This window comes from Methylobacterium sp. Leaf108, from assembly GCF_001423265.1.
Taxonomy (GTDB): Bacteria; Pseudomonadota; Alphaproteobacteria; order Rhizobiales; family Beijerinckiaceae; genus Methylobacterium.
Map to the genome: position 1 here is coordinate 55,683 of NZ_LMND01000002.1, position 92,588 is coordinate 148,270.

Genomic DNA, 92,588 nt, shown 5'->3' on the forward strand with positions numbered 1-92,588 from the left:
TCTCTTGGGCGTGCAGGGTCTCTTGGGCGTGCAGGGTCTCGTGGGTGCGCAGGGCCTCCAAGGTGCGCATGGCCGCGGTGGTGGCCGAGCGGGCTCCGGCCTGGCGCAGGGTCTCGTGGATGGCGCTGACGATCAGCGCGCGCACGAGGCCCGGCTCGCGGAAGCGCACCTCGGTCTTGGCCGGATGCACGTTGACGTCGACGAGGCCCGGCTCGCAGGCGATGGCGAGGGCTAGCACCGGATGGCGGTCGGTGCTCATGGTGTCGGCATAGGCGCCGCGCACGGCGCCGAGCAGCAGCCGGTCGCGCACCGGCCGGCCGTTGACGGTGAAGTGGATGTGGCTCGCCGCCCCCCGGTGGTAGGTCGGCAGGCCGATGTGTCCGGTGAGCGAGAAGCCCTCGCGGGCCATCGCCAGGGGGACCGCGTTGGCCCCGAAATCGGCGCCGAGCACCGCGACCAGCCGGCGCAGGGTCGCGGCCGGTCCGGGCTCGGCCTCGGCGGGAAAGACCATCGGGCTCGCGCTCTCGGTGCGCAGGGTGAAGCGGATCGCCGGCTGCGCCACCGCCAGCCGCCGCAGGATGTCGCCGATGGCGGTGGTCTCGGCCCGGTCGGATTTAAGGAACTTCAGCCGGGCCGGGGTGGCGCTGAACAGGTCGCTCACCTCGACGCGGGTGCCGCGGGCAGCGGAGGCCGGTCTCACCTCGCCCTTCACGCCCGCCTCGACCACGAGGCTCGCCCCGGTCTCGGCCGTGTCCGTGCGCGTGGTGATGGACAGGCGCGCCACCGCGCCGATGGACGGCAGCGCCTCGCCACGAAAGCCGAGCGAGGCGATCCGTCCGAGGTCGCCGTCGGGCAGCTTGGAGGTGGCGTGGCGCTCCACCGCCAGGGCGAGGTCGTCCGCGCTCATGCCGGCGCCGTCGTCGACCACCCGGATCAGCCGGCGCCCGCCCGCCTCGATCGTCACCTCGATGGCATGCGCGCCCGCATCGATGGCGTTCTCGACGAGTTCCTTGACCGCCGAGGCCGGCCGCTCGACCACCTCGCCGGCGGCGATGCGGTCGACGAGGATCGGATCGAGGCGACGGACGGGGGCGACATCGGAGCGGGGCACGGGGCCGAGCATAGGGGAGGCGGCGGCGTGTTGCCATCGGATCGATGCCGTAGGGGCAAGGAAGCCGATGGACGGGTCGATATCATTTTTGATATAATGCGGCATGTGGAGCGTCGAGACCCTGAATGCGGCGGTCGACGCCGAGATCGAGGATCTGCCCGCGGATCTGAGGGCGCGGCTCGTGCGGATCGCCATGCTGATCGAGGCCGTCGGTTTCGAGGGCCTGCGTCACGACACGGTGAAGCACCTCGACGGAAAGCTGTGGGAGATTCGGGTCAAGGCCAAGAGCGGCATCTCCCGCGCCATCTACGTCACGGTAGCTGGCCGACGCGTCGTGATCGTGCGGGTGTTCGTCAAGAAGACCCAAAAGACCCCGCAGCGTGAACTCGATACGGCCCGCAAGAGGGCGAGTGAGGTTCCATGACCAAGATGACAGACCTTCACGCGAAATGGATGACGGACGAGGACTATCGCAAGGCCTACGTCGACCTCGAAGAGGAGTTTGCCCTGGCCCGCGCCTTGATCGCCGCACGATCGAGGGCGGGGCTGACGCAGGAGGAACTGGCGCAGCGGATGGAGACCTCCCAGAGCGCCATCGCGCGCCTCGAAACCGGACGCTCGAAACCGTCGGCGCGGACACTCGAACGTTTCGCCAGGGCGACGGGGACCAGCCTGCGCATCAGTTTCGAACCCGTCGGACAAGGGTCCTGACGCCCTTTCGTGAGGCCGAGGGCCCCCTCACCCAAACCGCGCCATCGTCATCCGAACGGGACGGCGATCCCGGCTCTCGCCTGCAGGATGGCCGCCAGCGTCAGCCCCGCCCAGGCCAGCGCCGCCAGGGCCACCAGCATCGGCCGCAACGGCAGGCGGGCGCGGAGTGCCAGGGCCGCCAGGATCGGAAGAGCCTGCTCGGCGTGCATCCCGAGGAAATGCCCGACCCTGAGGTCGCCGCCGCCGAGGTTCCAGCCGAGCAGGGGCAGGCGCACACCGGCCGCGCCGACGGACGTCCCCTGGTTCAGGCTGATCAGGATGCCGCCGGCCCCGCCCAGGATCACGGTGAGGGCGAGGCCCAGCACCACGGCGAGGCGAAGGCTCGCGTCGAGCCCCGCCACCGGCCGGCGGGCGATCGCGACGGCGAGCGGGATCTTGGTCGCCAGGAGCGTCAGGGCGCCGACACCCATCAGGGCGTAGAGCAGGCCGTGCACGGGATCGCTGGTGTTGAAATGCGAGGCCTGCCCGAGCCCCGCCTGCAGGGTGATGTAGGCGAGCTCCATCCCGCCGGCTCCGATCAGCAGGGCGGTGGCGATCCGCAGGGGCCGCGACCGGCGCCGGTCGGGCCGCACGTAGCCGGTGAACCAGGCCGAGGTCAGTGCGAACAGGCCGATCGAGGCGAAGAACTTGGCGGGCTTGAGCCAGACCGAAGCACCGCCGAACTGGCGCCCGTCGACGAGCGGCAGGCACAGGGCGATGGCGCCGGCCATCAGGCAGGCGAGGCCGAAGGCGGTGAGTTCCGGCGCTCGCGCGCGCAACGCCGGGATCGGCGACCGCAGGGAGGACGGGGCGGTGAGCGCGGTCACGGGCGGGCCTCCGTACCGAGTGTCCCTGTGCCGGCGCGGATGACGAGGGCCAGCAGCAGCCCGAGGGGACCGACGAGGAAGGTGAGGACGAGGCAGGGCAGGATCAGGAGCGGCGACAGCCCCGCCGCCAGCCCGCTGCGGGCGATCCAGGTGCCGACGACAAGATCGAAGGCGAGGTAGTGGATCCAGCCCGCGGTGAGGGCGTGGTCGTTCGCGAATAGGGCGCGCACGTCTTGAATCGACGAGAACCCGCCGCCGGCCCCGCCGGCCAGCCCGGCGGCGAGGGCCCCGCCATAGGCTATCCCGAACAGCCCCGGCAGGGCGAGGCCGGTCACGAGGAACGTCCAGGGCCGCCACCGGGGCACGAACAGCGACAGGCCGAGCGCGATCCAGGCGGCCAGGGCGACCGCGTTGGCGAGGGAGAACAGGGCGGGCGCCGCGATCATGGCTTGATCGGATCAATCTTTACGTCGTACAGATCGAACATGAGCGATGATCTTGACACTGTCAAGCGATCGGCGGCCAAGCCCGAGGGCTATCACCACGGCGACCTGCCGGCCGCATTGATCGCCGCGGCGACGGACTGCCTGCGCGAGCGCGGGATCGACGGTTTCTCGCTGCGCGAGACCGCACGGCGGGCGGGGGTCTCGCCGGCCGCCCCCCAGCACCATTTCGGCGATGCGCGCGGGCTGCTTACCGCGGTGGCGACGCGCGGCTTCCACCTGCTCGGCGACGCGCTCGCAGAGGCCGATGCGGCGGCGGGGGACCGCGATGCCCGCATCCGCGGCCAGGGCCGCGCCTACCTGCACTTTGCCCTCGACCATCCGGCCGAGTTCGACACGATGTGGCGCTGCGCGCGCATCGATCCGGCGGACGCCGCCTACGCCCAGGCCTCGGCGCGGGCGTTCGGGCTCCTGGCGGCGGCGGTGGCGGACCGGCCGTTCGTGGCCGCGCAACGGTGGCCCGACGAGCCCGACCCGCGGGCGGTGGCCTGCTGGTCGCTGGTCCACGGCCTGGCGCGCCTCGCCCTCGACGGCGTGTTCGGGCCCGCAGAGGTCGCGCGGGCCGGTGTCGACCGCTTGCTCGACCCGGTGATGGATTGCCTGATGGTATGAAGCGCTGGCCGGGCGTGACCGTGCGTCGTCGCAGCAGTCTTCAGGCGACGCCGGCGCGCAGCAGGTCGTGGTAGTGGACGAGGCCGACCGGGCGGTCGTCCACCACCACGATGATCGATGTGATCTTCATCGACTCCTGGATCTCGAGGGCCTTGGCCAGCAGGGTCTCCGGGTTCACTGTGCGTGGCTTGGCCGTCATCAGGGCCTCGATGCGCAGGCCGTCGAGGTCGGAGCGGAACATGTTGCGGCGCAGGTCGCCGTCGGTGACGATCCCGGCCAGGCGCCCGTCCGCCTCCACCACCACCACCGAGCCGACGCCCTTGGCGTCGATCTCGGCGATGGCCGCGCGCACCGCGGTGCCCCGCGCGACCACGGGCAGCCGCTCTCCGGCGTGCATGACCTCGCGGACCTGGCGCAGGGAGGCCCCGAGCTTGCCGCCCGGATGATAGATGCCGAACTCCCGCGCCGAGAACCCGCGCGCCTCCAGGAGCGCGATGGCCAGCGCATCGCCCAGCGCCAGCTGCATCGCCGTCGAGGTGGTGGGCGCCAGGCCGTTGGGGCAGGCCTCGCGGGCCTGCGGCAGGGTCAGGCACACGTCCGCCTCCCGGCCGAGGGTGGATGCCGGGTTGGAGGTGACGGCGATGAGGCCGACGCGATAGCGCCGGGCGTAGCCGATGATGTCGGCGAGTTCCGTGGTCTCGCCCGACCACGACAGGGCCACCACCACGTCCTCGGGCTGCACCATGCCGAGGTCGCCGTGGCTCGCCTCGGCCGGGTGGACGTAGAGGGCCGGCGTGCCGGTGGAGGCGAGGGTCGCGGCGATCTTGCGGCTGACGTGGCCGGACTTGCCCATGCCGGTGAGGATCACGCGCCCGCGCGCGGCCACGATCAGCGCCACCGCCGCCGTGAAGGCATCGCCCAGGCCGTTGCCGATGGCCTCCATCAGGGCGCCGAGGCCTTCGCGCTCGGTCTCGATGGTGCGCAGGGCCGAGGCGACCGCGGGGCTGTGCTCCATGTCGCCGCCCTCGGGTGCCATCGTGATCCGGTCCGCCTGTACCATGCCCGCCCGTGTCTCCGCCTTGCGGGTTCCATCGCCGCGATCGCGCTATCGCGCAAGACAATGGTCGGATCGCGGCCGCATCGCCTCGCCCGGCGCCCGTTGACGGTGCATTAACCGCGATCGTTGTAGCTCGGTTAACCACGACGACGCCGGGGACGAGCCCCGGCGGTGGGCGCGGGGGATGAGCGGAGCGACGTCGGCCGGTGATGCGCGCAACGCCGATCCGGAACGGCCAGGCCGTGGCCGCCCTCGCCTTCGCGCTGGCGCTGGCACCCTCGCAGGCCGTCGCCCAGGCGATCCCCGATCCATCCGCGCAGACCGGCACCGACGGCCTGCGGGGCATCGCGACGCCGGCCGCCGCGACGCCCGGCAACGCCGCGACGGGCGACGCCTCCGGCGGAGGCGGCCTCGACGGCGGATCGAGCGCACGGGCGGGGGCATCGGCCTTCACCGGCGCGACGCGGGCCGGGACCGGCCGTATCGGCGGGGCCTCGAGCGGCATCAACAACCGGGCGCCGGCCAACCTCCTGCGCCAGCGCGCGGCGCCGCCGCGCCGGCTCGGCTCGGCCACGAGCGCGGTCACGCGGCAGGTGACGCAGATCCCGCCGCCGGACCTGCGCCTCTCGCCCGTCGTCCAGAACCCCGTCGTCGGAGTGCCGCTTCCCGTCGTGGCCGGCTCCCCCGGCACCCTGCCGCTGGCCGGGCTGTCGACGCCCGGCGCCGTGCTCAATGCCGCCCTGCGGCGGCCGCTGGTCGTCGACGACGCCTATGCCCCGCTGGGCCTGCGGCTCGGCACCTTCACGGTCCTGCCGAGCGTGCAGCAGAGCATCGGCTACGACACCAACCCGGAACAGGTGGTCAACCGGGCGGCCAGGAGCTCGCTGGCCCTGCGCACCGAAGGCGATTTGAACTTCCGCAGCGACTGGTCGGCCCACGAACTCGCCGGCGAACTGCGGGCCGGCTACAACACCTATCCCGACAACGAGGCCGCCGACCGTCCCAACGGTGCGGGCAACGTGCGCCTGCGCATTGACGCCAACCGCGACACCCGCATCGACGTCGAGGGGCGCTTCCTCGTCGACACCCTGCGCGCCGGCAGCCCGGACCTCAACGCCACCGTCGCCGGCCGGCCGATCGTGGCCAGCTACGGCACGACGGTGGGCGTCACCGAGACCTTCAACCGGCTGCAGGTGAGCCTGCGCGGTCTCGTCGACCGCTCGGAGTTCGAGGACGCGCGGCTGACCAACGGCACGATCCTCTCCCAGGCCGACCGCAACCTGAACCAGTACGGATTGCGCATGCGGGCGGCCTACGAGATCTCGCCGGTGATCTCGCCCTTCGTCGACGTGCTCGGCAACACCCGCGTCTACGACCAGAGGACCGATTTCAACGGGATCCGCCGTGACTCCGACGGCGTCACCCTCTCGGCCGGCGCGGTGTTCGCGCTGACGCGGCTGGTCTCGGGCGAGGTCTCGGCCGGCTTCGAGCACCGCACCTACGACGACCCGCGGCTGCGCGACCTGACCTCGCCGGTGGTGAACGCCTCCCTGATATGGACGGCGAGCCCGCTGACCACGGTCCGGCTCACCGCCGCCGCCGGCATCGTCGAGACGAGCCTGCCCGGATCGAGCGGCGTGCGCACCCAGGCGGGGACGCTGGAAGTCCAGCACGACCTCCTGCGCAACCTCTCGATCACCGTGGGCGCCGGCTACCTCGCCAGCGACTACGACCGCCTCGCCATCAACGAGCGCGGCTTCTCGGCCACCGCCCGGCTCGACTACCGCTTCAACCGCTGGCTGACGATGCGCGGCAGCTACATCTACCAGCAGATCGACAGCTCCACGAGCGGATCGAGCTTCAGCGGCAACACCTGGCTGCTCGGCCTGCGGGTGAACCCGTAGGACCGAGAGCCCTTATCGGACCATCGACAGCGAGGCGCCCGACTTCGACAGCGCGCCGTCGAGGGCGCCGCCGCCCTGGCGCAGACGCGCCGTCACGGTGCCGCCGGGCTGGTAGAGATAGACCTCGCCATCGCGAAAATCCCAGGCCGTGACCTTGGAGAGGTCCTTGTTCGGGCAGCCCGATGCGGAGGCCTTGTAGAGGTCGAGCGCCGGGGCGCTCGAGAGCGAGACCTTGCAGGTGCCGCCGGTGGCGTCCTTGGCGTTCCAGCTTCCCACCACCGACGAACGCCCGCCCGAGACCACCGGCGGCGTCGGCGGCGGCACGTAGACGGGCTCGGCCGCCACCGGCGGCGGCGCGGCCGAGGCCACCGGCGGGATCTCGGCGGGCACGGCACTGGCGCCCGGCGGCGGGGCCAGGGGCTCGGAGGTCACCGGGCCCGAGGGTATGGCGGGGACGGCGGGTTCGAGGGCCGCCTGGGGCCTCGGCGCCCTGCGGGTCGGTCCGTCGAAGCGCTGGGAGGCGCAGGCGCCCAGGGTGGCGGCGAGGGCGAGGCAGGCGACGGTCGTCGAGAGGGGACGCGGCATCGAGAACGGTTTCCGGCAGGACACGGGTCGGGTTGGCGCTGCCTCACCGGCAATTGCGCTGGCCGCAAGGCGATCTCCGCAGCCGTGTGGATCAAAGCCGGGCGAGGGCGGGTTTTGCCCGCCGGTGTGGCGTCGAGGCCGCACTCGTCTCGGTGCCATCGCCCGCGTACCGAACACCCTCCGGGCGATGCCGATGGGCGGACGTCGCTGACGCCGGCGCGATCGAACGGGGGCCTTGCCATTATAACCGGCACGATCGGTCGAAGCGTGCTATGGCGACCGGGAAGCCCGCACGCCCTTCGTGCCAAGGGCCATCCCGAGAGGCCCCAGTGGCGAATGCCTTCAAGAGCGGCGCATCCCAGTCGCGCAGCACCAACGATTTCAACGAGCGGGCCAAGCAGCTGTCCGAGCGCCTCGGCGCCATCGAGAAGCCGGCCCAGATGAAGCGCGGAAACGCGCCGCGCCGGTCCTTCAAGTCCGGCCCGCGCCCGGAGGCCGAGGCCGTGCCGGCGGAAGCCGAGACCGAGGTCGCCGAGACGGAGACCGAGAACGAAGAGGCCGAGGGCGGCGAGAAGTCCGACTCCGAGTCCTGAACGACGAAAGGCGCGCCCCGATGGAGCGCGCCTTCCGAAACCGACATCGATCCGGGTTCCTGAGATCCCGGTGTCAGCGCCTGGGTGTCAGCGCCTGGCCTTGGCCTTGCGCGCGGCGTAGCGGGCATCGCGGGCCGCCTTGCGGGCGATGAGCTCCTCGGCCTTGCGCTCGGCGGCGAGGCGGGTCTCTTCCTCCTCCCGCGCGATCTGGGCGGCGAGTTCGGCCTCTTCCCGGGCCCGCTTCTCTTCCGCCGCGGCCTTCTCGGCGGCGATGCGGGCGGCCTCACGCTCGCGCGTCCGCTCGTCGCGGGCACGGGCGATGGCCGCGCGGGCCTCGGCCTTGGCGATCATGTCCGGGTCATCCGCCGGGGGACGGGCCTTGAACTTCTCCAGCAGCATCTGCTTGGCGCTGGCGGAGTTCTTCCTGCGGTCGTCGAAGTTCCGATAGTCGAAGGCGCCCATATGACCTTTCTCGTGTGGTGAAGCGCGGTGCGAAGCCGCGTGTGACGACGCGCGGCCCTGAGGACCACGCCATGGTGTCTGCTCATGGTTGGAAGTGGGGATGGATATGCCTCAGGAGAGGCCCGAAATCAACGCAGAGCGTGTGTCGTCGACCTGCATTGGGCCCCGTTTCGTCGGGAAAACCACCGGACTGTTGCCTGGCTTCACCGGCCGCCACCTTCGATCGGCCCGCGTCCGACTGTGACCCGATGACGCCGCGCCTGCGACGGGACCGGGCGCCGGGGTTCGTCCCGCCCGTATCCGCTGGCCTTTCCCGTCGTCCCGGCGCCTGCGTCGCGGCCCGCTAGCCGCCTGCCCGCGCACGAAAAATCCCGTGCCGCCCTCCCCCGGAACGGCGTCGTTCCCACAGGCGCGCCCTTCGCCGAGCCGGGAACCGAGGTGTCCGTTTTGGCACCGTTCGGACGCGCGGCGATTTGCTCCCCCGCAACCTTATCGCTACGTTTGGGCCGCTAAATGCAACGACGTGACGAGGGCGACGGCGTCGACACGACGTCGTGGAGGGGGCGGTATGACTGAGCCGACGCGGCCGGGACGATGGGAGCGGTGCGCCGTTCCGATGCCGGCTTGAGGGAGTTCCCGTCCCCCGTGGCACGCTATCGGCCGATCCTCCAGCGCGTGGCGACCTGCGTCGTGGTCGGCTGCGTTCTGGTCGCCCCCCGCCCGGCCGCCGCCTTCGACCTGTTCGGTCTGTTCGGCTCGGAGGAGGAGCCGCCGGCGCCGAGCGTCGCCGCCGTGCCCTACACCGTGAAGTTCCAGGGCGTGGAGGAGGACGACGTCCTCCAGGCCCTCAAGGACACCTCTTCGCTCCACCGCCTGCGCCAGGAGGCCCCCCCCGACGGCGAGGGCGTGGTGCGCCGGGCCGAGGCCGACCTCAAGCGCCTGGGCGACGTCCTGTCCGGCTACGGCTACTACCAGGGCCGCGTCGCCATCGTCGTCGAGGGCGTCACCCTGGGCGGCGAGGCGTCGGTCGCCGCCGCCGCGCGCGCGGCGGAGGCCGCCCGCGGTCGCAGCCTCGTGCCCGTCAAGGTCGTGGTGGAGACCGGGCCGCTCTACACCCTGCGCTCGGTGACCGTCCGGGACCCCCGCGGCGGGGCGATCGCGACGGAGGTGCTGCCCCCGCGCTTCACCGAGGTCGACCCGTCGGTGCCGGCCCGCTCGGCCACGGTGCTGGCCCGCGAGGCGCAGATCGTCGACCGCTTCCGCTCGCTCGGCCATCCCTTCGTCAAGGCCGTGGGCCGCGACCCCGTCGTGGACGATGCCGCCCACGTCATGGACGTGACCTTCGTGGTCGATCCCGGGCCCATCGCCGGGCTCGGGCCGGTCACGGTCCGGGGCACGAGCGACATCGATCCGGCGGTGGTGCGCTCCTTCATCTACACCGAGCCGGGCGACCCCTATTCGCCCAAGGCCCTGGCCGACATCCGCCGCTCGGTCTCGCGCGTCGAGGGGCTCGGCTCCGTTCGCGTCCGCGAGGGCGAGGCGCTGGACGCCGATGGCAACCTGCCGATCTTCGTGGACGTGACCGAGCGCGACCGCAACCTGATCGGCGTCTCGGCCCGCTATTCCACCGTCGACGGGCCGGGCGTGCGTGGCTACTACGCCAACCGCAACCTGTTCGGCGGCGGCGAGACCCTGCGGATCGACGCGGACGTCTCCTATCTCGGCAACGACCTCTACGCGACGCAGCGCAAGCTCGCGGGCATCGATTCCAACGGCATCGGCGGGCGCCTCGGGGCGACCTTCGTCAAGCCGGCCCTGTGGGGGACCCGCAACGACCTCGTCGCCAACCTGTTCGTCGGGCGTGAGGCGCAGCAGAGCTACGTCACCGACGCGGTGGGCGGCACCATCGGCATCCGCCACCGTTTCTCGGACACCTTCTTCGCCCAGATCGGCGTCGACGGCCAGGTCGGGCGCTCGCAGGATGCCCTGGGCAAGCTCGACTACCGCCTCGTCGGCATCCCGGTCTCGCTGTCCTACGATTCCACCGACAACCTGCTCGATCCGACCAAGGGCGTGCGGCTCACCGCCTCCGCCACGCCCTATGCGGGCTTCCTCGGATCCGACCCCTCGATCTTCGTCGCCAAGGCGCAGGGCTCGACCTACTACGCCTTCGACGACGCTGGCCGCTACATCATCGCCGGCCGGGTCGGGTTCGGCTCGATCTCGGGCGCCGACCTCGCCGACGTGCCGCCCAACATCCGCTTCTTCGCCGGCGGCGGCGGCTCGGTGCGGGGCTTCGCCTACCGCACCCTCGGCCCGCGCGGGCCCTTCAACCTGCCGGTGGGCGGCCTGAGCCTGCTCGAAGCCTCGGTGGAGGGTCGCATCAAGGTCACCGACACCATCGGCGTCGTGCCGTTCTTCGACGCTGGCACCGCCTTCTCGGGCAGCCTGCCGGACTTCGACGAACGCATCCGCACCGCCGTCGGCCTCGGGCTGCGCTACTACACCGGCATCGGCCCGATCCGGGTCGACGTCGCCTTCCCCCTCGACCGCATCAAGGGCAACAACGAACGCCCGGTCGCCCTGTACATCAGCCTGGGACAGGCCTTCTGATGGGTGTTTTCGGACGGGTTTTCGCTCGCTCCAGTGAGGCCGGCTCCGCCAACCCTCCCCCCTCTGCCGGGGGCTGGAGGTGGCTCGCGATCGTCGTGGTCGTGTGCCTCGCCCTCGCCACCCCCTTCTCCCTCACCCGTGCCGACGAGGCGGAGAAATCCGTGCTCGGGGGGCTGCTCTCGAAGGCGCTCTCGACGCCCGGTTCGCAGGTCTCCATCGGCGCTGTGGACGGCGCTCTGTCCTCCGACGCCACCATCCGCGACGTGGCGATCAGCGACCGCGACGGGGTCTGGCTGAAGCTCGACCGGGCGCGCCTGGTCTGGCGCCGGCTGGCGCTGCTGTCGGGCCGGCTCGAGGTCGAGACCCTGGAGGTCGGCCGCCTCGAAGTGCTGCGCCGTCCCCTCCCCGCCCCGGTCTCCGACGTGCCCGAGCCCGACGGCTCGCTGCTGCCGGACCTGCCGGTGAAGGTCGAGGTCAAGGCGTTCAAGCTCGGTGAACTTGTCCTGGGCGAAGCCGTCGCCGGCCAGCCGGCGCGGCTGGCCGCCACCGGCAAGGTCAAGCTCGGGCCGCCCGCCGAGGGACTCGACCTCGATGTCGCCGTGACCCGGCTCGATGCCGCCGGCACATTCGCCGCCCGCCTGCTCTACGTACCCACGGGTGACCGGCTCGACCTCAAGACCACCCTGGCCGAACCCGCCGGGGGCCTGCTCTCCAAGGCCTCCGGCCTGCCCGGGACACCGCCCATCGACCTCGACCTCGACGGCAAGGGCACCCTCGACGCCTGGAACGCCAGGCTCGACCTCGATGCCGGCCCCTCCCTCAAGGCCAAGGGCTCGGCGCGCATCCTGCGGGTCGGGATCGAACGCCGTCTCACCCTCGATCTCGCCACCCAGGTCGACGGGCTGCTGCCGGGCCCCGCCGCGGCGGTGTTCTCCGGCCAGACCCGCCTCGACGGCGGCCTGCGCTTTTCCGACGGCGGGGCGATCGCCCTCGACCGGCTCGAACTCGCCTCGCGCACCGCCCGGCTGACCATCGGCGGTACCCTCGGCGCCGACCGCATCGCCGACATCACCATCGCGGCCCGCTCCCTGCCCACCGACGGCGGGGTCACCAAGGCCTCCGACGCCGAACTCGAAAGCCTGACCTTCGACGGCAGCCTCAAGGGGCCGCTCGCCGGGCTCACCGTGAAGGGCGCGCTGAAAGCCGCCGGGCTCAAGGCGCAGGGCAGCGCCCTGGAGCGCGTCACCGCCGACCTCGACGTGGCGCCCTTCGTTTCCGGCACCGGCGCGAAGCGTTTCTCCATCGCGGCCGACGCCAGGGTGGAGGGATTGGCGCTCGCCGACCCGGCCCTGCGCAAGGCCATCGGTTCGAAAGCCGCGCTGACCCTGCGCGCCACGCTCGACCCCGACGCGACCCTCGACGTGACCCGCCTCGCCATCGAGGCGCCCACCCTCGACGCGACCTATTCCGGGCGGATCGGCCAGAACGTGCTCACCGGCAAGGTGGCCGCTTCGCTCGCCGACCTCTCCGCTTTCTCGGGTCTGGCCGACCGGCCGCTCGCGGGCAGCCTCGACGTCAAGGCCCTCTTGAGCGGCGACCCGGCCCGGCGCGCGGTGAGCGCCGACCTCGATCTCACCACCCGCGCCCTCGCCCTCGGGATCGCGCCCCTCGACCGGCTGCTCGGGCGCGTGCCGACGCTGCGCGGAAAAGTGTTCCAGGTCTACGACGGCTATGGCTTCGAGGGCCTGCGCCTCGAGGGCGCCCATCTCACCGCCGCCCTCGACGGGCGGGCCACCGGGCGCGCCGCGGACGTCCGGGCCAAAATCGACCTCGCCGACCTCGGCCGGATCGACGAGCGCCTCTCCGGCCGGGCCGCCGTCGACGCGCGCCTCGGCGGCACGCTCCAGCGGCCCGACCTCACCGCCACGGTCAGCGCCCCGAGCGCCACCGCCATGGGCCGCCCGGTCAAGGCCCTGCGCCTCGACGCGGCGGTCAGGGATCTCGCCGGCGCCCTCGACGGCACCCTGCGTCTCGGCGGCGAGATCGGCGGCAAGACGCTCACCGGCGACGCGGCGGTCCGCAAGGTCCTGCCGGAGGAGTGGCGGCTCGACCGCTTCGCCTTCAATCTCGGCTCGGTGCGGGCCGACGGCCGCGGCACGCTCAACGGCGCCACCGGTCTCGCCGAGGCCGCGATCACCCTGGCCGGCTCCAACCTCGACGACCTCTCCGCCCTGGCGCTGACCCCGCTCGGCGGCAGCATCGACGCCGCCGTCACCCTATCGCGGGACGGCGGCCGCCAGGATGCCCGCATCGTCGGCAAGGGCGCTTCGCTCCGGGTCGGCGAGGTCGGCCTTTCGCGGTTCGACGCCGATCTCACGGGGCGCGACCTGCGCGGCCGCCCCGTCCTCGACGGTCGCCTCGAGGCCGACCGGGTGGTGGCGGCCGGGCAGACCATCGACACGGTCCGCCTCGTCGCCACCGGCACGCCGGCGGCGAGCGAGATCGTCCTCAAGGCCAAGGCGCGCGGCTTCGACCTCGACGGGGCCGCCCGGCTCGTGCCCGAGGCGCGGACGCGCATCGAGGTGTCCCGCTTCACCGTGGTGCGGGGCTCCGACAGGGTCGCCCTGGCGGGTCCGGCCACCATCACCCTCGACGGCAGCTCCGTCGTCCTGGACGGCCTCGTCGTCTCGGCCGGCGCCGGGCGCGTCAGCCTCGCCGGCCGTGCCGGGTCGAGCCTCGACCTAACGGTGGGCATCCGCGCCCTGCCCCTGTCCATCGCCCGCATGGCGGTGCCGAGCCTGACGCTGGCCGGCACCCTCGACGGCGAGGCGGTGGTGCGCGGCAGCCCGGCCCGGCCGGAAGGACGCTACGACCTCTCCGTCTCCCGGCTCGTGACGCCGCAGACCCGCCAGGCCGGCCTGCCGCCCATCGACGCCAAGGCCCGCGGCACCCTCGACGGCGGCCGCGCCACCCTGGACGGCCGGTTCTCGGCCGGGCGCGGCGCCGAGGTGACGATCACCGGCTCCCTGCCGGTGGCGGCCGGCGGCGACCTCGCCCTCAAGGCCAAGGGCACCTTGGACGCGGCGCTGGCCAACAGTCTGCTCAGTGCCGGCGGCCAGCGCGTCACCGGCCGCATCGCGGTGGACGCGGGCGTGAGCGGAACGCTCGCCGCCCCGCGCGCGGAGGGGGCCGCCGTACTCACGGGCGGCAGCTTCACCGACCCGCTCCAAGGCCTGCGCTTCACCGGCATCGAGGGCCGGGTGACCGGGCGGGGCGACACCCTCGTGGTCGAGCGCCTGACCGCCCAGGCCCGCAACGGCGGCGTCCTGCGGGCGCAGGGTCGCGTCGCGCTCGCCCCGGACGCCGGATTTCCCGGCACCCTGACCCTGCTCGCCGACAGGGCGGAGCTCGTCTCCTCCCCCCTCGTCACCGCCACCGCCAGCCTCAACCTCGCCCTGAGCGGGCCGCTGGCGCGGACCCCCAAGGTCTCCGGCCGCATCGACCTCGTCTCGGTGGACGTCTCGGTGCCCGACCGCCTGCCGGCTACGGTGCAGCCGCTGCCGGGCATCCGCCACGTCAACCCGACCCCGGAGATCCGCCGGCAACTGGCCGCCAAGGCGCGCCAGGAGCAGGCTGTCCGGCGCAAGGGCAAGGCCGCCCCGCCCTTCGATGCCAGCCTCGACGTGACGGTGAGCGCCCCCAACCGCATCTTCGTGCGCGGGCGCGGCATCGACGCCGAACTCGGTGGCGACCTGCGCCTGACCGGCTCGTCGCGCGACCCCGTCGCCACGGGCGGGTTCGACATGCGCCGCGGCCGCCTCAGCATCGTCGGGCAGCGCCTCGATTTCACCCGCGGGCGCCTGACCTTCGGCGGCGAGATCGCGACCCCCGACCTCGACTTCGTGGCCGAGACCAGGGCCAGCGACGTCACCGCCCGGGTCGCCGTCTCGGGCCCGGCCAACCGCCCGACCTTCGACCTGACCTCGACCCCGAGCCTGCCGCAGGACGAGGTGCTGTCGCGCCTGCTGTTCAAGAAGGCGGCCGGCGGGCTCTCGGCCTTCCAGGCGCTGCAGCTCGCCCAGGCGGTCGCGCAGTTCTCCGGCAACGCCGGCGGGCCCGACGCCTTCGAGCAGGCCCGCAAGGGCCTGGGCCTCGACAGTCTCGACGTCTCCACCGGCGCCAGCGGCGGCCCGGCGCTCGGCGCCTCGCGCTACATCGACGAGCGCCTCAGCGTCGGGGTGAAGGCCGGCGCCAAGCCCGCCGACACCGCCGTCACCATCGACTACGACGTCACCCGCCGCATCAAGCTGCAGGGCGAGGCCGGCAGCGACGGCCGCACGGCGGTGGGGGTGGGCGCCGAATGGGAATATTGACCGCACCGGGCCTGTCGGGATGACCGACCCCGATCTCGTCCTCTATCCCGACCCGCGCCTCGGCCGGGTGGCGGCACCCGTCTGCGTCTTCGACGAGGCCCTTCGCGAGCGGGTCGAGGCGCTGGTCGGAACCCTGCGACGGGTGGCGGCCATCGGTCTGGCCGGGCCGCACATCGGCCTGTCCGAGCGTCTCGTCGTCCTCCGGATGGAGCCGGGCGAGGACGTGCGGATCTACGTCAACCCGGTGGTCACCTGGGCCTCCGACGAGCGCGCGGTCTTCGAGGAGGGCAGCGTCTCGATGCCCGGCATCCGCGAGGAGGTGGAGCGACCCGCCGCGATTCGCCTGGCGTACCGGGCCGTCGACGGCACCGCGCACGAGGAAGAGGCCGACGGCTTTCGCGCCGCCTGCCTCCAGCACGAGATCGACCAGCTCGACGGGATTTTCTGGATCGAGCGGCTCTCGCGCCTGCGCCGCGACCGTGCCCGCAAGCGGTTCGCCAAGCTGCGGCGCCCCGAGCCGTAGCCGCCGGCGCCGCGATCGCCCCCGCTGGCGGGGCGCACCGACCCCGTGATAGGCAAGGCCGCATGCGCGCGATGGTCCGAACGTCGGTTGTCTTGGTGGCGGGGCTGGCCGTCTCGGCCGCCGCCGCGGCCCCTGCCCGTCCCGTCCAGACCGCCGGCTGCCCGTCCCTGGCCAACCTGCGCATCCTCGCGCAGCGCAGCCAGGACGATGCCGCGGCCGCGGCGGCCATCCTGTCCGATCCGAAGGCCGACCACCTCGGCTGCAGCCTCCTCGAACCGGCCCGCATCGTGGCGGTGAGCGAACGCCTCGCCCTGGGCGGACGCGAGTACGAATGCCTCACCCTCCAGGGCACCGGCGTCTGCCACTGGATCCCGGCCGGCGCCGTGGCGCCCGGCGCCGCATCGCCGCCCGTCCGGGCTCCGGCCGAACGGACCAAGCGCTGAACCCCCTCCCCCGATCCGCACGGAGAAACGAGAGCCTATGGCGACCACGTCCCACAGCCGAACCATGACCCGTCGCCCCGCCCGGCCGATGGCGTCCCTGGCCCTGGGTTTCACCCTGGGCCTCGCCATCGCCGGGCCGGGTGTCGCGCAGGAGCCGGCGGTGGACGTCGTCGGTTGCGACACCCTCGTCGCCCTGCGGGTCCTGACCGCGGGGGCGACCTCGGCGACGGATGCGGCGGCCCATCTCTCCGCCCATCCGCAATGCCGGCTGATTCCGAAGGCCGGTCTCGGCGCCGTCAGTCAGCGCACGATGATCGGAGGCGCGCCCTTCGAATGCCTGGCGGTGAGCGGGTCAGACGCCTGCGTCTGGGTCGCCCCGTAACGGGAAAGACCGGATCCGGTCGCTCCGGCCACGCAGTTTTCGAAAAGACCGTCGTTTTTTCGCGACCCGGTCTCCTGCGATCGCTTTACCGGCCCGCCCGAACCGATCACCCTGGGTCGATCATCGGGGGGCGTGGAAATGGCGCGAGGAACGCAGCGGATGTCCATGGGCGGCCTATGGGCGGTCGGAGCGGCGATCGTGATGGCTGGCATCGTCGTCCCGGACGTCGCCCTCGCCCAGTCCCAACCGATCCGCAGCGCCCAGGACGCCGCCTGCCGGGACGAGGCCCGCAGCCGCGTCTTCACCGCGCCCGACCCCCAGGGCATCGGCCTCTACGCGGTCGGGCGCCAGATCTATACCGCTTGCATGAATAAACAGCGCCCCTCCGGCCGCACCAGGAGCCGCCGCGCCGGTCGCTGACGGCCCGCCTCAGCGCGGGATCAGGTGCAGTCCGTCGTCCGGAAGCAGGTTGCGGGCGGGGCCGCCGGTCTGCTGGCCGCGGCCCTGCTGGTAGTAGGGCAGTTCCGGCCGGCGGTCGTTGTCGCTGCCGGAGTCGTATTCCCAGTGCCGGTTCCAGGCGGCCCGGCCGCCGACTCCGGCCACGGGCCCGGCATCGACGAGTCCGCCACCGTAGCCGCCGGCGGCGACCGGCGAGGACGCCGCCACCGTCGCGACGGCGACGAGCGCACAGGCGCCAAGGCCAAACAGGGTCGGTCTACGGGGCATCGTCGGTGTCCTTCGCGCGCAGCGGTATCGATCGTTCTACGGTGTCTCGACAACGGCCAAGGTCGTCGCCCGTTCCTGGTCCGGCTCGGGGGGCTGCGCAAACGAAACCGCCCGCCTTCCGAGTGGAAGGCGGGCGGTCCGTCGCCATCGATCCGAGATCGCGGCGATCAGTGCAGCGCAGCGCTCGCGGAAGCGGAGCGCTGCGACGTGCTGTTCGCGACCGCGGACTTGGCAGCGGAGGCCTTCGTAGCGGAGGCCTTGGTGGCGGAGGCCTTGGCCGAATCGGTCTTCGCCTTTGCGACCGTCTTGGTGGCTTTGTCGTCGGTCTTCGCCGTCTTGTCGGTCTTGGACTTCGCCGCCGCCTCGATGGCGGTCACGGCCTTGGCGCCGACGCCCTCGCCCCGCGCGGGGCGGGCCTTCAGGGTCTTGGCCGGGCTCGGCGCCGCACTGGTGGCCGGCACCGAGGGCTGCACCACGAGGAGGTGCGACTCGACCGTCGCGACGCGGGCGCCCAATTCGGCCTCCGCGCGCAGCCAATGGTCCTCGGCCCGTCCGAAGACCCGGCCTTCGTTCTCCCAGATGTGGTAGGCGCGCTCACGCACCCGCTGATCCAAGGCTGTCATGTCCGCTCTCCTGTCCGGAACCCTCCGGAACGATGGAAGCGGCTGGTTAACGAACGCTTAAATCCGGTTCCCGCAGGACCACCGCTCAAAGGACCGCCGCTCAATCGAAGCTGCGGCCCTTCGCGGAGGAACCGCCGAGGCTGATCTTCTTGGGAACCGGCGCGGCGGCGGGGCTCGGCGTCGGGGCACGGGCCGGCTTGAGCTGCGACTGGCCGTGCACCACCGAGCCGATCTCGCCGGCCACCCGGACCAGGTCCTCGCGCTCGCAGGCGCGGGCCACGGTCAGGCCGAGCTGGTGCATGTGGCTCTTGCCGTAGAGGTAGACCGCGAGCTTCGCCCGGGTCGTGGCGGGGATCGCCGCCAGGATCTCTGGCAGATCCTCCGGATCGGCCCGGTAGACCGAGCCGAGGAGGTCCAGGGGCACCGGGCAGTCCGGATCGGCCACGGGGCCGCTGGTGGGGTGCGATTGGGTCATGGGGTCACCTCGAGGGCGTGGGACGATGTCTGGGCGCGAGGAGGGCGATTCCCGGCGCGCGATGTGCGGTGGATCGCATGGAGCCGCGGCCGATGGCCAGGGCACGCATGTCGCAAGGCGACCCGGCCTACGGGGGCGGGCTGGTCCGGGGCTGTGGCTGCGCCGCGCTCCGGTCCGGAACGGCGGGCGGGAGGTCCTTGAGGCAGCCCCGGCAGATGGAGGCGATGACGATGCGGGCCCTGGCGTTGCTGCGCTCCCAGATCGCCTCCCGCGCCTGGATGGCGCGGCGCGCGGCCTCGTCGGCCTCGCCGCGTCCGCTGCCGATGCCCTCGGGCGCCTCGCTGTGCGGACGGATGCGCAGGACGAGTGGCTCCTCGGCGGAGGCCGCCTGGGGCATCGCCAGGACGAGGGCGAAGAGAACGGGCCGCATGGTTCCCTCCGCATGTCCGGCCGACCGGTCCGCCGCCTGACGATCGTCGCGCCAGGGTTAACGCACCATGAACTGACGTGCGCCGATCCGCTGGGTCGGCGCGCGGGGATCGGGCGTTCAGGGAACGAGGAGCAGCCCGCCCAGCGCCAGGAGCAGGGCCGGCGGCATGACCAGGATACCGAGCTTGAGGAAGCTCCATGCGCCCACGTCCAGGCCCTCTCGACGGATCGCCGTCAGCCAGAGGATGGTCGCCAGCGAGCCGGTCACCGAGAGGTTCGGGCCGATGTCGATGCCGATGAGGATCGCGCCCGCCACCCGTTCGGAGACGTCCGAAGCCTGGACCGCGGCCCCGGCGATCAGGCCGGCGGGCAGGTTGTTGACGGCGTTGCTCACGAGCGCCACCAGGACGCCGGCCCCCCAGGCGGCCTCGGCGGGCGCGGTGGCGGCGGCTCCCTTGAGCGCGTCCGACAGCATCCCGAGGACGCCGGTCCGTGCGAGGGCTTCCACCAGCACGAACAGCCCGGCGACCAGCGGCAGCACGCTCCAGGAGACGTCCTTGGCCACCGCCACGAGGCCGCCGCGCCGGATCGCCAGGACGAGGAGCGTGGTGGCGAGGCCGGCCACGAAGGTCGGCGGGCCGAGGTCGCGCCCGTAGGCCGAGGCCGCGATGAGGACGCCGGCCGTGGCGACGATGCCGAGGCCGGCGAGCTTGCCGGTCCCCGACAGGGGCGCGGCCGCCACGGCGGTGGCCACCGTCTGCGCGGCCAGCACGCGACGCTGGGTCAGGCGCAGGACGACGTAGGTGGCCGCCACCGCCAGCAGCGAGGGCAGCGCGAAGCGGGCGAGCCACTCGCCGAGCGGCGGCATGTGGGCCGCGTAGACGACGAGGTTGGCCGGGTTGGAGATCGGCAGCACGAAGCTCGCCGCGTTGGCGATGAAGGCGCAGATCAGCAGGTAGGGCAGCGGGTTCTCGACCCTGGCCGCCCGGGTCGCGGCGAACACGGCCGGCGTCAGCACCACGGCGCAGGCGTCGTTCGAGAGGAACACCGTCACCACGATCCCGACGAGGTAGACGAGGGTGAAGAGGCGCGTCGCCGAGCCCCTGGCCTGCCGCACCGCGATGCCGGCGAGCCAGTCGAACAGCCCTTCCTTTCGGGCGATCTCGGACAGCAGCATCATCCCGACGAGAAACAGGTAGACGTCGGTGCCCTTGAGGACGCCGGCCCAGGCCGAGGCCGGGGCGATCAGGCCGAGGGCGACGAGGGCGGCGGCTCCCAGCACCGCCCACACCGCCTCCGGCCACGCGAACGGGCGCAGGATGACGCCGAGGGTGGCCAGGGCGGCGATGCCCCAGGTCGCCAGATGCGCGCCCGGCACGGTCGAGACCAGGATGTGGGAGGCGAGGCCAGATGCGCCCATCCGCGGGGATGCCTTCGACGAGAGGGGATGGCCGGGCGGCGTCGGGTCGATCGTCCGGGGAGCCTATCTAGCGAGGTCCGCCGCCGCTGCAATCCTGCCGTGCGAGGCCTGCGCGGTCCGAAGGGCCGGCGCGGTCGCGTGCGACGGAAACCGGACAAGAAAAAAGGGCCCCGTCGAGGGACCCCGTTGTCTTCGGCCATTCCCGAGGAGGGGAATGGTGGGCGCGACAGGGATCGAACCTGTGACCCCTACCATGTCAAGTTTGTTCTCTGCAACGAACGTGCGGAAAACAAACGACATTTCAAGAAGCCCCCTCGGCGTTTCGGGCACAGACACGAAGGGAGAAGTGTCGGGATCGGTCGCCTTGGACCGGTGGGAGCTACCTATGGACGACCCATGGCTGAAGCCGTGGCAGGTCAAGGATTTACTCGGCCTCAATCAGAAGCAGATGGACCGCCTCATCGGCGAGGGGATGCCCTGCACGGATCTCGGCCAACGGACCGGCAAGAAGCGTCTTCTCCGGTTCCGCCGGTCAATCGTTTTGGCCTGGTATCGCCGCTACACCCACCTGATTGCCGGGACGATCTATGTCGTCGGCTTCGGCAGCTACGTGAAGATCGGCTTCACCCGAGGCTTGGTTGCAAGGCGCATTCGAGCCATCGAGCACGGCGCGCCTGAGCCGCTGCGCGTCTACGCGACTTTTGCAGGCAACATCCTCGACGAGGGCAACCTTATCGAGCGTTTCAAAGCGCACAGCACCCGAGGGGAGTGGTTCCGCCTAGAGGGCGCCATCAAGGATTGGGTTCAGGCGTTGCCGGCTTGTGACGACCTCCCCTCCCCCAGCATCTCGGGAGGGCACCGCGCATGAGCGTTTCCCGCGACCTGATCCAGATCACCCTGCTCTCGCTCAAGGCCCATCCCGACGATTGGACCTTCGACCGCTTCAAGGCGATGAATGCCAAGCTCGACATCGAGGTCTGGATTGCCAACAGCTACTACGGGCTGAAAATCCGCGGACCGGGCATCGGGACGGGCGAGGAGTCGGCACTCTTTACCGGCTGGCTCACGCCCTGGCGGCGACGGGTGATGAAGGCCGTCCGCGAGGCGGCGGGCCACGACCTTCGCCGGCGGTTTGCCGAGGTCTACCCCGCAGAAGCCAAGCGGTTGCCTCCCCTCCCCGCCCTCCCCCGCTCGGAGGCGTGCTGAAATGCGTGTCCTCGTATGCGGCGGCAGGGACTATCGCGACAAAGCCCACGTCTTCGCGACCCTGGATAGGCTCGCTGCCGAGCCGGGCATTGATTGGGTCATTCAGGGTGGGGCGACCGGGGCGGATCAGATGGCCCGCGAATGGTGCCACATCCGCCGCATCGGCTATCTCAACTTCCCCGCCGACTGGAAACAGCACGGTCGCGCCGCCGGCCCTCTCCGCAACGCCACCATGATTGCCGAGGGCAGGCCCGATCTGGTCCTGGCCTTCCCCGGAGGCCGGGGCACCGCCGACATGACCCGCAAGGCTGAAGCCGCTGGGATCAACGTCGTTCGCGTCGCCCCTTTTGTGTCGGAGACCCAGCCATGACCCCAACCGAAACCCGCGCCCGCGCCCTCTGCTACGCCCAGTGCGAGCAGGCAGGACACCCGCGCGATGGAGCACGCCGATGAGCGACATCAAACTCACGCCGCGCGAGAGACAGGTGTTCGAGGCCCTGTCGCCTACCTTTGCGCGAAACTCACGCGAGATCGCCAAGCTGGCCGGCATCCGCACAAGCTCATCCAGTGAGACGGCGGCTCACTACTGCATCCGCCTCGTCGCGAAGGGACTCGCGGAGAAGCGCGGCACGGCGATGTTTCCGGAGTGGAAGCTCGCCGCTCCCCCTCCCTCTCTCTGCCAGGGAGGGGCTTGAGGCGATGAGAATTTTGGTCTGCGGCGGGCGGGACTATGACCGCTACGTCCACGTCTATGACACCCTGACCGAGCTTCAGGATGAGCGCGGGCCTTTCGATGTCGTCATCGCCGGCCGTCATCCCGGCGAGGAGCCGAACGGCGCCGACTACTGGGCCGAAAGCTGGTCCTTCATGGAGCGCATCCCGTTCTACGGCTTCCCCGCGCGATGGGGCGACCTGAGCCACCCCGACGCAGTTATCCGCAGGCGCCCTGACGGATCGCGCTACGACGCGAAGGCCGGCCCGCGCCGCAACCAACGCATGATCGACGAAGGCAAGCCTGGGCTCGCCGTTGGCTTCCCTCGCGCTAACGGAAAGTGGGGTCCGGGCACGCTGGATATGCTGCGCCGGGCTGCGGCGGCCGGGATTGAGGTGGTCCGTGTCGCCCCAGGCCCCACCCCATGACCCGCGCCACCACCGCCCACCGCGTCCTCGCAGAGGAAACCCCTCCCCTAGCTCTCCCCGTCCTTTGAGACGGAGGGGCTTGCGAATACCAACGAATACTATTGGCGTCCCAAGTCATCATCCGTATAACTCAACTCACAGCAGAGGAGAGACGGTGATGATCAAGCAGAGCCCCAAGCAAGACCCCCAGGACCACGCCGAGCCCGGCACCTGGAACGCCGAAGCCGAGCGCCGCACCAAGCGGATCATCTCCCGGATCGGCAAGACCGAGCGCCCCGCCTACCGCGGCGGCCGGGAATACGCGATGCTGCCGGAGGAGAGGGTGTAGGCCCTCCGCCCGGAGCCTGCACGCCCATCACCCCACTCCTAAGCATCCGGGCCGACTGAATAGGCGATCGCCGTCGTGGACGCGGCCTAGGGGCGGCATTCCCATTATGGCCCCGCCTCCTGGTTGGACGCTTGAGCCTCCGCTAACTGCCATCGGGCATCCAACCCGAGAGCCAATTTTCGTACCGGCTTAACTGTGAGATGGATGACCCACCCCGCCGGCCCGTGATCAGATCGGGCGGCGGGGCTGCCTCTCGTCCCCTACCTTGATGCCACGTGTGACCCGCTGGCCATGGCGCGGGTGCGGCCTGACCACTATCCCGTGCGGCCCCTCACAGCCGCCGGATCTCATGTCAGCATCACCCGCCTTCAATATCGAACCAGACACCCCGCAGGCATGGCGCAGTGCCTTCCTCGCGATGAAACCGAGCGTGGTCCCTTGTCCCGGCATGACGATCGCGAAGTGGCAAGCCATTCATGCCGCCGCGCTCGATTTCCTCGACAAGCATGCAGACGCTGCAGCGGCGCTTGGCTGGACGACGGAACAGCTCTTCGGGGTTCACCCATCGCACGGCGTGATCCGTGTCGATTTCTGCGGTGCCATGGTGCTTAGCGGCGAGATCGTCTCGAAGGTTGAGGCCAACGCTATCGCCTTCGAGAAAGTGACCTACCGTCGCGACAATCCGGGTCGGCCGGATGGCGCCGTGGCCATCTGGGCGTTCAAGGGCTGATCACGCCCGCGCCGTCGGCAACTCGGCCGCCTGTGTCGTGTGGCGCGGGATGCGTATCTCGAACTTCGCCGACCACGTCCGCTTCGCCGCGAGCCCAACCCGCGCCGGCACGACGCTCCCGCGGCCGAATCGGGCGAACTCGTGAGCGACGACTTTGTCTCGAGGCGCTGGGGCTAGTGGTCTGATCCTAACGGATGGAACCCACGCCCCGGGTCCGTTACCGACCCACCCCTGCCGTACAAGCCCTTGTCGACGCTTCCCGAAAGCAGCCACTCGTCGGGCGTGAGGCAACTTCGGTTCGGGGTGACAGCCGGACTCTGGCGGCCCGTCCCGAAGCAGACGTTCCACCCCCGACCCAGCTACACCATACCAAGGGGTCTATCATCCTAGCGAGCAGTCGGGTGACCGCATCATCGCGCTTACCCAACCGCATGGTCGAGGCTGCCCCCGCCCCTGTTAAGTTGCTGCGCGCATCGGACCATTCATGAGGCTTGAGCGTTCAGCCTCCCATGAAGGACGATGATCACACCCGTTTACCTCCTGGGTCCCAGGGCGAGGCGACCGGCATTCCGTCCGAGGGCGCCATGGACCAGGGCGCCTCGGAGCCACTGGGCAGCTCGGGCATGCACCATTGGCGCCAGAGCACGATCACCAAGCCAGGCCTTGAAGATCGCGGCGACGTTTTCTTCGCGGCTATCGAGATGACCCGCATGCCAATGATCCTCGCCGACACGCGTCAGGACGACGTCCCTATTGTCTTCGCTAACAACGCCTTCCTCGACCTGACCGGCTACGAGGAGGGGGAGGTCCTGGGCCGCAACTGCCGCTTCCTTCAAGGGGCCGGGACCGACCCCGAGCACGTCCGGGTGTTGCGCGAGGCCGTCCAGAAGCGCGAGGCCGTCGCCGTTGAGATCCTGAACTACCGGCGGGACGGGACCCCGTTCTGGAACGCGGTGTTCATGGGTCCGGTCCTCAATCCCGAGGGCGAGGTCATCTACTACTTCGCAAGCCAACTCGACGTGACACAGCGACGGGAGTCGGAGCAGCAGTTCCGGCAGGCACAGAAGATGGAGTCCATCGGACAGCTTACGGCTGGCATGGCGCATGATTTCAACAACTTGCTCCACGTCGTCACCGGGAGCCTTGAGCGGCTGGGTGCGAAGCGCCACGACGACCGCGCCTTCGAGCGGTACCTCTCGGCGGCGACGATGGCGGCCGAGCGCGGGGCGAAGCTCACACAGCAATTGCTTGCCTTCGCCCGCCGAGGCCGCCTGGAGCCCAAGGGCGTCGATCTGAGCGAACTCGTGAACTCGATTGCTGAACTCCTAGAAAGCTCTGTGGGCACCAAGGCGACGCTGCACTTGAACCTCCAGCGCCGACTGCCATTGGTTAAGGTCGATCCAACCCATTTGGAGATGGCTCTCCTCAACGTCATCGTGAACGCCCGCGATGCCTCGCCCAAAGGCGGTGCAGTCACCATCACCACGCGTGAGATCCACATCGACGAGAGGGCTGCCGCGAGGAACCTGGAACCAGGTGATTACGTCCAGCTCTGTGTCTCCGACGAGGGGACCGGAATGGCGCCACACATCCAATCGCGAGCCATCGAACCGTTCTTCACCACCAAGGCCCATGGCCAGGGGACCGGCCTCGGCCTCGCAATGGCGCACGGCTTCGTGCAGCAATCCGGCGGACGTCTGGAGATTGAGAGTGCGGTCGGCCGCGGCACCACGATCCGTATGATCCTGCCGCGGGACGTGCAGCGGGATGAGCGGGCCGAGAGTACGGACGAAGTAACTGGCTATAGAACTCGGCCGCTGGATGCCTTAACGGCACCCTCCTTGATCCTCGTGGTTGACGACAGCCGTGAAGCGGTCGCGATGGCTGGCGAGACGCTGCAGGACATCGGCTACAGGGTGGTGATGGCCTACAGTGCGGAGGAGGCCATCCAGCGGTTCGACGAAGCCGCCGCGTCGGGTGACGGGTTCAAGCTCGTATTCACCGACGTCATCATGCCCGGTGGCGCCAACGGCATCACCCTGGCTGAGCAGGTACGGGAACGCGACCCGAGCGTTCCGGTGCTTCTGACCACTGGCTACAACGACGAAATGGCCATCGACGGTCCGCAGCCCGACGCGATGGATGTCCTCGGCAAGCCGTACCGGCGCAGCGAGATGATCGACCGGGTCCAGGCGGCGCTCAGGCGCGGAGCACGCACGGGTCCCGAACGCGAGACCTCGGACTTCGGGCACGCCCAGGCTTAGAACCACCCCACTCAGTTGCTCTCTCTGCTTCGCTAAGCGGCCGAGAGGCGGAACTTCTCAGGGGCTGCAATGGGGTCGTAAGCCGGCGCGGCCGCAACGTCCGGTCTCGTGCATTGATGCCTATATGCAGACCGGCAGAAAGCCACCCGTTGCGGACGTTCGGGGTGGGTACCAAGCGTCAGATTTTCATCACTAGGGTTCGATCAAAGAAAATGGTGCGCTCAAGCCCTTCAGCGGCTTTCTCGCGCCGATGCGCACCGACGCCAGTTCCTGGGACGGCCCTAGGCGCAACGCCCATAGGCTCCGCGCCAAGCGCACGCGTTGCGACGGCGTTAAGTTCCTCTGGCGCGAGGGACGTGTCTGCTCCCTCCGCCAATCGAAGACCGGCGATGGCGGCGTCGGGGTTGAGGGCTCGCCCTTCGATGTCGTGGGTGAGGCGTCCTGATGCGTCGACTGGTGGTCCATTGGGCCATCTCGCGGGCGAATGATCGGTCTCGAATGAGTGGGCCATTCGCATCGGCTGATCATATATCGGCAGCGCTCATGACGCGAGGGCATGACCGACCGCCGCTACATCCCGACGCTCGCCGAGGCCGCTGAGACCCGCGCCCTCAACAGCCGGCTGCTATGGCGGATGGCAGTGGTGATGCTCGGATGGGTGGCTCTGGTCCTGCTGGTCACCGCCATGCTGGAGTGGTGGCTCTGACCTCCATGCCGATCACCCCGCCCCTACGCATCCGACCGACCGGAGAGGCGATCGTTGTCGAGGATGCGCTGGTGGACATTGGCGAGCGCGAGGCTGTGATCCGTGCGCAGGGCTAGGCGATCTCACATGAATACGCGCGGTTGGCACTGATGCAATCAAACGCTTGTAAATGACGCTTTGAATTCACGAGTTGAAAATCTATGATCGACAGAGTCGGCTTCAACGATTGCCGACGAGGGAGGAGAAGATGAGCATAAAATCTCTATTCCATGCCGCCGTAATCGCCGGGTTGTTGTCGACCCCGCAGGCCGCCATGGCGGATCAAATGCAGGATGATGCTCAGGCTGCAGCCGATCGATGGGATCAGGCATACAATGCTGGCGAGGTAGATAAGCTCAGTAATCTCTACGCATCGGATGCAATCGTAGTCACCAAAGGCAAGACGCAAAGCGGAGAAGATATTGGAAAGTTCTTCTCTGGTCTTAAGTCAAAGGGTTGGGATGACCACAAGACCGTTGTGAAATCTGCTCAGCCAAAAGGCGATCTTGTCATCGTTACGGGTCGGTGGGAAATGACTGGGCCAGGACCGGACGGCGCCAAGAAAAAGTTTGAAGGTAATTGGGTGAACGTTCTGGAAAAGAAGGACGGCAGCCTTAAGACGGTGCTTCACACTTGGAACTGATGTGGATAGGCGAGCGCTTGGCTCGACGGCCGGGCGACTCGCCTATCTAGGTGAGCTTGCTACCTTATAACGGAGTTCTGTGCGCAAGATGCTAAGAAGCCCGGCGCGCCAATGAGGCGGCCGGGCCGAAGTTTGGGGTATGGCCCTTGGAGACCACCCGCACCATCGGCCAGATCGATCCTGATGTCACGACGAAAAAGCCCCGCGAGCCGTGAGGCCGCGGGGCAAGTTGAGGTCATAAGCATCATCAGCAATCGAGGTGGGGGACCATCTCGATGGGCCGATCATGGGGAGCCGGACGCCGGGCGCATTCATAAAGATCAACGAAAAGCCCCGCCGCGGCGGGTGCCGGGCGGGGCTCTGGTAGAGCGGGGATGGTGGGCGAGGATAAGCCCGCGCAGCGAATTCACGCCGCGCGCTTTATAATGTTTTCGCGAAATTTCTTAGCTTGACCCGAGATGCTTGCTTTTGATGGCTTTGCGCCTTCGAGCAAGTAAATGCCCCCGCCGAAAATCTGAAAGTTTTGCGTTTGGTCTGCACTAAATGTTACAGCATCCATTCCACGCAATGTGCCCCTATCCAAAGTTTCGCTGACAACGTGGTCAAATACTGTAATTCTATTATACAATTGAGCCATACATTGGTAAAGCGTTGTTTTAGGGCTTGTAACATAGATTCGGGTGGGAGGTACGTCTGGCGTTGTGAGCTGCTTACGATACGCTAGGAATAGCAAGTCGTATATCTCATGTGGTCCAAGGCGGTCGAACACGCTAGTAAACAGAAGCAAAGTATGCGCTTCTGCATCTTTATCCCACGCCCATCCCATGCCCTCAGGATTCATCCCAAGAGATTTGAGATTTAACAAAAATAACTTCCCCGAATTTATTTGATCTAAAGATAGTTCTCTATAAGCCACGGTATAACTCCGCCAGTTTCGGATGCCGCCTTAACTGCGCCACGGGCTACTTTTCTAGGCATAACGTGAGGGTTGTAACAGTGTTGCCTCTTCCATCTCTTCCAAACCTGCCAGCTAACTCTAACTGCAGGTTCGTGATCCATGTCGACTCCTAGCCTTCTGGCCAGGATAACCAATCTGTGATCGTGAAGGCTTGGATCTTCGTCTCGATCAGGCCAACGGTTAAGTCGTTCTTTAGACATAATGCAGGCCTTGAGCGCACACTCCACTGCAAAACCGGCGTGATCCCATGCAAGCGAGGCATCCGTTCTATGTTGGGCTAAAATACACGCCGCCCGCTCATGTCTTCGAGCGAGCGCAATCCATTCATCGGGCGAATTCGCCAAAGCCTGAGCATCGAACAACGCAAAATCACCTCCTGCTCTGATAGAGCATATATGACCCCGAAATCTCATGGGGCCTAGTTCGAAAATCCCCCCCCCAGGGTCTGGACCGGCTTACCCCGCGCAGCGAATGTCTCGCGTGCCCCGCGTGAGCCCCTGGATCGCCTCCACCATCTCGCGGTGTTCCTGATGGCGATCCTCAGCGAGGCGCTTCTCATGCTGTCGGCGCTCCTCAAGGAGGCGTCGTTCGTGCTCCCGAGTTTCGTCGACCTCCTTCTTCCGGGCCACCATCTCGGACTCGCGCATGAGCGTACAGCGATCATGCGAAGCCGAGATGCCGCGCAGCGCGTCGATGATGTCCTTCAGGTCCGTCTGGCCCATCACCATGCCGGCGATCTGCGCCAGCCCGCCGGTGCCTACGGTGGGAGAGGCGATGTGCGGCTTCTCGGCTTTGGCCCGCATGTAGCCGATGACCGCCAGGATGATGCCTCCGCCTCCACCTGCGGCCAGAAGGGTACTCAGAATGTCGACCCACTGCTTCACATCTTCAGGAGACATGGCGCTGCGATACTCCAGCGGAGAGGGAACCGTTCTTGAACATATCGTAGCCGCAGGCGAGCACGCACCAACCTTCGAATGTGAAGAAGATCGGGTACCAGAAGAACCCGGCCGGCAACCGGGTGTTCAGAGAGTAGGACGAGGCCAGCATCAAGAACCCGATGGCGAGCCAGCACAGCCCCCCGACCCAGGCCCCGATGAACCTGATGACCGGCGTCCGCCGCCACCAGCCGTTGATCGCCAACCCTACACCCCGCAGGACCGCCACGATGACGGTACACATCCCCCAGCGCGTCTCGCTCATGAGGTCGTTCATGATCGTGTAGACCGGCTGGTCGAAGAAGCTCTCCGGCCTGAGCATGTTCGCCCCCCACGCGAGGAGAGCGCAGGTCAGCAGCCATTCGGTGGACCGCGTCATGTTCATCGCGGTGGGGTTGTTGCCTGAGGGCATGGCGACGCCTCCTGCGGACCTCACTGCGCGAACGAGAAGGTCGGGAGGTCCGTAACGACCTTGGACAGCGTGTTGGCGTCGGTGACCGTCTCGTCGAACTTGAAGACCCGGAACAGGCGCTCGGTGATGCCCTTGGCGCCGCCGGCTTCCTTGAGCAGCCATGCCGGGGTCGAGCCCATGATGCGCTCTAGGGCGACCTTGATCACCGGATAGCCGACGTCGACCGAGAGGGCCTTGTCGTGCGTGGCACCCTCCACGGCGTTGATGGCGTAGTCGGCTCCGGTCTTGAGCATGCGGTCGATGCGCTGGGTCGTGAACCACATCGCAGCCCACCAGGGCAGGCGTCCGGCGGCATAGGTCAGCGCGGCGAGGAGGACAGGAGCCAGCACCTCCAGGGCGGCCTTGGAGAACTCGCCGAGCATGCCGCCCCAAGGGATCACGAGCACGCTGCCGGTGGCTTGGGCGAGGGCGGGAGAGGCGAGGACGCAGGCGAGCGCCAGCGCCGCGAGAGCGATGCGGATCATGATGGTTCTCACGATGTGGGAGGGGTGCGCGGCGGGCCGGCCGGCTCGGGGAGATCCTTGCAAAATGCGCAAGGAACGTCGGAGGGCGGGGACCTACGGGAATCCGTAGGGTCAGCGGCGGGTGATGCGGTCGAACAGCCAGCGGCCGAGCCGAGCCCAGGGCGACGGGTTCTGCGGTATCGGCTGCGGGAGGGCCGGCGCCTCGCGCTTCGGGTCGGTGGCGCGGCGGGGTGCCGGCGGAAACAAGCTCATGCCTCGCTCACGCCGGAGCGCGCCCCCGCAATGGTCGTAGGCAGGGTGGATGAGGCCGGGATTGGCACGTCGGACGGCCAGCGGAAGGCGGTGATCTCCGACCGCTTGAAGGCGGCCACGTTGACGGCGTCCGACTGGTTGCCGCCGAGCAGGAAGACCTGGTCCTTGCTGGCGCCGACGACGAAGCCGGTATGCCCCTGCCACGTCGAGTTGCCGCGCTTCTTGGTGGCGATGCAGCCGAGAACGGGCGCCTTCAGACCGACGCCCCAGGCTTCCAGGGATCGGGCCGCGAGGCTGCGCGAGCCGCGATGGCCGGCGCGCTCCAGGATGCCGTTCACGTAGGCGGCGCACCAGGCGGTGCTGTCCGTCTTGATGCCGGGGAAGCCGGCGTCGGCGAACAGCTTCACCACCTCCGGGTTGTTCGCGGCGCCCTTGCCCTCCTTCAGGCCGTTCAGGGCCTCGGCCAGCACGAGCCAGCCCGGCTTGTCCGGTTCGGCCTGACGATCGGTGATGTCGGCCGTCTGAAGGGCCTTCTGCGTCTTCGGGCCAGCGATGCCATCGGCGACGAGCCCGGCCACGCGCTGGAACGCCGTCACGGCCGCGATGGTCTTCGGCCCGGCGTCGCCATCGGCACCGGCGGGCCCAAGGTCGTACCCGCGCGCCAAGAGAGCACGCTGGATCTGCGTGGTGTCCATAGGTCGTCTCCGATGTCGGTGGTGGTCGTGGCTCGGGCCGGGTGGCGCTGCGAGCGGGGCGTCAGGTCGTGCGGATCACATCCCGCGTTGGTTCAGGTAGCCTTCGAGGGTCGCCAGGGAGGCGGCGTTGCCGGCGGCGAGGAGGTCGCCGTTGTACCAGAATTCCAGTGCCTGCCGGCCGCCCATCGCCAGGATCGCTCCCCCCATCTCGAACTTGTTGATGACCGTTCCCGACGGCTTGGTCGCTGTTGGGGTGCCGACGACGAGAGTGTTGCCGACCTTGATCTTCGGCGAGTAGTCGACGCCGAGGCTGGCAATGACGCGGATCCATTGACCCGCCACGATGGTCGCGCCGACGAAGTTGTCGCCATAGATCAGCCGCAGCGAATTTCCTGCAGTCTGGATATGCGCTCGGTTGGGCGTGTTGTTGAATTGGCCACAGATCTGTTGCGACCCTGTGAGGTCGTCGAGCTTGAACACCGCGACCCACGTGAAGACGGAGAGCGGATCGAAAACTTCGCCTTGGGCCGTGTAAGAGGCGACATCCGCCTTCGCGAACTGCAAGACGTTGCGCCGCAGTGTGTCGTCGTAGACCAGCGTTGCCCGCTTGGCCGCCGTCGCCTGCACCATCGGCGCGGCGCCCGTCTTCCAGTTGTTGATCTGCGAGGCCTTGCCGTCGACGAGGGTGAGGCCGGACAGATCGTCGATGTTCCAGCCGCCGCGGAACAGCGGGTTTCCGGTGATGAGGGTCCGATAATCGGGGATCGTGAGCAGCCCGCGATTGGTCGGAAAGATGGTCGGGACTCGGGTGTACGCCATGGCAACCTCTACACGGTGATGGTGGAGCGATAGGCGCAGAGCCAAGTGTCGACGGTCAGGCCCGGCCAGTAGAGCGAGGCCGGCCCGACGCGCTTGACGTTGCCCCAGGCGCCGGAATGCGTGCCGGCCGGAATGTCGAGGCGGCCGTAGAAGGCGTAGGACACCTCGACCACCGTGCCGGCGGCCGGCATCGTCACCGGGATCACCCGCACGAGGTTGCCCGTCAGGGTGACGCTCGCGATCGGGATAGGGACGCCGTTGACCCGGAGCTGAAAGCCCTTGTTCGCCGCTTCCTCGATCTCGGTGGTGTCGAAGGCGAGCGCGCCGAAGGTTGGCGGCGTCGTGATCGCGAACGTGAAGCCGCCGTTCTCGCCCGAGACAGCGCTGACGCGGGCGCAGTCCCAGGTCAGACCACGGTTGAGCACCAGGTCGCGCACGTAGCCTTCAAGCTCGCCGACCCGCCCGATGCCATAGTCGGTGTGATGGATCTCGTCGCGGAACGGATACGGGTAGCGCGGGCCGATCAGGTGGACGCGCGCGGCGTTCTCGACGGCGAACCGGACCTGATCGAGATAGGAGAGCTGCGCCTGCCCTTGGTTGATAGACGCGGCGGTCTGGTCGGTAAAGAAATGGAGGAGGTCGCCGCCGGGGCCGTTGAGGGCGAGCGCGTCGTAGGCCGCCACCATCTCGGTCAGCGACTGGAAGTAGTTCTCGTTGTTCGAGTCCGGCGCGCCGGCGTGGGTCCAGTTGATATTGCGGAACCACGGCGTCTTGCCGTAGCGCGCTGCCTGGACGCGAGCCGCTGCAATCATATTGAGACCCTGCTGCCAGGGGTCAGTGCCGGGCTTGAGCTGATCCCAACGGTAGCCGGGATAGGCGTGGCAGAACTCGAGGATCGGCGAGAGGTGCCGGTTGTTGCGCCGGCCGAACTTGATCTCGGACTGCGTCGAGACGTAGCCGATGTTCGAACCGAGCGAGTTCTGGATGCCGATCAGATCGACGATCGCCTGCGTCTGGAACGCCGCGCCGATGGTCTGGATGGCGCCCTGGTCGCGGGCGAGGGTCAAGGCAATACGCGGCTCACCGGCCGCGTAGAACGCCTTCGTCGGATCGATCGGGATGGTGTCGGCCCGCCACGACTGGCCGTAGCTGATGCTGATCGCCAGCCGCGAGGCCGTGTCGAGGAAGTTCGGCCCGCCGACCCGGTCCGTCCGGACGAGGTAGGGCATCGCCGGCCCGTCGGGGGTCGCCTTGTAGCGAAGGAACTGCCCGTCCCGCAGCACGTCGTAGACGGTGCCCTGCGCGCCGGCGGCAATCGCGGTGGTCGCCGGCAGGGTGGCCTCGCGCTGGGATGCAAGCCAGCTCGCTGGATCCAGAACGCACCAGGTCAGGCCGCCATCGGCGATAGCGAAGGGCGCGGTTCCGTTGGCGTCCCATATCGCATAGGAGAACCCGGAGTCGGACGGCGCCGCGACGACCCGCCAGTCGCGCAAGACGATGTCGCCCTCGGTGCCTACCGCCAAAGGGATCTGCCCAAGCGGGTCGCGGGCCGCCACCCAGGAGTAGCCCGGCACGTCGTCGTAGCGGCCCAGGATCTCTGACAGGTAGCGGAGGACGTCTTCAGCCGTGGCCTTGGTAAGCGGCACGCCTTGGGTGCGGACGTTGAGGCCTGGGACGGTGGTGTCGTCCTTCTTGACCCACGACCCTGTGCCCGATGTGCCGCTCTTCGTGTAATAGCCGGCGCCGAGACCGGTGAAGACCTCGCCGATGGCGCCGTCTGGATAATTGAGCGACGAGCCGAGCCCGCTTCCGACGACACCGCCAACATCCTCGAAGGTGTTTTTTCCGACACGCCCCCCGCCGACGGCGTTCTGCGCGGCGGCTTGCGCGGCCTGGGCCGCCGCCACCGCGGTGGTCAGAGCGCCGGACGAGCCGTAGGCGGTAAGCGCCTGCCCGACGACCGTGGCGACGTCGCTGGACAGGCTGCTGACGGCGGCGCCCGCCAGCGCGATATCCGCCAATGCCCGGATGAAGTTCGGCCGGTGCCCACCATTGGCGAGGCCGCCGGGATTGCCGTCGGGGTCGTAGGCCGCGTTGTTGTAGAGGCTCAGGAGGCGCGTCAAAGCCGCCTGCTGCTCGGGGGTCGGAGCCATTACAGGGATTCCTCGACGACGAAGGATGTGGAGATGGCGGGGGAGGACAGGCGGCGCAGGCTCGGCGCCTGGCGGATGGTCCCGATCATCGCCTCGCGCTGGTAGCCATCAAGGTCGTCCGGCGAGGGAACGACGACGACCTGGTTGTGCCGGCCGGCCCGCGTGGCGATGCGGAAGACGTCGCGGAAGGCGGTGTCGCGGAGGTACGGGAAGCCGAACGAAAACACGCGGCGCACAGCGCGCGGGTTGAAGAACTTGGTGCCGCCGCGGCCCTCTTCCTCGTCGGTCAGATACTCGAACGACAGGCCGTTATCGTCCGGCGCGTAGTTCATGTCCGGCGACCACGCCCTGCCGATGAACAGCCGCCCGATCTCGATGAAGCCGGCCGGGTTGAGGACGTCGTTGATCTCGAAGCGCCAGTACCGCGCGCCGATCAACTCGGGCGGGATGTGGAAGAACGTGATGCCCTTCATGAGGTCGTCGGCGCCGCGCACGACGCCGGTCCAGAAGGCGTTGTCCTCCCACTCCAGCGACAGCGACTGCTCGATGGCGCCGGGAAAGCCGAGGGTGCCGCTGTCGTAGAGGACGGTGGTCAGGCTGGATTCGCGGTAGGCCCGGATCCTGATCGTGGCTCCGGTGGTCGCGTTGACGGGCCCGAGCGCCAGGCCGCCGACCACTTCCTGCGCCGATAGCGTGGCGACGAACTGTGTCTGTGAGGCCGACACGCCCGTCGACCGCGCCAACTCGGCGAGGTAGGGCGTCGCCAGCCGGCTGAGGTCCATGGACGGACGCCAAGCGCCCCCCGAGAACGTCGCGGCATCCGCAAAATTCTCGTAGAGCAGCACGAGGTTGCGAGCCAAAGGCTACCCCCAAAGGTCGAGTTGCACGCGGTTGGCGCTGGCGTCGTCGACCCGGCCCGTCACGACGAAGAGGCCGCCGGTCGGCAGGTGGCGCGGGAGCGTCAGGCAGACGGTCTCCCCGAGCTCCACCCCGATGGCGAAGCGGCTGTCGACCCGGATCCGCCAGAGCGCCCGCTTGGGCCCGAACAGGGCGAGCAGGCGGTTCGCCTCGGCCTGGGCCTCGACGAGGTTCGCCAGCCCGGTCTCGACAGTCAGGACGCGGGCCGTCAGCCACCGGGCCTGCGTGGCCGGGTTCTCGGCGGCCGCCTCGCGCCACGCCTGGGCGTTCGCGGCGCGACGCGCGGCCGATACCGCACCGACAAGATCGCCCTCGCCTTGGACGACGCCGAGCGGCTTGTAGCGCACCACCACTCGCCACGTCGGGATGCCGGTGTCGTCCGAGCCGGTGGCGAGCCGCTCGACATCGCCGCGCAGCTGCCAGTTGGCTAATGAGGCCACCGGCATCGTCGTGGGCCCGGTGAACCGGCCGACCTGATAGAGGCCTTGGGCGGTCGTGATGATCCAGGCCCCGACGCCTCGGAGCACTTGGCCGATGGCGGTCATGACCGTCACGTCGCCCTGCACACGGATTCCGTTGATGGCCGGCGCTGCAGCGTGGAGCGCGTCGAACGAGGCGGCGTCGATGGAGTCGGCCGGAACGCCGGTGTCGCCAAGCATGGCCTGTACGATGCGGGCGGTGCTGCGGTTGGTCGGGGCCGCACCGGCGACGACATCGGCCGTGACGGCCCGCGCCGGCGAACCGCCGAGGCGGATCAGCCCGAGCGCCAGGCAGGTCCGGTAGGATCCGGCGGGGATCGTTGCCGCGGTCAGGGCCGCGACCGTCGCCGAGTCGCCGGAGTTGGTCAGCGCCAGCCCGCCGTCGTAGGCAATGACCGATGCCACCGGGCGATCCGACACCTGATAGATCAGCTCGAACGGGTTCACGTTGGTTGGAGCGATGTTCCAAACCACGCCATAGACGCGCGGCTTGAGGGTCGCCGCGAGGTCGCTGGTGCCCTCGGCACCCTGTCCCGCCGCGTTGGTCGTCCCGGCATAGGCGGTCGTCAGCAGCGGCCGATCCAGGTCGATCAGCGGGTCGTAGAGCCTGAGCCGGATCGTGCGGAACACGTCGGTGACGTCGACGCTCTCGATCCGGCCCCGGACCAAGACAGTCGCGGTCGCGTAGGCGCCGCCGGGCTCGACCGCCTTGACCACGCACGGGCGGCCGTCGAAGGCATAGTCGGCCCAGGCGTCGAGCATGCCGTCGGCGTTGATGACGACGATCTCGCCGAAGCCGATCTCGGGCGTGCCCTGGCCGGCGCCGCCCCCCTGGAACAGGGCTCGCTCGAACGAGGCCGACACCTTTAGCCGCGGCGAGAAGTGCTTGTCGGCCGGCGTGTCGGTCGGACCGGTGTTGTACCGGTCCGATGCGGCATAGAGGGAGACCACCCCGGACCCGTCATGGGCCTGGAGTTCGACGGTGTAGATCGTCATCGGCTACCCCGTCTTGCGGAGCTGCTGACGCGAGGCCGTGCGGTTGCCATCCTCGACGGCCGCCGTCGTGCCCTTCACCGCGCCGATGGTCTGCAAGTGGCCCGCCTCGGCGATGTCGTTGCCGTCGCGCTGCTCGGCCCGCAGCGCTGCGACCTCCTCCCGAAGCGCCCGGATCTCGGCGATGAGGGCGGCGTTGTTGCTGCCCCCGCCGACCGGCATCGGCAGCGACATCGGGACCGGCATGGCGACCGCCGGCAGGTCAAAACCACGGTTGTCGTTCATGGCGTTGAGCGTCGAGACCCCGATGCGCCGGGTCGCCTCGGCCGTCAGCACGAACTCGCCATTGGAGAGGCGGGACTGAATGCTGTCGGAGGTGCCGGTGCCGGGCCCGGTCACGAGCCCGCCCGAGGCGTAGGCGACCGATCCGAAGTTGTTGTTCTTTACGGCGATGACGGTGTTCGCCGTGTTGTAGACGATCTTGTTGAGCGCCGTGACCATGTTGTTCTGCAACGGTGTGCCGTTCAGGAATACGGGGTCGGTGCGGAACTGATTGTTGAGCGCGATCAGCTGATCCTTCTGCGTGCCGGCCATCGTGTTCATCGCGCGAAGGGTTGCCTCCTGCGACGTGGTGAGGGTCTTGATCGCGTCGAGGAACGTGGACTGCTGCGTGCCGATCGTCTCCAGGCTTTTCAGGAGCACGCTCTGGGCGTCGAGAATGGCCTTCTGCTGGTTGGCGATGGTGTTGGCGCTCTCGCTAGCGGTCTTGGTCGCTTCGGTCTGCACCTCGATCCCGGCGGCGCGGGCGCGGACGAGTTCGAGCTTGTCGAGCTGCCCGTCGCCGTTCGCGTCGATCGCGTCGAAGATCCGGCGGGCGTCGGCCTGCTCTTTTACCGTGGCCAGGTGCCCGATAGCGAAGGTCAGTTCGTTGTAGTCGAGCTGCCCGTTCACGCTGGTGTCGAGCTTGTCGAAGTTGGCCGTCAGGGCGGTCGCCAGGGCCGCCGGGCTGTTGGCCTCGATCGCCGTCTTCAGGACGGTGCGCAGCAGTTCGAGCGCGCTGAGCATCCCGTCGCTGTTCTCGTCGATCGACTTGAACAGGGCTTCGGCCGCATCCTGCTCAGCCTTCGTCGCCAGGGGCCCGAGCCCGGCGGTGAACTCGGCGTAGTCGAGCAGGCCGTTGACCGATGTGTCGAGCTTGGTGAAGTTCGTGTTGAGCGCGGTTGCGATGAGCGCCGGGCTGTTCGCGGCGAGCGCCGTGAGGAGCTGACCGCGCATCAGTTCGGTCTTGGTCAGCAGGCCGTCGCCGTTGGTGTCGATGGCCTTGAACAGCAGCTCGGCCGCGTCCTGCTCCGCCTTCGTCGCCAGCGGCCCCAGCCCGGCCTTGAACTCGGCCACGTCGAGCAGCCCGTCGAGCGTGGTGTCGAGGGCGTCGAAGTTGATGGTCAGGGCGTCGGAGATCAGCGTGGGCGAGTTCGCCTCAATCGCCGCTTTGAGGGTCGCCTTCGACGCGTCGATGGCGTTGACGATGAACTGCTCGGCCGAGACCTGCTTAGGCAGCGCGGTCAGCTGCGTCTTCACGGCGTTGAGCACGCCCTGATAGCCGGCCGATGAACCATAGTAATCCCGCGCCGCGTCGAGCAGGTCACTCGCGTTGCCGGTGATCCCGTCGAGGTCGTCCCGGTTGCCCGTCTTCGCGCCGGTGAGCCGGGCGCTATAGGTCGACTGCGCCGCTGCGAGACGGGCGGCCGGCGATAATGTGCTGTTCGGGCCGGCGGACAGGCCGTCGACGAAGTCGCGGATCGACCGGGCGAACGTGTCGTAGGCCGACTTCGCCTGCTCCATCGTCTGCCGGGTCGATTCCGCTGCGGCCTGGTTGTAATCGCGCACGATCTTGAGGCGCTCGGCGAGCTGCGCGGCCTCAAGGTCGGCAATGGCCTCGCCGCCGGCCTTGACCTCTTCCTCGCGCTCACGACGCGCCTGACGGTCATAGGCCGCAAGCTGCCCCTCCAGCGTGGAGGCGTCGTTGCCGGCGGCGAACAGCCGATCCTGAAACCCGAGCGCACGGGTGGCCGCCGCAGCCTTGGCCGCCGCCGTGTCGAGGGCGGCTGAGAACTCCACGACCTTGCCCTGCAGCGTCGGAAAGCGGGTCACGAGGTCGTCGAACGCCGCGCCGGTCAGCTCGGCCTCGTCCACGATCTTCTGGCCGGCGGCGCGCAGATAGGCCTCGACCTGGCCGGCATCGCCCCCGACGAGGGCACGGTCGGCACTCAGGGTCGCGATCTCTTTCAGGAGGTCAGAGGCTTCGTTGAGGTAGCCCTTGCCGGTGGCCTCGTTGAGCTTCGTCGCGACATCGCGGTCGAAGGCTACCCGCAGCGCGTCCATCGCCTTGGCGGTGCGCTCGCGGATCGCAGTCGCGGCGTCGTCAGCCGACATGCCGAGGTCCCGCAACACCTGGCCGAGGCCGGTCGCGGTCCCCTGGATGCGCTGCATCTCGCCTTCGACGGTGGACACGGCCTTCGCGGTGTCGAGACTCGCCAGGGCGGCCTCGCGCGCCGCGGCCTGGGCGCGCTGCAGCGTGGCCGGGTCGGCCGTCGTGTAGGTCCCGACATCCTTGACGAAGCCCTTCAAGCTCTCGCCGAGGGCCGCCACGGCGTCGACCGCCTGCGTGAACGGACCGCCGACGCCGAAGCCGCGGTTCATCTCGCCGGTCGTGCCATCAATGCTGCGCACGAAGATCGCGGCCAGCCGGGCGTGGTAGGCCTCGAAGTCCCGGATGATGGAGTCGGCGCGCGCCTGGTCCCCGCCCTTCGATGCGGTCACGGCAGCCGAGCGCGCCTGCTCCTGAGCCGCATCGACCATGCCGCCGACCCGGCCTGTAGCCTCGCCGCGGAAGGTTCGCTCGATCGCAGCGATCTGCGATTTCGCCTGCTCGTACTCGTCGGCGTACTGCTTTAACTGTGCCTGGATCGCCTTTTTCCTCTCGGCCTTGGCCTTGCTGCTGCTGCTCATGCCACCAGCGAGACCCGCGACCCCTCCAACGAGCGCGCCAACCGGGCCAGCGACCGCAAAGCCGGCAAGCGCGCCGCCTGCCGCTCCGATCAATGGGGACTGCGACTGGTATCCGATCGAAGCCCCAGCCAACCCTGACGACAAGGCGCCACCGAGCGCGGACGACGCGAAGCCGCCGGACCGCGCGCTGCCACCCGATGTTGCTCCCGCGCGCGGCTTGGTCAGCTCCTCCCACCCAGCGGAGAAGCCCTTCTCGGAGCCGATCTCAATGGCCTTGCCGAGGCGGTCGAAGTTGAACGACGACCCGCCGGAGCCCGACCCGTTCGCCCCTCCCTCGAACAGGGGCTTCAACAGGCTCTGCTCGATGCCCCTCGTGCCCACGCGGGCGAACCCCTTGGTGAAGCTGTCGAAGAAACCGCTCATGCCTTTGCCGGCATTCGAGAACATGTCGTCGAAAACGCCGCTGAACGCGCGCGTCATCTCTTTCGAGAGATCGTCTGTCTTGGTCTTCACGGTCTCAAGCTCTTTACCATCAAGGTTGAGCTTGATCCTAGCCTCCATAGACGGAATATATTCGGGGTTCGTCTTGGATAGTTGATCGCGGTATTGGTCCAGCTCCTTCTGCAGCGCCTCACCCTGCTTGCGTAGGGCGTCGGCCGGGTTGGTAACCTTGTAGGCCTCTGCCGCCTTGTCGCGGAACGTCTCGAACTCGCGAGCGGCATCCTTGGCCGCCTTACCGGCGGCTTTCGCGCCTTTCTCAGCGTCGTCGTTGCGCGCAGTGGCCTGGACCTGCTTGTAAGCAGCGTCCATCTCACCAAGTCGCTTGGTTCGCTCGACCTCAAGCGCACCTCGGGCTTCTGGCGACGCCCTGTCGATCTGGACCTGATAGTAGTCGGCAGCCTTCTGCCGAGCCTCGGCAAAACGATCACCGGCCCGCGCCAGGTTTTGCCCGAGAGCGTCTAGCTTACCGATCTCCGCATCGCGGATGTAGCTGGCAATGGGCTTTTCGGCCTCGCCGCGCAGGGCCTTGATCGAGGTTGCGGCCTCGTCGTTGAGCTTGGTGATCCGCGTCTGCGCCTCGGCGTCACCGATCTTCCCGGCGGCAAACTCGTCGCGAATGGACTTGGTGCCTTCGAGGACGGTTTTGTTGACGTCTCCGATCTTGCCCATCAGCGAGAGCGTGCCGGACAGCGCCGGGTTGGCGGCCTGGATCGCGTTCAGTGCATCGGCAAAGCCCCTGGCCTTGATCGCGGCGTTGTCGAGGGCGGCGCCCGTCGCCTGCGCCGCACCGGCCGTGCCGAGCAGCCCACGCGCTGCGTTTTCGGCGGCATTGAACATGGCCTGGAGACCATCGGAGACGTAGCCGGCTGCGGGCGGGATGCGCCCGACGTCGGAGTTGATCTGGTCGACAGCGCTCGACATCGTCCGGCTGAGACGGTCGATCTCGGACTGCAAGCCGTCGACCTGCTCGCGCAGGTTGGCGACGATGTCCGACTGCCCACGGCTTTCCGCCCTCGGGATCGAGACGTCCTGGATCGACTTGGCGCGGGCCTGAAGCCCCTCGATCACGCGCAGGGTCGCCGTGTCGCCACCGGACAGACTGTCGGCAATGGCCGTCGTCACGTCACGAACGGGCTTGAGGATCGAGAGCCACACGTCCTTGAGGCCCAGCGCGGCCTTCGAAAAATCGAAGGTTGTCTCCATCGCTTGACCGATCTCGCGCTTCACCGACTCGATCTCGCGGGCGAGGGCGACGGCGCGCGTCACGTCATCCTGGCGCAGCACCTCCCGGCCGCTCGCCTTGTCGAGGTCCGCGACGATCTGGGCGACGCTCGTTTCGCCCCGGCGGAGGCGGTCCGTGAAGTCCGGGCCGAACACCGCATCACCGATCTTGAGAGCCGCGAGGCGCTGGCCGCTGGCCTCCAGGTCGCTCATGCCGGCGAGCGCCAGGCGAATACGCTCCTCCGTGGTCTTGGCCAGCTCGGCCTGTTCCTTGACCCGCGACGAGAGGCCGGTCGCCCCGCCTGCCTCGACGTCGGCAAAGGCTTTGGACAGGCCATTACTCTCGCCGAACTTTTCGCGCGTGAAAGCCGAGGCCCGCTGGATCGCGGCGTTGATCGCATCGACCTCCAACCCGAGCGCGGCACCGACGCCCGTGAACTGCTTGAGGAAGGGGCCGGACACGTCGAGCTGTTCGGCGCGCTTGCCCAGGGCGATCAGCTTGTCGAGGTCGTCTCCGGCCTTGCGGATGGCAGCCGAGCCGACATCGAACGCCGCGAAGGCAAGCGCGATCGGGCCGAGCAAGGGGGAGACGACGCCCAGGGCTCGCCCCAGGAGGCCCGTCCTTGAGATGAGCGACGTCGCGCCATCGGCGAACCGGCCCAGGCCAGAGGCGGCGGTCGTCGCCGCAACCTCGGCGACACCGAGCCCGCGCGATGCAAGGTTGGCGGCCGTGACCACGCTTCGGCCCATCGCCTGGTTGTCGTTCGCATACCGCGCTGTCGCCTGCGACGCAGACCCGAGAGAGGTCGCCGCCGAAGTGGCCAAACCGGCAAGCGCCCGCGCCGAGGCTGTTGCACCGGCGGCGACCAGCAACGGATGCTCAATGGCCAGCTTACCGGCCGCCCGTAGAACGCTCTCCTCGCGTCGCGAGGCAGATTCGCGCTCGGCAGCGGCGTTTTGGGCTGCAACAGCCGCCTGGACAGCAGAGCGGGCCGTCGCGTCGTTCGCCGCCGCCATAGCCTGCTGCTGCTGGATCGCCGCCTCGGTGCGCCGCTGGAAGTTGGCCTGCGCCTCGGCCAAGGTTCGCACCCGGCGCTCGACGCGCTCGTTCGAGGCGGCCGCGGCATCGCCGGCCTTGGCCAACCCGCCCTGCGCCTTAGCGAGGCCATCGGTCTTGGCGCGCGTCTCCTCCACGCCCTGCGTCGAATAGACGAAGCGCGTTTCGTTCACGGTGAGGGAGTTGATGGCGACCATGAAGTCTCCACGCGAAAGCGCTGCGCGAGAGGCGGCGTCGTTTCAACGGAGGGTACGTGTAGGATCGGGCGCCGAATCAGAGAGTGGGGCGAGCCGATGCGTGTTGAATGCCCGCGGTGCGGGGCCGTGGCGTCCTGGCGCTACAAGGGCAGCGGCCGTGAGATCACGATGCCCGAGCGCATGGCGGTCCGGTGTCCGGTCGTCAGAGAGCGCGCTCAGCAACAGGGTGGAACGTCGGACCAGTCGTGTCCCGATCTAGAAGCTGCACTGCGCGGATCCTACGAGCGCGACCAGTTGCGAAGGTGACCATTGGTTGGTGAAGCCAATAGCCGCCATCGTCGTCCACCATCTCGCGGGTGACCTGATCGCCCGGCATCTCCTCGACGAGGAAGGCAGACCTCTGCTCCGGCAGGTACGGGGCGTGCTCTGCCGTCAGGATGTGATGCTCGCGCTCAAGGTGCTTCCGGCGGGCGGCTCGGACCGCGAGGAGAAGCCCGGCCGCAACGCTCCCGGCTACCCCGAAGAACCAAACGCGACCGCTCATCTGGCTCTCCGAAAGTTGCACCAACCCGCCCCATCGCGCCATGGTGCGCGCCGATTACGGGGAGGGAGTGGGAATGGTTCGGTGGGTGGCGACCGTAGCAATGTGTGGGGCGGCAGCTTGTGCGAGCGCCCAAGCAACCGAGACTAGAGTTGTTAAAGAGCAATCGGCGGTTTCTGGATGCCAGCGCCTGGACCAAGTTAGGGGGTCTTCCCTTATGGGCGGACTATTTGCCAGCGCGGCATATGATAGTGCGCTTAATGAAATGAAGACCAAAACAAGTGCTCTTGGTGGAAATTACCTTTTGCTTCTTGACCTATCGTCTGGAATGGCGGGAGCAAATGGTTTTGGTGAAGCATATTATTGTGGAAAACAAGAAAATACTCAGCGATCTCCGAAAATCAAAACACCTTAAAAGTAGAGCTAGAGAAGCGGCTATTGCAGCCGCTTCTCTGTAACTCTGCTGGTGGCGCCTCACCATGCCTGGACGGGGCTTGACGCGCCTCGCCTCGCCTAGCCTGCCTAACCGATGGGTGACACACCGTAACCCGCCTTGCCTTTCCTGCCTCGACACGCCTCTCCTCTCGGAGCCTTGCGATGCCGTGCCATGCCTGCCTCGCCAATCCTCGACTGGCCTTGCCACACCGTACCTAGCCGTACCTGCCCTGCCTTGATCCTCGCCAGACCTGAACGGGCCGTCCGGTCTCCGCGCCGCTGCGCTATCTAAACAACAGGCCGCCGATTGCTAAGGCCCCACCAATACCAAGTCCGCCCCACGCTATTCTTACAGCGCGCCACATCCATAGCGCATTCGTTTCCAAGATTTTTTTGTTGAATTTTATGCGATCGCCAAGATTTATAATGAATTCGGCCAGTGCATCTTCGTAGGTGATCCGATTGGATAAATCATCTTTCCAGTCTTTTGGTGCTCCGCCAACATAGTGAAAGTCAACAGGTTTGGCGGTCTCTACAGCAGCCCCCATGGCGAGCGCAAAACTTGTCGCGGTGCCGATGCACACCCAGCCCAGAAACGGCCGAACGGGCGTTCCAAGCAGAAGCGCCGCCCCGCCTCCGGCCACCACGACGGCCGCAGCCGCCATGAGGCTTACGAACGACATGGCACGCTGATCAGCTGCAATGCCCGACTGCAACTGGGCGGCGAGAAAAGCCTCCGCTTGCCGTTTGATCTCTTCCTTGATCTGTATGTCGGCGCCGGCGAGATCCGACGGCTTAAGGGGCTCGATCGTGGACATTCATACTCATCCCAAGCAGACCGAGACTGGCAAGAAAAGCGACGGAGGCAACCAGGGTCAGAAAAGTGAAATCCGCAAGGATAGGGAAACAAGCAAGCCCCAAGGGAGAAAAGCGTCCAAGCCGACGTCGAAGCCCTCGGGCGGCAAGAAGAAGTAGCTACCGCTTCGGGCCTTTAGGCAACCGTTTTGCGACCTCATCGGCGGCTTCGAACAGGGCGCTGAACTCCTTCAGATCCTTGTATCGCTGCCTCCACGCCTGAAGCTCGTTCCAAGCCCGCGTCAGCACCATCTGACGTGTCTTGGCCTGAGACATGGCGTGCCCTGTCTCCCGGTAGTGCGGCGCGCCCTTCTCCGGGATGTGGACGTAGGCCTTCATCCGCTGTGCCGGCCTGTCCGGCTGGACGTAGATCGCCACCACGGCCCGGATCAGGCCCCGTGCCTGCTGAAGCCGGTAAGCCTCGGCAGCAGCGGTATCGCTCCACTCGAAGTAGGCGTGGAGCGGGCTGTTGTTGTGCCGGGCATCGTCGAGGATATCCTGCGGGGTCAGTTCGCCTTTGCACCTCTCCCGCAGCAGTTCGATGTGGGCGCCAACAGCGTTGGCATCACTGGGAGCGCCGGGCTGGAAGCGGGCACCCTCCGAAAACTCGAAGCCGGCGATCTGCATCACGCGGCCTTTCGTGCGGGCTCGAGGTCGGCGGTGATCCGTTCGATCTCACCCTCCGTAGCCACGTGGAACATGCCGTACTGGCCGTCCTTCTCCGGCCGCCACTCGCCGACGCCGGTTGAGAACCCGGCGGTGTTGAAGAGGTTCATGATCTGCTCGGGAGAGAGCAAGCCCGCGTTGAACCGGACCAGTACCTTGGCGAACCAGGGCGAGAACTCGGCGCGGTAACGGAGGTCGGCCGTACCCATGCCGACGCGGACCATGTCCTCCCGCATCCTGGGCGCGCCGCCTTCAATCCTCACGAGGTTCTGGCGCATCTTCACGCCCTCGAACGCGCCCTCGACGTCGATGTCCTCGCCGAGGACGTGGAATGCCCGCCGGGCCGCAGCCTTGGTGATGCCGGACACCGACATGGCCGCCTCGACCGCCGCAGCCTTCAGACCAACGCTCGGGAACCCGTAGCCACCGTCCTCCATACGGTACATCGAGTCTTCGAAGTCCTTTTTGGGGTCCTTCGCCTCGCGTCCGGCCTTTGCCTTCTTCATCTGCTTCTGAAGCATCTCGCGCTTGGCCTTCACAGACCATGCGTGAACGATGAGCGGCGAGTCGCCGACGATCGTCACCTCCATCAGCTGAACGTCCAGGCGCGGGATTTCGAGCGCCGTCGTCTCTTTCTTCGCCATTGCCATGATAGGTCTCCTCGGCGCCGGCCCGCCAGGGCCCGGAACGCGCACGGGTGGTCGACATGCGACCGCCAGCGCCGAGGAAGCTCGGAACTTCAGGTCGCGCTCTACCGGCCCTGGCGGGGCCGGAACTTGGTGCTGGTTAAGCGGCGCTCAGCGGCGCCAGTCGCACCCGACTGCGCTCAGAACGAGCGCGGCACGGGTCGAAGCCGGAGGCTCGTCTCGGCCGTGGAAACGAACCCCGCCGTTGGCGAACGGGATCATGTCGAACTGCTCCCAGCCAGCGATCTCGCTCGCGAAAGGCTTCGACAGCCGGTAGCCGACGTCGGAGTTGCCGTGACGCTCCCATTGGAGCCACCGGCGCTCGTACTCCAGCCACGCATCGTAGCTGTCGAGGAGGTCATCGGTGATGGGCGAGGCGACCGCGCTCGGCGCACCGATAAGTGCCACGCTGCCGCCGACGAGAGAGAGCGAAAGAAGCCCGCGGAGGAAACCGCGCCGCGGTGGGGCGGGCTCGTTGTGCATCGCCGCTATGGCGCGAGTTACAGGACCTGTTTGCGTTTTGCGCGAATGCAAGCGATCCGCGCCCATGATAATGGGGCTGGTAGCCATGAACTGCACTCCCGGTGCGGTTGGTGGTTAGGGCCGGATCGAAGGTTGCACCCTTCCGTCCGGCCTGTTTTTGTGATACCCAGGAATTATGCTGATGTCAATTCCTGATACCCATAAAAAGAGAGGGCGTCCCGCTACGGGGGTCACCCCTCATCAGGGTGTCCGAATGCCGGCGGACCTTGTCGATGCCATTGATGAATGGCGCCTAGCTCAGGCTGAGCCCCCGGCTCGTGCCGAGGCAATTCGCTACATCCTCCGCGACTGGCTCACCGGCCAAGGCCTTCTTCCTCACCGTGAAGACCCTGAGGGAGCGAACTGATGGCGACGGATGAAACTAGACGTCAACTTGCATACACACACATATCATTTGATGATCTTTCGCGGTTTTTTTTAGATCGCAAGGTCGTTGCTGCTTGCGAATTATGCGGGTCTAATGATTGGTCGACCCATGATAACACCGATGGAAGCGTTCCTTCGCTTATATACACAAGTAAATATTTTGGTGATGAAAGTACGCGTAATGTATCTACTATATATATGATGTCATGTTTAAATTGTGCAAATATGAGATTATTTAATAGAGAAATTATTTCTAGGTGGATTAAAAATAATCCAAGGACCATGCCGGATGAATAATGTCGTCAAATTCTCGGGCAACGAAGGCGCTCTTACCACAGGGACAGATCGCAACGCCGCGCATAGCCCTACATCAAACGGTGGAGGCGACGGAGGTGGTCAAATGGATGACATTGCTCGTCGCGTAGCTGCCCTGGAGAAGGGCTTCGAGAAAATGGACGGTAAAATCGACAGGCTCACCGAGTTAGTGAACTCGTTCGGCCTGAAGTCAGCTGAGCGCTTAGGTGCAATCGAAGGGCGCCTGACCGGCATGGAAGCTAAGCTCGATTCGAAAGCATCCTCTGCCGAAGTGCGGGAGCTTGCCGGCAAGGTCTCTTCAATCCCGAACGTGTGGCAAACGCTTGCGATCATGGGCGGGCTTCTCGCTGGCGTTGCGGGACTGGCCTTCGCCCTCACCAAGTTCGCTGAGCCAAGCAGAGCGGTGATGCCCGCGCCCGCTGTGTCGTCGTCTACGCTGCCTACGCCAACGCCCCCGTCAGCCAAACCCTAACTGCTGATCCTTAGTCGAGACGCCTTCGCGACGGACGGATTGCCGGCCGCAACACCGCTCTTGACTTTCCTACTACGCTCCCTCATATTGCGGACATGGCCGAGGGGTTGTCCCCGGCCGGATTGAGGGAATACCCCGATGGCCGATACCTCTGCTCCTGCCTCCTCGCTCGACATGGCCGAACAGGTCGCTCGCGTCATGCGCTCCCTTGAGGAGACTCAGAAGTTCGTGGCCGAGCAGAAGAAGCTCATCGCTGAAGCGGCTAAGCTGGAGCGGGATCGCTCCCTTGCGCCGTGGCAGCTGTTTACCGCTGGCGGTGCAGCGGCGGCGGCGTTCTTCGGAGCCGGAGCGGCGTTCGTGAAGCTCCTCGGGCCATGAGCCGGGAGGATGTGTTTCTTGGCTTGGTCGCCCTCACGGGCGGCCTTGCTGGGGCCGGTCTCTTTGCGGCTGGAATGGCTTTCGGAAGGTACGCTCTCCAATGACTGCAGACCGCCTTCGCAACGTCCTTTCATTGCTGCGCTGGTCGCAGCGGGGCCTCTCCGACGCGCTTGCTTGCGACGACCGCCTAGTGAGGCGCTGGGCATCCGGCGATGCGTCCGTGCCGCCGGATGTGGCCTCATGGCTCGAAGCCCTCGCCGCCGCTCATGAACGGCTTCCCGCACCGGAGGGCTGGCGCCGTCGGGTGATGGCCTAACGATCAAAACCGGAGGCATCCATGGCTCAGGTTGTCATGCTCATTCACGAAGACGCCGGCACGTTCGGCGCCTCGTTTCCCGACTTCCCCGGCGCCACGACAGCGGCTGGCGATCTGGACGTTCTCTACCGCAAGGCGACGAATATGCTGGTCTTCCATCTTGGCGGTATGGCAGAGGACGGCGACGCCATTCCGACCGTGCGGACTCTGACCGAACTGCGCACCGATCCTTCCTTCCAGGAAGACGCGAAGGATGCCGTCGTCGGCGTTGTGAGCGTCGACCTTCCTGGCGCAATGGCCTGATCAGGCCTTGCCCTTCGCCTCCTCCGCGGCGCGTTCCAGGTAGACCCGATCCTGCCCCCGGATGAACCGACGAAACCGCTCGAACTCGTCCAGGTCGTCGATCCCGTACCGCTCGGCATAGCGATCAATGGCGGACCATGGGATAGGCCCGCAGCCTCCCATGGCGCCGATCGGACGATCGGAGGAGAGGTCCGAAAAGGCATCACTCGCGAACTGCAGGTGAGGCCAGAGGTCCGGCTGTTCGAGGAGCGCCTTGGGCTGGAAATCCGGGTCGGCCTCGACCTCGGCTTGCAGCCATTGCAGGTGGTCAGCCCATTTTAGGGACCAGCGGAGGCGGTCGGCGAGTTTCCCTCGTCGGCCTTGTCCGCCTCCGCATCGTCCTCGCCGACGACGCTGGCCGCATAGATCACGGCTTCGCGGAAGCGCCGGAACTCCGGCTTGGTCAGGTACTCTCCGGCCACCTCCTTGGAATAGGGCAGCGGCGAGCCGTCCTCGTTCTCCAGGCCGCCCCAGTCCATCAGCACGGTTTCGCGCAGACAGATTGCGGTGACGCGGTCCATCTCGTCGGGGTCGATCCGACCACCCTGGCGCTTGGCGCGCGGGATTGCATCGGTCAGCTTGCTCTGGAGTCGGCGAAAGCGGGCGTTCTGCAGGCCGCAGACTTTCAGCCTGAGGTCACCCATCTCGGGGATATTCCCGACCCAGGCACCGCCCTCGATCTTGGCGGCATCGACTTTGAGGGAGGAGAGCTTCACGCGTCGGCGTCCTTCTGTGCGGGGGTGGCGGGCTCGGCCTTCACCGGGCTCTTGGGGGTGGCGACCTCGCGGGCGAGGCCCTTGCCTACGAGGAGGTCGGCGTAGGCGACGGATAGCTCGGGCTCGTCGCCCTTGGCGAAGACGCGCTCGTCCTTGCCGTTGGGGTAGCCCGAGAAATCCGAGAGGATGGTGACGGTCTTCATGGATGCGCCTCCTGTGGGCGGGGCTCTCAGGCGACGAGGCGCGTGATCTGGATCGAAGCCTGGGTCGTGGGATCGAAGACCCCGCGGAACGGGATCGACAGCATCGCGTCGTCGGTGTTGCCGCCGGGGTTGCGAGCACCGTCTAGGAAGCGGGCCTTCGGGATGAGGAAGGTGTATTTCTTGTTCGCCTCGACCCCGACGGTGAAGGAGATCGCGCCGGCCCCGTGATCGAGCACCGCCTGGTACTGATCGTTGCCCTCAAAATAGCACTCGACCGTGCCGGTGACGTTGCAGCGCCCGGCGCCGAACTCGGCGCTGGTGAGGGTGCCGACCGCGTCGCGGATGCGCAGTTCGTTACCGATCTCGAGGCTCAGGCTCTTGACCCGGAACGGGGTCGTGGTGCCGCCGACCGAGAGCGTGCCGACGTTGGCCGAAGCGGTCGCGGGCTGCGTGGTGGCCGCGGCGGCGTAGGTGGCGCCGGTGACGATAACCGAGTCCAGGGCTTCCTCGGCGCCCATGAGGGCGAACGAACCCGTCACTTTCTGCCGCGACGGCAGGCTCAGCGACATGCTGTTCACCGCGACGCCGCGGAAGCGCGAGAACGAGCTGGTGCCGCCGAAGTTGAGGGTTTCCTCGACCGTGAAGGATGGGCGCAGCACGCCGTTCTTCAGGACGTTGGTCGCCCAGGCGCCGCGAAGAGATGCGGCGATGAAGTCGTCGAAGGTGTCTCCCGACAGCTCGAAATCGTAGGAGCCGGTCACGTCCTTGCTGACCATCAGCTCGTCGCGGATATTGCGATCGGCCTGGATCTCGTCGGAGACGACGGTGCCCTTGCTGCTGCGCAGCGACCCGCCGGTGATGCGCAACAGCTTGAACGACGGTGTGGCCGGGGTCACTCCGAATGCGGTCTCGGCGACGTAGGCGGTACGCCGCTCGCTGCCATTGGCGAAAGCCATGGTGCTCTCCTGATGGTTTCGGAAAATGGGCAGGGCGCGGCGCGCGGCCCGGAACACCCCTCGTTGCCGAGAGGATGGCTTGAGCGGCAGGGCCGCTGTGATCAGCCGAGCGTGTCGTGCTCGTAGGGGACGGTGACGGAGAGGGTGAAGTACGGACCCTCGTCGTTGCGGTCGTCGATGGCGGGCGATGACGGCGCGTAGGTGCGGACACCATCGAACACGCGTCCGCGGAAGAGGGCTGCGAGCTCATCTGCCCAAAGCGAGGCCGTCGCGGCGCCTTTAGATCTGCCGACGTTCAGCACAAGCCGGATGGCGCCCTCCTCGCGGTAGACGTTGGCGCCAGGCGACCCGATGCTGATCTGATTGCTGATCGAGATCGGGTACTGATGGACCAGGAAAGCGGTGCCGGCAGCTGGGGTTCGGCCGTCAGCCTCGTTCGGCCCACGGACGGGGCATCGGGTCCAGTTGTTCGCCAGTCGCGCCGCGACGGCCGTGATCACAGCGTTACACGCCATGGGTCAGGTCAACGTGACGGTGATGGCGGGCACGCGCGTCTCCCGCTCCAGGCGCATAGCCGACCGCCTGGCTGGCTGTTCTCGCATGGCTTTGCGTTCGGCTCGATTGGCGGCGCCGGACACGTAGGAAAGAAGCGGCGACTCATACCCAAAGCCGACGCGGACACTGTTGCCAAACCGACGATCTGCCATGGCGGCGGCAGCCTCATAGACGCCGGACGGCGCCTGCTTCGACAGACCCTTTTCGATTGGGCGGCTGTAGGGCTGCACATTCATGAACACGTAGCGATCGGCAGGCGGTGGCTTCAGCGGATCGACCTGAAGACCATCGGCGAGCAGGATGTGCGACTCGGAATAGCGGCCCGACAAGACGGGCGAGTGGGTGACGAGCTGCGCGTAAATCCAAGCCAGCGCCTCACCCGCCTGTCCGAACCGAAATGCAACGACCCCTTGGTCCGCGTTAAGACCATCGAGAGAAGCCGCGACGCGGCCATCCACGATCGTGTCGTGCTTTGGCTCGCGACCGTATTCGGTCCGGTAAGCGTCCTCCGCCCTCTTCATCGCCTCACGTGCGGCTGCCGTCACGACGAGGCGACGTCGATCGGGAGACAGGGCTTCGGCGATAGCAACGCGAATGGCCTCACCCGAGGGGCCGGAACGAGCAAAAGCCATCAACCGCGCACCTGGCAGTTGATCCGCACAACGACATTGGCGATGCGCACCGGGTTAGCTGTCTCGACGTTGTGGACGCGTCCGTCGATGATGAGCAGGTCGTTGCGCTCGACGGGAACTGTCGAGAACGGCCCAGTCTGGCCGGTGGGCGAGAAAATAACCCGGCGATCGCCCTGGACGATGCCGCCTACCAGTTCCGTGATCGCGTAGTCCTGAACTGAGGCTCGCGTGCCAACCTCGATCGGGTCGCCATCCAACACGATACGCTGAAGCGTGACGTCCTGCCCATGGTCTGCGATCTGCCGATCCAGCATGGCAATCGCCGCAGCGGGGCTCATGCGAAAAGCATCCTGCGATACTGCGATAGGGTCGCTTCAGCCTCGGGATGGGGGAGCGCGGCGTTCGCGCCCTGAACGTAGAAGTCGCGGCTGCCGATGCCCTCGACGCTCTCGGATTTGATCGTGGCGTCACGGCCCGCAACGGAGACCGACACGCCTACAAGCTGGATCACGGCCCGTTCGATGTCGGCCGGCAGATCCTCTGCGGTCGTGGTTGACGGCTCGCCGCGCTCCTCACCCGGCAGAAGCCACCCGGCCTCGTACTGAACGACAACGTCCCTCCCGGTCCAGCACCGGCGCTCGTCGCCCTCCATCCGGTAGAGCACGCGGCCGTCTGTGGCGTAGGCGCCCGACGCTTGGAGGGTGCCGCCGACCTTGACGCTCATAATCGACACGACCGGCGAGCGGTCGAGCAGAATGCCGCCATCCTCGGTCACGGAGCCATGCCGGCAGAGGTCGATGCGCTCGCGCACCGTTTCGCGTCCGAATACGCGCCGACAGTACGTGGCGGCCTGTTGGGATGCCTGGTCGATCCACCGCAGGACTTGTGCCTCGACCGCTGCGCCCTCGGTCAGGCCGAGGTCGCCGCGCACGTTGGCGACGGTCGTCAGGCGCTTGGCCGTCGCGGGAATGATGACGGTGACGCTCATCAGTTGCAGATCACTCTGACGGTCACGGAAACGGTCGGCATGTTGACGTTGGGCACTGCCGTCTCAAATGGGCCGGCGTTCAGGAGAAGCGTGCCGCGCGACCGCTTCGCCAGGACCGTGGCGCCTGAAAGCGTCTGCGCCGTGACGCCGCCCATGATCTGGATGTCGTTGCTCCAGGTCGGGATCACATCGACGTCGGGCGTCGAGGTGCATGCTGTCCAGGAGTAGGTGACGATCCCGCTTGCGTTGGCGTTGGCGGTGTAGCGTTCGACGCGCTTGGGGGTGCCGGCTGGGCCTACAACACCCTGAGGGCCTGCCGGGCCAGTGGCTCCGGTATCCCCCTTCGGACCAGCCGGGCCGTTCGCGCCTGCCGCTCCAGTTGCTCCGGTAGTGCCGGCCGGACCCACAGGTCCAGCCACGCCATCTGCGCCGCGAGCGCCAGTAACACCGTCTGCGCCGCGAGGTCCTGTTGAGCCTGGGGCACCCGCAGGCCCTGTTGTACCAGCCGGTCCGGCATCACCCTTCGCTCCCGTCAGTCCTTGGGCGCCTGAGCTTCCCGCAGCACCTTGAGCGCCCGTTGCGCCTGCTGGTCCACTCGCACCAGTCGGGCCAGATGGCCCGGTGGCACCCGCGGGGCCAGGAGAACCCGTTGCGCCCGCAGCACCTGTGTTGCCCTTTGGTCCGACATTGCCCGCGTCTCCCTTTGCACCGTCAACGCCTGGGGTGCCGGGCTCACCCTGCGGCCCTTGGGCGCCAGGGGGGGCGGCAGGGCCGGTGCGCTGAACGCCGTCGCCCATCATGGGGCTGCTGGCGCGGAGGTTGGCCTCGGCCGGGCTGGTAAGGGCTATAACGACGAGGGCGAGCGCGAGGGTCCGCATCAGCCGCCCCGCCCATACTGGAGTTCGGGATTGCACTCGGTGGTCGGCGTCGCCGTCGCGATCAGCGAGACGAACGCGGGCGTGCTGGTGCCCAGCGTCTCTGAGGACCGGGCTAGAAACCGCGTGCCGGTGGTGAGCGTGACGCTCTCCTGCATGCTGCCGACCTTCCGAATGCGGACGTCGACGTTGCAGGGGTTCACGAACCGATAGGACGTTGCGTCCGCCGGCTTGGTGATGGCGAACTGCTTTGCCGTGGTGGTGATGCCGTCGAAAATGATGGGGTCGCCCGTACCCGAGCGGACGAAGGGCGTGGAGAGCACCGTCAGGGGCGTCAGCGGGCCGCCGCAAGGGGCGGCTTCGCGCGGGGCGCCCGTCGCGCAGAAGAGGACGTTGCCGCCTACGAGGCCCTGTCCATTAGGGAGGCGCCACGGCTCGTAGCTGGATTGCGCCGCGAGGCCGACGATGATCGCCGCCCCAAGGGCGATGGTCGCTAGCGGGCGACGCATCGGATTTAGTCCCGAGGGAGGGCGCGGCGTCCGCGCGGCTTGCCGTCGTTCTCAATCTTGCCCTCGGTCGCGCCGTCGACCCGCTGGTCTTCCGCGGCAGGCAGAGCCGAAGCCTCCGACCCCTCGTCGTCATGCGCCGATCCGTCGAGCATCCGAGCGAAGCCGTTGGCGGTGAGTTCGACCGCGTGGGGGCGCTCGACCTCGTAGGCGGGGCTGTGCGAGTGCTTGGTTTCCGCACCCTCCATGTAGGAGGTCAGCGGCTGCACCATCACGGTATCGGATTTCGCCATGGCGGCAGTCTCCAGAGAGAGGGAGCCGACGGCGCGAGGGCGCCGCCGGTCGTTGATGGTGATGCTCACGGCGTCGCTTAGACGGTGGTGAGCTGGCCCTGGACGAAGGCGGCCGGGCGGTAGACGGCGAGCGCCAGACGCTCCTCCGCGCGGATCGTAATCATGTTCTTCACGAAGTCGTCCTCGTTCTCGGTGGAGAGCAGCACCTCGATCGCCATGCGGTCGAAAAGCTGCGCGCCGAGGCGGAAGGCGCCGACGAGGAACTGGTTCACGGTCATGGCCAGGGTGGTGGCGACCGGCAGGCCCCAGAGACGCGGGGCGATGTTGCCCTGCGGCGAGCCGATGATGTAGCGGCCTTGGGTGTCCTTGGTGAGCTCGATGCGGGCCCAGTCGGTGTCGTTCAGGCAGATGCCGGTCGCCGGATAGAGAGCCAGCGTCGCCTGAAGGATGGCGAGGCGCAGGCGGTCGATCGGGGTCTCGGCGGTCGGCACGAACGGCGCGGCGTAGGCGGATGCCTGGGGGATGATGCCCGTCAGGTTCTGGCCGGTGCCGTTGCCGTAGAGGATCTGCGCCTCCTCGACGAACTCCAGCCCGTAGCGGGCGCGGCCGTCGATGTAGGAGACGAGGCCCGGCGCATCGTCGAGCAGCTGGCGCGAGCCTTTGAAGATGTGGGCCAGCGTGCGGACCGGCGCCGACTTGAGGTCGAACGTCAGGTCAGACTTGGGCTTGAGGGCGCCCTCGGCCACCATCGCGGCGGCGTTGGTGAAGCCGGTCTCCACCGGGTACTCGATGTTGTTCGACGAGGTCTGACCGGGGGTGATCAGGTCGCGAACGCGCAGCGGGCGGTCCGGCAGATTGACGATGCCCTGGCGGTCCGTGACGACCAGGGACGACCCCACCGAAGCGGTCGCGCCGAGGGTGGCAGGGGCCGTGGTGATGTTCTTCGTCTCGACGGTGGCGCGGATCTGGCCGCGGTACTGCGAGCCGTGCTCCTTCACGCCCTTGAAGCCCTCGCTGTCGGCGAAGTGCTGACCGATGGTCTTCAGTTCGCTGCCGCCTGGGCCGCCGCGGCGCGCACCCTTCTGCTCGACATCCGCGAGACGGGCGTCGAACTCGGTGACCTTGGCGTTCATGTCGATGATGGCCTTGTCGGCCGCCGCCTTGGTCTCCTCGGTCATCTTGCCGAGGTTCTTCATCTCGCCTTCGGCCTTCTCGGCGAACCGCTTCACCTCGTCGGTGGCGGTCTTCAGGCCATTTGCCAGAGCCTTGAACTCGGCGTCGCCGGCTCCGTTCTGGTTTCCAGCACCGGCAGCAGAGCCGGCGTCGGGCGGGGCGAGGTGGATGCGCGGGCCGATCAGGCACGCGAAGAGAGCGGCGCCGGAAGCGCCGCGCAGGACAGCGCGGGTCATGGTGATACTTTCCGTTGGGTTAGGGGAGCTTGAAGCCCGTCAGGGCTGTGCCGAGGTCGGACAGGGCCGCCTTGGCTTCGGTGTCGGCCTGATCGCGCCCCTCATCCCGAGGACTCGCCTTGAACAGCCGCGCGGCCATCGCGTCTGCCTGGGAGTGTGAGAGCCCCAGCTCCTCCCGGAGCCAGGCCTTCACCTCCCGATCGTTGATCGCACCCTTGGTCCAGCCGGTGAGGCCTTCCGGGGCGCGCGAACCTGTGAGGGCCTGATAGGCGTCGCGGAGCGCATCCATCAGGAGCGCGCCGTCCTTCGCCGACTGGCCGTAAAAGTAGGAGCCCATGAACCCGTCATGGATGCGAAGGGCCGCCTCCAGGCGCTCGGCGGCGGTCGCCGTATCAGGGTCCGTCAGCACCGATGCCTTGAGCTCGGCGCGGGCGAGACGCTTCATCTCCATGACGCGCGCCTGAGCGTTGGAGGGGTCGTCCACGAGGCTGATTTCGCCGAGGTGGAGGGACTTCAGGGTGCGCTTCGGCTCGCCCGGCTTCTGGCCGTAGGTGGCGCCGTTCTTCTTCACCCGGTAGCCGATGGACAAGCCGCCGAGGGCGCCGTCCTTGACGAGCTCGTAGCGCATCCGGCCGGCATCAGTGTTCATGCCGGACAGCTTGCCCTCGACCCGCAGACCCTTGTCGTCTTCCTCGACACTGGTCCACACCCCAACCGGGACACCATCGCCGCCGTAGACCCCGTGCATGACGTGCATCGGCACGCCGCGGCCCTGCGATTTGCGCTCGGCCAGGGACTCCTTGAAGGCGCCCGGCAGGATCACGTCGCCGTGGCTGTCGACATTGCCGAACATGGCGCCATAGCCGGAGAACACGCCCTCGGCGGCATTCTCAGCGAACTTGAGCTCCAGCGGAGCGACGAAAACATCAGGCTGCATCGTTCGCACCTTCAGGGTTGGTGCCGTCTGGCGGCGCGTCTGGGGGCGGCAGCATGGTGCCGCTTGCCGGCTGCTGGCCGAGCTTGTCGATGGGGAGCATCGCCGACTGCATGAAGAGGCTGTCGCCCCCCGGAAGCGGCGGTTTGTTCTCGCGGGCGCGGATCTCGTTGGGGGTACTAAGGCCGTTGGTGACCTCGGCGCGGTAGAGCTCGGCGCGGCCCTTGCTGTCGGCCCTGAGCAAGCCCTCGACATTGAACTCGGGGAAGTAGCGAAGCTGCTCGGCTGCCGTCAGGCATTTCGACCAGATCGCCTGCTCTGCCGCCTTGAGGTGGGATCGCAGGGTGTAGGTCAGGAACCAGAGGTTCATCTGTTCGAGGCCGGTGCCCCAAGCCGTCGATTTCGACATGTGCCCGATCATCACCGGAGACACGCCGAACCAACGGCAGATCATCTCGACGTTGTAACCGCGGGTCTCCAGAAGCTGCGCTTCCTCGGGCGGGATCGTCAGCGACTCGAAGCTGAAACCGCCCTCCAGAAGCGGCACGGCGCCTGTCTGGTCGGCGCCCTTCCAGCTTTGGATCAGCGCCTTGGAATCCTGCCGCTGCTCATATGTGAGGAACACCGGCGACTTCAGGAAGCCCGAGGGCCGCATCATGTTCTTGAAGAACCGGCCCGCCGAGCGTTCCGCACCCATCGCGGTGCCCATGCTGTGCCGCCCGGCCGCGATGGCGGACATCCCGATCTGCCCGTCGAGCGAAAACCCCTTGAGGTGGAGTACCTGATCTTCGGTCAGGGTCTGTGTGATGCCCTGGAAGGCGTAGCGGTAGGTCAACGACCCGTCGATTTCGCGAGTGACCTGGACGCGATCGGGTCGCATCGGCAGAAGCGCCACCACCCGGTCACCCGCACCCCGCACGATCTCCGCGTAGGCGTTCCCCCAGAGCAGCTTGCAGGCGAACATGGCCTGCCAGAACTCGACCGCCGTCATCTCGGCGTTCGGCTTGTCGTGGAGCACCCGATAGAGCGGGTGGCCGGTGGCAACCGTGCTGCGCCCGAGCCCGTCGCGCTCGTAGAGCGGCAACGGTAGCGTTGCGATCGTCTGCGACACGAGTCGGGTACAGGCCCACACCGCATCGAGCGTCAGCGCGGTGTCGACGGTGACCCGCTCCCCGGCGTGGTTCTCCTCCCCACCGAAATACGAGATCAGGCGCTGGTCGGTCAGGCCCAACCCGCGGGCGACCGTCAGCGCCGCCTTGCGGAAGAGGCCCATACGCAGTCCTGTCGTTCGGTCAGGCGAAGATCGGCTCCGAGAGGAAGCCGCCGAGGTTGGCGTTGGCGGGCACGGCCGGGTTCAGCGACATCGGAACGACGGCATCGAACAGCGACATCACCGGGTCGATCTTCGCGTCGCCGGCATTCTGCTTCGTCGCCCGGATCGCGGTCGCGGTGGGCTCGATCTTCAGGTTGCCCACGGCCCAGGCCATCAGGCTCGATCCCGAGTGCCGGAGTGTCCCGTTCGCCAGCTTCCGCTCCGCGGTCTTGATGGCGTTCATCATGCCGTAGCCCTGGGGCACGCCGACGAGGAGCTTGGCCTCCTGGGTCACCCCGATTTCGGCCATCGCCTCGATGAACTCGCCGAGCCCGGCCGGGTCGACGCCGACACAGGCAAGCAGGCCTGCGTCTTTGATGCTGGCGACGATCTCCACGATCTCCGCGATGTCGCCGAGTTCGTCGTTGACGATGGTGAGCTCGCCGGCCCGCTCGAAATCCCGCAGGCGGGCCGCGATCGACTTACGCCGCGTCAGCACGCCCTCATGGCACCAGGCGTGGGTCCAGGCGAGCCAGTCCCGCGTCACCTTCTCTCGGCCGAGCACTGTGAGCCCGAACAGATCGTCGAGGCCGCCCCCGTCGATACCGACGCAGACCACCTCACACCGGTCTAGGATCTCCCGCAGCCCGGCCCGGTCGTCCTCTGGGGGGCAGGCGAGGCCGGCATCCGCTCGGGCGGTCCAGTATTCCGATCCGGACCAGCGATTGGCCCGGAGGTTCATTCCGATCTCGACGTTCAGGTGCTTCGCCAGGAAGGTCCGGCGGGTGTCCTCACCCTTGGCCTCTTCCTTACGAAGCTCGTCCTGCAGCCACTCCCGGCTGACGGAGCGGTCGATGTTCGGGTTGGTGATGTAGAAATTCTCGGGGTCGAGGTAGGCCTTCGCCTCCACCATCGCCTTCGGGAACTCGTAGAGCAGGCCGAAGCTCTTGGGGTCGGTGATCTTGCCGTCCCGCACGTCGCGGAAGTAGTCCAGCTTCGCCTTGAACACGCCGGCTGGCGGCTCGTCGCTCTGCGTCGAAAGCGAGATGACGAAGCCTTCCGGCCGGGAGACCAGACCGCCCGTCGCCTCGCGCAGCATCGCGTCTGCCTTCGGGCGCTTCCCGAAGATCCAAAGCTCGTCGATCAGGATGCGACCAGCCTTCTTGCCGGACACTGTGTCCGTGTCCGCCGCGACCACCTTCAGCGCTGCCCGATTGCTCAGGTGGGTGATCGTCTTGAGGTGGTCCTGCACATGCAGGAAGCCGCCCTCCCCCTGCGAGGCGTCGAGCTCGGGATCGGCGCGCACCATCGCGGCTGCGGGCTTGTAGGCGTTCTGCGCGACCTCAATCGTCGGCGCGAGGATCAGCACCTCTTCCTCGTGGCGCCAGTTGATGATGAGCGCTGTGAGCATGATGCCGGCGCCGAGCGTGGACTTCGTATTCTTCTTCGAGATGAGCAGGAAGAACTCTCGGACAAGCTGCTGCCCGGTCTCCTCGTCGTAGGCGCCGAAGATCGCAGCCACGAAGTCGAGCACCCAAGGCTCGCTCACCTCGCCGAAAGTCGGCTTGCCCGGCAGGTCCACGACCCGCAGCGACTTGAATACCGCGAGCGCGTCCTGTGCCGCCGCAGGGAACAGCGGCTTGAACGGAATCAGCGACCGCCCGGCGACGATACGCTTCTCCCAATCGGGGCACGCCGTCGTCCACTCGGGCTTCACGTGTTGCTGGCCACCAGCCGCGGGCCGCTACGCTGGGCGAACTTGCCGCCGCTCGACGTCGCCTCATCCGCGCCCGCCTGGCGCTGCTTCTTCTTGCCGTCCGGGACGGCCGCTTCCGACAGGGTCTTGGCCGCCAAGGCAAGGTTCTTCAGCGTACCGGCCCTGGTGGACAGGCTCACCGCCTTCATCATCGCCTCGCGACGCCCGCCGTCGTTCTTGCCCGGCGTCGAAGCGACAATCTCCTCCTCCATCTCGCCGAGGTAGGAGGTGGTGACCTCCAGTTCATCCATCATGCGGACGACGAGGTCGCGACCGCGGTCAAGGATGGCCTCAGGCTTCACGGGCTCCGCGTCTGCCGGCTTGATGCGGGCAACGAGGGGCGCGACCACCTCGTCGAGGGTGGGGGGAAGCTGCGGAGCCGGGCGCGGAGTTTCGCCGCCAGGACGAGACCACCCCTTCTCCTTCGCCTTGAGGCGGATCGCCTTTTCAGAGCACCCGAACCACCGGGCTATCTCTCTGATTGAGCTTGTGCTTTTGCTGAAATCGCGCTCGATCCCGGCCCAATCAATAGGTTTTTTTGCCTTGGCCATGGCTGCGATGTCCGCGCTACTCCGCACTACCTAAAACGACCCACCAGGATAAAATCTGCGAATGCGATCCCATGCGGTAGCGACCCCTTGGCATCCCAGACTTTAGACCGCCCCCCCACCCCTCGCTGGTGGCCGCACGCGGTTCCTTGGATGGCCCAGGACGCCCGCAGGCCCCGTTCGGCTAGGCCGGCATCAACCCCATGCGCCGCGCCCGCTCAGCGGCGGTCTTGATGCCATGGTGCGGCGGGCACAGCGCCTGCCCGTTCCTTGGGTCCAGCGGGTCACCGCCATCTCGGCGCTCGACGATGTGATCGGCGTAGAGCCGGACCCCGCCGCGCCTGCCGTGGGCCGTGCATCCGGGCCATTGGCACTTCCACCCGGCTCGCTTCAGCACCTCTTGGCGCCAAGCAGCGTGCTCGGGCGTCAATAGCTCGGCGTCGGCTACTTTGGGGGCTGGCCTCGCCGTCCGCGTATCCAGCGTCCCGAGGCGTAGCTTGAGGGTGGTGAGGCGGGGCATTGATATGGACCCCACGTGAGAGGGCTCGGCAATGCGCGGTTGCAGCGGGGTCTCGACACAAGGCGAAGGTTCGGCCAGGATTGGACCCGGATCGGCAGCAGGATCCCGGGAGGCATCCTGGGGCACCCTTGTTCCCTATCCGTAACGCCGTGCCCGAGGCTCGTAAGGCGCACTTTCGGTTTCGCCACCCGATAGCGGGCTAGGGGATGCACACGACGCCGTCAGCGATGTTTCTAGGGCATTGATGACGGGCCGATGCTGCCATGAACGGCGGTCGTACCGTTCGATGGTGCGCTCAGATCGCAACCCCAAAGGGTCTGCGGCCGGCTGCGACCCGAGGGTCTTCTGATGAAGTCCAATCTCGGTGTCACCATCACGATCAAGATTGATTTGGCTCTTTGCCTTACGGCGATTGCTGCGATCCTCAAGATCCTGATGTAAGAGGGGCGGGCCGCTACTTCGGTGGCGGCCTGCTCTCTTCGTCCACTGCGTGTTTTGAGAAAGCGCACCCCTAAGGGCACATTGACCCCAATCGCCTCGTCTCTCGGACGTGGGCCGGGTCACCGAAGAGGCAAGACTGCGCGACGCGCTATCGCCGTAGACGGGATATCCTACCCGACATAATGTCGCGCGCGCGCGCGATGTCAAGCCGCCTCGGGTAGTGGGTCAGTTTGAAATTTTTAGAGCCAAGGCCAAATGAGGCTCTTTGCGTTTCGCTTTAGGTGCACGGGTAATGACGCTGTAGGGTTTCTTAAATTATGAGTTTGAACAAAAGTTATGTTATCATAAAAATCGTCCAAATAGACTTTTCTTAAACGCCCAGGATACGCGTCCATGAGGTGCTTGTATGCGCTCGTCATTCCGTCGCTAAACGCCCAAACTTCAACTGACCAACCTCGCTTTAATGCCCGTTCTGCTTGCTGTGGGAAGCTAGTTCCGAAGTCGGAAATCTTTCCGTCGCCGCTTACTATGACAAGCGTCTGCTCGCCATCATAATCTAGGACCGCATTTGCTATTTTTAAATGTGCAATTTCATCAACGGCTTGTTCAGATGTCGTGTCGTCGCTATCAATGATTCTTTTCAGTATATATGTTTCATACCCTCTATCTTTCGCTTTCTGCCAGATTGAGGCTGCGGCACTCTTTTCTGACCCGACAAAGACCCGCGTCGGAGTTTCACTCCTATTTTCAAGAGCGTCAAAGAAATTATCTAGGTGCATTCTGATGCCAACCCATGGGACTTGTGGCTCTATGCGAGCTGCTGCCCCGGTCATAGTGCTATAAATATTGGAGTTATCTATAATAATATGCCGACTCATATCTATTTGTTTTCCTTATATTTGTTATACGGACCGCGCTTGCTCGGCTTTTCATCTGCGGCCTCGACCAGCGCAACGATATCGCCAATTTCTCAAAGCCGGTCAGTGACGCCCGCCGCCATCGCCGGGCTCACCCGCAGTTTCGCATGCAGCCGCACAAAGTTGTAATACATGAAGTGTGGCGCCACGGCGTAGGCGTGGTTCTCGACCTTTTTTTGAGAACGCGTTCGTGAGTCGGGTGAACCGACGCATGTGCATCCGCATCGTGAGGTTCTGACGCTCGACGTAGGACGTGGAGACGTGCGCCTCGTCGGGTGAGCCCTCGACGGTGGTCTTCTTGATCCCGGTGCATTCGGCAGGGCTGTAGCGGCCCGTGGCACCGCCGGGAGCGTTCCCGTAGATCTTCACGAGCTGGGCGTAATCCACATCGGCACCGAAGGCGTCTTCGACGGCCTGCAGGTACGCCTTTTGGCCGTCTGACGTGAGCTGAACGCGGTTGGCGAGGCGGGTCTTTAGATCGTCAATGAACCAAGCGGCGCACTCACCGTCACGACCCCCGATGAAGTAGGACAGGACAAGCTTGCTGTCGGCGTCGATGGCGGTCCACGTCCATGTGTCGCCAGCGCCGTCCGGTGCCGCCACAGCGCCCGCTACATTCCTCTGCTTGGCGTAGGTGAAGCTCCAAATTTCATCGACCTGAACTCGCTTCGCTTGGACATTGCGGACGTGCTAATCGTGATAGGCGGCGCAGGCCCTGCCCGCATCAACCAACAGCGAGCCCGGCCTTGCGAGCGCGCTTCTCGAGCGTCGTCGGCTGTCCAACCTCAGCCTCTCCGGTCACCATATCCACGATGAACTTGGCGAGCTGGTTGGGGTCGCGGGGGCGCTTCGGGGTGGTCATCAGGTCCAACCCTTTGAACTTGGCTTTTTCGTCCCATGCGCCCATCGCGCTAAAGCTTCATGTCCCGCCGCCAGCGCTTCGGATTGCGAAGCATAGCTTATGGTGGATTGTTCAACGCATAGCGGTTCCGCCCCACGATAAATTTCCCACTTCCATGGGTTTGGCGGAATTGAGCGGTGCTTGATTTCTACTCGGAAGGCGTCAGGCGGCTTATCCATCATGCGCTAGCATGGCACGGGTCGATGACCGCTCCAAGGCCGGGTCAACCCAATCAGATTTCAAACTGAGCCACTACCCCGCCTCGACCTGATTGATGTCCAATTCCAGCGGCGTTTCCCGTCCGAAGATGCTGACGGATACCTTCACACGCCTGCGATCCATGTCGATTTCCTCGACCATGGCATGGAAGCTGGCGAATGCGCCGTCCTTGACGCGCACTGCCTGGCCGATCTCGTAGAGCAGCACCCGCGCCGCCTCGACGTCGCCCCCATGGCCCGTGATGCAGTCGGCGAACGCCTGGAGGTCGGCAGGCGCGATGACCATGGCCCCACCGTCGGGCCGCTCCACCACGCCGCCACGGCGGTATCCGGTCAGGTCATCGTAGACGCCCGGGTGGCTCTCGACGTGCTTGATCTCCTGCCAGTCCTTGACGCCGACGAACAGCAGCCGGCGCAGCACGGGGATGAGCGCTACCCTGACCTTGCCGATGTCCGAGACGAGCCGCACGGCCTCTCGAGCTTCGAACACCGGCGTACCTGACGCCCGTATCTGTTCAGCCGCCCGAGCGGCCCACCGCGGCAGCGAGCGCACCACGTACCAGGTCCGACCCTCGTCGACCTCGAACCGCTCCATGGGCTCGCGGGCCGCCGTATGGGCGCCAGCACGGACCGTCTGCATGTTCACGGCCGTAGACCGCTTGACCGCCTGCATGGTCTTGAGGCGGGCCTTCTCGCGGCGTTGGGCGCGGCGCTGCTTCTTGGTCATGGATTCGATCCTCGATACGCTACGAGAGGATGGGTGTGTGGGCCGGCGGCAACCAGCTTTGGTGTGGTCCGCTACCGGATGGCCGTCTCGATCCGCTTCACCGTGCGATCGACCGCATCGGCTCGCTTCAGGATCTCCGCTCCTCGAGCGGTCAGGGCCTCCATGGCCTTGCGGAACTCGGCCGCCTCGGCGGTCAGCACCTTCGCCTCGGCCATGGCCTTCTCGACGTCCTCGCTGACGCCCGGCCCGAAGTTCTCGTCGCGGATCGTTGAGACCCAGGCGCGCGGGATACCAAGGTCCTCGGAGACGCGGGCATCGGACCATCCGGCCGAGTAGCCGGCCCGCTCGTCGATGTAGACCTCCTCCAGCTTCGCCCAGATCAGACGGCGCTCGTCACGGGTCATCTCGCGGGGCTTTTCGGCGGCGGGTGCGGCGGGCCGCGCCGGGGCAGAACCTGCGGAACTGATGGGGGTGGGCTGAGCCACTGGTACGCACTCCTCTGACTGAACGACGTGGAGGCGCCGGCGGCGGGCCTCCTGCTCTCGGTTGACGCAGGCAGGACAGAGGTCGTCGCGACCGTCGTGGCGCTTGCCGACGCGCCAGCCCTTGTCCTCGAACTTCTTCGGCACCTGGGTGTCGGCGACGGCCTGGCCGAAGTTCATCCGGCCCAAGGTCTCGCCGCAGCCGCAGGTGCCGCAGACGAGCCGGTAGCGCGGGACGGGCTGGCCCTCCTCGCGCACCGACGTCTCGGCGAAATGGCGGCGGCTCATGGCGTCGCCTCGCCGTAGAGGTACGCCGTCATCAGCGGTGAGACGGTGAGCCTGGATTCGTCGGTGAAGGCGATGACGCCGGTGTCGGCCCTCATGGTGTTAAGGGTGAAGAGGCCGGTCTGGATGAGCATCAGGACCGCATCCAGAACCTCGCCTTCGCAGCCGTCCTCGGACCTGCCGAGGAAGGTTCGAAGGTGGGCGCCGAGAGCGTAAGGGCAGATCGGCCCCGTCAGGTGGACCGCATACGCCACGGCTTGACCAAAGAGGGCGGCCCGCCACTCGGGCGAGCCTTCCTGAATGCGTGGGGGCTTGAGAGCCGAGAAGGCGGTGCTCATGCTGCGCTCGCCTCGTCTTCAGCGACCTGCTGCTCTGCCTCGGCCGCCACGGCTGCCTTCCGCTCGGCGAGGTCGCGCTCGGCCGCGATGCGCTCGGCCTCGGAATGGCCGGGCCTCAGCGTCACCGGCCGGGCGTCCGCGCCATCACCTACGGCCTTCATTCGAGCCTGGACCTCCTTCAGCGTCGCCTCACGCTCCGCCTCTGTCGGGCGCTCGGGCTCCTCCTCAGCCTCGAGCAGGCGCTGAAGCCGGACAATCTGCCCGCGCACCACGGCTTCGATGCTGAGCGCGATGGACCGGAGGCGGTGCTCCTTCGGTGCGAAGTCGAGATTGCGGCGGTCGCCTCCCACTTCGCCACGCCGCCACCGACGAAGGGCTTCCCGCACCGCCCAGGCCGGCAGGTCGTCGAGGGCATCGCGGTAGGCCTCGATCTCGATGTCGGCGAGATCGGCGTCCTGCCGTGCCGCGGCGTTGCGGTTCACGATCGCGCCGATGACAGCCAGGGTCGAAGCGATCGGCCCCGGCATCGAGGCCGCGTGCAAATCCTCAATGCGCCGCGCGATAGCCGCCCGCTGGGGACCAGTCGGCATCTTCGACCTCGGGATCGTCGCGACCTGGCCGGTGACGGCCTTGGTCGTCGGATCGAGGACCGTCCGCCCGTATCCCAGGTCCGATACCGCTGCGATTTGCGTGGCGAGCCAGGGCGGTAGCGACAGCAGAGTTTCCGGCTGGCTGACGTCCACGGCCGGGAGCAAATCCCGCGACGAGGCTGCCTGAATTTCCAACGCTCGGTTCATCGTCCCACCTTCCCTCGTTCAGCCACGTCGCAGGGTTGCAATAGGAGCGGTCGGGCGGCTTGGTGCGGATGTACCGCTGCACGCCGTCGGTGAGGGCAGCCCATGGCACCCGGCCTGAGCGACGGACGCGCTCGAAAGCCTTCTCGGCCGCTTGCTTGCCGACCTTGTGGGGGTAGCCAATCCACCAGAGCTCGAAGGCTTTCGGCGGGAAGCCGCCTCGATCGCCAACGAAGGGAAGGAGCTTGTCTCCTTCCTTCTCTTCTTCTGGTTCTAAGTCTAAGTGGTTGAACGGGCGTTCAACGGGCGTTGAGCCGTTTTGTTGATTTCGTTGATCTTTTTGCCCGTCGTTTTGATCGTCCGATTTAATGGACGCAACGTTCTTTTCCTCGACCGCCTGCTTTTGACGACGTGCGGCGCTCGCCTTGCCGGCCGCGGACTGGTCCGTGCGGCGCTCGGTCTGCCAACGGATCTCGTCATGTGTCGTCGCGCTGTCGATCCGGCCATCCGCAGTGCGGAGGAGCTTGCCGGCCTCGATCAGGCGCTCAAGGGCAGCCGAGGCCTTCCGCTCAGGCAGGCCCGTGCGCCGCGACAATGTCTTGCCGGTCTCGCCGACAGGCCCTCCGGTCTCATAGATGCGCAGCAGGGCGGTGACGTAGGTCAGCCCCTCGTCCGGATCGAGACCGGCGAGCGCGCCCAAAAGGGCGGACGGGAAGCACCTGAACCATGGCAGCCGGTCGGCCATGTCCGCGCTACTCCGCAGCCTGAGGGAAGCCGCGGATCTCGCGATAGACGTTGGTGACGTCCGCCTTTGCGAGCATGGTCACGCCTAAGACGCGCAGAAGCGCGAGACCGGCGCCTTCATGACCGGCAGCTCCAGGTGCCCAGGCATGAGACACTGCCCGGCCGCCTCAATCTTCACTCGTTCGGCAGGGGTTGTCGGGCGGGCCTCACGCCTTGCCTTCTCTAGGATCTCCTGCGCTGTGGGTGCGGCGCCCTTGATCTTGCGGGCCTTCTTCGGTGCCTTGGCCTGCTCATCCTGGTGCTGATCGACTTCCATCACGCTCTCCATCGGTGCAAAGGGCTGGTCGCTAGAGGGCGCTCAGACGCGCATCGGCATGAGGACCGCCATCGCGCCCGGAATGGTCTCGTCGGGCAGGATGCGGATCGGCTCTCCGGGGCCGGTGATGTGGAGGCGCAGGGTTTTCGATCCGATCTTCACGGCGGCGTCGGCAAGGCTGCGCAGGTACTCGGCGTTCATGCCGATGTCGGCGAAGGGCGTCGGCGCCTCGCAGGGCAAGCGCGTCGAGAGCTTGCCCGTGTCGGGGTTGCTGCTGATCAGGCGGATGGCTCCATCGCCGTGGACGAGCTTGATCGCCCGGCCTCGTTCGGTGCTGTTGGCCTTCGCCATCTGCAGGGCTCGCCGAAGGTCCTGCAGACCGAGGGCGCAGACGGACCCATCGCTGGTCGGCACCACTCGGCGCCAATCAGGGAAGGTCCCGTCGATCAGCTTCGCCCGTAGGCGAGCGCCGCCACCGGCGATCTCGATCTTGTTCGCACCCTTGGTGGTGTCCGGCCCGTAGCCGATCACCCTCGCTTCGCCGGCCCCGATCTGCGCCAGTGCGATTCCCACCGTATCCCGCGGAATGATGATCGGGGGCTGGTCGGCAACTTTGCCGGCAAGGTTCGACGACATGGAGACGAGGCGATGGCCGTCGGTCGCCGTAGCGATGGCAGTGCCGTCCTTGATCTCCAGGCAAACGCCATTGAGATAGTAGCGCGTCTCCTCCGTCGACATCGCGCCAGCCGCGCCGCCGACCAGGTAGGAGAAAACGCCATCGGGGAGCGTGACCGACCAGATTGCGTTGTCGATGCTAAGGACGGGGTGATCATTCGCCGGCAGCGAGCCATAGGTGATCTCGGTGTCGCCCGACCGAAGGGTCACGACGCCATCCGCGTCCCCGGTCAACACGACACCGCCCTCTGGCATGGCCCGAAGCATGTCGCGGAGACGATGCCCAGGAAGACAGGCGGCGCCCTCGCCGCGCGCCTCGATCTCCACGCGCATCTCGGCGTCGAGGTTCGTACCCGTCACCGCCAGGGTGCCGAATCCCATCGCGAGTTGCACGAACGACAGGATCGGGACGGTGTTGCGTCGCTCTATGGCAGTCGAGGCGCGGGCGACGGCTCGCAACAGGTCCGATCGCGGCGCCTCAACACGAAACGGTGCAGCCTCATTCTTCTTCGTGCTCATGGGACTGATCCTTCAGGCTCGGACTGAGGACAGGCCGGCGCAGTGCGCCTCCTGTTGACGAAGGTCGTATCGGTCGTCCTGCTGACGGCGCAGGACGCGGCAGACTGCCGGCTCACGCATCCCCAAGGCGGTCGCGATGGCCACGCTGTCGTGCCCTTCGCTCCACATGCGCTCGATGGTGGCGCAGGCTGACGGGGGCGGGCTGAAGTCGATGGAGAGGCGGTGTGGGGCCTTCATGCTGTGGCTCCCGCGAGGATGGCGTGGACCTGACCGATGGTGAGGCCGAGGGCGACGGCGATGTACTTGGGCTGCTGGTTCTCGCGGGCGCGGGTCTGAGCGTCGGCGACGTCGAGGGGGTCGATCGGCATCATCGTGAAGATCATCCGGACCAGGGTGCCAGTGGTTTCGCGGATCGCGGTGACGTGACGAATCCAGTGCTCGCCGTCGTCGGCGATGACGCCGATCTGCTTGGCGACGTCGAGCAGGGGCTTGATGCGATTGTCGGTGTCGCCCTTGAAGGGCGGCAGATGGATGGTGACGTCGGCCGGACCAGAGATCCGACCGGGTCGCTTGAAGCTGCCGACGAGGGCGGCGTGGTTCCGCCAGGACCGGTACGCAGCCGTCTTCACCCGCCCGCCCTTGGCACCGTTGGCGAACAGCTTGTTCGCGCTCGGGGGCATCGGGATCTCGATCGTCACCGATCCGACGATGGGCCTCTGCGTGTAGCAGGGGCGCTCGTCGGGCTTGAGACGACAGGTATTCCGACGCAGAGCTGAGGCGGAGATGGCTTCCATGGCGCTCAGACCATCCCGAGCGCCTGCATGTACATTTCGAGGATCGCCTCCTCTTCCTGACGCTCGGCGTGGTCCTTGCGGCGCAGGGAGACGATCTTGCGGAGAGCGACGACGTCGAAGCCGGTGCCCTTGGCCTCGGCGTAGACATCCTTAATGTCGCTCGCGAGGCCGGCCTTCTCTTCCTCCAGGCGCTCGATGCGCTCGATGAAGGCCTTCAGCTGATCAGCGGCGACGGACGAGGCGTCGACCGCCGGACCTTGCTCTGCGGCGTGCTGTGTGCTCATTTGGGCTTGCTCCTGCCAGGGACGATCTCTGGTTCCAGCGCCCGGCACCCCTGCTTCCAACCTGGGGTGTCGGGCGTTTTGCGTTCGGCGGGGCTATGCCGCCGGGAAGGCGTGCATCAGCGGGATGGTGGCGACCTCGCCGGACCGGCGGACGATCGCGACCGAGCCCGAGGCGCAGAAGTCGGGGCCATCGCAGCCGGGCATCACGAGGCGCTGGATCGGACGGCTCTCGGCCGCGAACAGTGCGGCGGGCCGATGCGTCACCGACCCCGTCGGATCGATGATGACCATGTCGCCGGGGACCGGGGTGGACTGACGGGCAAAGCCCAGCGGCACGTCCACCATGACGGGCTCGCCGTCGGGGGTGAGGGCGTTGACGTAGCCCTCGCCCATCATCGCGGCCGAGGTGATCACCAGGGCACAGACGGGACGGCAGATCTCGTGGTTGGGCGCAGGCGTCTCACCGAGGCGGTAGCGCCGGACGTGGTCGCCGTAGAAGCTGTGGTCGTCGAGGTGTTCGGTCATGGCCTCTCCTCGGCATCGGCACGGGGGTCGCCGTCGCGGTCCCACAGGCGGGGATTCCATTCGCGGGCGGGTTTCGCGCGGCTGGCGCGCATCGGGTCGACCCAGTCCGCTGCCTTGGCGAAGCGGGCCGAGAGCCCGATGCCCCAACTGCGAAGGCTGTCGGACAGCCACAGCCGGGCCATGATCTGTAGGCCGCCGAACCTCATGCGCGGCCTCCATCAAGCTGGGACTGCAGCGAGGCGATCTGCGCCTCCAGGCGCTCGCGCTTCTGCTCGCGCGCGGCCCTGTCGAGCCACGCGGGCGGGTCCGCCATCACGGCGCATGCGAGCTCGGGCCCGTAGGCCTCGAGAAGTCGCAGGAACGCCCACGAGGCCGGCGCCGAGCCGCGCTCCAACCACTTCGAGATCGTGTTCGCGCTGATCCCCGTGTCGACCGCGACGTTGTCGGCGGTCTTGGTCGGGTAGAGCGAGCGCAGGAAATCTGTGGTCCGTTCTTGGACAACTGTACGCTCGGCTTCACCCAACTGCGCGGAGTTCCCGTGCGACTTTCCCATGGCTTTCCCCGATGTTGTGAACATCGGGGTGGCGCTGGAAAGCGGGAGGCAGGAAGCGGATGACATCAGCGAGCCCCATGGATGGTGAGGGGGTACGCAGCACAGAGAACAGTGGCGACGCGTCCTGGGACGGATACGAGCGCGCCATACGAGAGGGATCGCGGCGCTACAGACCCGGCAAGGTCTGCAATCGACCGCAGATGAATGAGCGCGAGGCCGGCAAGCCGAAGCGCAGACAGATGGATGTGTTCAAGGATACGGCGACCGGACGCGCGGCAACGCGACTGGTCAGAACCAGCGCGAAAGAGCCGGCCACCCACAGAGGAGCGGCCGGCAAGTCTCAGGGAGGAAACGCCCAAGCAGGGCTGCCCCTCGCGGGGCCTCGTGACGCCACAACCGGGACGCAGGACAGATCCGGCCGGACGAAAGGGGTGCGTCGGGCCAAGGCGGGTCGTATCCGCCAAGAGCCCGACGATCGACCGGAACGACCCGGTGCGATGGGTGATGAGGATGCAGCCGGTCATGGGCGGCCACCCCAGGACAGCAGATCCTCGAAGGGGTCGGCCTGGCGTCTGTCGGTCCCAACCGTCAGGGCCACCGCAATGGCGAACCACACAGCGAAGACCAAGCACAGGCGGTCAGCGGCGGTCACTGGCGCGCCCCACGGCGGGCGCGACCGGCAATCGCCATGACGAAGGCGTTGTAGGCCGCGGCAGTGCCGATGACGGCCAGAGTGATGAGGGCGGCGCTCACGGGTGGGCGCTCGCTGTCTTGGGCAGATCGAGCGAGGTCGGGAGCGGATTGGCGTGCGTGGGCTCAGCTTCCGACCGAACCCAGTCGCGGAGGCCGACCCTGCCGTCGGTCGCGCGCTCTATGCGGGCCGCAACCTCGATCGACGGCACGCGCTCGCCGTACTTCCACTTCTTGACGGCATGCCCACTGCAGTCGCCGAGGCGCGCTGCCATGGCGTCGTCGTCGAGCTTTTCGTCGCGCATGTAGTCGAGGAGGTTCATGACACGAGACATTCCCCATTATGGGGATGTTCGTCAAGAGGGTTTCGACCCATCTTGGGGAGCGACTTGTCAGCCCCGGTCGATCATTGTCCCCGCTATGGGGAAAACTCCACGGGTCCCGAACAATCTGAAGCGCCTTCGCGAGGCGGCCGGCATGACACAGGAGCAGGCCGCCGAGGCCTTCAGCCTGTCGAAAAGCGGGTACATCAAGGTCGAGGACGGCGAGCGTGGGCTGAAGGCCGATCGAATCGCCAAGGCGGCGCAGATCTTCAACGTCACTCCCGCCGACGTGCTCGCGGCGCCAGGCGTTCCGGCCGGAATAGACATCGACCAAGCGCAGGAGATGACGGCCGCCATCAGCCTGTCTGGTCTGCCCGTGTTTGGCGAGGTGGCCGCGGGTCGGTGGATTGAGATTGACGACCACGTCGACGAGCCAGAATACGATCCGGTACCCGTGCTGCCGGACGCGCGCTGGAACGCTCGCGATCAGTACGGCCTCGTCGTCCGCGGGACCTCGATCAACCGCATCGCGCTCGACGGCGATATCCTGGCTTGCGTGAACGCCGTCGCCGCGCGGTACGTGCCTCGTGAAGACGACTTGGTGATCGCGGAACTGAGGCGCCACGCGGGGCACCTTCGGCAGCGCACGGCCAAGCGCTTCTCTCGGAAGAACTCCCACGTCGAGCTATGGCCCGATTCGGATGACCCGCGCTGGCAGAAGCCGATCATCATCCCGAACGGCGCCTCGCCCCTCGACTACCAGACCGAAGACGAGGACGGACGGATCGACGTGGCGATCGTCGCCCTCGTGACGTGGGTGCACCGGCCCATACAGAGGCGGAGACGAGGCTAATAATCATGTCCGAAGATATGGATCAACTAACTGAAGACGAGATAGAAGCATGGCGTGCGCTTGTCTTGAAAAATGATCCAGTCACGCTTAATGCTCGTGATATTGATAAGATTATAGCTACAAACTATCTGATTATGTCATCAATTTTTACTACACAAGAATTAATCTCGGCAATTATTGTAAAAATCAATGAAACCGGGGAGGTTAGGGGTGATGATATTAAGGAAAAAATCGTAAAATCTGGAAATGAATCAAAAAAGGTTTTGGCTTATTGCAACCATATCATGCAAAACTTTCTACAGAAAGGTCATCTTTCTTGAGCGATTTTACTGCGGCTCAACTTTCTGCAAAGCTGCGCTTGGTGCCCTTGAAGCCCGAGGCGTTGAATACGTCCAATTCTGATGATAGAATCAATAAAATGGCATCTGACCGTGAGTACGTCGATCTGAAATTAGAGGCGGCGGAAGCTCGCGGAGAAGCTCGCTTTGTCGAAATCAATGCCAAGCTAGACCGTCTTCTGGAATCAAGCGAACATTCGAGGGTAGAAATTGCTACTGCTCGCTCTGAGGTAAGACAGGACTACCGATCAACACGAAACACGGTAGTAGTGACTACTATTGCTACTGGGTTGGCTATTTCAGCATTAATACTTGCTATTATGACATATGGCGATGCAATATTTAGTCGCGGTATGTCGGTCCGTGATGTTGTTGCTGCCGCGGCCAAAGAGCAGGCAGAAAAGTCGCAACCACCCGTGTCGCTTCCGCCAGGCGTCAAGCCTGCGCAGCCGCTTGCAAGGTGAGTCAAAAGGGTAGCGCATCCGCCGACCCTGGCGGGACTATTACGTAGACGGCCAAGGTAATGGGTTAGCCTCCTCACCGAAGTCTCAGTGCGAGCCTGAGCTAAAACGGGATCGAGGTGGTATCCATTGAGAGGGCGACAATCCTCGCGTCAGCCCCGCCGCACCCGGTGCACTTAAATGGCGCGTCCTTCAGCATGCTGCCTATGTCTGGGATCGTCAGGGGCGTCTCCTCAAGACACGAGGCGAAGGCTTCGTTGGCGAACTCCCACGGCCTCGACCATAGGGTTCGCACGCCCTCCTCTCCGCATGCCTTGCAGCGCCGTGTGGCGATAATGTTGTGGCCGCAGGGGTTGTCCCAGATAACAGGCATGGGGATCTCCTAAAACGGCAGCGCGTCTGTGACGCCGGGCGGCACGATGCCGAAAACCTCGAGCGTGACCGCCTCCCCCTCGTCGAACTCGCCAGCGCCCCGGCGGTAGAACGCCGCCGATCCGGCCGCGTGGCCGCCGGCTACCTTTGCCGAAGCTGCGCGCCTCGCCTCGTCAGCGTCCTTGCACGCCAGGAACCGACCTGCCGTGAGCTTGCCCTCACGGTCGTGCAGGAACGTCTGGACGCCGTAGAGATCCTTGCCTGCCATCGGTTCGCTTCCTCTGCCTCTGGGCCTATGGAAGCGCCCAAATGAGAACGAAGCAAGAACATAATCCGGGCCTGTGGACGGCTGTGGATGAAGAAACTCGAAATCGCCCCAAAATGGGGTTGACGATCCTCCCCATAATGGGGAACATTGCTTCATCGCCGTACGCGATGGAGCCACCCGATGCCCACCCCTTTCAACCGCTTTGGCGACATCCCCCGCCGCCGCCAAGTCGGCTACTTGACCGCCGAGCGCGAGGCGCGCCGCAATGCTGCTAACGCCAAGCGCCGCGCCGAGGCTGAGGCCTCATCCGTTACCGCTGTCCGGTCTCTCATGGCCGTCCGCTTCTGGGCCGCCCCGCGCATCGGCGAGCGCCGCCGTGGTGACCGGTACTGCGACGGCACCACCGAGATTGGTTGCGTGGTCATTCGCGACTGCAGGGTGATTGCCCAGGTCGGCGGTGTCGACCTCCCCGACGTCTTCGAGCTCAGCCTTGCTGGCCGTGCCGCCGCGAAGCTCGCCGTCGAGCGTGCCGTGGCCGCCCGCGATCAGATCGCCGCCTGACGCCCGCGCCCTCCACGCCGGAGCCTCGGCGTGCCGCCTGCCCCATCCCCCGCCCATCCCTGTGAGGTCGTCATGAGCGCCCCGTTCAGCATGCCCGAGACATTCGAGCCCACCGCGACCGCCGATGACGTGATGGATCAGGCCCGCTTGGCCTGCGACCGGATCATGGCGATGGCCGGGATGGTGGTGCGCCTCTCCTACGAGGGGGTCACCACCGGGGATTTGGCGAAGGAGGGGCGCCGCTTCGCCGACGGCCGCCGCAACGCCATGGAGCTTGCGCTCGACGACCTGCGCAGCGTGTTCGTCCAGGCGCTGTCAGGGGCTCTGCCGCCCGACCACGGCTACGCCAACTCCACGCATCTCGCCGAGGCCGTCACAGCCCGGCTGAGCATGAACGACGAGGCGGTTCGGATCGCTGCCACCCGCGCGCCTGCCCGGCCCTGCGAGATCTGCGCGGCCGACGAAAGCGGGATGCGCGCCGCCCACGCTCGCGGCGCCGCCATGGTCGCCGCCCTCCCCGCACTCGCGCTGGCCTGACGCCATGGCCCGCACCTTCTCCATCTCCGAGGCCGTCGAAAAGCCGGCCGTGAACGATAATGGCCCGGCCGTCTTTGCCGTCACCGAGTGGACGCTGATCGGTTTCTGGTCCGGCGCGAGCGTGGCGATCGTGGGCATGGCTCTCTGGCTCGGGATCACTTGGCCATGAGTGCCGCGAAAGCCAAGCGGTCAGCACCGCAGGCGCCCGCGCTTCGGGTCGAGTTCGGTCGTCGCGACGAGGACGGCCGTACCTGGATCACCTTCTCCGGCGTGCCGCCCGAGCCCGTCACCCTGATCTGGCCCGGCCCTCTGCGGCAGGCTGGCGACATCGCACAGATCATCAACGCCGGACCCAGCGCGGTTGCCGCCATGCTCGCCGCCGTCGCCGATTGCCGCGATCCGGATACCGATTGCGCCCTGTCTCCGGCGACAGGCGGGAAGCTCGAGGAAGCCCTGGCGGGCTTTGGCGTGCGGTCGTGAAGGTGAGGGATCTTCCTTGCTCTGCCAAGGGCTGCGAACAAAACGCGCTGCTGCGGAGTGGCGGTGGCCCGGCCTGCAATCGGCACTACCAGCTTTGGATTCGGCATGGAAACTTTGATGGCCTCCCGAAGACGTCACGGGCGACCAGTTTTGAGTGCAGCCACTGCAAGGGGCGGTTTGAGCGCGCCTACGGCCTTGCCAAAAGCCGGCGCGCGAGACCTCAGTACTGCTCGCGGAACTGCGAGCTGTCTGCAAAGCGGGCGCGCGCGTTGGCGGCAGCATCCGAGAGCTTTTGGAGCCGAGTCGACAAGAGGGCCGATGATACCTGCTGGCCGTGGTCTGGGCAGATCAACGAGTCGGGGTATGGCGTCTGCAATCTTGTTGGTCACGCCACCACGCTGGCGCACAGGATTGCCTTCACTTTTTCGTCCGGTCGCGACCCTGGCGACCTGAACGTCTGCCATTCCTGTGACAACCCTCCGTGTTGCAATCCGAACCACCTTTGGCTCGGCACGCGCGCCGAGAATATCGCGGACATGGATCGAAAGGGCCGGCGCCGAGCGGCGATCCGGCGCGGAGTAAAGTCGAGTGCGTGCCGCCTCGGTGAAGCTCAGGTCATGGAGCTTCTGACTTCACCTGAGACCAACCGGCAGGCCGCCGCCCGGCTAGGTGTCACTCCGTCTGCAATCTTCAACATCCGAACTGGGCGGACATGGTCTCATCTGACGGGGCTGCGTCATGCGTAAGCGCCGCTCCGACAAGGTCCGCCTCCGCATCCTGAAGGCGCACAACCACACCTGCCACGTCTGCGGCGGCAAGATCGACCCCGGCGAGGGCTGGGACCTGGACCACATCATCCCGCTCGCCCTCTTCGGCGAGGACGAGGAGAGCAACCTCGCGCCAGCGCACCGCAAGGGCTGCCACAGCGCCAAGACGGCCACTCAGGACGCGCCAGCCATCGCCAGGGCCGTTCGTCGGGAGACCCGGCATTTCGGGGCCCATGCGCCAAAGCGAGAGATCCAGTCCGCCGGCTTTGCGCCGAGACCTCCGCAGAACCGCGCCACCAAGCCGCTCACCAAGATCGCCGTCGACAACCGGAGGCCCACGCCATGACGCGTCGCCTCCCCGCCCCGAACGCCATGAGGAACCCTGCCATGCTCACGCCCTTGGCCTCGCCTCCTAAGGTCATCGCGGTCGACACCGGTGGCCTCGCCGCAGCCGCCGCCAACCCGGCCGCGATCATTTTCGACCGGGAGGCGCGCTGCCTGCGCCGTGGCAATCTTCGGGTCAGCCTCCGGAGCGGCCGGGTCTACGGCCTGACAGGCCACATCCTCGGCGCGCTGCCGAAGACCGAGACATTGCGAGCCGAGGCAGCGCGGGTGGCCGATATTGGCACGTCCCACGACCTGTCGCTCTACCTGCGCCAGGTGAGGCGCAACCTGCATCCGTTCGGGCTCGGGATAGCGACGACGTGGGGTGGCCGCATCGTTCTGACGGCAGCGGAGGCCTCGCCATGCTGAGCCTCGCAGACCTCGCCTCGCAATACGACCTCGCCGCCCTTGGTGCCGCCCTCGAGGCTTCCGCCATCCATCAGGACCGCTGCCGGCGCCTAGCCGAAAGCATCGGCGTTCCGGACGACTGCCCCGAGACGCGCCGGGCTGTCGACGCCGTGGATGCTCACGCCGCTGCGACCGCCGAAGCTCATCGGCTCGTGTCGCATCTGCGCCGATTCCTGGCCGACGAGGGCCACCGCAGGGCTTCGCCTGCGCCGCGTCAGACCGCGCCTCGATCCGGGGCCCTGGCGGCTGCCATCGCACGGGTCAGGCGCATGGGGGCCCACCAGGGTCAGGCCGTGTCCGGGAGGCCGGCATGATCGCGCCTGCCCGCCGCAAGTCCACCACCCCCCTAACCCTGGACGGGGCTGTGGAGGGGGTGACCCATGGGTGAGATGTCCAGCCTCCGCGTCATCGCAAAGGTATCCGGCGGCACGGGCTCGTGGTCCGGCGCCGACGCCTACCAGCGCCGCACGGGTCAGCGCATCGAGGCTTTGTTCACAGACGTCCTTATGGAGGACCAAGACGCATATCGGTTTCTGATCGCTGGCGTGGCGACCTTGCACGGCGTCACGCTTCCTAAGGGCGCGCTGCCGGAGATCGCCGACTTTCCCGCGTGGGAGGACCGTGGAGCCTACAAGGCGTTCGTTCTGGATCTTGCCGACCGGACTCGCCGCGTCCTACCGGGGTTGCATTGGATTTCGGACGGCCGCGACCCTTGGGATGTGTTCGAAGCCGAGCGGTTCCTCGGCAACTCGTCGGCCGACCCGTGCAGCAAGATCCTCAAGCGGCACCTTTCGGACCGCTGGCTGAAGCAGCATTGCGACCCGGCTGACACCTTGGTCGTGGTCGGCATCGACCATGAGGAGATCGAGCGGTTCGAGGGCGCCCCGGCGCGTGGGACCAAGCCCGCAACCAAAGGCCTGCGCCGTCGAATGGCCGAGGCCGGCTGGACCTTCGTCGCCCCGCTTTGCGAGCCGCCTTACTCGTCGTGGCTTGGCCGCCGCAATCGCATCTTCATGGCGGGTCTCTGGCTCCCGCGCCTAAACGCCTTGGGCTTCAGTCACAACAACTGCGGCGGCGCCTGCTGCAAGGCGGGTCAGGGCATGTGGAAGCTGATGCTTCAGGTGTTCCCAGAGCGGTACGCCTACGCCGAGCAGCGTGAGGCCAAGATCCGATCCGTCCTCGGCGACGTGTCGATGCTCACCGATCGCCGTGGCGGCGGCAAGAAACCGCTCACGCTCGAAACCCTCCGAACCCGCGATCTCACCCGCGCCGAGGCTTCGGAAATGGGCGGCTGCGGATGCTTCTTTGGAGATGCAGCATGACCCCACCCCTGACCGCCGCCGTCCTCACCCCCGCCCTCGTCGCGGCCCGCTGGGGCTGCTCCGAGCGCCACGTCCGCAACATGGCGAAGCGTGGCGATCTTGGGCACTTTCGCCTCGGCGGCAAGCTGCTGCGCATCCCGCTTTCGGCCGTGGAGGAGATCGAGTGCCAGACCCTTATGAAATCGGGAAGCTCAACGGAGAGTGCGTCCTCTCGTTCTGGCGAGACGGCAAACGGAAACGTTACCGCCTTGGCACCTCTGACCCGAGCGAAGCTCGACGGCTTGCGCCTGCGGTCTATGCCGAACGGACTAAGCCGGAAGGCCGAACCGTGAAGGAGCTATGGGACGCCTACCTCGTGGATATGAGCGGCCGGGCCGTGGCCGCGATCATGCCCTACGAGTGGAAGGCGTTGGAAGCCCGCTTCGGCGCGCTGAACGGCGAGGCCATCACCATCGCCGATTGCCGGGCGCATACGGCCGAGCGCCGCGCTGCCGGGCGGAAGGACAACACGATCCTGACCGAGTTGGGCCGGCTGCGCATGGTCCTCGTGTGGGCCAAGAAGCACCGCCTTATCAGCGAGGCGCCAGCGATTGAGCGGCCCGCCGCGACCACCCGGAAAGAACGGCACCTTACCGCATTTCAGGTCCGCGCCTTGGCCGACGCCTGCAAGGCGCCGCACCTCGCACTGTTCGTCCATCTCGCCTACGGGACCGCCGGGCGCGCGGCTGCAATTCTCGGTCTGACGTGGGATCGGTGCGACTTTGAGCGCAACAAGATCGACCTCGAAGACCCTGAGATCACCGTGCCGCACAAGGGCCGGGCGGTGGTGCCGATGACCCGCACCATCAAGACGCGCCTTCTGGCGGCCCGTGCCGGCGCAATGAGCGACTACGTGATCGAGTGGGCCGGCGAGCCGGTGAAGTCGGTCAAGCGCGGGCTGGCCACCGCCGCCGAAGCTGCCGGCCTTCCGCACGTCCACCCCCATCTGCTGCGCCATTCAGCGGCGGTGCGTCAGGCCGAGCAAGGCGTGCCCATGGAGGAGATCGCTTCGCATCTCGGGCATTCCAACCCGAAGATCACCCGCGCCATCTATGCGCGGTTCAGCCCCGAGGCCCTGAGCCGCAGCGCGGCTGCTCTCGAACTGGATGACGGCCCGGAGGAGGTGTTGCTTCGGTCGGCCTGAACCTGCCGACGACCCGGTATCGAACCCGTTCAGGTTCGGCGCGACCGGTGGGAACGTCTAGAAAACCGTGTTATCCTCAACCCGCCTTGGAGATTATCCAATGACATCAGCGAGTTATTTGGTGGGCGCGACAGGGATCGAACCTGTGACCCCTACCATGTCAAGGTAGTGCTCTCCCGCTGAGCTACGCGCCCGCACCGGAGCGATCCGCCCCGGCGAGGTGCGGCCTATAGCTTCTGCCCGATGGCGTTGCAAGCTCAAGCTGGCCGGGGACGGCAAGATAATCGGCGGCGGTCGTCCGAGCGAAGGCCGGCCGCCTCCCCTGGCGGGTGCCTCGCTGCATCCTGCGCGAAAGTGCGCTATGGGCTCGCGGGAGCGGCACGAGCCCCTGCGCACGATCCCCTGCGCACGACGGGGGATCGATGGCCGGGCGTGATGCGATGCCCACGAGGCGGGTGATGCGATGGGTCAGCGGCTGAGGAATGCGGTTCTACGTCGATCATGATCTCGGCCATGCCGTCCGCGGCTGGGTCGTTCCCGACAACCCGACCGCGATCGGTCGCATCGCCGTCGTCATCGAGGGCGAGCGCGTGGCGGAGATCCCGACCCGGGTGACGGACGACGCCATCCGGGCGGCCGGCTGGCATGCCACCGGGCAGTGCGTCTTCGTCGTGGAGGAGGCCGAGTTCCCCGGCCTGGCGCAGGCGCGGCGCGTCGAGATCTACGACGTCGAGACCAACGTCCTCGTCTATCGCCGGGCGCCCCACCCGAACGTCGTCCGCAAGAAGGTCGTCCTCGTCAACACGAGCATCCACCCCGAGACGGTGATCGAGACGGCGCTGTTCGACCACTTCCAGCAGAGCTACTTCGGCGTCGGCCGGTTTTCGGAGGAGGTGGCCCGGGTCCTGTTCGAGAGCCCCTGGATGACCTCCTCGTTCCAGTCGGGCGCGATCATCCTGCCGCGCTACGAGGGCTTCCTGCAGGGCGACGACACGCTGACGACCCTCCTCGTCCACGATCCCTTCATCGAGATGGCCACCCGCCTCCTCTGGCTGCAGGACCGCGCCGTCGTCGCCGCCGACCCGAGGCAGCGCTGGCGCCTGGGCAGCGTCGCCGAGGCGGCCGAATACGTGGCGGGGCACGCCCTCGACGACGCCAAGAGCCTCAAGCGGCTGTTCAGGATGCTGCCCGAGCCGGCCTACCACTTGCTCTTCAACCCCCTCACCCGGCTGTGCGGGACCAAACTGCCCGACGACCGCGTCCATCCGGGCAATTCCATCGTCGCCATCGAGGTTCTGTCCCGCGTCGGCATCGTCGGGCACCGCCGCTTCTTCAAGGCGTTCATGACCACCCTCTACGACCGCCTCGGCATCCTGGAGCCCGTGCCGACGCCGGCACCGATCCCCGATGCGGCGCGCGCCCTCGCCGAGCGCCTGCGGGCGGTCAAGCTCGCCGAAGACATGCTGGTCTTCGACATCGCCATGTCGGACGCGGTCCTCAACGCCGTCTCCAAGGGCTGGACCGACTCGTGACGAACGGTCCGGTCGTGGTCCGGTCGCCGCCCTCGGTGCGGTTGTCCCGCGGCGTCGGGCGGCGCGAAGCCCTGTCCATGAGCCGCGACGGGCAGACCTTCTGGCTCGACCTCGCCGGTCGCCGCCTCGCCGGGACCTGGGTGACGATCCGCCTGCGCGACGCCGGCAGCGGCGGCGTCGGGCGCTTCCTGCTCGATGCCGTCTCTTCGGGGCCCGACGGCAGCGTCGTCCAGAACCTGCCCGAGACGGCCCAGGGCAACGACAGCTTCGGCTGGACCGGCTGCCTGCCCGGCGCCCTGCTCGGCCTGCGCCTGACGCCGCTCTCGCGCGACCAGTCGGTCTCGGTCTCCGACCTGTCGATCCGCCGTCGCCGGCGCCCCTCGCTCCTGCTCCAGGCCTTCCTGCGCCAGCCCACCCTGACGTCGAAGGCGCTCTACTGGCGCTGCCTCGGTCTCAAGGTGCGGGCCCGCGGCTTCCTCGCCCGCGCCCTCGGCCACCGCGGCGAGACCGCCTATCGCGAATGGATCCGCCGCTTCGACACGCTCCACGAGGCCGACCGGCGGCGGCTGCGCCGGGAGATCGCGGAGTGGCGGGATCCGCCGCTCCTGTCCGTGGTCATGCCGGTCTACGATCCGGCACCCCGCGTCCTGGCCGCGGCCCTGCGCTCGGTGCGCCGGCAGATCTATCCGCACTGGCAGCTCTGTCTCGTCGACGACGCCTCCACCGACCCGGCGATCCCGCGCCTGATCGCCCGCCACGCCGCGCGCGACCCCCGCATCCGGGTCCTTCGGCGCGACGAGAACGGCCACATCGCGCGGGCGACCAACGACGCCATCGCCATGGCCGAGGGCAGCCACGTCGCCTTCCTCGACCACGACGACGTCCTGGCCGAGACCGCCCTCTATCAGGTCGCCGCGGCCCTGCGGGCCGATCCGGCCCTCGACCTCGTCTACAGCGACGAGGACAAGATCGACGGACGCGGCCGCCGGTTCGAGCCGCATTTCAAGTCGGACTACAACCGCGAACTGCTCTACGGGCAGAACTACATCAACCACCTCACCGTGGTGCGCCGCGAGACGCTGCTGGCGGTGGGCGGACTTCGGCCGGGCTTCGAAGGGAGTCAGGATCACGACCTGCTGCTGCGGCTGTCGGCCGGGCTCGACCCCGCCCGGGTGCGGCACATCCCCAAGGTCCTCTACCACTGGCGGGCGGCGGGCGGCTCGGGCACCTTTTCGGACAGGGCCCTGGCCCGGGCCGAGGCCGCACGCCTGCGGGCGCTGGCGGAGGTGGTGGAGCCCTCGGGCGGGCGGGCCGAGCGCGGCCCCTACGGCTTCAACCGGCTCGTCCGGCCGGTGCCGCAGCCGAGCCCCCTCGTCTCGGTGATCGTGCCGACGCGGGACCGCGCGGAACTGCTCGCGGTCGCCCTCGACGGCCTGCTCGAGCGCACAGCCTACGGCCCGCTCGAGGTGGTGGTCGTCGACAACGACAGCCGCGAACCGGCGACCCGCGACCTGTTCGCGCGCTACGCGAACGAGCCGCGGGTGCGGATCGTGCGCGTGCCGGGGGGCTTCAACTTCTCGGATCTCTCCAACCGCGGCGCGGCCGCGGCGCGGGGCAGCGTGCTGCTGTTCCTCAACAACGACATCGAGGTCGTCGAGGAGGGCTGGCTGCGCGAACTCGTCTCCATCGCTGTCGATCCCGAGGTCGGGGCGGTCGGCGCCAAGCTCCTCTATCCGGACGGCACCCTGCAGCACGGCGGCATCGTGCTCGGCATCGGCGGGGTCGCCGGCCACAGCCACCTCGGGCTCGATGGCGACGACCCCGGCTACTTCGCGCGCATGACCCTGTCGCAGGAGGTGTCCGGCGTCACCGGGGCCTGCCTCGCCATGCGGGCCGGCGTGTTCGCGCAGGTGGGGGGGTTCGACGCCGAGCATCTCGCCGTCGCCTTCAACGACGTCGACCTGTGCCTGCGGGTCAGGCAGGCGGGCTACCGCATCGTGTGGACCCCGCACGCCCGGCTCATGCACCACGAGTCGAAGAGCCGCGGACCCGAGGACACGCCCGAGAAACGGGCGCGGTTCGAGGCCGAGATCCGCGTGATGCACGACCGCTGGGAGCCTCAGTTACGGTCGGACCCGTTCTATAATCCCAATCTGTCGCGGGTCTCGGCGCATTTTCGCCTCTGAACGGCCCCTCGGAGCGGCGGCGTTGCGTCGCAACACGCTCGCTCCGGCATCCGCGGGCGCACCGGGCATCGCGATCTCGCCAGGCTCGGACCGATCGTTCGTCCTGCATCGACACTACAGCGGCGGCTTCGGGCAGAGTTGCGCGATATCCCCGCCCTGTTCGGGATGCCGCCGTCCGGCCAGTGCCAGGGCCGCCGTGTCATCGCGCCAATGAGGCCGCCGCAGCCATGTCCTCGTCGATGCCTCGACTGCGGCTCGACGGCTGACATCGCCCATCCGCCTGTGGACGACGGCGGCGCGACGGTCGCGGAACCCGACCGGGTCGGAGGATTATGGCCGTTGTTAGGTTTCGGTGAGGTCGAAACCTGAAATTACAGTGAAGATCGGCGCTGTCGATCCTGCAATCCCCCGGGGGTACCATTGATGAATACGTGCCACAGGTCTTTCGTTTCATCCACCGAATGGGCTTGGCTATTCGGACCCGGGTTGGACAGCGTCGTGAGTGCATACTAAGGGTGACGGTGATCGCCACCTTGGGGGGCGGTCGGCTTTGTTCCCCGTTCAAGAGCGTGTGCGAACCGAACGTGACACAACGTACAGACATAGCGATCATCGGCCGGTCGTGCCGCCTGCCCGGTGCGCCGAGCGTGGACGGCCTCTGGCAGCTCCTCTCCGAAGCCCGCTGCGCCGTCAGCCGCATTCCGGACGATCGCTGGGTCCTCGACCGCTTCGGGCACCCCCGTGCCCAGGAGCGCGGCAAGAGCTATACCTGGGCCGCGGGCGTTCTCGACGACATCTGGTCGTTCGATCCGGCGGTGTTCGGCATCTCGCCGCGCGAGGCCGAGCAGATGGACCCGCAGCAGCGGCTCCTGCTCGAACTCACCTGGGAAGCCCTCGAGGATGCGGGCCTGCGCCCCTCGGGCGTGGCCGGCAGCGGGATCGGCGTCTTCGTCGGTGCCTCCTCCCTCGACTACGGCAACCTGCGCGTCCTCGATACCGCGTCGGGCGACGCCTATGCCGCCACCGGCAACACGCTCTCGATCCTGTCGAACCGCATCTCCTACATCTACGACCTCAAGGGCCCGAGCTTCACGGTCGATACCGCCTGCTCGTCCTCCCTCGTGGCGCTCGATGCCGCCGTGGCGGCCATCGCCAGCGGGCGGATCGACACGGCGGTCGTGGCCGGCGTCAACCTGCTCGCGAGCCCGTTCAACTTCATCTGCTTCTCCAACGCCCAGATGCTCTCGCGCCGCGGGCTGTGCAGCGCGTTCTCGGCCCAGGCCGACGGCTACGTCCGGTCCGAGGGCGGCGTCGTCCTCGTGCTGCGCTCGGCCAAGGCGGCCGCCCGCGACGGTAACACCGTGCGCGGCGTCATCGCGGCCAGCGGCGTCAATTCCGACGGGCGCACCACGGGCATCTCCCTGCCCTCCGGCTACGCCCAGGGCGAGCTGCTGGAGGCGGTCTACCGCGACGCGGAGATCGACCTCGACCGGCTCGTCTTCGTCGAGGCCCACGGCACCGGGACCCAGGTCGGCGATCCGATCGAGGCCGGCGCCATCGGCGGCCGGCTCGGCCGCCCGCGCCAGGCGCCGCTGCCGATCGGCTCGATCAAGAGCAACATCGGCCACACCGAGCCGGTCTCCGGCCTCGCCGGCCTGCTCAAGGCCAGCCTCGCCCTCGAGCACGACCTGCTGCCGGCTTCGCTCCACGCCGATGCCCTCAACCCCGACATCGCCTTCGACGACCTCAACCTGACGGTGGCGACCAAGCCCCTGGCCCTGCCGCGCAACGGCGCCGAGCGGTTCGCGGGCGTCAACTCCTTCGGCTTCGGCGGCACCAACGCCCACGTGATCCTCACCGACGCCGCCCCGGTGGCGGCGACGGCGGGCGAGACGCGGGCCCCGGAGATCCTGCTGCTGTCGGCCCAGAGCCGGGCCGCCCTCAACGAACTCGCCCTCGATTACGCCGAGCGCCTCGATGGGGCCGAGCCGGCCGAGATCGACCGGGTCGCGGCCGGCGCCGCCCATCGCCGCGAGCGCCTGTCCGCCCGTGTCGCCGTGCCGCTGCGGGCCGACGTGGTCGGCGCCCTGCGCGGCATCGCCGAGGGCGAGGAGCACGAGGCGGCCGTGGTCGGCACCGCCGTGGACCGCTCGGCCGAGGTCGCCTTCGTCTATTCCGGCAACGGCAGCCAGTGGGCCGGGATGGGCCGCGAGGCCTATGCCGAGAACCCGGTCTTCCGCACCGCCTTCGATCGCATCGACGTGCTCTTCGTCGCGTTCTCGGGCTGGTCGCTCAAGGAGGCCTTGTTCGCCGAGGACCTGGAAGAGCGCCTCGTCCAGACCCGCGTCTCCCAGCCCCTGATCTTCGCGATCTCCAGCGCCTCCACCACCGCCCTGCGGGCCTCGGGCCTGAATCCGAGCTACGTGCTCGGCCACAGCGTCGGCGAGATCGCCGCCGCCGAGGCCGCCGGGATCCTGAGTCTCGAACAGGCCGTGCGGGTCATCTTCTACCGCAGCCTGCACCAGGAGACGACGCGGGGGCTCGGCACCATGGCGGTGCTGCTGGCGCCGGTGGAGGAGATCGAGGTCTTCCTCAAGGACTACCCGACCCTCGACATCGCCGCCTACAACAGCCCCAAGGCCGTCACCGTCGCCGGCCCGGTGGCCGCCATCGACGCGGCCATGAAGGCGCTGGCGCGCAAGCGCCGCCGCGGGCGCAAGCTCGACCTCGAATATCCCTTCCACGGCCGGTTGATGAACCCGACCGAGAAGCCGCTGCTGCGCGATCTGGCCGGCCTCAAGACCCGCGCTGGCACCACCGCCATGGTCTCGACGGTCACCGGCACGATCCTGGCCGGCAACCAGTTCGGCGCCGGCTACTGGTGGCGCAACATCCGCGAGCCGGTCCGCTTCTGCGAGGCGGTGCAGGAGGCGACCCGCCGGGGTGCGCGCATCTTCGTGGAAGTCGGCCCGCGCGCCGCGCTGCTCTCGCACATCGGCGACGCCGTCGAGCCGCTCGGCATCGAGATCGCCACCGTCGGCGTCATGAACCGCAAGCCGGCCGGCGGCGATCCGATCGCCCGCGCCATGGCGCTGGCCCTCGTCCAGGGAGCCGCCGTCGACGAGGCGTCGGTGTTCGGCGAGAACCCGGCCGGCGACGTCGCGCTGCCGCTCTACCCCTGGCAGCGCCGCAGCTTCCGGCTCGCCGAGACCACCGAGGGCGTCGGCGGCCTCACCGCGCGCCAGTTCCATCCCCTGGCCGGCTCGCGGGTCGCCCCCGACGGCCTCGACTGGCACGGCCACGTCGACGTCGCCACCGTGCCCGAACTCGACGACCACCGCATCGAGGGGCAGGCCATCCTGCCCGGCGCCGCCTTCGTCGAGATGGCGCTCAGCGTCGCCCGCGAGGCGACCCGCAGCGACGCCGTGGTGCTGGCCGAGCTCGAGATCCAGTCGCCGATGGTGTTCGGCGAGGACTCCCTGCGCGAGGTCACGGTCCGCCTCTCGGGCAGCGGCAACCAGATCCAGATCCTCAGCCGTCCGCGCCTGACCGCCTCCCCGTGGCAGCTTCATGCCTCGGCCAAGATCGTCGACGGCGCCTATGCGGTGCCGAAGCGGGTCGACATCCATGTCCCGGCCGACCATGCGGTGTCGGGCGCCGAGCTCTACCGCCGGGCGGCGGCGTCCGGCCTCGGCTTCGGCCCGAGCTTCCGGCAGGTCGCCCTGAGTGCGCGCATCGACGAGACCACCATCGTCTCGGAGCTGGTGCCGGCCGAGGCCGACCCGCGCTTCGCGCTGGTGCCCTCCCGGCTCGACGCCTGTTTCCACGGGTTGATCCTGCTGTTCGCCGATCTCCTCGGCGAGGATTCCAACAAGGCCTACGTGCCGGTGCGGTTCGGCGAGATCCGGCTCGTGAAGCCCGGCGCGGTGATCGCCCGTGCGATGATCAACACCCGGCGCTGCAACGAGCGCAGCATCCTGGCCGACTTTACCCTGGTCGACGCCGAGGGCGAGGTCGTCGCCACCATCCGCGAAGGCCGGTTCCAGGCCCTGCGGGCCAAGGGCGGCAACGATCTGGCCGCCTTCGCGATCGCCCAGCGCCCCGAACTCGCCACCGAGCCGACGGCCATCGCCGCCTCGCGCCTGCCCGGCATCGCCGAGATCCTGCGGCCGCAGGCCAAGGCCGCCCGTGCCGCCGCCGAATCGCCCTTGGCGCCCGGCCACCTTCTCCTCGAAGGCTGGGCCACCTCCCTCGCCTATCGTCTCGCCGAAGGCCTGCAGCGCGCGGGCGCCGTGGCGGTGGACGAGCGCGTACCCGAGGCCATGCGCCCGTGGGTCCACAACGCGCTGTTCGCCCTGGAGAGCAGCGATCTGGCCACCCTCGACAACGGGCGCTGGACCCTGCGCAAGGACGTGTCGCTGCCCGCGCCCGACGAGATCATGCGCTGGATCGCGTCCGATCATCCCGAGCTTTCGGCCGAACTGGTCCTGGTCGCGGACATCGGCGCCGTGGTCGGCCGGCTCCTGGCCAACGAACTCGATACCGTTCCGACCCTGTCGCAGAACGCCCTCGATGCGTTCGTCCTGCGCAGCGCCACCGCCCGCGCCTCGGCGAACGTGATCGCCGGCATCGTCACCGCCTGCCGCGACCACCTGCCGCGCGACCGTGCCCTGCGCCTCCTCCAGGTCGGGTTCGGGCCGCTCTCGGCACAGGTCGCCGCCTTCGCCGACGGGATCGAGGCGCAGCTCACCGTGTTCGAGGCCGACCGGCGCCTCGCCGAGCGTGCCCGCCTCGCCCTGCCGCGCGGTGTCACCGTCGTCGAGGATCCCGCCGAGCTCGCCATGGCCGGCTTCGACCTGATGCTGGCGAGCGACGTCCTCCACCGGGGCGACCGCGGCCTCCTCAACCGGCTCGCCGAGACGCTGGCCACCGGCGGCGTGCTCCTGGCCGCCGAGCCGGCCGCCTCGCTGTTCCGCGACCTCGTCTTCGGCCTGACGCCGGGCTGGTTCCAGTCCGACACCGACATGCCGGTGGGACGCCTCGACGACATCACCGGCTGGCAGCGCTCCTTGAGCGACACCGGGCTGGTGCGCGTGGCCGTCGACCGGGCGGTCTCGGCCAACGGCGACGACCTCCTGCTCCTGGCCGAGGCGCCGCCCCGGCAACGCCCGGCCGCGGGCCAGAGCTTCGCCTTCGTCATCGGCTCGCACGACGCCTTCGCGGCCGAGACCGCTTCCTCCCTGGCGACCCTGCTCGTCGCCAGCGGCGTCCACGTCTCGATCATCCTCGATTCCGAGCAGTCGCTGCTCGAACTCGAGCGCGAGACCCCCGATACCGTGGTGTTCCTCGCCGGGGCCTTCGGGCGCGAGGGCGAGGCCTCCGACCGCCTGCGCGACCGCTGTCTCAGCCTCAAGCGCTGCGTCGAGCATCTCGGCTCGCGCCAGACCCGCCTGTGGGTGATCTGCCCCGGCGCCACCCGCGACGGGACGGTCGAGGGCAGCGCCGTCGAGACCGGCGTCTGGGCCTTCACCCGCACGCTGGCCAACGAGGTCGCCAATCTCGACGTGCGCCGGGTCGACCTCTCCGCGGAGAGTTCCTCGAAGCGCTCGGCAGAGCGCCTGCGCGACCTCATCCTGTCGGGCACCCCCGAGACCGAGATCGTCCTCGACGACGACCGCACCCGCGTCATCCGCTTCACCCCCGGACAGGCCGCGCGGCGGCCCGGCGCCGACGCGGTGCCCGCCCCGGCCGCGCGGCTGGAGCGCAGCAATACCGGCGGCCTCAACGAGATGGCCTGGGGGCCGGCCGAGCGCCGCGCCCCCGGCCTCGGCGAGGTCGAGATTGCGGTGGAGGCCACCGGCCTCAACTTCCGCGACGTGCTCTGGGCGCTCTCGATGCTGCCCGAGGAGATCCTGGAGGACGGGTTCGCCGGTCCGCGCCTGGGCCTCGAGGTCGCCGGCCGGGTCGTCTCGATCGGTCCGGGCGTCAAGGCGTTCAAGCCCGGCGACCCTGTGGTCGCCTTCGCGCAATCGGGGTTCTCGACCCATATCGTCGCCCCCGAACTCGTGGTGGCCCCGAGCCCGCCCGGCCTCGACGCGCAGGCCGCCGCCACCGTGCCGGTGGCCTTCCTCACGGCCTATTACAGCCTCGTCACCTGCGCCCGCCTGCGGCGGGGCGAGTGGGTCCTGGTCCACGGGGGCGCCGGCGGCGTCGGTCTCGCCGCGCTGCAGATCGCCAAGCTGAAGGGCGCGCGCGTCATCGCCACCGCCGGCTCGCGGGAGAAGCGCGCCCTGGTCAAGGCGCTGGGCGCCGAGCACGTGCTCGATTCGCGTTCGCTCGCCTTCGTCGACGAGGTCCGCCGCATCACCGGCGACGGCGTCGGCGTGGTCCTCAACAGCCTGTTCGGCGAGGCGATGGAGCGCAGCCTCAACGTCCTCAAGCCGTTCGGCCGCTTCATCGAACTGGGCAAGCGCGACTACGTCGCCAACACCCACATCGGCCTGCGCCCGTTCCGCCGGAACCTCTCCTACTTCGGCGTCGATCTCGACCAGGTGCTCCAGCACCAGGGCGAGGACGGAGCCCGCCTCTTCCGCGAGGTGATGGCGCTGTTCAAGGAAGGCGGCCTCAAGCCCCTGCCCTACCAGCCCTTCACGGCCGACGAGGTCTCGGATGCCTTCCGCCTGATGCAGCAGTCGGGACACGTGGGGAAGATCGTCATCGCGCCGCCCAAGGCCGGCAGCGTGATGGTGGCGCGCACGACACCGTTCACGGTCTCGGCCGAGGGCGTGCACCTCCTCACCGGCGGTCTGGGCGGCTTCGGCATCGAAGCGGCGCATTGGCTCGCCGACCGCGGCGCCCGCCGCCTCCTCCTGGTCGGCCGCAACGGCGCGGCGAGCGACGAGGCCAAGGCCGCCGTGGCCGCACTGCAGGCCAAGGGCGTCACCGTCGAGGCGCGCGCCTGCGACATCACCGATCGTGCCGCCGTGGAGGACCTGGTGGCCGGCATCGAGGCGGACGGCGGCCGGCTCGCCGGCGTCATCCACGGCGCCATGGTGCTGCAGGACGGCCTGATCGCCAACATCGATGCCGCCGCCCTCGACGCGGTCCTGCGTCCGAAGGTGGTGGGTGCCGAGCATCTCGACGCGGTGACCCGCGGGCGCGACCTCGACTACTTCGTGCTGTTCTCGTCGGCCACGACCTTCATCGGCAACCCGGGACAGGGCGCCTATGTCGCCGCCAACGGCTTCCTCGAAGGCCTCGCGCGCCAGCGCCGCCGCCTCGGCCTGCCGGCCCTGGCCGTCGCCTGGGGCGCCATCGGCGACGTCGGCGTGCTCGCCCGCAACCGCGCCGTGATGGAGACCCTGGCCGGTCGTGTCGGCGTCACGCCGATGGACGCCCGCCGCTGCCTCGACCTGATGGCCGAGGCGCTGGAGAACCAGGGCCGCGAGTCCGACGACGCGGTGATCGCCATCGCCTCGATGCACTGGGGCAAGGCCCGCGAGCGCCTGGCGACCATGCGCTCGCCGAGCTACGCCGAACTCGGCTCCGACCAGCAGATGGACGCTGGCACCGTCACCGCGATCCACATCGGCGCCCTGCTCAAGACGCAGGATCTCGACACGGTGCGCAAGACGGTGGCCGACGCCATCGTCGAGGACATCGCCCGCATCCTGCGCCTGCCCAAGGACGACATCAGCCGGGTGCGCCAGCTCTCCGAAATCGGCCTCGACTCCCTGATGGGCGTCGAACTCGGGGCGAGCCTGCAGGAACGGTTCGCCCTCGAGGCGCCGCCCTCCGGCATCTCGTCGGGCCTCACGGTCACGGAGCTGACCGAGACGCTGATCCAATCGGTCTCCGCCCCGGTGGACGATGCGGCAGCCGCCGTCATGAGCCTCGCCCAGCGCCATGCCAGCGAAGGGGTCGACGTGCGCAGCCTCCAGCCCTTCCATGCGCTGGTGGAAGAGAACAGCCTCGACATCAAGGAGATCCTGATATGACCGACACGGCGAGACCGGACGGCGGTCGTGCGGCTCTGGCGGGCTTCGTGACCAATCGGCTCGGGCGCACCGCCAACGCGGTCCGCCCGGCGGCCAAGGCCAACGAGGCCGGCTCCGGCGATGCGGCGGTCCAGCGCTTCGAATCGCTGCCGGGCTACCGCGAGCTCAAGCTCCAGCGCTCGGCCGCCAACCTCATCGGACTCGGCAACCCGTTCTTCCGGGTCCACGACACCCGTGCCGGCGCGACCACGCGCATCGACGGGCGGACCTTCATCAACTTCTCGTCCTACGACTACCTCGGCCTCAACGGGCACCCCGACATCAACGAGGCCGCCCGCAAGGCGCTCGACGAGTTCGGCACCTCGTCCTCGGCGAGCCGGATCGTGGCCGGCGAGCGCCCCGGGCACCTCTCCCTGGAGCGGGCCCTGGCCGAGCATTACGAGACCGACGCCTGCGTCGTGATGGTGAGCGGGCATGCCACCAACGTCACGACCATCGGCGCCCTGATGGAGCCGGGCGACGTCATCTTCCACGATGCGCTCATCCACAACAGCGTCGTCACCGGGGCCAAGCTCTCGGGCGCGCAGCGCCGCTCCTTCGCGCACAACGACCTCGATTCCCTCGAGACCCTGCTCGGCGCCACCCGGCACGAGCACCGCCGCGCCCTGATCGTGGTGGAGGGCCTCTACAGCATGGACGGCGACGCGCCGGACCTGGCAGCCCTCGTCGCCCTCAAGGAGCGCTTCAACGCCTGGCTGATGGTCGACGACGCCCACGGCCTCGGCGTGCTCGGGCGGACCGGCATCGGGCTGGCCGAGCATTGCGGCGTCGATTCGCGCTCCGTCGACATCTGGATGGGCACGCTCTCGAAGACGCTCTCGGCCTGCGGCGGCTACGTCGCCGGCCCGGCCGCCCTGATCGAGTACCTGAAGTGCACGGCCGGCGGCTTCATCTACAGCGTCGGCATGTCACCGCCGCTCGCCGCCGCCGCGGAAGCCGCCCTGGGCCTGATGCATGCCGAGCCCGAGCGGGTGGAGCGGCTGCGCCAGAACGGCCAGCTCTTCCTCGCCTGCGCCAAGAAGCACGGCCTCGATACCGGCACGAGCCTCGGGCTCGCGGTGATCCCGGTGATCGTCGGCGATTCCCTGAAGTCCGTCACCCTGTCGGACCGCCTGTTCAAGCGCGGCATCAACGTGCAGCCGATCATCCATCCGGCGGTGCCGGAGCGGGCCTCGCGGCTGCGGTTCTTCATGACCTCCGACCACACGCCCGAACAGATCCGCGAGACGGTGACGGCGGTGGCCGAGGAACTCGCCGACATGGAGAAGGGCGGATCGCTGATCGAACGCCTGATGGCCAAGCGCGGCGGCGCCTGAGCGAAGCCCATGTCCGCATCACGAAGTGATCAACCGGGAACGGTATGACGCACAGGCCCGACGCCTGGCCTCGTCGATCAAAGGCTCCCGGTCTCCGGGAGCCTTTTTCGTTGGGGCCCCGACTTTCTCAGCGCACGCCCGAATAGACCGCCGCGCCGGCCGTCAGCGGGCTCGCGACGGTGGAGAACACGGAGAGGACCTTCTGGACCTCGGAGAAGGGTGCGTTGGAGACGTAGATGAGGTCGCGGTTTCTCATGCGGAAGGCCTGGGTGAGGAACAGGCTGTTGGGGTCGCGCATGTTGATGCGGTAGACGACGGGCACGAGG

The 92,588-nt window shown here is 67.6% G+C and carries 102 protein-coding genes, 1 tRNA gene and 2 pseudogenes (1 of these 105 only partly in view); 41 read left to right on the top strand and 64 right to left on the bottom strand.

From position 1 onward, the window contains the following. On the bottom strand, positions 1-1,123 hold the 5' portion of the coding sequence (mutL, locus tag ASF39_RS03920; protein WP_056281204.1) for a DNA mismatch repair endonuclease MutL. 836 nt of this gene lie to the left of the window's left edge; the window shows 1,123 of its 1,959 coding nt (coding positions 1-1,123); it begins with the start codon at positions 1,121-1,123; its stop codon lies beyond the left edge, outside the window. 91 nt (positions 1,124-1,214) lie between these two features. Between mutL and ASF39_RS03925 the strand changes: the two genes are divergently transcribed. After that, complete coding sequence (locus ASF39_RS03925; RefSeq protein ID WP_056281206.1) at positions 1,215-1,535, top strand: type II toxin-antitoxin system RelE/ParE family toxin; 321 nt, start codon at positions 1,215-1,217, stop codon at positions 1,533-1,535. Next, the gene (locus tag ASF39_RS03930) at positions 1,532-1,822 is read left to right on the top strand and encodes a helix-turn-helix transcriptional regulator (RefSeq protein WP_056281207.1); all 291 of its coding nucleotides are present in this window, start codon (positions 1,532-1,534) and stop codon (positions 1,820-1,822) included. Before ASF39_RS03925 ends, ASF39_RS03930 begins: the two co-directional genes overlap by 4 nt. A 47-nt stretch (positions 1,823-1,869) precedes the next feature. Here the strand turns inward: ASF39_RS03930 and ASF39_RS03935 are convergent, their stop codons facing one another. Together ASF39_RS03935 and ASF39_RS03940 are read right to left on the bottom strand one after the other, a co-directional pair. Further along, positions 1,870-2,688 (bottom strand): hypothetical protein, encoded by an 819-nt coding sequence (locus ASF39_RS03935; RefSeq protein ID WP_055882733.1) that lies wholly within the window; start codon positions 2,686-2,688, stop codon positions 1,870-1,872. Continuing rightward, positions 2,685-3,134, bottom strand: a complete 450-nt coding sequence (locus ASF39_RS03940; protein WP_056281209.1) for an ABA4-like family protein — start codon at positions 3,132-3,134, stop codon at positions 2,685-2,687. The genes ASF39_RS03935 and ASF39_RS03940 overlap by 4 nt, the downstream gene beginning before the upstream one ends. A gap of 39 nt (positions 3,135-3,173) precedes the next feature. Here ASF39_RS03940 and ASF39_RS03945 point away from each other — a divergent pair, with 39 nt between their 5' ends. Further along, the gene (locus tag ASF39_RS03945) at positions 3,174-3,803 is read left to right on the top strand and encodes a TetR/AcrR family transcriptional regulator (RefSeq protein ID WP_056281211.1); all 630 of its coding nucleotides are present in this window, start codon (positions 3,174-3,176) and stop codon (positions 3,801-3,803) included. Between the two features lie 40 nt (positions 3,804-3,843). Here ASF39_RS03945 and ASF39_RS03950 read toward each other — a convergent pair whose 3' ends face one another. Then, positions 3,844-4,863, bottom strand: a complete 1,020-nt coding sequence (locus ASF39_RS03950; protein WP_082494338.1) for a KpsF/GutQ family sugar-phosphate isomerase — start codon at positions 4,861-4,863, stop codon at positions 3,844-3,846. A gap of 206 nt (positions 4,864-5,069) precedes the next feature. Here ASF39_RS03950 and ASF39_RS03955 point away from each other — a divergent pair, with 206 nt between their 5' ends. Then, positions 5,070-6,764, top strand: coding sequence for an outer membrane beta-barrel protein (locus ASF39_RS03955; RefSeq protein WP_055882727.1), 1,695 nt, complete (start codon positions 5,070-5,072; stop codon positions 6,762-6,764). A gap of 12 nt (positions 6,765-6,776) precedes the next feature. Here the strand turns inward: ASF39_RS03955 and ASF39_RS03960 are convergent, their stop codons facing one another. Beyond that, positions 6,777-7,349, bottom strand: a complete 573-nt coding sequence (locus ASF39_RS03960) for an AprI/Inh family metalloprotease inhibitor (RefSeq protein WP_055882725.1) — start codon at positions 7,347-7,349, stop codon at positions 6,777-6,779. Positions 7,350-7,678: 329 nt separating this feature from the next. Between ASF39_RS03960 and ASF39_RS03965 the strand changes: the two genes are divergently transcribed. Then, positions 7,679-7,942 (top strand): hypothetical protein, encoded by a 264-nt coding sequence (locus tag ASF39_RS03965; protein WP_055882724.1) that lies wholly within the window; start codon positions 7,679-7,681, stop codon positions 7,940-7,942. 87 nt (positions 7,943-8,029) lie between these two features. On the opposite strand, the gene ASF39_RS03970 is transcribed toward ASF39_RS03965, so the two are convergent. After that, positions 8,030-8,404: a DUF6481 family protein gene (locus ASF39_RS03970; RefSeq protein WP_055882722.1), complete on the bottom strand. Its 375-nt coding sequence runs from the start codon at positions 8,402-8,404 to the stop codon at positions 8,030-8,032. 675 nt (positions 8,405-9,079) lie between these two features. On the opposite strand from ASF39_RS03970, the gene ASF39_RS03975 reads away from it, so the two are divergent. The 6 genes from ASF39_RS03975 to ASF39_RS04000 all read left to right on the top strand — a co-directional run bounded on the left by ASF39_RS03975 (position 9,080) and on the right by ASF39_RS04000 (position 17,158). Further along, positions 9,080-11,017, top strand: a complete 1,938-nt coding sequence (locus ASF39_RS03975) for an autotransporter assembly complex family protein (RefSeq protein ID WP_244472263.1) — start codon at positions 9,080-9,082, stop codon at positions 11,015-11,017. Between the two features lie 101 nt (positions 11,018-11,118). Continuing rightward, the gene (locus tag ASF39_RS03980) at positions 11,119-15,390 is read left to right on the top strand and encodes a translocation/assembly module TamB domain-containing protein (protein ID WP_244472259.1); all 4,272 of its coding nucleotides are present in this window, start codon (positions 11,119-11,121) and stop codon (positions 15,388-15,390) included. 19 nt (positions 15,391-15,409) lie between these two features. Beyond that, positions 15,410-15,913, top strand: a complete 504-nt coding sequence (locus ASF39_RS03985; RefSeq protein ID WP_056281213.1) for a peptide deformylase — start codon at positions 15,410-15,412, stop codon at positions 15,911-15,913. A gap of 71 nt (positions 15,914-15,984) precedes the next feature. Further along, the gene (locus ASF39_RS03990) at positions 15,985-16,356 is read left to right on the top strand and encodes a hypothetical protein (protein ID WP_210168650.1); all 372 of its coding nucleotides are present in this window, start codon (positions 15,985-15,987) and stop codon (positions 16,354-16,356) included. Between the two features lie 64 nt (positions 16,357-16,420). Beyond that, complete coding sequence (locus tag ASF39_RS03995) at positions 16,421-16,738, top strand: hypothetical protein (RefSeq protein ID WP_156648323.1); 318 nt, start codon at positions 16,421-16,423, stop codon at positions 16,736-16,738. Between the two features lie 159 nt (positions 16,739-16,897). Further along, entirely contained in the window at positions 16,898-17,158 is a 261-nt protein-coding gene (locus ASF39_RS04000; RefSeq protein ID WP_244472260.1) for a hypothetical protein, read from the top strand. Between the two features lie 9 nt (positions 17,159-17,167). Here ASF39_RS04000 and ASF39_RS04005 read toward each other — a convergent pair whose 3' ends face one another. The 5 genes from ASF39_RS04005 to ASF39_RS04025 all read right to left on the bottom strand — a co-directional run bounded on the left by ASF39_RS04005 (position 17,168) and on the right by ASF39_RS04025 (position 20,411). Continuing rightward, the gene (locus ASF39_RS04005) at positions 17,168-17,464 is read right to left on the bottom strand and encodes a hypothetical protein (RefSeq protein ID WP_056281220.1); all 297 of its coding nucleotides are present in this window, start codon (positions 17,462-17,464) and stop codon (positions 17,168-17,170) included. Between the two features lie 167 nt (positions 17,465-17,631). Further along, a complete protein-coding gene (locus tag ASF39_RS04010; RefSeq protein ID WP_056281223.1) occupies positions 17,632-18,087 on the bottom strand; it encodes a DUF2934 domain-containing protein in 456 nt (151 codons plus the stop codon). 100 nt (positions 18,088-18,187) lie between these two features. After that, the gene (locus ASF39_RS04015; protein WP_055882708.1) at positions 18,188-18,562 is read right to left on the bottom strand and encodes a hypothetical protein; all 375 of its coding nucleotides are present in this window, start codon (positions 18,560-18,562) and stop codon (positions 18,188-18,190) included. 127 nt (positions 18,563-18,689) lie between these two features. Then, positions 18,690-18,992 carry a hypothetical protein gene (locus ASF39_RS04020; RefSeq protein ID WP_056281225.1) on the bottom strand — a complete coding sequence of 101 codons (303 nt, stop codon included), beginning with the start codon at positions 18,990-18,992 and terminating at the stop codon, positions 18,690-18,692. 117 nt (positions 18,993-19,109) lie between these two features. Next, positions 19,110-20,411, bottom strand: a complete 1,302-nt coding sequence (locus tag ASF39_RS04025; protein WP_082494340.1) for an arsenic transporter — start codon at positions 20,409-20,411, stop codon at positions 19,110-19,112. Between the two features lie 385 nt (positions 20,412-20,796). On the opposite strand from ASF39_RS04025, the gene ASF39_RS04030 reads away from it, so the two are divergent. The 7 genes from ASF39_RS04030 (at position 20,797) to ASF39_RS04055 (ending at position 23,815) form a co-directional block, all read left to right on the top strand. Then, entirely contained in the window at positions 20,797-21,279 is a 483-nt protein-coding gene (locus ASF39_RS04030; protein WP_056281227.1) for a GIY-YIG nuclease family protein, read from the top strand. Beyond that, the gene (locus ASF39_RS04035) at positions 21,276-21,617 is read left to right on the top strand and encodes a hypothetical protein (protein ID WP_056281228.1); all 342 of its coding nucleotides are present in this window, start codon (positions 21,276-21,278) and stop codon (positions 21,615-21,617) included. Before ASF39_RS04030 ends, ASF39_RS04035 begins: the two co-directional genes overlap by 4 nt. A 1-nt stretch (position 21,618) precedes the next feature. Further along, positions 21,619-21,987, top strand: a complete 369-nt coding sequence (locus tag ASF39_RS04040) for a DUF2493 domain-containing protein (protein ID WP_056281230.1) — start codon at positions 21,619-21,621, stop codon at positions 21,985-21,987. Positions 21,988-22,066: 79 nt separating this feature from the next. Beyond that, a complete protein-coding gene (locus ASF39_RS04045) occupies positions 22,067-22,312 on the top strand; it encodes a helix-turn-helix domain-containing protein (protein ID WP_056281232.1) in 246 nt (81 codons plus the stop codon). A 4-nt stretch (positions 22,313-22,316) separates the two neighbouring features. After that, a complete protein-coding gene (locus ASF39_RS04050) occupies positions 22,317-22,757 on the top strand; it encodes an SLOG family protein (RefSeq protein WP_056281233.1) in 441 nt (146 codons plus the stop codon). A gap of 157 nt (positions 22,758-22,914) precedes the next feature. Next, positions 22,915-23,085: a hypothetical protein gene (locus ASF39_RS20970; RefSeq protein WP_156648325.1), complete on the top strand. Its 171-nt coding sequence runs from the start codon at positions 22,915-22,917 to the stop codon at positions 23,083-23,085. A 349-nt stretch (positions 23,086-23,434) separates the two neighbouring features. Next, a complete protein-coding gene (locus ASF39_RS04055) occupies positions 23,435-23,815 on the top strand; it encodes a hypothetical protein (RefSeq protein WP_056281234.1) in 381 nt (126 codons plus the stop codon). Here the strand turns inward: ASF39_RS04055 and ASF39_RS22500 are convergent, their stop codons facing one another. Further along, complete coding sequence (locus tag ASF39_RS22500; RefSeq protein ID WP_348271507.1) at positions 23,816-24,163, bottom strand: DUF4113 domain-containing protein; 348 nt, start codon at positions 24,161-24,163, stop codon at positions 23,816-23,818. A 161-nt stretch (positions 24,164-24,324) separates the two neighbouring features. Between ASF39_RS22500 and ASF39_RS04060 the strand changes: the two genes are divergently transcribed. The 3 genes from ASF39_RS04060 to ASF39_RS20195 all read left to right on the top strand — a co-directional run bounded on the left by ASF39_RS04060 (position 24,325) and on the right by ASF39_RS20195 (position 27,467). After that, positions 24,325-26,079: an ATP-binding protein gene (locus ASF39_RS04060; protein ID WP_056281236.1), complete on the top strand. Its 1,755-nt coding sequence runs from the start codon at positions 24,325-24,327 to the stop codon at positions 26,077-26,079. 556 nt (positions 26,080-26,635) lie between these two features. Further along, positions 26,636-26,785 carry a hypothetical protein gene (locus tag ASF39_RS20975; protein WP_156648327.1) on the top strand — a complete coding sequence of 50 codons (150 nt, stop codon included), beginning with the start codon at positions 26,636-26,638 and terminating at the stop codon, positions 26,783-26,785. A 247-nt stretch (positions 26,786-27,032) separates the two neighbouring features. Then, positions 27,033-27,467: a DUF4440 domain-containing protein gene (locus ASF39_RS20195; RefSeq protein ID WP_082494342.1), complete on the top strand. Its 435-nt coding sequence runs from the start codon at positions 27,033-27,035 to the stop codon at positions 27,465-27,467. 406 nt (positions 27,468-27,873) lie between these two features. Here the strand turns inward: ASF39_RS20195 and ASF39_RS20980 are convergent, their stop codons facing one another. The 15 genes from ASF39_RS20980 to ASF39_RS04125 form a co-directional block, all read right to left on the bottom strand. Beyond that, positions 27,874-28,383 carry a hypothetical protein gene (locus ASF39_RS20980; protein ID WP_156648329.1) on the bottom strand — a complete coding sequence of 170 codons (510 nt, stop codon included), beginning with the start codon at positions 28,381-28,383 and terminating at the stop codon, positions 27,874-27,876. A 497-nt stretch (positions 28,384-28,880) separates the two neighbouring features. Beyond that, positions 28,881-29,324: a hypothetical protein gene (locus ASF39_RS04065; RefSeq protein ID WP_082494343.1), complete on the bottom strand. Its 444-nt coding sequence runs from the start codon at positions 29,322-29,324 to the stop codon at positions 28,881-28,883. Then, positions 29,314-29,775: a hypothetical protein gene (locus ASF39_RS04070; protein WP_056281240.1), complete on the bottom strand. Its 462-nt coding sequence runs from the start codon at positions 29,773-29,775 to the stop codon at positions 29,314-29,316. The genes ASF39_RS04065 and ASF39_RS04070 overlap by 11 nt, the downstream gene beginning before the upstream one ends. A 20-nt stretch (positions 29,776-29,795) precedes the next feature. Then, a complete protein-coding gene (locus ASF39_RS04075; RefSeq protein WP_056281242.1) occupies positions 29,796-30,299 on the bottom strand; it encodes a hypothetical protein in 504 nt (167 codons plus the stop codon). Positions 30,300-30,410: 111 nt separating this feature from the next. Further along, a complete protein-coding gene (locus tag ASF39_RS20985; RefSeq protein ID WP_156648331.1) occupies positions 30,411-30,551 on the bottom strand; it encodes a hypothetical protein in 141 nt (46 codons plus the stop codon). Beyond that, on the bottom strand, positions 30,548-31,246 hold the full coding sequence (locus ASF39_RS04080; RefSeq protein ID WP_056281244.1) for a TIGR02594 family protein: 699 nt from the start codon (positions 31,244-31,246) through the stop codon (positions 30,548-30,550). Before ASF39_RS04080 ends, ASF39_RS20985 begins: the two co-directional genes overlap by 4 nt. A 75-nt stretch (positions 31,247-31,321) precedes the next feature. Then, on the bottom strand, positions 31,322-32,065 hold the full coding sequence (locus ASF39_RS04085; protein ID WP_056281246.1) for a hypothetical protein: 744 nt from the start codon (positions 32,063-32,065) through the stop codon (positions 31,322-31,324). 8 nt (positions 32,066-32,073) lie between these two features. Next, complete coding sequence (locus ASF39_RS04090; protein WP_056281248.1) at positions 32,074-34,218, bottom strand: hypothetical protein; 2,145 nt, start codon at positions 34,216-34,218, stop codon at positions 32,074-32,076. After that, positions 34,218-35,078, bottom strand: a complete 861-nt coding sequence (locus ASF39_RS04095; RefSeq protein ID WP_056281250.1) for a hypothetical protein — start codon at positions 35,076-35,078, stop codon at positions 34,218-34,220. The genes ASF39_RS04090 and ASF39_RS04095 overlap by 1 nt, the downstream gene beginning before the upstream one ends. 3 nt (positions 35,079-35,081) lie before the next feature. Then, a complete protein-coding gene (locus ASF39_RS04100; RefSeq protein ID WP_056281251.1) occupies positions 35,082-36,611 on the bottom strand; it encodes a hypothetical protein in 1,530 nt (509 codons plus the stop codon). Between the two features lie 3 nt (positions 36,612-36,614). Continuing rightward, on the bottom strand, positions 36,615-42,569 hold the full coding sequence (locus ASF39_RS04105) for an EF-hand domain-containing protein (protein ID WP_210168651.1): 5,955 nt from the start codon (positions 42,567-42,569) through the stop codon (positions 36,615-36,617). Between the two features lie 1,284 nt (positions 42,570-43,853). Further along, positions 43,854-44,387 carry a hypothetical protein gene (locus tag ASF39_RS20995; protein ID WP_156648337.1) on the bottom strand — a complete coding sequence of 178 codons (534 nt, stop codon included), beginning with the start codon at positions 44,385-44,387 and terminating at the stop codon, positions 43,854-43,856. A 157-nt stretch (positions 44,388-44,544) separates the two neighbouring features. Further along, complete coding sequence (locus tag ASF39_RS04115) at positions 44,545-45,054, bottom strand: hypothetical protein (RefSeq protein ID WP_156648339.1); 510 nt, start codon at positions 45,052-45,054, stop codon at positions 44,545-44,547. After that, entirely contained in the window at positions 45,051-45,740 is a 690-nt protein-coding gene (locus tag ASF39_RS04120; protein WP_156648341.1) for a hypothetical protein, read from the bottom strand. The genes ASF39_RS04115 and ASF39_RS04120 overlap by 4 nt, the downstream gene beginning before the upstream one ends. Before the next feature lie 147 nt (positions 45,741-45,887). Next, positions 45,888-46,346 carry a hypothetical protein gene (locus tag ASF39_RS04125; protein ID WP_156648342.1) on the bottom strand — a complete coding sequence of 153 codons (459 nt, stop codon included), beginning with the start codon at positions 46,344-46,346 and terminating at the stop codon, positions 45,888-45,890. A gap of 628 nt (positions 46,347-46,974) precedes the next feature. Between ASF39_RS04125 and ASF39_RS21000 the strand changes: the two genes are divergently transcribed. The 3 genes from ASF39_RS21000 (at position 46,975) to ASF39_RS04135 (ending at position 48,469) form a co-directional block, all read left to right on the top strand. Further along, positions 46,975-47,472 carry a hypothetical protein gene (locus ASF39_RS21000; RefSeq protein ID WP_156648344.1) on the top strand — a complete coding sequence of 166 codons (498 nt, stop codon included), beginning with the start codon at positions 46,975-46,977 and terminating at the stop codon, positions 47,470-47,472. Positions 47,473-47,610: 138 nt separating this feature from the next. Continuing rightward, positions 47,611-47,850 (top strand): hypothetical protein, encoded by a 240-nt coding sequence (locus ASF39_RS04130; protein WP_056281263.1) that lies wholly within the window; start codon positions 47,611-47,613, stop codon positions 47,848-47,850. A 337-nt stretch (positions 47,851-48,187) separates the two neighbouring features. Beyond that, complete coding sequence (locus tag ASF39_RS04135; RefSeq protein ID WP_056281264.1) at positions 48,188-48,469, top strand: type II toxin-antitoxin system HicB family antitoxin; 282 nt, start codon at positions 48,188-48,190, stop codon at positions 48,467-48,469. Positions 48,470-48,786: 317 nt separating this feature from the next. On the opposite strand, the gene ASF39_RS04140 is transcribed toward ASF39_RS04135, so the two are convergent. From ASF39_RS04140 to ASF39_RS04295, 34 genes and pseudogenes are all read right to left on the bottom strand, one after another. Continuing rightward, positions 48,787-49,224: a hypothetical protein gene (locus ASF39_RS04140; protein WP_056281265.1), complete on the bottom strand. Its 438-nt coding sequence runs from the start codon at positions 49,222-49,224 to the stop codon at positions 48,787-48,789. Continuing rightward, positions 49,221-49,427, bottom strand: coding sequence for a hypothetical protein (locus ASF39_RS04145; RefSeq protein ID WP_056281266.1), 207 nt, complete (start codon positions 49,425-49,427; stop codon positions 49,221-49,223). The genes ASF39_RS04140 and ASF39_RS04145 overlap by 4 nt, the downstream gene beginning before the upstream one ends. Before the next feature lie 26 nt (positions 49,428-49,453). Then, positions 49,454-50,440, bottom strand: a complete 987-nt coding sequence (locus ASF39_RS04150) for a phage tail tube protein (protein ID WP_348271508.1) — start codon at positions 50,438-50,440, stop codon at positions 49,454-49,456. 44 nt (positions 50,441-50,484) lie between these two features. Next, positions 50,485-50,883, bottom strand: a complete 399-nt coding sequence (locus tag ASF39_RS04155; RefSeq protein ID WP_244472262.1) for a phage tail terminator-like protein — start codon at positions 50,881-50,883, stop codon at positions 50,485-50,487. Between the two features lie 18 nt (positions 50,884-50,901). Continuing rightward, a complete protein-coding gene (locus ASF39_RS04160) occupies positions 50,902-51,570 on the bottom strand; it encodes a hypothetical protein (protein WP_156648346.1) in 669 nt (222 codons plus the stop codon). Then, positions 51,570-51,908, bottom strand: coding sequence for a hypothetical protein (locus ASF39_RS04165; RefSeq protein WP_056281272.1), 339 nt, complete (start codon positions 51,906-51,908; stop codon positions 51,570-51,572). Before ASF39_RS04165 ends, ASF39_RS04160 begins: the two co-directional genes overlap by 1 nt. Then, positions 51,905-52,558, bottom strand: coding sequence for a hypothetical protein (locus ASF39_RS04170; protein WP_056281274.1), 654 nt, complete (start codon positions 52,556-52,558; stop codon positions 51,905-51,907). Before ASF39_RS04170 ends, ASF39_RS04165 begins: the two co-directional genes overlap by 4 nt. After that, entirely contained in the window at positions 52,558-52,746 is a 189-nt protein-coding gene (locus tag ASF39_RS22195) for a hypothetical protein (RefSeq protein ID WP_244472264.1), read from the bottom strand. The genes ASF39_RS04170 and ASF39_RS22195 overlap by 1 nt, the downstream gene beginning before the upstream one ends. Before the next feature lie 107 nt (positions 52,747-52,853). Beyond that, a complete protein-coding gene (locus tag ASF39_RS22505) occupies positions 52,854-53,075 on the bottom strand; it encodes a hypothetical protein (protein WP_056281277.1) in 222 nt (73 codons plus the stop codon). A 15-nt stretch (positions 53,076-53,090) separates the two neighbouring features. Next, positions 53,091-53,246, bottom strand: a complete 156-nt coding sequence (locus ASF39_RS22510; protein ID WP_280137185.1) for a hypothetical protein — start codon at positions 53,244-53,246, stop codon at positions 53,091-53,093. A gap of 189 nt (positions 53,247-53,435) precedes the next feature. Beyond that, a complete protein-coding gene (locus ASF39_RS04185; RefSeq protein ID WP_056281280.1) occupies positions 53,436-53,942 on the bottom strand; it encodes a hypothetical protein in 507 nt (168 codons plus the stop codon). Positions 53,943-53,947: 5 nt separating this feature from the next. Further along, positions 53,948-54,232: a hypothetical protein gene (locus ASF39_RS04190; RefSeq protein WP_156648348.1), complete on the bottom strand. Its 285-nt coding sequence runs from the start codon at positions 54,230-54,232 to the stop codon at positions 53,948-53,950. 77 nt (positions 54,233-54,309) lie between these two features. Then, positions 54,310-55,641 carry a phage major capsid protein gene (locus tag ASF39_RS04195; RefSeq protein ID WP_082494346.1) on the bottom strand — a complete coding sequence of 444 codons (1,332 nt, stop codon included), beginning with the start codon at positions 55,639-55,641 and terminating at the stop codon, positions 54,310-54,312. A 19-nt stretch (positions 55,642-55,660) separates the two neighbouring features. Continuing rightward, positions 55,661-56,578: an HK97 family phage prohead protease gene (locus ASF39_RS04200; protein ID WP_056281284.1), complete on the bottom strand. Its 918-nt coding sequence runs from the start codon at positions 56,576-56,578 to the stop codon at positions 55,661-55,663. Then, on the bottom strand, positions 56,568-57,848 hold the full coding sequence (locus ASF39_RS04205; protein WP_082494347.1) for a phage portal protein: 1,281 nt from the start codon (positions 57,846-57,848) through the stop codon (positions 56,568-56,570). Before ASF39_RS04205 ends, ASF39_RS04200 begins: the two co-directional genes overlap by 11 nt. A 19-nt stretch (positions 57,849-57,867) precedes the next feature. Continuing rightward, positions 57,868-59,604 (bottom strand): terminase large subunit, encoded by a 1,737-nt coding sequence (locus tag ASF39_RS04210; protein WP_056281286.1) that lies wholly within the window; start codon positions 59,602-59,604, stop codon positions 57,868-57,870. Continuing rightward, on the bottom strand, positions 59,601-60,194 hold the full coding sequence (locus ASF39_RS21005; protein ID WP_156648349.1) for a hypothetical protein: 594 nt from the start codon (positions 60,192-60,194) through the stop codon (positions 59,601-59,603). Before ASF39_RS21005 ends, ASF39_RS04210 begins: the two co-directional genes overlap by 4 nt. Before the next feature lie 1,197 nt (positions 60,195-61,391). Beyond that, positions 61,392-62,030 (bottom strand): NYN domain-containing protein, encoded by a 639-nt coding sequence (locus ASF39_RS21010; RefSeq protein ID WP_156648351.1) that lies wholly within the window; start codon positions 62,028-62,030, stop codon positions 61,392-61,394. A 2-nt stretch (positions 62,031-62,032) separates the two neighbouring features. Then, positions 62,033-62,804 (bottom strand): annotated as a pseudogene (locus ASF39_RS04225) (IS1 family transposase); the annotation flags it as partial. Then, a complete protein-coding gene (locus tag ASF39_RS21015; RefSeq protein ID WP_056281290.1) occupies positions 62,794-62,976 on the bottom strand; it encodes a hypothetical protein in 183 nt (60 codons plus the stop codon). The gene ASF39_RS21015 and the pseudogene ASF39_RS04225, both read right to left, overlap by 11 nt. Positions 62,977-63,222: 246 nt before the next feature. Then, positions 63,223-63,915: a hypothetical protein gene (locus ASF39_RS22615; RefSeq protein ID WP_056281292.1), complete on the bottom strand. Its 693-nt coding sequence runs from the start codon at positions 63,913-63,915 to the stop codon at positions 63,223-63,225. A 71-nt stretch (positions 63,916-63,986) separates the two neighbouring features. Then, on the bottom strand, positions 63,987-64,685 hold the full coding sequence (locus ASF39_RS04240; protein ID WP_056281294.1) for a hypothetical protein: 699 nt from the start codon (positions 64,683-64,685) through the stop codon (positions 63,987-63,989). Continuing rightward, positions 64,682-65,020: a hypothetical protein gene (locus tag ASF39_RS04245; protein WP_056281296.1), complete on the bottom strand. Its 339-nt coding sequence runs from the start codon at positions 65,018-65,020 to the stop codon at positions 64,682-64,684. The genes ASF39_RS04240 and ASF39_RS04245 overlap by 4 nt, the downstream gene beginning before the upstream one ends. Then, complete coding sequence (locus ASF39_RS04250) at positions 65,017-65,547, bottom strand: hypothetical protein (protein ID WP_162240572.1); 531 nt, start codon at positions 65,545-65,547, stop codon at positions 65,017-65,019. The genes ASF39_RS04245 and ASF39_RS04250 overlap by 4 nt, the downstream gene beginning before the upstream one ends. 19 nt (positions 65,548-65,566) lie before the next feature. Continuing rightward, a complete protein-coding gene (locus ASF39_RS21020) occupies positions 65,567-66,559 on the bottom strand; it encodes a hypothetical protein (protein WP_156648355.1) in 993 nt (330 codons plus the stop codon). An 84-nt stretch (positions 66,560-66,643) separates the two neighbouring features. Continuing rightward, positions 66,644-66,874 carry a hypothetical protein gene (locus tag ASF39_RS04255; protein WP_156648357.1) on the bottom strand — a complete coding sequence of 77 codons (231 nt, stop codon included), beginning with the start codon at positions 66,872-66,874 and terminating at the stop codon, positions 66,644-66,646. 42 nt (positions 66,875-66,916) lie between these two features. Next, the gene (gene dnaN, locus ASF39_RS04260) at positions 66,917-68,068 is read right to left on the bottom strand and encodes a DNA polymerase III subunit beta (RefSeq protein ID WP_082494348.1); all 1,152 of its coding nucleotides are present in this window, start codon (positions 68,066-68,068) and stop codon (positions 66,917-66,919) included. Between the two features lie 12 nt (positions 68,069-68,080). Next, entirely contained in the window at positions 68,081-68,305 is a 225-nt protein-coding gene (locus ASF39_RS21960) for a hypothetical protein (RefSeq protein WP_056281305.1), read from the bottom strand. After that, positions 68,302-68,862, bottom strand: a complete 561-nt coding sequence (locus tag ASF39_RS04270) for a hypothetical protein (RefSeq protein WP_056281307.1) — start codon at positions 68,860-68,862, stop codon at positions 68,302-68,304. Before ASF39_RS04270 ends, ASF39_RS21960 begins: the two co-directional genes overlap by 4 nt. A 5-nt stretch (positions 68,863-68,867) precedes the next feature. Next, on the bottom strand, positions 68,868-69,146 hold the full coding sequence (locus ASF39_RS04275; protein WP_056281311.1) for a DUF2312 domain-containing protein: 279 nt from the start codon (positions 69,144-69,146) through the stop codon (positions 68,868-68,870). A 93-nt stretch (positions 69,147-69,239) separates the two neighbouring features. Then, on the bottom strand, positions 69,240-69,671 hold the full coding sequence (locus tag ASF39_RS04280; protein WP_056281313.1) for a hypothetical protein: 432 nt from the start codon (positions 69,669-69,671) through the stop codon (positions 69,240-69,242). After that, entirely contained in the window at positions 69,668-69,877 is a 210-nt protein-coding gene (locus ASF39_RS04285; protein ID WP_056281315.1) for a hypothetical protein, read from the bottom strand. The genes ASF39_RS04280 and ASF39_RS04285 overlap by 4 nt, the downstream gene beginning before the upstream one ends. Continuing rightward, complete coding sequence (locus ASF39_RS04290; protein ID WP_056281316.1) at positions 69,874-70,224, bottom strand: transcriptional regulator; 351 nt, start codon at positions 70,222-70,224, stop codon at positions 69,874-69,876. The genes ASF39_RS04285 and ASF39_RS04290 overlap by 4 nt, the downstream gene beginning before the upstream one ends. A 749-nt stretch (positions 70,225-70,973) precedes the next feature. Continuing rightward, positions 70,974-71,237, bottom strand: coding sequence for a hypothetical protein (locus tag ASF39_RS04295; RefSeq protein ID WP_056281319.1), 264 nt, complete (start codon positions 71,235-71,237; stop codon positions 70,974-70,976). Positions 71,238-71,334: 97 nt separating this feature from the next. On the opposite strand from ASF39_RS04295, the gene ASF39_RS04300 reads away from it, so the two are divergent. Genes ASF39_RS04300 through ASF39_RS21030 form a run of 3 tightly spaced genes read left to right on the top strand, consistent with a single transcriptional unit; the run spans position 71,335 to position 72,892 of the window. Further along, positions 71,335-72,090, top strand: a complete 756-nt coding sequence (locus ASF39_RS04300) for an XRE family transcriptional regulator (RefSeq protein WP_280137187.1) — start codon at positions 71,335-71,337, stop codon at positions 72,088-72,090. A 5-nt stretch (positions 72,091-72,095) separates the two neighbouring features. Next, entirely contained in the window at positions 72,096-72,410 is a 315-nt protein-coding gene (locus tag ASF39_RS21025; RefSeq protein ID WP_156648359.1) for a hypothetical protein, read from the top strand. Further along, positions 72,407-72,892 carry a hypothetical protein gene (locus ASF39_RS21030; RefSeq protein WP_156648361.1) on the top strand — a complete coding sequence of 162 codons (486 nt, stop codon included), beginning with the start codon at positions 72,407-72,409 and terminating at the stop codon, positions 72,890-72,892. The genes ASF39_RS21025 and ASF39_RS21030 overlap by 4 nt, the downstream gene beginning before the upstream one ends. Positions 72,893-73,271: 379 nt before the next feature. Here ASF39_RS21030 and ASF39_RS04305 read toward each other — a convergent pair whose 3' ends face one another. Continuing rightward, positions 73,272-73,529, bottom strand: a complete 258-nt coding sequence (locus ASF39_RS04305) for a hypothetical protein (RefSeq protein ID WP_056281323.1) — start codon at positions 73,527-73,529, stop codon at positions 73,272-73,274. A 180-nt stretch (positions 73,530-73,709) separates the two neighbouring features. Here ASF39_RS04305 and ASF39_RS04310 point away from each other — a divergent pair, with 180 nt between their 5' ends. The 10 genes from ASF39_RS04310 to ASF39_RS04340 all read left to right on the top strand — a co-directional run bounded on the left by ASF39_RS04310 (position 73,710) and on the right by ASF39_RS04340 (position 79,171). Beyond that, entirely contained in the window at positions 73,710-74,090 is a 381-nt protein-coding gene (locus ASF39_RS04310) for a hypothetical protein (protein WP_056281325.1), read from the top strand. Between the two features lie 72 nt (positions 74,091-74,162). Then, complete coding sequence (locus tag ASF39_RS04315; protein ID WP_056281327.1) at positions 74,163-74,627, top strand: hypothetical protein; 465 nt, start codon at positions 74,163-74,165, stop codon at positions 74,625-74,627. Between the two features lie 4 nt (positions 74,628-74,631). Beyond that, a complete protein-coding gene (locus tag ASF39_RS21035; protein WP_156648363.1) occupies positions 74,632-74,796 on the top strand; it encodes a hypothetical protein in 165 nt (54 codons plus the stop codon). Then, positions 74,793-75,107, top strand: a complete 315-nt coding sequence (locus ASF39_RS21605) for a hypothetical protein (protein WP_056281329.1) — start codon at positions 74,793-74,795, stop codon at positions 75,105-75,107. The genes ASF39_RS21035 and ASF39_RS21605 overlap by 4 nt, the downstream gene beginning before the upstream one ends. Positions 75,108-75,845: 738 nt before the next feature. After that, entirely contained in the window at positions 75,846-76,220 is a 375-nt protein-coding gene (locus ASF39_RS04325) for an HNH endonuclease signature motif containing protein (RefSeq protein WP_056281331.1), read from the top strand. Beyond that, positions 76,217-76,627: a hypothetical protein gene (locus tag ASF39_RS04330; RefSeq protein WP_210168652.1), complete on the top strand. Its 411-nt coding sequence runs from the start codon at positions 76,217-76,219 to the stop codon at positions 76,625-76,627. Before ASF39_RS04325 ends, ASF39_RS04330 begins: the two co-directional genes overlap by 4 nt. Continuing rightward, on the top strand, positions 76,621-76,980 hold the full coding sequence (locus tag ASF39_RS21040) for a hypothetical protein (RefSeq protein WP_156648366.1): 360 nt from the start codon (positions 76,621-76,623) through the stop codon (positions 76,978-76,980). Before ASF39_RS04330 ends, ASF39_RS21040 begins: the two co-directional genes overlap by 7 nt. Before the next feature lie 66 nt (positions 76,981-77,046). Beyond that, entirely contained in the window at positions 77,047-77,988 is a 942-nt protein-coding gene (locus ASF39_RS04335; RefSeq protein ID WP_056281336.1) for a hypothetical protein, read from the top strand. Further along, on the top strand, positions 77,985-78,320 hold the full coding sequence (locus ASF39_RS20215) for a helix-turn-helix domain-containing protein (protein WP_162240574.1): 336 nt from the start codon (positions 77,985-77,987) through the stop codon (positions 78,318-78,320). The genes ASF39_RS04335 and ASF39_RS20215 overlap by 4 nt, the downstream gene beginning before the upstream one ends. Further along, positions 78,317-79,171 carry a site-specific integrase gene (locus tag ASF39_RS04340; protein ID WP_082494352.1) on the top strand — a complete coding sequence of 285 codons (855 nt, stop codon included), beginning with the start codon at positions 78,317-78,319 and terminating at the stop codon, positions 79,169-79,171. Before ASF39_RS20215 ends, ASF39_RS04340 begins: the two co-directional genes overlap by 4 nt. A 119-nt stretch (positions 79,172-79,290) precedes the next feature. Here the strand turns inward: ASF39_RS04340 and ASF39_RS04345 are convergent. Further along, positions 79,291-79,365, bottom strand: a tRNA-Val gene (locus ASF39_RS04345). 288 nt (positions 79,366-79,653) lie between these two features. On the opposite strand from ASF39_RS04345, the gene ASF39_RS04350 reads away from it, so the two are divergent. The 4 genes from ASF39_RS04350 to ASF39_RS04365 all read left to right on the top strand — a co-directional run bounded on the left by ASF39_RS04350 (position 79,654) and on the right by ASF39_RS04365 (position 92,262). Then, entirely contained in the window at positions 79,654-80,703 is a 1,050-nt protein-coding gene (locus tag ASF39_RS04350; protein ID WP_055882705.1) for a hypothetical protein, read from the top strand. Between the two features lie 77 nt (positions 80,704-80,780). Then, positions 80,781-82,889: a glycosyltransferase family 2 protein gene (locus tag ASF39_RS04355; RefSeq protein ID WP_082494357.1), complete on the top strand. Its 2,109-nt coding sequence runs from the start codon at positions 80,781-80,783 to the stop codon at positions 82,887-82,889. Between the two features lie 584 nt (positions 82,890-83,473). Next, entirely contained in the window at positions 83,474-90,886 is a 7,413-nt protein-coding gene (locus tag ASF39_RS04360) for a type I polyketide synthase (protein ID WP_156648368.1), read from the top strand. Further along, positions 90,883-92,262, top strand: a complete 1,380-nt coding sequence (locus ASF39_RS04365; protein WP_055882698.1) for an aminotransferase class I/II-fold pyridoxal phosphate-dependent enzyme — start codon at positions 90,883-90,885, stop codon at positions 92,260-92,262. The genes ASF39_RS04360 and ASF39_RS04365 overlap by 4 nt, the downstream gene beginning before the upstream one ends. A gap of 127 nt (positions 92,263-92,389) precedes the next feature. On the opposite strand, the pseudogene ASF39_RS04370 reads toward ASF39_RS04365, so the two are convergent. Continuing rightward, a pseudogene (locus tag ASF39_RS04370) lies at positions 92,390-92,588 on the bottom strand (sugar transporter); the annotation flags it as partial.

Bases quoted from the DNA above. Each gene is read 5' to 3' on its own strand.
- ASF39_RS03925 (WP_056281206.1), top strand. From the start codon at position 1,215: ATGTGGAGCGTCGAGACCCTGAATGCGGCGGTCGACGCCGAGATCGAG.
- ASF39_RS03930 (WP_056281207.1), top strand. From the start codon at position 1,532: ATGACCAAGATGACAGACCTTCACGCGAAATGGATGACGGACGAGGAC.
- ASF39_RS03940 (WP_056281209.1), bottom strand. From the start codon at position 3,134: ATGATCGCGGCGCCCGCCCTGTTCTCCCTCGCCAACGCGGTCGCCCTG.
- ASF39_RS03945 (WP_056281211.1), top strand. From the start codon at position 3,174: ATGAGCGATGATCTTGACACTGTCAAGCGATCGGCGGCCAAGCCCGAG.
- ASF39_RS03950 (WP_082494338.1), bottom strand. From the start codon at position 4,863: ATGGTACAGGCGGACCGGATCACGATGGCACCCGAGGGCGGCGACATG.
- ASF39_RS03955 (WP_055882727.1), top strand. From the start codon at position 5,070: ATGCGCGCAACGCCGATCCGGAACGGCCAGGCCGTGGCCGCCCTCGCC.
- ASF39_RS03960 (WP_055882725.1), bottom strand. From the start codon at position 7,349: ATGCCGCGTCCCCTCTCGACGACCGTCGCCTGCCTCGCCCTCGCCGCC.
- ASF39_RS03970 (WP_055882722.1), bottom strand. From the start codon at position 8,404: ATGGGCGCCTTCGACTATCGGAACTTCGACGACCGCAGGAAGAACTCC.
- ASF39_RS03985 (WP_056281213.1), top strand. From the start codon at position 15,410: ATGACCGACCCCGATCTCGTCCTCTATCCCGACCCGCGCCTCGGCCGG.
- ASF39_RS03990 (WP_210168650.1), top strand. From the start codon at position 15,985: ATGGTCCGAACGTCGGTTGTCTTGGTGGCGGGGCTGGCCGTCTCGGCC.
- ASF39_RS03995 (WP_156648323.1), top strand. From the start codon at position 16,421: ATGACCCGTCGCCCCGCCCGGCCGATGGCGTCCCTGGCCCTGGGTTTC.
- ASF39_RS04000 (WP_244472260.1), top strand. From the start codon at position 16,898: ATGTCCATGGGCGGCCTATGGGCGGTCGGAGCGGCGATCGTGATGGCT.
- ASF39_RS04005 (WP_056281220.1), bottom strand. From the start codon at position 17,464: ATGCCCCGTAGACCGACCCTGTTTGGCCTTGGCGCCTGTGCGCTCGTC.
- ASF39_RS04010 (WP_056281223.1), bottom strand. From the start codon at position 18,087: ATGACAGCCTTGGATCAGCGGGTGCGTGAGCGCGCCTACCACATCTGG.
- ASF39_RS04015 (WP_055882708.1), bottom strand. From the start codon at position 18,562: ATGACCCAATCGCACCCCACCAGCGGCCCCGTGGCCGATCCGGACTGC.
- ASF39_RS04020 (WP_056281225.1), bottom strand. From the start codon at position 18,992: ATGCGGCCCGTTCTCTTCGCCCTCGTCCTGGCGATGCCCCAGGCGGCC.
- ASF39_RS04025 (WP_082494340.1), bottom strand. From the start codon at position 20,411: ATGGGCGCATCTGGCCTCGCCTCCCACATCCTGGTCTCGACCGTGCCG.
- ASF39_RS04030 (WP_056281227.1), top strand. From the start codon at position 20,797: ATGGACGACCCATGGCTGAAGCCGTGGCAGGTCAAGGATTTACTCGGC.
- ASF39_RS04035 (WP_056281228.1), top strand. From the start codon at position 21,276: ATGAGCGTTTCCCGCGACCTGATCCAGATCACCCTGCTCTCGCTCAAG.
- ASF39_RS04040 (WP_056281230.1), top strand. From the start codon at position 21,619: ATGCGTGTCCTCGTATGCGGCGGCAGGGACTATCGCGACAAAGCCCAC.
- ASF39_RS04045 (WP_056281232.1), top strand. From the start codon at position 22,067: ATGAGCGACATCAAACTCACGCCGCGCGAGAGACAGGTGTTCGAGGCC.
- ASF39_RS04050 (WP_056281233.1), top strand. From the start codon at position 22,317: ATGAGAATTTTGGTCTGCGGCGGGCGGGACTATGACCGCTACGTCCAC.
- ASF39_RS20970 (WP_156648325.1), top strand. From the start codon at position 22,915: ATGATCAAGCAGAGCCCCAAGCAAGACCCCCAGGACCACGCCGAGCCC.
- ASF39_RS04055 (WP_056281234.1), top strand. From the start codon at position 23,435: ATGTCAGCATCACCCGCCTTCAATATCGAACCAGACACCCCGCAGGCA.
- ASF39_RS04060 (WP_056281236.1), top strand. From the start codon at position 24,325: ATGAAGGACGATGATCACACCCGTTTACCTCCTGGGTCCCAGGGCGAG.
- ASF39_RS20975 (WP_156648327.1), top strand. From the start codon at position 26,636: ATGACCGACCGCCGCTACATCCCGACGCTCGCCGAGGCCGCTGAGACC.
- ASF39_RS20195 (WP_082494342.1), top strand. From the start codon at position 27,033: ATGAGCATAAAATCTCTATTCCATGCCGCCGTAATCGCCGGGTTGTTG.
- ASF39_RS04065 (WP_082494343.1), bottom strand. From the start codon at position 29,324: ATGTCTCCTGAAGATGTGAAGCAGTGGGTCGACATTCTGAGTACCCTT.
- ASF39_RS04070 (WP_056281240.1), bottom strand. From the start codon at position 29,775: ATGCCCTCAGGCAACAACCCCACCGCGATGAACATGACGCGGTCCACC.
- ASF39_RS04075 (WP_056281242.1), bottom strand. From the start codon at position 30,299: ATGATCCGCATCGCTCTCGCGGCGCTGGCGCTCGCCTGCGTCCTCGCC.
- ASF39_RS20985 (WP_156648331.1), bottom strand. From the start codon at position 30,551: ATGAGCTTGTTTCCGCCGGCACCCCGCCGCGCCACCGACCCGAAGCGC.
- ASF39_RS04080 (WP_056281244.1), bottom strand. From the start codon at position 31,246: ATGGACACCACGCAGATCCAGCGTGCTCTCTTGGCGCGCGGGTACGAC.
- ASF39_RS04085 (WP_056281246.1), bottom strand. From the start codon at position 32,065: ATGGCGTACACCCGAGTCCCGACCATCTTTCCGACCAATCGCGGGCTG.
- ASF39_RS04090 (WP_056281248.1), bottom strand. From the start codon at position 34,218: ATGGCTCCGACCCCCGAGCAGCAGGCGGCTTTGACGCGCCTCCTGAGC.
- ASF39_RS04100 (WP_056281251.1), bottom strand. From the start codon at position 36,611: ATGACGATCTACACCGTCGAACTCCAGGCCCATGACGGGTCCGGGGTG.
- ASF39_RS20995 (WP_156648337.1), bottom strand. From the start codon at position 44,387: ATGTCCACGATCGAGCCCCTTAAGCCGTCGGATCTCGCCGGCGCCGAC.
- ASF39_RS04120 (WP_156648341.1), bottom strand. From the start codon at position 45,740: ATGGCAATGGCGAAGAAAGAGACGACGGCGCTCGAAATCCCGCGCCTG.
- ASF39_RS04125 (WP_156648342.1), bottom strand. From the start codon at position 46,346: ATGGCTACCAGCCCCATTATCATGGGCGCGGATCGCTTGCATTCGCGC.
- ASF39_RS21000 (WP_156648344.1), top strand. From the start codon at position 46,975: ATGAATAATGTCGTCAAATTCTCGGGCAACGAAGGCGCTCTTACCACA.
- ASF39_RS04130 (WP_056281263.1), top strand. From the start codon at position 47,611: ATGGCCGATACCTCTGCTCCTGCCTCCTCGCTCGACATGGCCGAACAG.
- ASF39_RS04135 (WP_056281264.1), top strand. From the start codon at position 48,188: ATGGCTCAGGTTGTCATGCTCATTCACGAAGACGCCGGCACGTTCGGC.
- ASF39_RS04145 (WP_056281266.1), bottom strand. From the start codon at position 49,427: ATGAAGACCGTCACCATCCTCTCGGATTTCTCGGGCTACCCCAACGGC.
- ASF39_RS04160 (WP_156648346.1), bottom strand. From the start codon at position 51,570: ATGGCTTTTGCTCGTTCCGGCCCCTCGGGTGAGGCCATTCGCGTTGCT.
- ASF39_RS04165 (WP_056281272.1), bottom strand. From the start codon at position 51,908: ATGAGCCCCGCTGCGGCGATTGCCATGCTGGATCGGCAGATCGCAGAC.
- ASF39_RS04170 (WP_056281274.1), bottom strand. From the start codon at position 52,558: ATGAGCGTCACCGTCATCATTCCCGCGACGGCCAAGCGCCTGACGACC.
- ASF39_RS22505 (WP_056281277.1), bottom strand. From the start codon at position 53,075: ATGCCGGACCGGCTGGTACAACAGGGCCTGCGGGTGCCCCAGGCTCAA.
- ASF39_RS22510 (WP_280137185.1), bottom strand. From the start codon at position 53,246: ATGTCGGACCAAAGGGCAACACAGGTGCTGCGGGCGCAACGGGTTCTC.
- ASF39_RS04185 (WP_056281280.1), bottom strand. From the start codon at position 53,942: ATGCGTCGCCCGCTAGCGACCATCGCCCTTGGGGCGGCGATCATCGTC.
- ASF39_RS04190 (WP_156648348.1), bottom strand. From the start codon at position 54,232: ATGGCGAAATCCGATACCGTGATGGTGCAGCCGCTGACCTCCTACATG.
- ASF39_RS04195 (WP_082494346.1), bottom strand. From the start codon at position 55,641: ATGACCCGCGCTGTCCTGCGCGGCGCTTCCGGCGCCGCTCTCTTCGCG.
- ASF39_RS04200 (WP_056281284.1), bottom strand. From the start codon at position 56,578: ATGCAGCCTGATGTTTTCGTCGCTCCGCTGGAGCTCAAGTTCGCTGAG.
- ASF39_RS04205 (WP_082494347.1), bottom strand. From the start codon at position 57,848: ATGGGCCTCTTCCGCAAGGCGGCGCTGACGGTCGCCCGCGGGTTGGGC.
- ASF39_RS21005 (WP_156648349.1), bottom strand. From the start codon at position 60,194: ATGGCCAAGGCAAAAAAACCTATTGATTGGGCCGGGATCGAGCGCGAT.
- ASF39_RS21010 (WP_156648351.1), bottom strand. From the start codon at position 62,030: ATGAGTCGGCATATTATTATAGATAACTCCAATATTTATAGCACTATG.
- ASF39_RS21015 (WP_056281290.1), bottom strand. From the start codon at position 62,976: ATGGGCGCATGGGACGAAAAAGCCAAGTTCAAAGGGTTGGACCTGATG.
- ASF39_RS22615 (WP_056281292.1), bottom strand. From the start codon at position 63,915: ATGACCAAGAAGCAGCGCCGCGCCCAACGCCGCGAGAAGGCCCGCCTC.
- ASF39_RS04240 (WP_056281294.1), bottom strand. From the start codon at position 64,685: ATGAGCCGCCGCCATTTCGCCGAGACGTCGGTGCGCGAGGAGGGCCAG.
- ASF39_RS04245 (WP_056281296.1), bottom strand. From the start codon at position 65,020: ATGAGCACCGCCTTCTCGGCTCTCAAGCCCCCACGCATTCAGGAAGGC.
- ASF39_RS04250 (WP_162240572.1), bottom strand. From the start codon at position 65,547: ATGCCGGGGCCGATCGCTTCGACCCTGGCTGTCATCGGCGCGATCGTG.
- ASF39_RS21020 (WP_156648355.1), bottom strand. From the start codon at position 66,559: ATGGCCGACCGGCTGCCATGGTTCAGGTGCTTCCCGTCCGCCCTTTTG.
- ASF39_RS04255 (WP_156648357.1), bottom strand. From the start codon at position 66,874: ATGGAAGTCGATCAGCACCAGGATGAGCAGGCCAAGGCACCGAAGAAG.
- dnaN (WP_082494348.1), bottom strand. From the start codon at position 68,068: ATGAGCACGAAGAAGAATGAGGCTGCACCGTTTCGTGTTGAGGCGCCG.
- ASF39_RS21960 (WP_056281305.1), bottom strand. From the start codon at position 68,305: ATGAAGGCCCCACACCGCCTCTCCATCGACTTCAGCCCGCCCCCGTCA.
- ASF39_RS04270 (WP_056281307.1), bottom strand. From the start codon at position 68,862: ATGGAAGCCATCTCCGCCTCAGCTCTGCGTCGGAATACCTGTCGTCTC.
- ASF39_RS04275 (WP_056281311.1), bottom strand. From the start codon at position 69,146: ATGAGCACACAGCACGCCGCAGAGCAAGGTCCGGCGGTCGACGCCTCG.
- ASF39_RS04280 (WP_056281313.1), bottom strand. From the start codon at position 69,671: ATGACCGAACACCTCGACGACCACAGCTTCTACGGCGACCACGTCCGG.
- ASF39_RS04285 (WP_056281315.1), bottom strand. From the start codon at position 69,877: ATGAGGTTCGGCGGCCTACAGATCATGGCCCGGCTGTGGCTGTCCGAC.
- ASF39_RS04290 (WP_056281316.1), bottom strand. From the start codon at position 70,224: ATGGGAAAGTCGCACGGGAACTCCGCGCAGTTGGGTGAAGCCGAGCGT.
- ASF39_RS04295 (WP_056281319.1), bottom strand. From the start codon at position 71,237: ATGAACCTCCTCGACTACATGCGCGACGAAAAGCTCGACGACGACGCC.
- ASF39_RS04300 (WP_280137187.1), top strand. From the start codon at position 71,335: ATGGGGAAAACTCCACGGGTCCCGAACAATCTGAAGCGCCTTCGCGAG.
- ASF39_RS21025 (WP_156648359.1), top strand. From the start codon at position 72,096: ATGTCCGAAGATATGGATCAACTAACTGAAGACGAGATAGAAGCATGG.
- ASF39_RS04305 (WP_056281323.1), bottom strand. From the start codon at position 73,529: ATGGCAGGCAAGGATCTCTACGGCGTCCAGACGTTCCTGCACGACCGT.
- ASF39_RS04310 (WP_056281325.1), top strand. From the start codon at position 73,710: ATGCCCACCCCTTTCAACCGCTTTGGCGACATCCCCCGCCGCCGCCAA.
- ASF39_RS04315 (WP_056281327.1), top strand. From the start codon at position 74,163: ATGAGCGCCCCGTTCAGCATGCCCGAGACATTCGAGCCCACCGCGACC.
- ASF39_RS21035 (WP_156648363.1), top strand. From the start codon at position 74,632: ATGGCCCGCACCTTCTCCATCTCCGAGGCCGTCGAAAAGCCGGCCGTG.
- ASF39_RS21605 (WP_056281329.1), top strand. From the start codon at position 74,793: ATGAGTGCCGCGAAAGCCAAGCGGTCAGCACCGCAGGCGCCCGCGCTT.
- ASF39_RS04325 (WP_056281331.1), top strand. From the start codon at position 75,846: ATGCGTAAGCGCCGCTCCGACAAGGTCCGCCTCCGCATCCTGAAGGCG.
- ASF39_RS04330 (WP_210168652.1), top strand. From the start codon at position 76,217: ATGACGCGTCGCCTCCCCGCCCCGAACGCCATGAGGAACCCTGCCATG.
- ASF39_RS21040 (WP_156648366.1), top strand. From the start codon at position 76,621: ATGCTGAGCCTCGCAGACCTCGCCTCGCAATACGACCTCGCCGCCCTT.
- ASF39_RS04335 (WP_056281336.1), top strand. From the start codon at position 77,047: ATGGGTGAGATGTCCAGCCTCCGCGTCATCGCAAAGGTATCCGGCGGC.
- ASF39_RS20215 (WP_162240574.1), top strand. From the start codon at position 77,985: ATGACCCCACCCCTGACCGCCGCCGTCCTCACCCCCGCCCTCGTCGCG.
- ASF39_RS04350 (WP_055882705.1), top strand. From the start codon at position 79,654: ATGCGGTTCTACGTCGATCATGATCTCGGCCATGCCGTCCGCGGCTGG.
- ASF39_RS04355 (WP_082494357.1), top strand. From the start codon at position 80,781: ATGAGCCGCGACGGGCAGACCTTCTGGCTCGACCTCGCCGGTCGCCGC.
- ASF39_RS04365 (WP_055882698.1), top strand. From the start codon at position 90,883: ATGACCGACACGGCGAGACCGGACGGCGGTCGTGCGGCTCTGGCGGGC.